This window comes from Vibrio sp. YT-16 (assembly GCF_033337405.1).
Lineage (GTDB): Bacteria > Pseudomonadota > Gammaproteobacteria > Enterobacterales > Vibrionaceae > Vibrio > Vibrio alginolyticus.
This window is the reverse complement of the sequence record NZ_JAWOQQ010000006.1, coordinates 57,672-173,014: the sequence shown is the minus strand read 5'-3', so window position 1 is coordinate 173,014 and position 115,343 is coordinate 57,672. Positions and strand designations below refer to the sequence as shown.

Sequence of the window (115,343 nt, the reverse complement as noted above, 5' to 3'; positions counted from 1 at the left end):
CTTATTGGTCGAGCGCGTGGCTGAAGAAGTAGCAGAGCTTATCATGCAGCGTTTCTCTGTGCCTTGGGTGAAAATCCGCCTAGCGAAACCTGGCGCCGTGCCACAAGCACGTGCTGTTGGTGTGGTGATTGAGCGAGGCCGAGCATGATCACCACCTATATCGGTGTTGGGACGAACGTAGAAAGAGAGCAACATGTGCTTGCTGCGTATCAGGAGCTGCAACGGCTTGGAGAAAATCTCCTCGTATCACCGATATATGAATGTGAACCTATTGGTTTTAGCAGCAAGAATTTCTACAACTTTGTCGTTGCAATGCGTACCGAGTTGTCATTAGAAGAGTTGAGCCATCAACTACGCGAGATTGAATTTAAGTGGGGACGCGAAGAAAACGCGCAAAAGTATCAGGATCGAACACTGGATCTCGATATAGTGTTGTTCGGTGAGCGCGTCTCCAAGAAAAAACCTGAGCTACCTCGCAGTGATATCTACAAATATCCTTTTGTCACAAAGCCGCTGTATGATCTCGAACCGCAATTAGTGATCCCAGGCGATGGACGCACAGTCGCAGACATTTGGCATGCTATGCAGCCAGTCGATTCGCTCAAACCCGTTTCCTTTCATTTTTAATTTGAGTTGTTTACATGAGTTATTTTGAAGCCTTTATTTTGGCTCTGATTCAGGGGCTGACAGAGTTTTTGCCTATCTCAAGCTCTGCCCATTTGATCCTGCCTTCCGCTATTTTAGGATGGGAAGACCAAGGTCTGGCCTTTGATGTTGCTGTTCACGTCGGTACATTAATGGCTGTCGTGATCTATTTTCGTCATGAAGTAATCACTTTGTTTCAAGCGTTATTTGCTTCGATCTTTAAAGGAGATCGCAGTAAAGAAGCTAAATTGGCTTGGATGATCGTGATTGCGACGATTCCAGCTTGTGTGTTCGGTCTATTGATGAAAGACATCATTGAAGTGTATCTACGTAGCGCTTACGTCATCGCGACTACCACGATCGTATTTGGCTTGTTGCTATGGTGGGTAGACAAAAACGCTAAACTCGTTGCCGATGAATACCAAACGGGTTGGAAGAAAGCTGTATTTATCGGTATTGCTCAAGCCTTAGCGATGATTCCTGGAACTTCACGTTCAGGGGCGACCATCACAGCAGCGCTTTACCTTGGCTTTACTCGAGAAGCGGCTGCCCGATTTTCGTTTTTAATGTCGATCCCAATCATTACATTAGCTGGTAGCTACTTAGGCATGAAGTTAGTGACCAGTGGTGAACCTGTCCATGTTGGTTTCTTACTTACTGGCATTATCACATCGTTTATCAGTGCGTACATCTGTATCCACTTCTTCTTGAAGATGATTTCACGCATGGGCATGACACCGTTTGTGATTTACCGTCTCATTTTGGGCGTCGGTTTGTTCGCTTTTCTATTAAGTGCATAATTGATGCTAACGAAAAACGCCCGCGAAATCCGCGGGCGTTTTTGTTTGTTCGTTACTTCTTAAGTACTGCTTTCACTGCTTCAATACGTCGCTTTTCTTGCTCGTCACGAATCGCAGGGCCTTTAAAGCCCTCTTTGATTATGGTTTGAACGTCAACTGCCGCTGCTGCTTGGTAGGCTTGCCTAAAAATATCCGCCTGTGGATATGGTTGCGTTTCCAGTCCTTTACGACCAGCGTGATCCGCTTGGCAGCAAAGCAAGATATCTTGCAGACGTTCGGACTTACGCCACCCATCAAGCTTATTGAGTATTTTAATTATGGTTTGTGGTTTAAGTTCAGCCGCGCGATGAATATTGGAGTGCTGTTCGCACACCATCAAGGCTAAATCACGAAACTCATTTGGTACCCGGACACGTTCGCACAGCTTTTTGATCAGTTTTAATCCTGTATGGCAATGCATTTTGTGGCTTGGCCATTCGCTCTCTGGCGTCACGCCCTTACCCAAGTCATGCACTTGGGCGGCAAACCTGACGGGGAGTGAGTTACTCAATTTTGCGGCTTGCTCTGCCACCATCAAAGTATGGATGCCAGTATCGATTTCTGGATGCCACTTCTCAGGTTGAGGTACGCCAAATAGTGCATCAATTTCAGGTAACACCACGGTTAATGCACCACAGTCTCGTAGAACCGATAAGAAAATATCAGGGCGAGGAGTAGAGAGAGATTTATGCCATTCTTGCCAAACACGCTCGGGAGTCAGTGTGCTCAGCTCTCCGGACTCTGCCATGTGACGCATTAACCGCATGGTTTCGTCGGCAACCGTAAAGTTTAGATCAGCAAGCTTCGCTGCGAAGCGAGCGACACGTAAAACGCGTAGAGGGTCTTCAATAAAGGCGTCTGATACATGGCGTAGCAGTTTATCGTTGAGATCTTGCTGGCCACCATATGGGTCATGGATCGTGCCATCACTCTCCATTGCCATCGCGTTAATGGTTAAATCACGACGTATCAAATCTTCTTCTAAGGTGACGTTTTGATCGAAGAAACATTCAAAACCAGTGTAACCAGAACCTGACTTTCTCTCTGTTCGTGCAAGGGCATATTCTTCTTTACTTTTGGGATGCAGAAATACAGGAAAGTCTTTACCAACGGCGGTGTATCCTTGGGACAGCATCATCTCGGGCGTCGCGCCTACGACCACCCAGTCGTTGTCATAACTATCAATTCCGAGCAATTTATCTCGAACTGCGCCACCTACTAAATAAACTTGCACGAATTACCTCTTAATTTATGGATATGCCGTTGGACATTGTAGCAAGCAATGGTACTTTTCTTTACTCCTAAGAATAGAAGAAGAGCGTTTATACCATGTCTGACTATTCCCAGGTGGTTTTTTAGCTGGAGAGCCTAATGTATAAGGACTTTTTTGGGTTTGTCGAACAACCATTTTCGATTGTTCCAAACTCACGTTATTTGTATTTAAGCCAACGTCACAAAGAGGCAATCACACATCTCCAAGCCGGGCTAGGCGATGGCGGTGGTTTTGCTATGCTTACTGGCGAAGTAGGTACAGGCAAAACGACTGTCGCAAAAGCGATGCTGGCGAATTTGGGTGATAACACCAAAGCGGGTCTTATCCTCAATCCTACGTTTTCGAGTAGAGACTTGCTCGAAGCCATTTGTGATGAGTTCAAAATCACCTATCCACCAGATGCAAACCTCAAACAGCTAAACCAGGTTATCCATCAATATTTGCTGCGTAATTATCGTGCAGGCTGGCAGACATTGCTGGTCATTGATGAGGCTCAACACCTTGCTGCCGACGTTCTAGAGCAGTTGCGCTTGTTGACCAACTTGGAAACCGATACCAGAAAACTGCTCAAAGTGTTGTTGGTCGGGCAGCCTGAATTGCAGCGGTTATTACAAACAACACAACTACGCCAACTTGCCCAGCGTATTACTGGGCGTTATCACCTGTTGCCGTTGGATGAAAAAGAGACAGAAGATTACATCGCATTTCGACTACATACAGCAGGTGGCAACCAGCAACTGTTTAATCGTGCTTCTTGTAAACTTATAGCCAAATACAGTCACGGTATACCGCGGCTCATCAACCTTATCTGTGACAAATCCCTCAACATTAGTTATCACCAGGGTAATGTGGTTGTGGATAAGCAAACCGTTCAGCAGGCCTGTGAAGAGGTGATGCAGTTTCAGGCAGATATTTATCAGCAAGATAAAAAAGAGCGCCGGACTTTCCGTTGGCCTGCTTGGGGCTCTGTCACGGTAGGCCTTATTGCTGCATTAAGTACGGGGTGGGCGGTCGTGAATTATATGCCAGCTCAAGCGACGTCAGTGTTGACACAAGTGACGGAGCCAAGAGTAGAGCCAACACCAACCGTCGTCAGCCAACAGTTAACGGATGAGCAGCGTGCTTTATTGTTAACACAAAAACAGTCGAACCTCGCTGTAAATGATTTGTATCGTTTGTGGGGATATCAAGCATCGGTTCGCGATAACCTTTGTTTGTCAGAACCGCAGTCGACTATGCGTTGTGAGCGTAAAATGGCGACTTGGCCGCTGTTGATGCAACAAAATCGCCCTGTGATCTTGGAGTTGAATTATCAAGGTGATGTTGGGTATGTCATTCTATATGCCGTCGGTAATGACCAAGCTGAAGTGCTCAATGGTAAGCAGCGTCTCCGTCTGCCAGTTTCGTGGCTAAAGCCGTTGTGGCAGGGCAATATTATCGAACTGTGGCATGCTCCGCTGAATGAAACATTACGTTTAGACATGGAAGGCCCTGCGATTGAAGTATTAGACCGATTATTAGCAGAAGCGGTGAGTGAGCCACTGCTTGAAACGTCTATTTTTGATGGTGCGATGAAAGAGCGAGTCGAGTTATTTCAACGCTGGCAAGGAATTGGTGTCGATGGTATTGCTGGTAAGCGAACGCTAGACCGACTTCAGCAAAATGTTCAGCCAGATGCGCCTCAACTGGCGAGAATAGAGAAGGAGGACGCATAATGTCAGCTGTGAAACATATAGGTCTGTTCTTGCTGCCAATCACTGCTTCTGCTATTGGAGTCGCTTGGTACTTAGATCTCTTTGCACCGAGTGTTGAAGTAGATACAACGTCCCCGATAGAAAAGGTCGAAGTGGTATCACCTTTCAAAGTATTAGACTATCCAGAGAACACCCAGTTGGCCCAATTGCCAAGAGAGTGGCCAAGTGCAGAGCTATCGCGTGATTTTGGTACATTTACCACCCCCGATGAATACACGAGCCATACACCAAGCAGAGATGAAACACGCAACTCAGCATCAACCCAAACGACTTCTGCTGCTGAAGAGGACCTCGGGTTGTCTTTGGATGATCTGGATTTATCCTCATTATCTCCTGATTTAGCTAGGAAGGTCGAAAATGCCTTATCCCGAGATGATGACAATTCGTCATCACAAACGGCACGCGTGAACGATTTAGAGCGCAACGCTCACCAGTGGCAAGGGCGTCTACCTGCGCTTAATTTGCAAACCCATATGTACGCTAGTGATGAAAATCGCCGTTGGGTGAAAATTAACAATGTTGAGTATCATCAAGGGGATGTCGTTGATGATCAGGTCACTCTAAGAGAAATACAACCGCAAGCTGTGATTGTTGAGTTCCAAGGTGAGCAAATTCGTATACCAGCGTTGTATGAGTGGAAAGGGTAACTCTTGTAGAAACACATCAAGCCAGCGAAATCATATCGCTGGCTTTTTATTTTTCAGAGCATCTTTTGCATCTATTCTGGTGATGATTTTTAGATACTCAAACAAGCAAAATATAGCTTTTCTCAGTCGTTTAAATAGCACCAATATCATTCATCTATTGATAGCGCGATTCCAGTCAGCGTTGTGTAAAAAGACACCATCTTCACGAACTTCGGAGTAATGACTTGGTCCACGTTAGACCCCATCACATAATAGGAGTCTAAACAGAGACACATGCGTATTCTGATTTTTTCTTTAAGTATTGTTGCATCGACAAGCTATGCAGCAAAGCCAGATCCATTCCCAGTTACACCAGATAGTCGCGGGCAAGATTTCATGGTCAGTGCGACGAATCCTTACGTGAGCAGTACCGGTTACTCAATATTGAAAGAAGGCGGTAACGCTGTTGATGCTATGGTCGCGATGCAGATGGTGATGTCTGTCGTTGAGCCAGATATGACCGGAATTGGCGGCGGGACTTTCGCGCTGTTTTATCAACATGACGAGAAAAAATTTCTGGCCCTTGATGGTCGAGATGAAGCGCCCTCTAGCGCGAACCCTGAAATGTTTGTTGAGAATGGGGAAGTACTCAGTCGCAACGAAATATTAGGCCCTCGTTCTGTTGCGGTTCCGGGCACGTTGCGGTTGCTTTACACCACTCATGAACAATACGGCAAGTTGCCATGGGCAGAGCTGATTAAGCCGGCGATTACATTGGCGAGCAATGGGTACGCGATGAACAGCTACACCTACGACATCGTAGTAAGAGAGCAAAGCCGACTTGAGCAAGATCCGGAAGTGAAAGCCTTGTATTGGCAAGGGGACGATATTAAGCCGACGGGAACCTTGATGAAGAACCCTAAGATGGCTGAGACGCTGAGGAAGATCGCGCAACAAGGCGATAGTTACCTTTATGGTGGTGAGCTTGGTCAGCACATCGTAGAGACGGTTAATAGTCGTATTGACGACCAACACGAGAAGTTGTCTTTAGAAGATTTTAAACATTACCAAGTGAAGCAGCGTGACATCATTGAGAGCGACTACCGTGGGAATAAAATCGTCTCTTTTGGTTACCCAGCTTCGGGCGGTGTGATGGTCGCTCAGAGTCTTGAACTGCTTGCACCCTATGGCATTGCCCATATGGCGAAAACGGATGTGGAACCTTGGCGTCTCATGACTGAAGCGATGCGAATTGCAAAAGCCGATCGTATTGCGTATGCCGGAGATCCGGATTATGTGGAAGCGCCAGTTGAACAGTTGCTGTCTAAAGCCTATCTAGATCAGAGACGTGATTTAATCCCTGATAATGGCACTTCAAAAAAGGATCCACAAGCAGGACAGATAACGCAAACTCAGTATGCGCAATATCAAGGCTTCGAGAGCAAAGATACAGGGCATATTTCTATCGTCGATAGAGATGGAAATGCAATTGCGATGACCAGCACCGTTGGCACGGGAATGGGATCTGGTGTCATGGTTGATGGCGTTATCTTGAATGCGCAGATGGCTAACTTCTCACCTCAGCCAACGGTTAACGGCAAGCCTACGCAAAACTCAATTGAAGCGGGCAAGCGTCCACGTTCGGCTATTACGCCATTAATGGTGATGGACAGTGATGATAACTTGCGTTTGGTGGTTGGGTCACCAGGTAGTTCACAAATCCCGGGGTATGTACTCAAAACCGTGGTTGGGGTGCTGGATTGGAAGTTATCAGCGCAAGAGGCTATTGACTTACCAAACATCCAGTATGGCACTAAGATAGACCGTACCAAGTCTTATGACCCGACTGGTTTGCTGGTGGAAAAGAAAACGTTCGCAGAAATGTTGGTGCCTGAGTTTATGGAGCTTGGCTACCCAGTGCACGTTATTCCAGTGGTAAGCGGTTTGAATGCAATTGAGCTAAAAGATGGCAAGCTTTATGGCGCAACGGATCGTCGTCGAGCCTCTAGTTCAATGGGGGAGTAGTACTTACTTCTGTCAAACGAAGCAAACTAAAAAGCCAGTCGATATCGACTGGCTTTTGCGTTCTTTTTAAAGATAAAAGCGTAAGGGTTTATGCCCAACCCGCAGGAGAGCGCTTTCTACGAGGCATGACATGCGGAAGAATCAAACCAAATAGTAAACCTAAACCTGCAACACCGCCGCCATAAGTGAAGTACTTAAGCAGCATGTCATCTTTTTGTGTATCCAGCTTTGCGCGTAGCTCGCGGTTTTCTGTTTCAACAGAAGTAAGCTGATCACTGATCTCAGAGTATTTATTTTCTAGATCTGAAATTTGTTGGTTACGTGTTTCGAGAGAGGTAACAAGACCTGCTTTCTCTGCATCAGAAGTTTGACGAGCATTAGCAAGCTGCTCTTTTACTTCGGCTAGCTCTTTCTCAATGCGAGGAAGGCGAATTGCCATGCTCTCTTGGTTTGTCACAAACTTGCTTTGTACCCAACCAGTGCGACCACGGTCATCACGAACTTGCGTGTAGCCAGTATCTCGGTTGGTTTTAATCAGTTGTACTTTAGAACCGGCGTTAACACTACCAATAATACGGTAGGTGTTATTTGGACCTGAGTGCATAAAAGTGAAGAGGTCATCAGAAATATAACGGTCTGCTGCTAGGGCCGCTGGCGCTGCTAGCAAAGTAAACAAAACCGTGATGATTAGTTTTTTCACAGTAAATCCCTTAACGATTTTTCTTGGAGACAGCGTTGGCACCGAATGATTGGAGCCGGAAATAGACGAATAGTATGCAGTTTCAAACTTCGGTGCAACAAAGAAGGGAGGCAAAGCCTCCCTTTCTGTGCGTTTGAGTCAATAATGACAAAGCGCTTACATTCTATTGACGAGTGTCTTAAGCGAACATCGCTTGAAGTCCGTAGAAGAATACTACGGCCAATAACGCACCCGCTGGTAGTGTAACGATCCATGATGCCACGATGTTACGAACTACGCCTAGGTTCAGTGCTGCGATACCACGAGCAAAGCCAACACCGAGAACCGCACCAACCAATGTTTGAGTGGTTGAAATTGGCAGGCCTGTACCAGACGCTAGAACTACCGTACATGCTGTTGCTAGCTGTGCTGCAAAACCGCGGCTAGGCGTTAGCTCAGTGATGCCTGTACCAACGGTTGCCATTACTTTGTGACCTAGTGTTGCAAGACCGACCACGATACCAATACCACCAAGAGGTAGAATCCACCAAGCGATGGTGCTTTTCGTGCTGATTTCGCCCATGTGTTCAACAGTCGATACGACAGCAGACAGTGGACCAATGGCGTTTGCAACGTCGTTTGAACCGTGTGCAAATGCCATCGCACAAGCGGTGATAACCATCAGAACGCTGAAGATACCTTCCACGCCAGAAAAGCTGCGGTCTTCTTCGCGATTAGCGAATTTTTTCTGGATGTATACGTAGCCGCCAATCATCACAAGTGCTGAAACTGCTGCTGCCCACATCCAGGCTTCACCATTGGTCAGGTGAAGACCAACGTGTTTTAGACCTTTTTTGATGGTTACAAGTGCAATCACCATTGTTGTGATGAACATGTAAACAGGTACAAAACGTTTCGCGTTAAACAGAGGGTTCTCAGTATCAAAAATCAGGCGCTGTGCGCTGACAAAGATAACGTAAGCAAAGAAACCTGAAATCACTGGCGTAATAATCCAGCTACCAACAATGCCTTGAACGCTGCCCCAGTCAACCGCTTCAGTACCTACTGATACGCATGCAAAACCAATGATTGCACCGATGATTGAGTGAGTCGTTGATACTGGCCAGCCCATGTAAGAAGCAAGAAGCAGCCATGTACCTGCTGCTAAAAGCGCAGACATCATGCCGTAGACAAGAACATCTGGTTGACTAGCAAATAAAGAAGTTTCGATTACACCTTTACGGATAGTGTCGGTTACTTCACCGCCTGCAAGGTAAGCACCTGCAAATTCGAAGATCATCGCAATGATGATAGCTTGTTTTACAGTTAGCGCTTTTGAACCTACAGATGTACCCATCGCATTAGCAACGTCGTTCGCGCCAATACCAATCGCCATCATGAAACCAAAAATCGCTGCAACAATAATCAGGACAGTGCCGTAGTTCGCAAGGATATCCATCGTAATACCTAGTTGTTTTATAACAAGCGGAACAAAATTTTACGCGCGCCAAACCATAAGACGATGAAAATAGTCATCGTCCCTATGACACGTGTTAATTATGCTCTTCGTTATGTCGTTAACTTTATGTTTTAAGATCGAGATAGCATGACTTCCAAACGAGCACCTACGCGCTGCGCTTGGTCGGCAATACCACCTACCCATTCAAGAATCTTGTACAGGAACATGACATCGATAGGGTTCATGTCAGCTTCAATCACCATCAACTGTTGGCGAAGTTCAATCTGCATGGCATCGGTATCATCTTCGATAACGTCTAATTGATGAATCATTTCAGCGACGAGCGTCACTTCACGGCCTTTGAAGCCGGTTTCTAGCAATTCATCAAGTTCATTGATTACCTTTTGCGCCTGATCGGCAGCATCAAGACAACGTTGAACGTAAGCGAGGAAGTTTGGTTGGAGAGCCTCAGGGATGACAAGTTGACGACCATATACACGGCCAGCAATGTCTTTTGCCAGGTTTGCAAGTTTGTCCTGTTGAGTCAAAAGCTCAAGCATGTCAGTACGGTCGACTGGCATGAACAAACCGCGAGGCAGTTTTAGACGGATTTCACGTTTCAGCACATCCGCTTCTTTCTCTAGGTGAGAAATTTGTGCACGGATTTCTGCTGCTTTTTCCCAATCACCCTTTGAAGATACTTCAAAGAATTTCACCAAGTGTGAACAACATTCGTTGACACACACAACGTGGCGTTGCAAAGGCTTAATTGGGGACTTTGCAAATAACCCCATAATTGTATTTACTGGCATGGTCATTCAACCTAATAACTATAACCTTAAAAAAACATACACCATTTCTGAGTGCTTGGCGAAATGTTGAACGATGGCTATAAAGGCGCGCATGGTAACGCATTAAATCGCTCATTAAAACTGTTTTAGATCATCATTCCGGCGATATTTCTCTCTTGCCGTGTGAGAAATTACGCAATATCCTGTTTCTATCTGCTTTGAAAGGTATAGCTATGGAAACCGAAATAGAACTGAAGTTTTTTGTTTCTCCTGAATTTTCAGAAACTTTAAAAGAAAAAATTTCTGAGACAAAAGTACTTCAGCATAGTTGTCGTGACTTGGGTAACACCTATTTTGATACTGCCGATAAATGGCTTCGAAAGCACGACATTGGTTTAAGAATTCGCCGTTTTGATGATGTATTCGTCCAAACCGTAAAGACAGCAGGACGCGTCGTCGCAGGCTTACATCAAAGACCAGAATACAATGCTGAGCACACTAGCGACGAGCCTAATCTGTCGCTTCATCCTCTAGATATTTGGCCTCCAGGTAAAGATGCAGAAACGCTGCAATCCGAGCTTATGCCATTATTCTCGACTAACTTCACACGTGAACAATGGCTGATTGGCATGCCCGATGGCAGTCAGATTGAAGTTGCTTTTGACCAAGGCTTAGTTGTAGCCAAAGGTGAAGACGAAGAAGAGAAGCAAGAGCCAATTTGCGAAGTTGAACTGGAACTTAAGTCTGGCCAAACCGAAGCTTTATTCACACTGGCACGTAGCTTTTGCGAGCAAGGCGGTATGCGCTTGGGTAACTTGAGCAAAGCGGCGAAAGGTTATCGACTTGCAAGCGGTTATGCGGGTGATGAAGTAAAATCATTGGCACTTGTGGACAGTAGTCCGACGGATACCGTTGAATTTTGCTTGATCAACTCTTTAGAGCACGCTTTGTCTCATTGGCATTATCACGAGCAAATTTATGCTGAGCGTGACAGCGTGGAAGCACTGCGTGAAATCAGTAATGCCATTCGTTTCATTCGTCAAACATTGACTATTTTTGGCGGGATTGTCCCTCGTCGCGCGAGTGCGATTCTGCGCCAAGAGCTTAAATGGTTGGAAGAAGAACTGAGTTGGTTAGATGAGTATGCACACCTTGAAGAGCTCTTAGATGACAAAGGCAATGTGCTGCGTAAGTTGGATGCACGTAAGTTCTTAGTATCTGAGCTGACTCAGCAGTTACAAGAGTTGCCAAGCCGTGAAGAAGTGCTAGGGTTGCTCAATTCCGCGCGTTACACAGGGTTACTGCTGGATCTAAGCCGCTGGATCTTAGCACGCGGTTGGCAGCCATTTCTTGATGAAAAAGCACGTGAAAAAATGGCAAGTAACATCATGCCGTTTTCAGTTACTCAGCTCGATCGCACTTGGGCTGAGCTAATGGAAGCTTTCCCAGCAGAGCGCGATTTGACGGCGCAAGAGTACGTTGATCAGCGTTATCGCTTATTGCGTAACCTCTATACTGGTATTGGTTTCGCGAGTTTGTATAATTCGGATGAGCGTAACAGCTTCCGTTTACCATGGGCGGATCTAGTGCATGGTATCGATGATCTGCTAATGCTGAACCACTTGCTCCCGTTGGTTGATATGCTGGAAGACGCAGAAAAAGAGCAGTTAGAACGCTGGTTACACCGTCAAGAGCGCTCAATTTTACATGCAATGGATCAAACCCGAGCGATCAGTGTGGAAGTTCAGCCTTATTGGCGTGAATGATCGTTCTGGTGATAAGAACAAAAAAATAGGACCGCATGGTCCTATTTTTTTGTCTCTGTTTTACGTTGTTGTAGCTCTTTTTCCATGAAATCGAGTCGTTCTAGTATTTGCGCTTGTTGGCTTAGGAGCCGCTCGAGCATACGTTCTTTATTGATTGAACTGTGCGTCTGTTGTTTCGTTGGGGCAGTAAGGATAGAGGTGATAAGACCCGAGATCATACCAAAGATACCCACCCCGCAAACAATGATGATGACAGCCAAAAACTTTCCTATGGAGGTCACTGGATAATGATCGCCGTAACCAACCGTTGAGATTGTTACAAATACCCACCACAAAGCATCGGCGCCAGTACGAATATTCGCTTCTGGGTTTTTCGCTTCGATAAACAGCATTGCACTAGAACCGAGTGTTATGAGGATAACCATCAATAGCAGTATAGAGGCGACCGTGGTTTCGCGGCGGTTTTCTTTGAGCTGATGCAAAATGAACTTTGACGAACGCAGTACTAATACCACTCGCATAATATGAAAAATACGAGCAAAGCGCAGGGGCTCTATCAATGGGATGCTCGCCACGAAATCTATCCAATGACGTTTAAGGAATAACCAGCGATCTGTGGACCGGATCAAATCAATGGTGAGCTGTAGTAGAAAAATACTACAGATTATGAAATCCAGACCGATAAGAACTTGACGGGTTTCGTGATCGATCGGGAAAAACAACAAGCCAGAGATCACAAATAGTGCCATAAAAGACAATATTAGTGACAACAGGCCCATCGGTCGTGTGCTGTCTTTGATATCATTGTTTTTCATACGAAGCTCAAAATAAATCGCGTAACCACGCAAAGCGCGAACATAACTATAAGTAATATAAAGATTATAGATAAAGACTATATAAGACTCGGTGGAGAACTGACAATGGAAAAGCTGGCATTTAAGCCATGGGAAAGGGTCATATCCGACATTCGACTGGTGCCTAAAATGGTCATGCTGATGGTCTTCAGTACTGTCCTGATCGTGGCAAAACAACTGTGGGACGCAAACACTTTTTACGACTCACTTTTAGCGGCGACACAAAACGCGCAAGTTGCCCAACAGCATTATGAAGCATACTTAACGCAAGTTGCTTGGCAAACCGCCTTATTGATAGTGGTTTTTGTCGTGCTCTTATTAGCGGCGGCTAGAGTGATGTTGCGTCAAACACAGTATCTGAGCGACGCGATCAAACTGATGGCGAGCAAGAACCTCTCTGTTCCATTTGGTATGGATTGTAAAGATGAATACGGAGACGTGGCACGTGAATTAGAAAAGACACGTCGACAATTGCACGATGTGATTCAAATGCAAATTAATGCGTCTGATGAATTATCAACGCTCACCGAAATCATGACACTGAGCATGTCGGAAACGAAGGAATCGGCGCAAGAAGAGTTTAACGAAATTGATCAACTTGCTACGGCGATGAGTGAAATGTCGTCGACGGTCCAAACGGTTGCGGAACATGCCCAGACGGCCTCTTCTCTGACAGAGCAAGCTTCCGCGCAAGCAATTTCTGGTCAGCAGTTCTTGCAAAGTACAATGGCGAAAATGAGTGAACTTTCGTCGGATATCGCTTCATCGGCACAAGCTGTTAACCAAGTTGAAGAACGTGTTGAAGCCATTGGTAGCGTTGTGGGGACGATTCAAGGCATTTCTGAACAAACCAACCTGCTTGCACTGAATGCGGCGATTGAAGCGGCGCGAGCTGGCGAGGCTGGGCGGGGTTTTGCTGTGGTTGCAGATGAAGTTCGTAACCTTGCCCAACGCACACAACAAGCGACGGTAGAAATTCAAGAGATGATCGCACAGCTGCAAACCAGTGCTGAATCTGCGGTAGAACTCATGGAAAAAAGCGTTGTAGAAGCGGCAGATGGAAACGAGCTGGTTTCTAATGCTGGATCTGAGCTCGATGGTATTGTTGGGCAAGTGACGCAAATCAATGACATGAACTTCCAGATCGCGACGGCGTCTGGTCAACAAAGCAGTGTTGCAGAAGAGATGAGCCAAAACCTCACCAATGTACGTGAGTTGGTGGAAGCCTCAGTTGTTGTTGTTACCGAGCTGCTAGAAACCTCTGAAATGATGCAAAATAATGCAGGTGAGCTAGACAAGAAGATCAAATCTTTCCAAGTTTAATATTCGATCCCGAACTTTTGATAAAACGCCCACAAACCTTTTGTGGGCGTTTTTATTTGCTTTCAGTCTGGTATAAAGAATGAGTTACCGTGCTTTTCAAACAAGGAAGAAAAATGCAGCTGCCTTCGCCACTGATTTCTATCGCTGAATCTGCCGTACAAAACGCCCAAGACGCAGGTTATTTTCCCCTTTGGCCCGATGAGGTTGCGCAGCAATTTCGTTATGTGGCGGGCTTAAGCCAATTTATAACCGAAGCCATTCATCGCGATGAAGTCCTAGCCCGTGAGTTGCCAAGTATGTTAGCGCAGCCAAGTCGTCAGGAGTCTTACCGCTCACGCCTTGCTGAACTGTTGGAACAATGTCCTGATGAGATGTCTGGCCATCGCGTGTTGCGTCAGTTTCGCAACCGAGAAATGGTGTACATTGCGTGGAAGGATTTCACGCATGCATGGTCGCTAGAGACGTCTTTAAGCCACTTATCTGAGTTGGCAGAAGCGATGATTTTTGAAACCTATCAATGGCAATATCAAGTGTGTTGTCAGGAGTGGGGCACGCCAACAAGTGAGGACGGTGAAGTGCAGCCGATGTTAATTATCGGTATGGGGAAACTGGGTGGTGGCGAGCTAAACTTTTCTTCCGATATTGATTTAATTTTCACGTACCCAGAGAATGGCGAAACCCAAGGCGCACGCCGAAGCATTGCTAATGCCCAGTTCTTTACTCGTCTTGGTCAACGCATCATCAAAGCGCTCGACCAACAAACCTTCGATGGTTTTTGCTACCGCGTCGACATGCGACTTCGCCCATTTGGAGAAAGTGGCCCCTTGGTAATGAGCTATGCCGCACTTGAAGATTATTACCAAGAGCAGGGGCGAGATTGGGAACGTTACGCGATGATCAAAGCTCGGGTGATGGGATGTGAGATGTACCCGCAGTATCAAGAGCTACGCCAAATGCTGCGCCCTTTTGTTTTTCGTCGTTATATTGATTTCAGTGCGATTCAATCTTTGCGACGAATGAAGTCGATGATCAGTAGCGAGGTTCGCCGCCGAGGGTTGAATAACAACATTAAGCTAGGTGCGGGTGGCATCCGAGAAATTGAATTTATCGCTCAAGTTTTTCAATTGATTCGAGGTGGTCGAGAACCTTCTTTACGTAATCGAGGGCTGTTGGAAACGCTGCAAGGCATTGAAGAACTGGCATTGCTTACTCCACAAGAAGTCAGCGATCTAGAAGCCGCATACAAGTACTTGCGTCAATTAGAAAACTTGTTGCAAGCAATGGCGGATAAGCAAACCCAGACGCTGCCTGATTGCGAAACCGAACACTTAAAGCTCGCCACCGCGATGAAAATGAGCTGTTGGGAGCAATTGATTGAGCAAACCCAGCAGCATATGGCAAATGTTCACCAAGTTTTTGAATCACTAATTGGTGATGATGAAGAAGACGAGGGGACTACCGTTGCTCGTCATTTTCATGAGCTATGGGATATGGCCGACAAACAAGACGTTCTTGAGCATATCTTGCAGCAGGATATTCAGATTGAAGACTTTGCTTCATGCGCGAAAACCATCATCAACTTTAAAACCGATCTGGCCAAAAAAACGTTAGGCCCACGTGGACGCGAAGTGCTCAATCGTTTGATGCCGAAAGTGTTTGATGCGGTCTTTGCCCATCCTGATGCACAGTTTGGTTTATCTCGTGTACTTCACTTGCTACACAACATCTGCACTCGCACGACTTACTTGGAATTATTGGATGAGCATCCAGCGGCTCTGGTGCAGCTCGTACGTTTGTGTACCGCAAGCCCAATGATTTCAGAGCAGCTGTCTCGTTATCCTATCTTGCTTGATGAGTTGATCGACCCTGCGCAGCTGTACAATCCCATTCCATTAGACAGTTACCGTACAGAGCTGCGTGATTATTTGGCGCGTATTCCTGAAGATGATATGGAACAGCAAATGGAAGCGTTGCGTCAGTTTAAGCAAATTTGTATTTTGCGTATTGCAGCGGCAGATATTGCTGGCGCATTGCCAGTGATGAAAGTGAGTGACCATTTAACTTACTTAGCGGAAGCTATCGTGGATGCGGTGGTCAGTCAGGCTTGGTTGCAAGTGTCTGAAAAGTACGGCGAGCCAACGCATGTGAAAGATCGTGAAGGTAAAGGCTTTGCTGTAATTGGTTATGGTAAAGTCGGAGGGTGGGAGCTCGGCTATAACTCCGACTTGGATATTGTCTTCATGCATGACTGCCCAGTCAATGTCTACACTGACGGCAAAAAAGAGATTGATGGTCGTCAGTTCTACCTTCGTTTAGCACAGCGTATCATTCATATTTTCTCCACTCGCACCGCTTCCGGTATTTTATACGAGGTCGATACCCGATTGCGTCCGTCCGGTGCATCGGGTTTGTTGGTTAGCCCAACGGACGCGTTCGACGACTATCAACATCAAGACGCGTGGACATGGGAGCATCAAGCACTTGTCCGCGCGCGCATGATTTATGGTGATGAACCACTGGCGATAGCATTTCACAATACGCGGCATGATGTGTTGTGCAAAGCACGCGATCAAGCTGAACTGAAAAAAGACGTTGTCGAAATGAGAGAAAAAATGCGCGGTCATCTTGGGGGGAAAAAGCCAGGCCGCTTTATGCTCAAGCAAGATGTAGGTGGGATTACCGATATCGAATTTCTCGCTCAGTACCTAGTGCTCAACTATAGTCACGATAAGCCGAAATTGACGCGTTGGTGTGATAATGTGCGCATCTTTGAAACGCTCATTGCGCAAGATGTTATGGACGAAGACCAAGCAATGCAGTTGATACGTGCTTACACGACAATGCGCAACGAAATACACCGCCGAAATCTACTCAATTTAGACGCTGATGTGGTGGAAGATAAGTTTGTTGCCGAAAGGGAGTGGGTAAAACAGGCTTGGAATCAGTGGTTCAGTTAAGACCATATATTTAGCCTCGATAAGGGCTGTGATAAACTCACTTCGATTTAATTTTTGGAGACCAACAATGAAACCAATTCTACCTGATTACAACAGCGCTGGTGTGCTCATCATCGGTGATGTCATGCTAGATCGTTACTGGTATGGCCCAACCGGGCGCATTTCTCCTGAAGCGCCGGTTCCTGTTGTAAAAGTAGAAAACAATGAAGAGCGTCCTGGTGGTGCTGCGAACGTTGCGATGAACATCGCATCACTAGGTGGCCATGCTCACATTGTTGGTCTAACTGGGGAAGATGAGCCTGCAAAAGTGCTGACGGAGACGCTGAGCTCACTCAATGTGAAGTGCGATTTCGTTGCACTGCCTGATTACCCAACGATTACGAAGCTTCGCGTAATGAGCCGTGGACAACAGCTTATTCGTCTCGACTTCGAAGACAAGTTTGAAAACACAGATTCTGCACCTGTGCTATCACGTATGGATGCCGCACTGCCAAACGTTAAAGCCGTGATTATGTCTGACTACGCAAAAGGTTCGTTAGAGCATGTTCAGGCATACATTCAAAAAGCGCGCGCAGCAAATATTCCGGTTTTCATTGACCCGAAAGGTGCGGATTTTGAACGCTACCGTGGCGCAACACTTCTTACGCCAAACATGAAAGAGTTCGAAGACGTTGTAGGTAAAGTGAAATCTGACCAAGAGCTAGTAGAGAAAGCACTGGCTTTGGTTGAAGAGTTTGAATTTGAAGCGCTTTTAGTGACACGCAGCGAAAACGGAATGACCTTGATTCGTCGTGGCCAGGAACCGTTCCACCTTCCAACTCAAGCGAAAGAAGTGTACGACGTGACAGGTGCGGGCGACACGGTTATCTCTGTATTGGCAGCGTCTGTTGCCGCAGGCAAATCATTTGAAGAAGCGTGTGCACTAGCAAACGCAGCGGCAGGTGTTGTGGTTGGTAAACTAGGCACGTCAACGCTTTCTGAGATTGAATTAGCAGAAGCGGTACATGGCAGCCAAGACACGGATTACGGTGTGATTTCAGAAAAAGCACTGATCGAAGCGGTGAAAAAAGCACGTGCTCGTGGCGAGAAAGTCGTTATGACAAACGGCTGCTTTGATATTCTACACGCTGGGCATGTGTCTTACTTAAACCATGCTGCTGAACTGGGCGATCGCCTAATCGTTGCGGTTAATACCGATGAGTCAGTAAAACGCCTTAAAGGCCCTGGTCGTCCGGTAAACCCAACCGATCGCCGCATGGCGGTGTTGGCAGGTTTGGGCGCTGTGGATTGGGTTGTACCATTTAGTGAAGATACGCCGCAGCGTTTGATCTCAGAAGTTCTACCAAGCTTGCTAGTAAAAGGCGGTGACTACAAACCAGAAGAGATTGCTGGTGGTAAAGAAGTCATTGCGGCGGGTGGTGAAGTTCGTGTATTGAACTTTGAAGATGGCTGCTCGACCAGTGAAATCATTAATGCAATCAAAGGCGGTAAGGGCTAAGGCTGCTGTTTGTTAGCATTGAAATGCTATTTGCTCATAAAGGTCGCTAAGTGCGGCCTTTTTGATACTTGTAGTTCAGAGGCACTTTTAAGCTCTGAACTACAAGTAATAAAAAACGCCAGCTGATAACTCAACTGGCGTTTTTTATTTATTAAGACCTGAAGTATTCAGTTCGCGGTTATTTTGCCGCTTTCAAACCTGCATCAACGTCCAAGATGTCTTGTTCGCTTAGCGTACCAACTGCTTGGCGTAGCTGAAGAACACTTAAAATGTAGTCGTAACGAGCGTTCGATAGGTTTTTGTTCGCATCGTATAGACGACGAGTCGCGTCCAGTACATCAACGATAGTACGAGTACCTACATCAAAGCCAGCTTCTGTTGCTTCTAGTGCAGAGCGTGCAGAAATAACCGCTTGCTCATACGCACGTAATGCGCCGATAGAGGCGTTAATGTTGTTGTTTTGTGCGCGAACATCTTTGACTACGCTACGGTACTGTGCTTCAAGATCTTCGCTTGCTGCCACGTACGCGTATTCAGCTTGTTTGGTTTGAGAGGTTACGTTACCACCTGTGTATAGCGGTACAGCAAGGTTCACACCAATATTGAAGTTGTCTGTCGTGTTGTCACGAGAGCTATGAGAAGTATCACCGTAGTTGTAACCACCGTCTAGAGAGAGCGTTGGTAGGTGGCCAGAGCTTGCTAGTGAAATATTGTCACGCGCAATGTCTTGAAGAATACGTGAAGATAGCAAGGTCAGGTTTTTGGTTTTTGCTTCATCAATGAGGGATTCAGCTGGTACGGTCGATGGGCTAGCAGTGAAGCGGCCAGTGTCCAAAATGTTGAGATCTTTGTGCTCTTGGCCTGTAATTTCACGCAGTGACTCGTAGCTATTAGTTAGCGCGTTTTCTGCCAACACTTCGTCCGCTAGCACTTGGTCGTACTGAGCTTGTGCGTCATGCACGTCAGTGATTGCAGACAAACCTACTTCAAAACGCTGTTTAGTTTGCTCAAGTTGACGGCCAACCGCGGCTTTTTCTGCACGTACGAAAACAAGATTATCTTGTGCGCGTAGAACTTCAAAATACGCTTGTGACACGCGAAGAATCAGTGCCTGTTGCGTCGCTGCGTAAGTTGCGTCTGCTTGGCGAGCACTTTTCTCAGCAGTATCTAGAGAGATCCAAGATGCGCGGTTGTAAAGTGCTTGTGAAAAGCTAACGCCAGCGGTTAGCGCGTTGCCATCGTTTGATACGTCGCTAATTAGATTTGAATCGTATTCAGTATCACCACGAGTTAAATTGTAACCCGCAGTAAGGTTGATCTGTGGTAATAGAGCACTACGGCTTGAGGTGATTGCTTCGAAAGCTTGGTCACGTTGTGCTGCTACACTGAGCAATTGTGGATCATTTTGTTTTGCCAAGTCGTAGATTTCAGCCAAAGAGTCTGCGAACGCAGACGTACTCATGCTACCTAGCGCTGCACTGATAAATAGTGGAAGCAATTTTTTCATTTTCTATTCCCGCGGTCCATAGATTGGTTAATTCTCAGTAGTTTAACTCAATTTGCACGATATTTACTCTAAAGTTTGCACTTTTTTACACGTAATTATCCACTTGTGCAATAAATTTTTAGCGAAGACTTAAATTAATTTGTAACTATTATACAAAAAGTTGAGCCAAGTCCTTTGAGCAAGCGAATAACAATGAGTAAACTACAGGATTCACTCAGAGAGGTGTTGAATGCAACAGCGTGACAAACAACAACAAGATTTTACTTCGCGAGATGTAAAAGTCATCTCGAAAGAAACCTTATTTGAAGGTTTTTTCAAAATGGTGAAATACCGCTTTCAGCATAGGCTATTTGCTGGTGGTTGGAGTGGAGTTGTCGAACGAGAAATGTTCGAGCGTGGTCACGCAGCAGCGATGCTTCCTTATGATCCAAAGACGGACCAGGTCGTAATCATTGAACAGATTCGTATTGGCGCGTTGGAACATGAACACCCTTGGCAGCTAGAAATTGTCGCCGGTATGATTGACCGCGATGAATCAGCTGAAGCCGTAATTCGTCGAGAGGCTGTCGAAGAAGCGGGGATTCAGGTGGGGCGCGTTATACCTGTCACTTCTTATTATCCTTCGGCTGGTGGTTGCTCGGAAAAGCTAGACGTCTTTGTTGGTGAAGTGGATGCGTCTAAAGCGCACGGCATTCATGGTTTAGACTATGAGAATGAAGATATCCGAGTTCATGTCATGAGTCGTGAAACGGCGTATCAATGGGTGAAGGACGGGAAATTTGAAAATGGTGCGTCGATTATTGCGTTGCAATGGCTGCAATTACACCATCAAGAGTTAAAGTCAGAATGGGGACAATCCCAAACGGTGGAGAGTGAGTAATGGCACAATTGGCTGAAAAACAACAATATCATGTTGATTTAGCTGGTCTTATGAGAACGTATGAGACCAACTACGCTAAGTTGAACGCCTTATTGCCTGCTTCTGCCGAAGTTGGGGATGTACGTTGCTACCAAGCGGCGAACATGGTTTACCAATTGACCGTGAATGAAATCACAAAATACACCACAGTTGTTGAGATATGTCAGAGTGATGAAACGCCAGTGTTTCCTTTACCGACGATGTCTGTCAGGCTTTATCATGATGCGAGAGTAGCCGAAGTATGCTCAAGCGGAGAGTTCTCTCGCATAAAAGCTAAGTATGATTATCCCAATGACCAACTGATGCAGAAAGATGAAAAGCATCAATTAAACACATTCCTCGGTGAATGGCTGACGTTTTGTTTACGAAGTGGTATCAGTAGAACACCACTTGCCTTCAATTGATCGTCACGTCACTAAAGGAAAATAACAAATAACGATATAGTGGACGAATCAGGTTTTCATTTTGCAATCATCTAGTGACAGCATCAAACTTTTACAAATTACGGATACTCATCTGTTTGCTGCCGATGAGGGAAGTTTGCTAAGCGTAAAAACAGTCGATAGCTTCAATGCTGTTGTTGCTGATGTTTTACGCCGCAACGTGGCGTTTGATTACATCTTGGCGACGGGGGATATTTCCCAAGACCATAGTGCAGAATCTTATCAGCGCTTTGCCAACGGCATTGAACCGCTAGAGAAAGACTGTTTTTGGCTACCTGGTAATCATGATTACAAGCCTAATATGGGCAGTGTTTTGCCTTCGCCACAAATCAAAGCCGCAGAGCATGTATTGATTGGCGAGCATTGGCAGTTAATTCTTTTAGACTCGCAAGTGGTTGGCGTTCCTCATGGGCGCTTGAGTGATCAGCAATTAACGCTACTCGAAGAAAAGCTAGCCGAACACCCAGAAAGACACACACTTGTTTTGTTGCATCATCACCCGTTACTGGTGGGAAGCGCGTGGCTTGATCAACATACTTTAAAAGATGCCGAAGCGTTTTGGCAGGTTGTCGAGCGTTTTAATAACGTGAAAGGCATTCTCTGTGGTCATGTTCATCAAGATATGAATGTGCTTCACAAGGGCATTCGAGTGATGGCAACACCCTCAACTTGTGTTCAGTTTAAGCCTAACTCGGATGATTTTGCCCTTGATACCACTTCGCCTGGTTGGCGGGAGCTGCAACTACACGCTTGTGGCGATATTACGACCCAAGTAGGTCGGCTTCCCGATGGCCAGTTCCAACCAGACTTCTCTTCTAACGGCTACTAACGCGCCCGAGCTCTCTGTTCGGGCTCGCTTTTTTGTGCGAGATATCTATGAGTAAACCTTCACTTCTTCTCTATATCCATGGCTTTAATAGCTCTCCACTCTCCATGAAAGCGAATGTGATGAGAGCCTACTGCGAGCAACATAGGCCTGATATTAAGGTGATTGTTCCCCAGTTACCTTGTTATCCTCAGCAAGCGGCGAAAATGTTGTTGGATATTATCGAGCAATATAAAGACGACTATAAAATTGGTCTAGTGGGCAGCTCATTAGGCGGTTTTATGTCAACGTGGCTAAATGACAAGTTTGGGTTTAAAGCGGTAGTGGTCAACCCCGCAGTCAAGCCTTATGAGTTGCTAGTAGATTATTTGGGTAAGCAAACTAACCCATATACGCATGAAACCTATACACTTGAAGCTTGTCATATTGACGAGTTAAAAGCTCTTGATGTACAAAGCATCGCGTCGCCACATTCTTTTTGGTTATTGCAACAAACAGAAGATGAGGTTTTAGACTATCGACAAGCGGTAGATAAGTTTGCAGACGCTAAGCAAACAGTAGAACAAGGCGGTGATCACAGTTTTGTAGGCTTTGAGCGTTATCCTGCACAGATTATCGAATTTCTAGAACTGTAATTCGAAAGCGATTGGAAAAGGCTCATAGTTTTTATTGATATATCCAACCGTTTCTTGACATGGGCGGTATGCTTTCCGACTATGTTTTGCCAAAAGATCTTAAGGGTCGAGGACCCTGGCTACTTTGTTATGCATCATGTTTACAAACTCTTAGTGATGTGAACAGGGTGGCTTTTTCGTTTCCTGAGTATGGGTACGCCCATTGGTGATACTCAGGCAACAAGTAAACTTTGAGAATAATTCCGTATTATGACTGAACAATATAATGCTGGTGCCATTGAAGTACTGAATGGCTTAGAGCCAGTACGTCGCCGACCAGGGATGTATACGGATACAGCGCGCCCAAACCATTTGGGCCAAGAAGTTATCGACAACAGTGTCGATGAAGCGCTAGCCGGACATGCCTCAAAAGTACAAGTCATCCTACATGCTGACCAATCACTCGAAGTGATCGATGATGGTCGAGGCATGCCTGTTGATATCCACCCAGAAGAGAAAGTATCAGGCGTAGAGCTAATTCTATGTAAGCTACATGCGGGTGGTAAGTTCTCTAACAAAAACTACCAATTCTCTGGTGGTTTGCACGGGGTAGGTATATCTGTAGTAAACGCGTTGTCAAAACGCGTTGAAGTAACAGTTCGTCGTGATGGTCAAGTGTATGAAATTGCATTTGAACACGGCGAGAAAGTGTCTGATCTGACCGTAACTGGCACATGTGGTCGTCGCAATCGCGGTACCAGCGTACATTTCTGGCCTGATGCGAAGTACTTCGATTCGGCTAACTTCTCTGTGACGCGCCTAGTCAACAACCTGCGCGCAAAAGCGGTTTTGTGTCCGGGCTTAGAAATCACATTAACCGACAAAGTTAATGGCAAAGACTATAAGTGGTACTACGAAGATGGTTTGAAAGACTATCTTGCGGAAGGTGTAAAAGGCTATCCAGTTATTCCTGAAGAACCATTTACTGGTGAGTTCTTGGCGGATACTGAAGCGGCAAACTGGGCGGTAATTTGGCAGCCAGAAGGCGGTGAGATGATCACCGAAAGCTACGTTAACCTAATCCCAACCGCTCAAGGTGGTACGCACGTTAATGGTTTACGCCAAGGCTTGTTGGAAGCGATGCGCGAATTCTGTGAGTTCCGTAATCTATTACCTCGTGGTGTGAAGCTAACGGGTGATGACGTTTTCGACCGCTGTTCTTACGTGCTGTCGGTTAAGATTCAAGACCCGCAATTTGCAGGCCAGACCAAGGAACGTCTCTCTTCTCGTCAAACCGCGGCATTTGTCTCTGGCGTAGTCAAAGATGCGTTCAGCCTTTGGTTGAACGAAAAGCCTCAGCTCGCAGAGCAATTGGCAGAAGTCTGTATCGCTAACGCGCACCGTCGTATGCGAGCGGCGAAAAAAGTCGTACGTAAGAAAGTGGCGTCCGGTCCGGCACTGCCAGGCAAGTTGACCGACTGTTCAGCACAGGACTTAAGTCGCACTGAAATCTTCTTTGTGGAGGGTGACTCTGCGGGTGGCTCGGCAAAACAGGCGCGTGACCGTGAATTCCAAGCCGTGATGCCACTGCGTGGTAAGATCTTGAACACGTGGGAAGTCTCTGCCGATCAAGTTCTTGCGTCTCAAGAAGTACACGATATTTCTGTTGCTTTGGGTATTGACCCAGATAGCGACAACCTCGAGAGTCTTCGTTACGGTAAGATCTGTATCCTTGCCGATGCGGACTCGGATGGTCTTCACATCGCAACGCTGCTTTGTGCTCTATTTACTCGTCACTTCCGCGCACTAGTGGAAGCGGGTCATATCTATGTGGCGATGCCGCCTCTGTATCGAATCGACTGCGGGAAAGAAGTGTTCTACGCCCTCGATGATGATGAAAAAGATGGCATTTTAGAGCGCTTGTCGAAGAAGAAAGCCAAAATCAACGTGCAACGATTCAAAGGTCTGGGTGAGATGAACCCACTTCAGTTGCGTGAAACCACCATGGATCCGAACACGCGTCGCTTAGTGCAGTTAACCATTGACGACTCTACGGCGACCATGGAAATGATGGACATGCTGCTAGGTAAAAAGCGTGCAGATGACCGTCGTTCTTGGCTACAAAACAACGGCGACTTGGCAGAGGTGTAACGGATGTCTACAGAAATTACCTACGATGGCGTCGAACAATTGCCAATGCGCAAGTTCACTGAAGACGCTTATCTGAACTACTCGATGTACGTAATCATGGACCGCGCCTTGCCATACATTGGTGATGGCTTAAAGCCGGTTCAACGACGCATCATTTATGCGATGTCAGAGCTTGGTCTCTCTGCATCAGCAAAATACAAAAAATCTGCACGTACCGTTGGTGACGTGCTAGGTAAATACCATCCGCACGGTGATTCAGCGTGTTACGAAGCGATGGTATTGATGGCTCAGCCATTCTCTTACCGCTATCCATTAGTGGATGGTCAAGGTAACTGGGGTGCGCCAGATGATCCGAAATCATTTGCGGCAATGCGTTATACCGAAGCAAAACTGTCTAAGTTTGCTGAAGTATTGCTTGGCGAACTTGGTCAGGGCACGGTTGAATGGCAACCTAACTTTGATGGCACAATGAAAGAGCCACAAATGTTGCCAGCACGTCTGCCTCATATCCTGCTTAACGGTGTAACCGGCATTGCCGTTGGTATGGCAACAGACATCCCACCGCACAACGTTCGTGAAATCGCAGATGCGACTATTCATTTGATCGACAACCCGAAAGCAGAACTGCCGGACGTGATGCAGTATGTCAAAGGTCCGGATTACCCAACAGAAGCAGAAATTATCTCGCCGCAAGCGGATATCGAGAAGATTTACCGCAACGGTCGTGGCAGCATCAAAATGCGCGCGGTTTGGCATAAAGAAGGTTCTGATATTGTTATCACTTCTTTGCCTCACCAAGTATCGGGTGCCAAACTGCTTGAGCAAATCGCTAACCAGATGCGTGCGAAGAAGCTGCCAATGGTTGACGATCTTCGTGACGAATCGGATCACGAGAACCCTACGCGTATTGTTGTCGTGCCTAAGTCAAACCGCGTCGATTGTGATTTGTTGATGAACCATTTGTTCGCATCAACGGATCTTGAGCGCAGTTACCGCGTTAACTTGAACATGATTGGTTTGGATAACCGTCCTCAAGTTAAAGGTCTGGTGCAAATTCTATCTGAGTGGATCGAGTTCCGTCGTACGACTGTGCGTCGTCGTCTACAACACCGCCTAGACAAAGTCATGGCTCGTCTACACATCTTGGAAGGTTTGTTGGTTGCTTACCTCAACCTAGATGAAGTGATTGAGATCATCCGTACTGAAGACGATCCAAAAGCGGTGCTGATGGAACGCTTTGGTATTACCGATATCCAAGCGGATGCAATTTTAGATACCAAACTTCGTCATCTAGCAAAACTAGAAGAGATGAAGATCCGTGGTGAGCAAGACGAGCTAGAGAAAGAGCGTGAGAAGCTAGAACAGCTACTCGGTTCTGAGCGTCGTCTGAACACACTACTGAAAAAAGAAATCAAAGCAGACGCAGAGAAATACGGTGATGACCGTCGCTCTCCAATGGTTGAGCGTGCAGAAGCAAAAGCGCTGACTGAACGTGACCTCGTACCAAGTGAGCCAATCACGGTTGTGCTTTCTGAGAAAGGTTGGATTCGTCACGCGAAAGGCCATGACGTGGATGCCGAAGGCTTAAACTATAAGTCGGGTGATAAGTATTTAGCGCATGCTCGAGGTAAGAGTAATCAGCCTGCGGTATTCCTAGGTAGTGACGGTCGAAGTTACTCTCTGGAATCGCACTCACTGCCTTCTGCTCGTAGTCAAGGTGAGCCGATTACCGGTCGCTTGAATATTACGGCTGGTAGCAGTATTCGCCAAGTCATCATGAGTGAAGAAGAGCAGCTGTGGCTGGTGGGCTCAGATGCAGGTTACGGCTTTGTATGTAAAGGCGCGGACTTGCTGTCTAAAAACCGCAGTGGTAAAGCGCTCGTCACTTTACCTGCCAACTCTGAGATCATGACGCCAAAAGAGATTGAAGATTTAGACTCTGATGAAATCTTAGCAATCACTAACCAAGGTCGCATGCTGCTGTTCCCAATCAAAGACTTGCCACAACTGGCGAAAGGTAAAGGGAATAAGATCATCAACATTCCTGCTGCTAAAGCAAAAGAGCGAGAAGAAGTACTATCTCACTTAATGTCTTTACCAAAAGGTGCATCGTTAACGCTGTACGCGGGTAAGCGAAAGTTGGGTCTTAAACCGTCTGACCTTGATAACTTCCGTGGCGAACGTGGTCGCCGAGGTGGGTTATTACCGAGAGGTTTGCAGCGAGTCACTCGCATTGAAGTTGAGCTAGATGATTCCGATACGACGGAAACACCGAGCGATAGCGAGTAACGCACAAATAAAAATCCCAGCCAATGGCTGGGATTTTTTATGCTTCTTGCTTGTCTTCGGCAATGGTGACTTTCAAGGTCATCTCTTTTCCTTTGCGAATGATACCGACGTCCACGGTGGTGCCAGGACGTAAATCGGTGACGATATCCATAACGCTCTGACGCCCTTGCACTTTATTGCCATCAATACTGATAATGATGTCCTGCTTTTGGAAGCCTGCCGCATTGGCTGGACCATTTGGATCAATACCAAGTACGACAATACCACCTATGTGTTCATTTCCAAGCAGGCGAGCAGTGACCGCATTAATGTCTTGGCCGTCGATTCCAATATAACCACGAATCACGCGGCCATCAGCGATGATTTTCTGCATGATCTTACTGGCTAGCGGCGCAGGGATCGCAAAAGAAATACCGTAAGTTTCTAAGTCTGTCGCTTGCTGAAAAGAGGCGGTGTTAATGCCGACGAGCTCGCCTTGTGTGTTCACTAGGGCTCCACCAGAGTTACCTTCATTGATGGCGGCATCGGTTTGAATGAATGCTTGACGGCCGTCGCTAATAGATGAACGACCTGTGGCTGAAATAATGCCGAACGTTGTGGTTTGTCCAAGGTTGTATGGGTTACCGATGGCTAGTACTACATCGCCCACTTGTGGTTTGTAATTAGAGTTCAGAGGGATTACGGGCAAATTCGAACCTTCGACACGCAGTACGGCTATATCAGTACGTTTATCTGTCCCTACGAGCTGAGCCGCTGCGGCTCTGCCGTCTTGTAATGCCACAACAATTTGATCAGCTTGAGCAACCACATGATAGTTAGTAATGATGTAGCCCTTCTCACTAACAATGACACCTGACCCCAGACCTTGAGTCGAGAGTTTACTGCGATCATTCTCAACATACTTACGACTGTAGATGTTTACCACGGCAGGCGCTGCTCTTCGGACCGCTTGATTAAACGTCAACTCGACTGATGCGATATTAACAGGTTGAGGATCAAGCGCGGCAGGAATTACGTTGTTGCGCAAAGATGGAACCGCCAGTAATACCACTGCGGCAGTAGCCAAGCCTAAAAAGACAGAACGTAATAAAAAGCTGAGCATATCCTCTCCATGCGTGAGCGCCAAAATGGCATCGAAGATGAAGAATAGCATTACATTGAAAAATAACAAAAGGGCAGCACGTCATCGCGCTGCCCTTTTCATTAGTTATTGAGCGATAAGGAAAAGTGATCGAGCCTTATCACTCAGTGCTATGCATCGAAAACCTTATTTTCTATCACTTTGAAAGTGGTTAACGAATGACAAGATAAATAGTACGTTCACCACGTTGAATATTAAGAGCCAGTACACCTTTGTGTTTCTCTACGATTGTACGAAGCTCGGCAAGGTTTTTCACTCGTTGACGGTTCACACCGATAATAATGTCACCTTGTTGTAATTGATATTGAGCCGCTGGAGAGTTATCTGCAACGCTCGATACTTTAACACCTTGGATTACATCACTTGGTGTTGTATTGCTTAATTCCGCCCCTTTGAGTCCCTCATGTAATGTCTCCGCTTTAGCTTTCATATTCGTAGATTCGCCAAGCGTTACATCAAAGGTTTTATTCTTACCATCTCGAACCACACCTAATGTGATTTCTTTACCTGCGCCCAGTGTTGCCACTTTTGCGCGGAGCTCTGAGAAAGTATTAATCGCTTTGCCGTTCACCGATACAATTACGTCACCGGCTTTTAATCCTGCTTTATCGGCTGCGCTGTCCGGTACGACTTGACCAATAAAGGCACCTTTACTTGACTCGTAACCCAATGCATCAGCTAGCTCAGAGGTTACTTCGCCACCTTGCACACCCAACATGCCGCGTTTGACTTCACCAAACTCTAGAATTTGATCAGTGAGGTTTTTCATCATGTTTGATGGAATCGCAAAGCCAATACCCACATTACCGCCGTTAGGGCCTAAAATTGCAGTATTAATACCGATCAGCTCACCATTAAGGTTGACCAATGCACCGCCAGAGTTACCGCTGTTAATTGCGGCATCGGTTTGGATGAAGTTTTCGAAGTTTTCAACGTTTAAGCCGCTACGACCAAGGGCTGAAACAATACCCGAAGTCACAGTTTGACCGAGTCCAAATGGGTTACCAATCGCAACCGTAAAGTCACCGACACGCAGTTTGTCGGAATCCGCGACCTTAATCTGCGTTAAGTTTTTTGCTTTCTCTAATTTAAGTAACGCAACATCGGCCATTTCATCACCGCCAACGAGCGTAGCGTCATATTCGCGCCCGTCAAAGAGGCGAACTCGAATCTCATCTGCTCCCTTGATCACGTGGTAGTTAGTGACAATATGGCTTTTCTTCGCATCAATAATGACACCAGACCCTAAACCTCTGAACGGGCGCTCTCGCCTTTGTTCCATAGGAAAGTCTGGGCCAAAGAAAAATTGAAATTGCTCGGGAATGCGGCTGGTTTGTACTTGTTTACCTTCTACAGCAATACTCACAACAGCTGGGGTCACCTTCTCAAGCATTGGTGCCAAGCTAGGTAACTGTTGGCCATCCACATTCAAAGGTAATGCGGCAGTGGCTTGAACTGGGGCAATAATCGAACCCAAACTCAGAGATAGAACGGTGAGCGCAAGCAGTGGTTTTTTCATCCAATAACTCCTCTTGAAACATGTCTGCCAAAAAGAAATATCCGAACGTTTCGTTCACTTTGTTAATAACTAATATAGGGTCTAGTTCGGATAATCAAAAGGGGAGGCAGTGCACATCCAAGTTAGAGCGAAGGTGAGGGGAAAAAGTTCAAAAAAGGGCCGATACAAATGTATCGGCCCTAGATAGAAGTAAGAGAGGATTATGATGCTTTTGCGGTTACCGCTTCGGGAGCATTAATGATTTCTTTCTCTTGATCCTTCAAAAGACCGGTGGCGCCATTAGCGTAGTCTTTTGGTTGTTCGTTAAACTCTGGTTGATCTTCTGCAATGGTTTCAGATGACATTGCCGTTTTCTTATCAAACGGGTTGTCTTGTTCTGGTAAGTTTGGCAAAAGCTCAGAAGAGGTCTTGGCCATATGTTGGTATAGCTTGGTGTAATCTTTACCTAGGGTGTCCAACATTTCTGCGGTTTGTGCAAAATGATCGACGAGCTCTTGACGTTGTTGCTCTAATTCAAACTTGGCCGCTTCAAGTTCTTTCTGCACAGACTTTTGTTTCTTGTATTCAGGGGTGGTTAGTCTACTAATGACTACGCCTACGATTGTACCGACCAGCAAACCCACAATGGCATAAATCCAAGGCATAACTGCTCCTTATAGTTGTTTTAACAAGTCTTTTACTACTTAGTTACACGCGGTGCTCGTCCATGTTACTATGGCTTGAACAGCCGATAAAGAAAAATAGCAGTATGTCTTCGGGGACTGATAACTACTTCTCTCTATTCTCAAAGTTGACCCCGAGGTAACCCTTTTCTCTATACCTCTATACGACTTAATACGATGACACCACTACAACAATATCAAAAAGACATAGCAGAACACGGGTTTCAGCGTGATGAAGCTCAGTATCAAGCGGTCGTTGCATTAGACAAGCTTTACCATGCTATCGTTGAATTTCAGTCAGCGCCTGTGCCTCAGCTTTCCAAATGGCAAAAGCTAATGGGGAAAAAAATCGACAAGCCTGAACCACCAAAAGGCCTTTACTTTTGGGGTGGGGTAGGTCGCGGTAAAACCTACCTTATGGACGCATTTTTTGATGCTTTACCGACCCAAAGAAAAATGCGCGTCCACTTCCATCGATTTATGTATCGAGTACATGATGAGTTGAAGCTGTTAGGTGATGTCGAAAATCCTCTATCAAAAGTGGCGGATAAATTTAAAGAAGAAGCAGATGTGGTTTGCTTTGATGAATTTTTTGTTTCCGACATTACTGATGCGATGATCCTTGCAACGCTACTTCAAGAAATGTTCAAGCGGCAGATGATCCTAGTCGCGACTTCAAACATCGAGCCGCAGAACTTATATCGTAACGGTTTGCAAAGAGCGCGCTTTTTGCCCGCTATCGATATGATTTTGGCACGTTGTGAAGTGTTGAATGTCGATAGTGGCGTTGATTATCGCTTAAGAACGTTAGAACAGGCTGAAATATACCATTACCCGCTTGATGAGCAGGCTAGCATAAACCTTAACAAATATTATCAGCAGCTGACTGGAGAGCGTCAGTTTGTTGCTCATCAAATCGAAGTTAACCACCGTCAACTAGCGGTGATTGAAGCAAGCGACGGGGTGCTGCATGCGTCGTTTGCTCAGTTGTGTCAAACTGCTCGCAGTCAAAATGACTACATTGAATTGTCTCGTATTTACCACACTGTATTACTGGCAGATGTTCAACAAATGAACCGAAAAATAGATGATGCGGCGAGACGCTTTATCGCGCTAGTCGATGAGTTTTACGAGCGCAATGTTAAGTTGATTATTTCTGCTGAAGTGCCAATGTCCGACTTATATACTGATGGGCAGTTAGAGTTCGAATTTAAGCGCTGTTTGTCTCGGCTTACTGAGATGCAAAGTCATGAGTATCTCGCGCGTGAACATTTGGCCTAGATCCAAAGGATTCTTAAAAAAGTGAAGAAAAAATTAGTGATTTGGCGCAAAAAAAGGTGATTTTTTCTTCGCTCTTCTCTATAATCCTGCGACCCACCGTTACTGCAGACCTGATTATCGAAGTTATTTCGAAATTGAAGGTCGAGAGTACCAACGACTCGAAGGGGTGATGACTGGGCTCTTAGACAGTGTGGGAGCACTATTGGGTGTTCCTTTAAAGTTTAAAATTTAATTAACGGGTTATTGTTAGCATGAAAACTTTCGTTGCTAAACCAGAAACTGTAAAACGCGACTGGTACGTTGTAGACGCTGAAGGTAAAACTCTTGGCCGTCTAGCAAGTGAAATTGCATCTCGCCTACGTGGCAAACATAAAGCTGAATACACTCCTCACGTTGACACTGGTGATTACATCATCGTTATCAACGCTGAGAAAGTTGCTGTAACTGGTAACAAAGCTAAGAACAAAGTGTACTACCGTCACTCTGAATTCCCAGGTGGTCTAAAATCTATCACTTTTGAAAAGTTGATCGATCGTAAACCTGAGATGGCTCTTGAGCTTGCAGTTAAAGGCATGCTTCCACGTGGTCCTCTAGGCCGTGCTATGTACCGTAAGCTAAAAGTTTACGCGGGCGCTGAGCACAACCATGTTGCTCAACAACCACAAGTACTAGACATCTAATTGGGGATTTCGAAAATGGCAGAGAATCAATACTACGGCACTGGCCGTCGCAAAAGCTCAGCTGCACGTGTTTTCATTAAACCAGGCAGCGGTAACATTGTAGTAAACAAGCGTAACCTTGACGAATACTTCGGTCGTCCAACAGCACGTATGGTTGTACAACAACCTCTAGAGCTAGTTGAACTAACTGAAAAGCTAGACCTTTACGTAACAGTTAAAGGCGGCGGTATTTCTGGTCAAGCTGGTGCTATCCGTCACGGTATCACTCGCGCGCTTATGGAATACGATGAGTCTCTACGTCCTGCTCTACGCGCAGCTGGCTACGTTACTCGTGACGCTCGTTGCGTTGAACGTAAGAAAGTTGGTCTACGTAAAGCACGTCGTCGTCCACAGTTCTCTAAGCGTTAATTTCCTCTTATCGGGAATTATGCTTTTCAGAGTTACTCTGGAAACTGTGTACCAAAAGCTCGGCTCTATGCCGGGCTTTTTTGTATTTAAAGACATCATACTTGTCTTCAAGCAACGAACAGTCTTCATTTATCATCACATTCCGAGTAGGCCTTCTTATTCGTCCTCTTCGTCGAAAGGTTGCCAGTGCCGTTTTATATGTGTGCCTTATTTAATCGCGACTCACCACGCTTTCTCTTGCGATGCAGCATAGATGTATTCATCAGCAAGAATGTCTTTGTATCTTATTCTCCCTGTAACATGTTTTAAAATGACTTACGCTCCTTTTTGAGTATTCTGCGTGCTACAAAATTGAAAATATAAACACAGCAAGCTGAACGCGTAATACGAAATATTTCTCTGTGTAATTAACTGAAAACTACCAAGATAAAAGGTTTTATCCGCTTTCAGCGGGGCTTCTATGTGGTGCTTTCTTGTTACAAATCACATCAATTTTTTATAATTCTGCCGCTTTTGTGACGACGCGAGCGATTTGCCTCACAAATGTTACAAAAAGGTAGCTTTATCTTGTCAAAAAGTAGGGTTTTCTTTATCATTTCCCTCCAATAAATAGAACTAAATTCATTATTTGTTAGCCATGCTCTTATAAGCGGAATAATAACGATCCAAAGGGAGCAAATGGGAGAATGTTTGGATGAGCAACGCGCCTTTAAATAACGGTCGCAGGCGTTTTCTAACCGCTACAACGGCAGTTGTTGGTGGGTTAGGGGCAGTCGCCGTCGCCGTGCCTTTTATCAAATCATGGAATCCGAGTGCTAAAGCCAAAGCGGCGGGCGCACCGGTGGAAGTGGATATAAGTAAAATTGAACCAGGTCAGCTGGTTCGTGTTGAGTGGCAGGGAAAACCTGTATGGATTGTTCGCCGCACTCAAAGCGTTCTGGATAACTTAAAATCGATCGGTGATAAGCTTCGCGATCCACAATCTGAAATGGAGCAGCAGCCTGAGTACGCTCAGAATGAGTTTCGTTCGATTAAGGAAGAGTTTTTCGTCGCAGTTGGTTTCTGTACCCACTTAGGTTGTTCACCAACCTATCTACCTGACTCTTTCTCAGAGCAGGTGCAGGGAGTAAGATCTGGCTTCTTCTGTCCTTGTCATGGTTCTAAGTTCGACATGGCTGGTCGAGTGTTCCAAGGAGTACCTGCTCCGTTGAACCTTGTCGTTCCTAAGCACATGTATTTGAGCGATACCAAGCTCATTGTGGGTGTTGATGAGGGAGATGCATAATGCAAGCAATGTTAGATTGGGTTGAAAAGCGTATTCCTGCAATGAATGCTTATAAAAAGCATTTGTCTGAATACCCAATGCCTAAGAACTTCAACTTTTGGTACCTTTTCGGTTCTCTGGCGATGCTGGTTCTTGTTAACCAAATCCTAACGGGTATTTGGCTAACGATGAACTATGTTCCTTCAGGTGACGGTGCATTTGCGTCTATCGAATACATTATGCGTGATGTAGAGTACGGTTGGCTTCTGCGTTACATGCATTCCACTGGCGCGTCAGCGTTTTTCGTTGTTGTGTATCTTCACATGTTCCGTGGTTTGATCTACGGTTCATACCAAAAACCTCGTGAACTATTGTGGATCTTCGGTATGTTGATCTTCCTTGTTCTCATGGCTGAAGCGTTCATGGGTTACCTACTTCCATGGGGGCAGATGTCATACTGGGGTGCGCAGGTAATCATTTCCCTGTTTGGTGCTATTCCTGTTATCGGTGATGACCTAACGCTTTGGATTCGTGGTGACTACATCATCTCTGGTGCAACGCTAAACCGTTTCTTCGCACTACACGTTATTGCACTGCCGATCGTTTTGCTTCTTCTTGTTGTTCTGCACGTATTGGCGCTGCACGAAGTAGGCTCAAACAACCCGGATGGTATCGAAACTAAGCTGCCAAAAGGCTCAATGGGCGACGATTACAAAACGCAATTCAAGTTCCATGATTACTACACGAAGAAATATGACATCATTGATTCTATTCCTTTCCATCCGTACGGCACGGTTAAGGACTTGGTCGGTGTCGCTGGTTTCTTGTTCTTCTTCTGTTACGTGCTGTTCTTTAACCCAGAAATGGGTGGGTACTTCCTTGAGCCGCCTAACTTTGAAGCTGCAAACCCACTGAAGACACCAGAGCATATTGCTCCGGTATGGTACTTCACGCCGTTCTACGCAATCTTACGTGCGGTTCCAGACAAACTATTAGGTGTTATCCTAATGGGCGCGTCAATTGCAGTGCTGTTTGTTCTACCTTGGTTGGATCGTTGTAAAGTTCGTTCATACCGTTACCGTAGCAAACTTCATCTGTTGAATATTGTACAGTTCACTATCGCCTTTATCGCTCTAGGTATTTTAGGTGCGTTACCTGCTACACCAACGTACACACTACTATCTCAGATCTTTAGCTTGTGTTACTTCATGTTCTTTGTGTTGCTGTTCTTCTACAGCAAAAATGAAGCAACCAAACCATTACCAGAGAGGGTGACATTCAAATGAAGAAGTGGATTGTAATTCTATTTGCTATGTTGCCATCACTAGCGATGGCAGCTGGGGCCAATGTTCCGCTGGATAAAGCGAATGTTGACCTTACGGATAAAGCTTCGCTACAAAACGGCGCGAAGTTGTTCATGAACTACTGTTTTGCTTGTCACTCTACGCAATACCAGCGTTACGAGCGTGTAGCAACAGACTTGGAAATTCCAACAGACTTAATGAAAGAAAACCTGATTTTCAATCCTGAAGCGAAAATCGGTGATCTAATGGTCAATGCTATGCCACCGAAGCAAGCGGCAAACTGGTTTGGTGCTCCACCACCAGATCTTACGTTGGTTGCACGAGTTCGTGGTGCTGATTGGTTATACACTTACTTACGCTCTTTCTATGTTGATCCATCTCGTCCATTCGGCGTGAACAACATCGTCTTCCCGAGTGTTGGTATGCCGCATGTGCTTGAAGAGCTACAGGGCATCCCGACGCCTATTTACGATACGAAAATCGTAGATGGCGAAGAAGTACAAGTTGTTGTTGGTACTGAAACCGATGGCACGGGTGAGCTGAGTGAAGGCGAATATGACAAAGCGGTTGGCGATCTCGTTAACTTCTTAGTTTATTCAGGTGACCCAGTGCAGCTTGAGCGTCACGCTCTAGGCTGGTGGGTAATGGGCTTCTTAGTGCTTCTAACCATCGTTGTCGTGATGCTCAAGAAAGAGTATTGGCGCGATGTGCATTAATTGTGCTAAAATACCGTGCTAATTCCCAATTTTAATTGATGTACAATGGAGGCTTAGCCTCCATTGTTTTTATTTGTAAGTGTACTGGAGGGCTCCATGGCTGTAGCTGCCAATAAACGTTCTGTGATGACTCTTTTCTCAAGTGCATCAGATTTGTATAGCCATCAGGTTCGCATTGTACTAGCTGAAAAAGGCGTAAGTGTTGAAGTTGAGCTTGTTGACGAAGCAAACCTTCCTGCTGAGCTTGTTGAGCTAAACCCATATAAATCAGTGCCAACTCTTGTTGACCGTGAGCTAGCTCTTTACGATTCAAAAATCATCATGGAGTACTTGGACGAGCGCTTCCCTCATCCACCTCTAATGCCGGTTTACCCTGTTGCTCGTGGCAACAGCCGCTTGATGATGTACCGTATCGAACGCAACTGGTATTCACTCGCTGAAAAAGTGATGAAAGGTAATGCGGAAGAATCAGAAAAAGCACGCACAAAGCTGCGTAATGATCTTCTGACGTTAGCGCCAATTTTTGCTGAATATGAGTACTTCATGAGCGAAGAATTCAGCTTGATCGATTGTTACCTAGCACCACTATTGTGGCGTTTGCCTCAACTTGGTATCGATCTTGTTGGCCCTGGTTCAAAAGAAATCAAGGTATACATGAACCGCGTATTTGAACGTGATTCGTTCCTTGCTTCTTTGACTGAAGCTGAACGTGAAATGCGCCTAGTTCGCTAAGCGATTTAAAACACGTTATGGATATTGCAAAAATGACTGCTCGCCGCCCGTATATGCTTCGCGCATTTTACGATTGGTTAGTAGACAATGACTTGACTCCTCACTTGGTTGTGGATGCAACAATGCCAGGGGTGCGTGTCCCGGTTGAATTTATTCAAGATGGTCAAATTATTTTGAATATTGCGCCACGTGCAGTGGGTAATCTTGAGTTAGGTAATGATGCGATTACCTTCCATGCTCGCTTTAGCGGTCGTCCGCACTCAGTGATCGTGCCTGTGTATGCTGTTCAAGCTATTTATGCACGTGAGAATGGTGCTGGTACTATGTTTGAACCAGAAGAAGCGTACACTCACATCGAAGAAGAAGCGATGACCGAGGAAGAATCATCCCCATCGTTCACAACGGTTAGCGATGAGCCTTCTGAGTTAGTTTCTGATTCAGATGCCGAAGAGGACGATGCTCCTCGACCAAAAGGCAAACCAAGCTTAAGAGTGATTAAATAATAAAAAAGCAGCGTAACGCTGCTTTTTTCTTTTTAACTTGTTGAAGATGATTTCAAGCCAGACTTTGGAAATTACTCACTAATCGTAAAGACTTCGACGTTCTCTTCACTTTCTGTACTTGCCTCACTTTCTGTACTTGCCTCACTTTCTATTGTTTGTACACCGTCACTCGGTAAGTCTACTTCAACAGGCTCCATTTCGCCGTATTGGAACCCTTTAATGACTTGTTTTACGCCTGAGATATTACGCGCGATTTCTGTCGCTCGATCGCCTTGCTCTGGCGTGACATAACCAAACAGAAAAACGTCGCCATCTTCGGTGATCACTTTAACCTTAACACCATTAAGCTCAGAATCAGTAAGCAAAGCTGACTTTACTTTGGTTGTGATCCAGCTGTCATTGCTAATCTGGGTAACAGTGAGTGGCTCTTTTTGTTTGATTTGATTGTGTATGACTTTTACACCACTAACTTCTCGAGCCCTTCGCTCTAAAGCAAGGATAAGGTCTTGTGTCGGAGCTTGTCCCATAAGGACTACAGTCCCATTATATGAACTGGCAACGACACGTACTTCACCTTTAAACGGTGCTTTATTGCCGATCGCCGCAACTTCGAATTCAATGTTATTGTCCTGCCAGATTTGTTTTGTCGTGCGTGTGTCCGTGACAATATTCGCTGTGGTTGCTGCACCTGCGATAAACAAACCTGCGCAACCACTTAAACTCAATGCTGTTAATAAGATAACAAGGCTACGTATCATAATTCTGACTCTCAGTCTTGGTTACTCTTCGTGAGCAGGGAAAAGCACCTGGTCAATAAGATCACAAAGGCAATGGAGTGTTACCATATGTACTTCGTGAATACGTGCAGTGCGGTGTGATGGAATACGAATTTCGACGTCGTTCTCACCGAGCAGTCCTGCCATCTCTCCGCCATCTTTTCCTGTTAGCGCGATAATCGTCATGTCTCGAGTTACGGCTGCTTCCATCGCTTTGATAATATTTTTACTGTTACCGCTAGTCGACATGGCAAGCAAAATGTCGCCTGGTTGACCAAACGCTCGTACCTGTTTTGAGAAGATTTCCTGGTAGTGGTAATCGTTGGCCACTGCGGTTAGGGTGGTATTATCGGCGGTTAAGGCCATTGCTGGTAGGCTAGGGCGCTCAGTTTCAAAACGGTTTAAAAGACAAGAAACAAATTGTTGAGCGTTTGAAGCACTGCCGCCATTACCACAACATAAAATTTTATTGCCATTAAGCAGGCTCGACACCATCGCTTGAGCTGCATGAGTAATGGCATCAGGCAGCGCCTCTGCTGCTGCGATTTGAATTTGAATACTTTCTGTAAAGCTGTCTTTAATGCTGTCTAGCATCGCTTATCCTTCAGAGATTGCGTTTTCTATCCAGTTGATATCTCGACCATTATCATGAATGGCGATGACATCAAATCGATAATCGATATTGTGTTTTAAGCGCTTTTGTTGGCTAAGCCAAACTTGTGCGGTTTTGACTAGCTTGCGCATTTTAGCGTGCGTCACCATTTCTGCTGCCGAGCCAAAGTGATTGTTCTTACGGTATTTGACTTCAACAAACACAATAGTTTCACCTTGTTGGAAGATTAAATCAATCTCACCGACCTTAGTCAGAAAATTTTGTTCAATAAAGTTTAAGCCCTGGCGTTGTAAATACTGCTTCGCCAGAGCTTCATATTGATTTCCGATTTGGCGCTTGCTAAAGAGCCCCACGCTCAGCCCAGCTTAGCTCACGCTGTACAACACAATTATTGTCGATACTTAAAATACCGGTTTGGCCGCCAACTGAGTAGCCCGGAACGACCTTCATTTGTGGCAGCTCCCCAATCAATTTATACGCATCCATACCCAGTGCTTTCAAACGTTTTTCCATGTTAGATTGCTCTGACCACAACTCGTTCATTTCAGCGGTCACGCTAGGGTCTGGGTCAATCAGCAATGGAATATCGCTGTAGATGATGCCTGTTAGATCTTCGTAAGTCGCGCCGCCACTGTTGCTACGCGAGCTAGAGAAAATTTGTGGCGCTTTGGCGTCTGGATTAATCGCTACCTCAATAAACGGCTTAATCAAAGTCAGTTCCGTGCTTCTAGCAACAATATAAACCGCATCGACATCACGACGGCTACGTGGCTGTGTTTCAAGCTTGATACGCATTAGTGATTGCATCTGAGCAATACGTTGTTTGCTTTCTTGCAGACCAAATACTTCATTGATGTCTTTTTGAAGTTGGCGCTTGTCACCAAAATAACTTGCTGCGACTTTATTAGAGCTGTACTTGCGCCACTCTTTGTTGAACGCTTCAGTTACACGTTCACCAAAGCTGCCCTTTGGTGCCAGAATCAGAGGGAAGTTATAGCCTTCGCTGAACAAGTGTTTCGCTGCTTGTGCGGCTTCTTGTTCCGGTGATAATGCCAAGTAGCAAATATTGCTATCTGGTTGCACATCTTCGGGAATATTTAGCGCAAGGGCTGGAATCGTAGGACCATTTTCTGAGCCATCCATGGTTGTGTGCAATAGCTCAACGTTCTCTTTTTCTAGAGGACCAACAACAAAATCGATGTTTTCATTGATCAAACGTTGTTTAATTTGGTCGGCGTTATACGCATTAGTGTCTATTACCGTGAGGGTAGCGCTTGGATCACGGTTACGATCATTCATCATCGCAAACACAAAACCATCACGAATTAATTGCGCTTGTGGCGAGAATTTACCAGTAAGCGGCAGTAACAAAGCGGTGTTGTTTGGTTTAACGATGTCTAGAGAGAGAATGTTTTGAATCTCTTCTGGTGTGTAGATAGCGGCTGGGTGCGATGGGTTCTCGTTTAACCAGCGTTCTAGGGTATTTTTTAGTTGGGATAAGTTGCCCGACAGCGTTTTCGCATAAATAGCGAGTTGTAGCCAACCATCCAAAACATCTTCATTTGGCTCTGTTTCTAATGAGGTCAGTTCGTACTCGGAGTAGCTGCCAAAGTTCATCCAAATACGGCTAGAAATCTCTCTCTGCTCCGCGGACGATGCATATTGGCCAAATGCAACCAGTTGGCGGTTTGCCTCAAACGCTTGGTTAAGACCTTGATAAGCGTCGGCACGCATCAAGTAATAGTCTTTCCATTGCTCATTTGGCAACTTCCACCAAGGTTTAAAATTCAACAATTGCAGCAACTGAGAGTAATTACCCTGTTTTTGCTGTATGGTCGCACGCGCTAGTTGCCACTCTGCTTGCTGAACTTCGGTTAACTGTTGACGAGCCAGGCGCTTGATCAACATTTCTGCTTGATCAAACTGGTTTGCTTGAATCGCGGCTTTGGTTGCCATGATCAACCAGTCATTTTGTAAACTGCCTTCCGTGCTATCAGCTTGGATCATATAGTTCTGAACAGACTGAGTAGGCTCAAGTGTTACATCAACGCCATCAGGCTGTCTTGGACCTGAAGAACAGGCGGCGAGCGTAATTGCTAGTGCAACAGGAGTAAGTATGCGTGGTACACTGAGTCTCTTATGGTTAATCATTGCCGTGAGTTCTCTATAATTTTGTACAAAATTGTCTCTATATTAATCGTTGAAGTGATGGTAAACAAATGACAGATAAAAATAAGTTGCCGAATGAGGGGCCAACTCTCTATATCGTACCGACTCCAATCGGAAATTTAGCGGATATCACCCAACGTGCTATCGAAATTCTGTCGACTGTGGACATCATTGCCGCTGAGGATACTCGACATACGGGCAAATTACTGTCTCACTTCAATATTCAAACCAAAACTTTTGCTCTACACGACCACAATGAGCAGCAAAAAGCACAAGTTTTGGTAGAAAAGCTGCTTTCCGGTCAGTCTATCGCATTAGTTTCTGACGCTGGTACGCCACTTATCAGCGACCCAGGATACCATTTGGTGACAAAATGTCGTCAAGCGGGCGTTAGAGTTGTGCCTCTTCCAGGTGCTTGTGCGGTCATTACGGCGTTAAGTGCCTCTGGCTTGCCATCGGATCGCTTTAGCTTCGAAGGTTTTTTACCACCGAAAAGCAAAGGTCGTAAGGATAAATTCCTAGAGATTGCTTCGGTAGAGCGTACGTGTATTTTTTACGAGTCACCGCACCGTATTTTAGACTCTCTACAAGACATGTTAGACGTTCTTGGCCCAGATAGAGAAGTTGTGTTGGCAAGAGAGCTAACAAAAACCTTTGAAACCATTCAAGGCATGCCGTTAGGTGAGCTGATTGAATGGGTGAAAAGTGACGATAACCAACAGCGTGGTGAAATGGTATTGTTGGTACATGGCCATCGTGAAACAACAGACGACTCACTACCTGAAGATGCTTTACGCACGTTAGGGATTTTGACCAAAGAGCTGCCTTTGAAAAAAGCAGCTGCTTTGGTGGCAGAAATACATAACTTGAAGAAGAATGCGCTATATAAATGGGGCTTAGAAAACTTAGACTAAGTGCCGCTAGCGAGATAAATGGTCAATGAGGGCTGATGTTTAGGCATCGGCCTTTTTATTATCTATTTTTGGCACGTTGACTAAAAAGTCATCACTTAGTGCATTCATTTCATCATATCTGTGATCTAACTAGACTCTGAAGTGAGAACTCTATACAATCCGCCCTCGGAGCTGACTGGGTAGTCGCTGCTTTGTTGATGTCCTTCGGGAGACTGACGTCGAAGTCCCTTTGGGAGACTGACGTTGACGTCCTTCGGGAGACTGACAAAGGGGAGGAAAGTCCGGGCTTCATAGAGCAAGGTGCCAGGTAACGCCTGGGGGGCGCAAGCCTACGACAAGTGCAGCAGAGAGAAGACCGCCGATGGCCCGTAAGGGTACAGGTAAGGGTGAAAGGGTGCGGTAAGAGCGCACCGGACGACTAGCAATAGTTCGTAGCAGGGTAAACTCCACCTGAAGCAAGACCAAATAGGCCTCCACATTGCGTTGCTCGCGTAAGGAGGCGGGTAGGTTGCTCGAGCCAGTGAGTGATTGCTGGCCTAGACGAATGGCTACCGCCGTGCAAGCGGAACAGAACCCGGCTTATGTGTCGGCTCCACCTATTCGAGACCCATCTCTACTTCGGTAGTGATGGGTTTTTTGCATTTAATTGACGCAAACTATGTCATTACCAATAAACTTGGCGTAAATCACGTCTAACTTTAGACTTGTGGTGGCGATGATGTAGGAAATCAGTACACTAAAGAATCGCCTCAAGATCATTCAACGAGAAAGCTATGACCGAAACCTTCCAACATATTTCCGTGTTATTAAATGAATCCATTGATGGCTTAGCTATCAAACCAGACGGCGTCTATATTGATGGAACATTTGGCCGTGGCGGTCACAGCCGGACAATTCTATCTAAACTCGGTGAAAATGGCCGACTGTACAGTATCGACCGTGACCCTCAAGCGATCGCTGAGGCAGGCAAAATCAATGACCCTCGCTTCACCATTATTCATGGTCCATTTTCTGGTATTGCTGAGTATGCTGAAGAGTATGGGCTAGTTGGAAAAGTGGATGGTGTTCTGCTGGATTTAGGCGTTTCTTCTCCTCAGTTAGACGACGCAGAGCGTGGCTTTAGCTTTATGAAAGACGGTCCGCTAGATATGCGTATGGACCCGACATCAGGTGTTCCAGTATCTCAATGGTTGATGGAAGCAGACCTCGATGATATCACTTGGGTCATTCGCGAGTTTGGGGAAGATAAACATGCGCGCCGTATTGCAAAAGCGATTGTTGCCTACCGTGAAGATGAAGAAAATGAGCCAATGGTTCGCACTGGTCAGCTGGCAAAATTGATTTCAGATGCCGCACCGAAAAGTTTTAAAGAGAAAAAACACCCTGCGACTCGTGCTTTCCAGGCTTTTCGTATTTACATCAACAGTGAGTTAGAAGAAATTGATACGGCACTTAAAGGCGCGGCGAGCATTCTTGCTCCTGAAGGCCGTTTATCTGTGATTAGCTTCCACTCTCTGGAAGACCGTATGGTCAAACGTTTTATCCGTAAAGAGAGCAAAGGGCCTGAAGTGCCACACGGTATTCCAATGACGGAAGAGCAAATTCGTGCTCTTGGTAGTGCGAATATGAAAGCGGTGAGCAAAGCGATTAAACCAAGCAAACAAGAAATTGAAATGAACCCTCGTTCGCGCAGCTCTGTGTTAAGAATTGCAGAAAAGCTTTAATTATTATGACGAAATCCACTCCTAATCTTGCTAAGTTGATTGCAACGGATCTCCTCACTGTTGGTCGCTGGCCATTACTGTTGTTGCTATTGATCGTGGCATCGGCAATGGGAGTGGTATTTGCTACCCACCATGCGCGTCAAGCGATCACCGAGAAAGACCATACGTTGGTTGAACGAGAACGATTAGATAGCGAATGGCGTAACTTAATGTTGGAAGAAACTGCCCTCGCGGAACACAGTCGTGTTCAAGACCTTGCCAAAAAAGAACTTGAAATGAAACGACCTGATGGCGATAAAGAAGTGGTTGTCACGCTCAAATGATTAGAAAAAAATCCAACACGAAACAAGCCAATAAGCGTAAACCTGTAGCAAAAGAGAAAGCGGCTACGGGGGATAAGAAAACCGATAACAAAGCAGTGAAAGTGGCGGTCGAAGAATCTTTCTTGATTCGTTGGCGCTTCCATCTATTACTGTTTTTTGTTTTTTGTGCATTTGCCCTTTTGGTGGCACGCGTAGCCTACATCCAAATCATTGAGCCAGATAACCTGATTAAACAAGGTGACCTACGTTCGGTTCGTGTTAAATCCATTCCTTCTGCTCGCGGTATTATTTCGGATCGAAATGGTGAGCCGCTTGCTGTCAGTGTACCGGTTGAGGCGGTTTGGGCAGATCCTGCCACGATATTTAAAGAAAACGCGTTAAGCCAGACCAAAAGTTGGCATGCATTAGCGGATGTTCTTGGTATTGACCGACAAGGGTTAATAGACAAAATCAAGCGCAATGAAAAACGCCGCTTTATCTACTTGCAGCGCCAGGTCAGTCCGGCCATGGCGAACTATATTCGTGAGCTAAAGCTGCCAGGTGTTGGCCTTAAGTCGGAATCTCGTCGTTATTATCCTGCAGGTGAGGTTAGTGCTCACTTAGTCGGTGTAACAGGCATTGACGGGCATGGCCTAGAAGGTGTGGAGCGTAGCTACGATGAGTGGCTCACTGGCGCGGCGGGTAAGAAAACTATTCGTAAAGACCGTTATGGTCGTGTTGTGGAAAACATTGCTTGGCAAGACAAGCAAGAAGGTAAATCACTTCAGTTAACCATCGATCAGCGCCTACAGGCGATTGCGTATCGTGCGATTAAGCAAGCCGTTGCGGACCACCGCGCCACTTCAGGTTCCGTTGTCATGTTGGATGTAAAAACGGGCGCCGTATTGGCCATGGTTAATGCTCCTTCTTACAACCCTAACAATCGTAGCGATTGGCAAAGCTATCAAATGCGTAACCGAGTGATCACGGACTCAATGGAGCCCGGTTCGACCATTAAGCCTTTCGTTATTTTAGCCGCCTTAGAAAATGGGATAGCCGATAAAGATACCATCGTAGATACCGGTAATGGTGTTCTACGTTTAGGTGGTAGTCGAGTCAGAGATGTCTCTCGCGTAGGCAAAGCGAGCTTGACCACGATCCTTAAAAAGTCGAGTAATATCGGTGTGACGAAGCTAGCAATGCAAATGCCGGTAGAGGCGCTTCTTGGGCTGTACAGTTCAGTGGGTTTTGGTGAGCTTTCTGGCCTAAACCTAGTTGGGGAAGTGACGGGTATTTTTCCTACACGAACTCGTTGGTCGCCAATTGAGCGCGCCACGATTGCGTTTGGTTACGGTCTATCAATTACACCAATCCAGCTAGCCCATGCTTATGCGACGCTTGGAAACCTTGGCAAATACGAGCCTATTCATATTATTGAAAGCAATGATCATGACATGTCACGTCAAGTGGTGAGTGCGAAGTATGCGCGTCAAGTATTAGACATGTTGGAAACCGTAACTCAAAAAGGGGGCTCGGCTCGCAGAGCGGCAGTTCCTGGTTATCGAGTAGGAGCGAAAACGGGTACATCACGTAAAGCTTCTGCCGGTGGGTACAGCGACGAGTACATCACCTACACGGCTGGGCTTGCTCCGGTTAGCGATCCGCGAATTGCTTTAGTAGTGATCGTAAACGAGCCTCAAGGCGATGACTACTATGGTGGTTCGGTAGCGTCTCCTGTCTTCTCTGAAATCATGAAAGGCGCGCTACAAATACTCAATGTTGCACCTGACGAAAACAAATTCCAACAGTAAGCCCTGTGGTTTACTGAGCAAACAAAATTAAGAAAACCTGAGCCAAAGCTCGGAGAACAAATATGACTAAAGCCATCAGTATGGACGTGCTGCTTTCCCCTTGGGTGGATTGCCCTAGCTTATCGTCCGTTCTTGTTTCTGAATTGGAGCTCGACAGCCGAAGAGTTCAACCTGGAACCACGTTTGTAGCAGTGATTGGCCATGTTGTGGATGGGCGTAAATTCATTGCCTCTGCAATTGAGCAAGGTGCAAATGCAGCCCTGGCGCAAGCCTGCGATGTCAAAACACATGGTACGGTGGAAATCATTGATGATGTTCCCGTCATTTACATTGATAGGTTGGACCAACGTTTATCCGCAATTGCTGGAAAGCTTTATGCTTACCCTGATATGGATTTGATTGGTGTCACCGGCACCAACGGCAAAACCACCATTACCCAGTTAATAGCGCAATGGCTAGAACTGCTTGACCATAAAGCGGCGGTAATGGGAACAACAGGAAATGGCTTCCTCAATAACTTGCAACAAGCTGCGAATACAACGGGGAATGCCGTTGAAATTCAGAAAACGCTCTCCTCTCTCGCAAATCAACAAGCCACATACACCGCGCTAGAAGTATCTTCCCATGGCCTGACGCAAGGTCGTGTCAAAGCATTATCATTTGCGGCGGGCGTGTTTACTAACTTAAGTCGTGACCATCTTGATTACCATGGCACGATGGAAGAGTATGCCAATGCAAAGCTTGGGTTGTTCACGCAACACCAATGTGAACGTGCCATTATCAATGTTGATGATGAAGTAGGTCATCAATGGGCGTCGCAGTTAAGTAATGCGGTCGCTGTTTCGCTCAAACCGAATACTGAATTTGAAAGCGCAATTTGGGCGACGGAAGTCAGTTACGCGGAGTCAGGGATTACTATTAAGTTCGATGGTAAATTTGGCTCAGGTGAATTGCACGCGCCATTGATTGGTGAGTTTAATGCAACCAACTTAATGCTCGCTTTTGCGACCTTATTAAGCTTAGGTAAAGAGAAACAAGCGTTACTCGAAACCGCAGGTCAACTGCAACCTGTACTCGGCCGAATGGAGTTATTCCAAACTGAGGATCGTGCCAAAGTCGTGGTTGATTATGCCCATACTCCTGATGCTTTAGAAAAAGCGCTGCAAGCTTTACGAGTTCATTGTGAAGGCCAGCTGTGGGCTATTTTTGGCTGCGGTGGCGATCGCGATGCAGGTAAGCGCCCAATGATGGCGGAAATTGCAGAGCGTCTAGGCGACAGAGTGGTGTTGACTGACGATAACCCACGCAGCGAAGACCCGGTTCAGATTGTGAAAGACATGTTAGCTGGGCTGTCAAAACCTGCTGAAGCGATTGTTCAGCATGACCGCTTCAAAGCACTGTCTTATGCCATTGAAAATGCTTCGCCAAACGACATTATCTTGTTAGCTGGAAAGGGCCATGAAGATTATCAGATTCGTAATGGCGAAACGATTCATTACTCCGACCGCGAGTCCGCAATGCAACTTTTAGGATTGACCTCATGATCAAAGTAACGTTATCTCAAATTGCAGACATCACTCGTGGTGAGCGATTCGGCGACGAGCTACTTATCGACGCGGTTTCTACTGATACACGAACGATTGAGCGTGGGGCTTTATTCGTCGCGTTAGTTGGGGAGCGCTTTGATGCGCACAACTTTTGCCAACAAGCGGTAGATGCAGGTGCCGGTGCTTTACTCGTAGAAAAACGCTTAGATGTGAATGTGCCGCAAATTGTGGTGTCGGATACCAAACTTGCATTGGGTGAGTTTGCTTCTTGGGTGCATCAAGCATGCAAAACACCTACCGTTGCCATCACCGGAAGTTGCGGTAAAACGACCGTAAAAGAAATGGTTGCGAGTATCCTGCAATTGAAAGGCAAAGTGTTATTCACGGCGGGTAACTTCAATAATGATATTGGTGTTCCGTTGACATTATTGCGCTCACAGCAGGATGATGATTATGCCGTGATTGAGCTTGGTGCTAATCATATAGGTGAAATTGCTTACACGACTCAGTTAGTAAAACCAGATATCGCGTTAGTGAACAATGTAGCCGCCGCTCACCTTGAAGGCTTTGGTTCTATCGATGGCGTGAAACAAGCCAAAGGTGAAATCTACCAAGGCCTTTCAGCTGGTGGTATTGCGATTGTTAACCTAGACAGCAATGGTGAAGCCAAGTGGGATGAAGTGTTAGCAGATAAGAAAGTCATTACTTTTTCACAAAGTAATACTGATGCAGACTTCTTCGCTTCTAACATCGTATTGAACGCCGCAGGTGAAGCAAGCTTTGACTTACATATCGCAGCAAGCTCACAAGAAATTGAACTGTCTCTGGGTATTATAGGTCAACACAACGTTGCGAATGCGATCGCTGCTTCTATTATTGCGTTACAAATGGGCGCCACATTAGAAGAGGTTCGCGCTGGCCTTAAACATTTGAACAAAGTGAAAGGTCGCGTCGAGGTTGAAGCGCTGAGCGAAAAGATAAAATTGATTGACGACAGCTACAACGCGAGCGTGCCAGCCATGAAAGCGGCAGTTGATTTATTGGCCGCTTTCCCAGGTCAACGCTGGCTGATTTTAGGTAATATGGCGGAATTGGGCGAGGAAAGTCTTGCACTTCATCGTCAAGTCGGGGAACATGCTGCCCCACAAAAATTTGAACATGTTCTCACATATGGTGCAGACGCCAAGGTGATCAGTGATCTTTGCCAAGGCATTCATTTTGAGACGCACCAAGAGATGATTGAATACATCAAGCAGCATCTAGACCAAGCCGTTCCTGAAAACCATACGATATTGGTGAAAGGAGCGAATGGTGCACGTATGTTTGAAGTCGCTGCTGCTTTGAAGGAGTATTATTAATGATTATTTGGCTTGCCGAGCTGCTACAGCCATACCTGTCTTTTTTCCGATTGTTTGAATACTTGTCTTTTCGAGCAATCCTAAGCGTATTAACCGCTCTAGGTCTGTCATTATGGATGGGACCAATCATGATCAAGCGTTTGCAAATGCTGCAAATTGGTCAGGTAGTGCGTAACGAAGGTCCTGAATCTCACTTTAGTAAGCGTGGTACCCCAACAATGGGCGGTATCATGATCTTAGCGGCCATCTCAATCACGATTTTGCTATGGACAGACTTATCCAACCCTTACGTATGGGCGGTACTGACAGTCTTACTTGGCTACGGTGCGGTCGGATTTGTTGATGATTATCGTAAAGTGGTACGCAAAAATACCGATGGCTTGATCGCGCGTTGGAAGTACTTCTGGCAGTCGTTGATCGCGTTTGTCGTCGCTTTCGCATTGTATGCTTACGGTAAAGACACAGCAGCAACTCAGCTAGTGGTGCCATTCTTTAAAGACATCATGCCGCAGCTTGGTTTGATGTATATCATTCTGACTTACTTTGTCATTGTAGGTACAAGTAACGCGGTTAACCTGACTGATGGTCTAGACGGTTTGGCAATCATGCCAACGGTTCTTGTTGCAGCAGGCTTCGCGGTTATTGCATGGGCGACCGGTAACGTTAACTTCTCTGAATACCTTCATATTCCATACTTACCACATGCTTCTGAGTTGGTTGTCGTATGTACAGCAATCGTCGGTGCAGGCCTTGGTTTCTTGTGGTTTAACACGTATCCAGCACAAGTGTTCATGGGTGATGTCGGCTCACTAGCGCTTGGCGGCGCGTTAGGCACTATTGCTGTTCTCGTTCGTCAAGAGTTGGTGTTGGTGATCATGGGCGGTGTGTTTGTGATGGAAACGCTGTCGGTAATTCTACAGGTGGGTTCATACAAACTGCGTGGTCAGCGCATTTTTCGTATGGCACCGATTCACCACCACTACGAATTGAAAGGTTGGCCAGAACCTCGCGTAATCGTGCGTTTCTGGATTATTTCTATGGTTCTTGTTCTGATTGGTCTTGCGACATTGAAAGTGCGTTAATCGCACTTTCCAAGAACAAGATTTACAGTGTGATCAAATATGGAACGTTGGCAAAACATACATAGTGTTGTCGTCGTAGGGCTCGGTATTACCGGGCTCTCTGTCGTTAAACACCTAAGAAAAAATCAGCCACAGCTTGTGGTCAAAGTCATTGATACTCGCGTAAACCCTCCGGGTGCAGAGCGCTTGCCGGAAGATGTTCAACTGCATAGTGGTGGTTGGAATACAGACTGGCTTTCTGACGCGGATCTTATCGTGACCAACCCTGGTATTGCGCTAGCGACACCAGAGATCCAAGCCGTGTTAGCAAAAGGTACGGCAGTAGTAGGTGATATCGAGTTATTCGCTTGGGCGGTGCAGAAACCGGTGATTGCGATTACGGGCTCAAACGGTAAGAGCACAGTAACCGACCTCACAGGTGTGATGGCTAACGCTGCAGGTTTGGATGTTGGCGTTGGTGGTAACATCGGTGTGCCTGCTCTGGATTTGTTAGAACAAGACGCAGACCTATATGTACTCGAACTCTCGAGCTTCCAGTTAGAAACGACGTCAAGCTTAAAGCTCAAAGCCGCTGCGTTTCTGAATCTTTCTGAAGATCATATGGATCGTTATCAAGGCATGTCTGACTATCGACAAGCTAAGTTGCGTATTTTTAACCATGCTGCTCTTGCAGTCGTGAACCGTGATGATCAAGAAACCTTCCCAGACGCAGAGATGCCATTGGTGACATTTGGCAGCGACAATCAGGACTTTGGTCTCGAGGTGGATGGCAACCGTACTTGGCTGCTCGATCACGGTCAACGAGTTGTCGCAAGTGATGAGCTTAAGTTGGTTGGTAAGCACAACTTATCTAACGCTCTGGTTGCTTTAGCGCTATTAAAAGCTGCGGACGTAAACTATCACAAAGCATTGAATGCACTTAAAAATTACACGGGACTGACACACCGATGCCAGGTGGTTGCGGATAATCAAGGCGTCAAATGGGTGAATGACTCTAAAGCAACTAATATTGCCAGCACTATGGCTGCGCTATCTGGTTTGGAATCGACAGGCAAGCTCTACTTACTCGTTGGTGGTGTTGGCAAAGGTGCTGACTTCTCGCCATTAAAACCGATCTTCGCGACGCTTAACTTGCAACTGTGTTGCTTTGGCGCTGATGGCGATGAATTTATGCCACTGCATGAATCTGCAATACGTTTCGACACTATGGAAGATGTGATTCAACAAGTATCTTCGCAGTTAAAACCAGGTGATATGGTGATGCTGTCTCCTGCATGTGCTAGCTTTGATCAATTCGACAACTTTATGGCAAGAGGTGATGCTTTCGCTGCTCTTGCTCAGAAATATGCATAATTAAAGGTTACACACTTCGTGGGTTTAGGTAACGTTAAACGCAGTATTGGCAATTGGCTCAAGCATCCAGCCCCAGAGGCGATGTTTGATCGTCAGTTAGTGTGGATTGCACTGGGTTTGATGTTGACTGGTTTGGTCATGGTAACCTCTGCATCATTTCCAATCAGCTCTCGATTAACGGAACAGCCGTTCCACTTTATGTTTCGTCATGCGACGTTTCTCGTGCTGGCGTTAGGGACCTCCGCTGTTATTTTGCAAGTGCCTTTGCAAGAGTGGTTTAAGAAGAGCCATTACTTACTTTGGGCTTCTTTCGCACTGTTGATCATCGTGCTCTTGGCGGGTAAGTCGGTTAATGGTGCGTCTCGTTGGATTCCCCTTGGGCTGTTTAACCTGCAGCCAGCGGAAGTCGCGAAGCTATCGCTGTTTATCTTCATGTCTGGTTACTTAGTTCGAAAGCAAGACGAAGTACGACAAACGTTCTTTGGTGGCTTTATGAAGCCAATCATGGTGTTTGCCTTCTTCGCAGTATTACTACTTGGTCAGCCAGACTTGGGGACGGTCGTCGTGATGCTGGTCACGCTGTTTGGCATGCTTTTTATCGCAGGTGCAAAACTAACCCAGTTTCTCGCCTTGATGGTGGCAGGTATCGGCGCTGTAGTAGGTTTGATTCTCGTCGAGCCATACCGTATGCGACGAGTAACCTCCTTCCTTGACCCGTGGGAAGATCCATTTGGCAGTGGCTATCAGTTGACTCAGTCTTTGATGGCGTTTGGTCGTGGTGAATGGTTCGGACAAGGTCTCGGTAATTCAATTCAAAAACTGGAATATCTACCGGAAGCGCATACCGACTTTGTGTTTGCCGTACTTGCTGAAGAGCTTGGTTTCGTAGGCGTAGTGCTGGTCTTAATGCTGATTTTTAGCTTGGTGCTAAAAGCGGTTTACATCGGCAAGCGTGCATTTGAAGAAGGCGAAATGTTCGGAGGTTATCTGGCTTTCGGAATTGGTATTTGGTTTGCGTTTCAAACCTTGGTTAATGTTGGAGCTGCCGCCGGTATTGTTCCAACTAAAGGTTTAACACTTCCACTCATCAGTTATGGTGGTTCTAGTCTAATAATTATGTCCGTCGCAGTGTCCATACTACTGCGTATCGATTACGAATGCCGCTTGAAACGCGAGCAACAACAATCAGAACAACAAGCTAATGAAACAAAATAAACGTTTGATGGTGATGGCTGGTGGTACTGGCGGTCACGTATTCCCAGGTTTGGCGGTAGCAAAACAGCTTCAAGAGCAAGGTTGGGAGATCCGTTGGTTAGGTACGGCGGATCGAATGGAAGCGGATTTGGTGCCAAAACATGGCATTGAAATCGACTTTATCAAAGTGAAAGGGTTACGAGGTCAAGGCGTTAAACGTCTTCTTGCAGCACCATTTCAAATTATCAATGCCATTATGCAGGCTCGTGCTCACATGAAACGCTGGCAGCCAGACGCAGTGCTTGGTATGGGCGGTTATGTTAGCGGCCCGGGCGGTATTGCCGCTTGGATGAGTGGCATTCCTGTTGTTCTGCATGAACAAAATGCAGTAGCAGGTTTAACGAACCAATGGTTATCGAAAATCGCTAAGAAGGTTTTTCAGGCTTTCCCAGGCGCTTTTCCAAATGCCGAAGTGGTTGGGAACCCAGTTCGTGAAGACGTGACTCAATTAGCAGCGCCAACTGAGCGCATGCAAGAGCGCCAAGGTCCAATTCGCATTTTGGTGATGGGTGGCAGCCAAGGCGCACGTATTCTTAACCAAACTCTGCCAGAAGTGATGTCGAAATTGGGCGAAGATTACTGTATTCGTCATCAAGCGGGCAAAGGTGCCGCCGAAGAAGTGAATGCAGCATACCAAGCTAATGGTGTGGTAAATACAGAAGTAATGGAATTTATTGATGACGTTGCAGAAGCTTACGCATGGGCTGACCTTTTAGTTTGTCGCTCTGGAGCGTTAACCGTTTCTGAAGTCTCGGCGGCAGGTGTAGGCGCTATTTTTGTTCCATTCATGCACAAAGACCGCCAGCAAGCACTTAATGCAGACCACTTGGTGGATTGCGGCGCGGCGAAAATGATTGAACAACCAGATTTAACCGTTGAGTCTCTGACTCAGCAGATCCAACAATTGGATCGCCAAGCTTTACTTACAATGGCTGAGCAAGCGCGTGGCGCTGCAAAATTGAATGCTGACCGAGTTGTCGCACAAGCCATTGTCGCTTTGACCGAAAAGCGTTAACCGAATTATTGAGAATAGAATTGATGACAATCCAACATACACAAGACTTAGCTCAGATTCGCGCAATGGTGCCAGAGATGCGCCGCGTGAAATCCATCCACTTCATCGGTATTGGTGGTGCGGGCATGAGCGGCATTGCAGAAGTGCTGTTGAACGAAGGCTACCAAATCACAGGTTCTGATCTATCAGAGAACGCTGTGACAGAGCGTTTGGTATCAAAAGGTGCGACGGTATTTATTGGTCATCAAGCCAGTAATGTAGAAAAAGCAAGTGTGGTTGTTGTGTCAACGGCGATCAACGAAGAAAACCCAGAAGTGATGGCGGCACGTGAATTACGCATCCCTATTGTACGCCGCGCAGAGATGTTGGCTGAATTGATGCGATTCCGTCACGGTATTGCCGTTGCGGGTACACACGGTAAAACCACGACGACCGCTCTTGTCACTCAAATCTATTCTGAAGCCGGTCTTGATCCAACGTTTGTGAATGGCGGTTTGGTGAAAAGCGCAGGTACAAATGCGCGTCTAGGCTCGAGTCGTATTCTAATTGCAGAGGCAGATGAAAGTGACGCGTCATTCCTGCACTTGCAACCAATGGTGAGCATTGTTACCAATATCGAAGCCGATCATATGGATACCTATGGTGGTGACTTTGAAACCTTAAAGCAAACCTTCATCGATTTCCTTCATAATCTACCATTTTACGGCCAAGCAATTGTTTGCATTGATGATCCTGTGGTTCGAGAGTTAATCCCACGTATTAGTCGTCAAGTGATAACTTACGGTTTTTCTGAAGATGCCGACGTACGTATTGAAGATTATCGTCAAGAGGGGCAGCAAGGCAAATTTACGGTAGTACGTAAAGGGCGAGCTAACTTAGATATCACGCTGAATATTCCAGGTCGTCACAATGCATTGAATGCGTCTGCTGCGATTGCGGTTGCTACTGAAGATGACATTGAAGACGATGCGATCCTAAAGGCAATGGCTGGTACGCAAGGTACGGGAAGACGTTTTGATCACCTTGGCGAGTTTGATACTGGCAACGGCCATGCAATGCTTGTTGATGATTACGGCCATCATCCAACAGAAGTGGATGTAACCATTAATGCAGCACGCAGTGGTTGGCAAGACAAGCGTTTGGTGATGATTTTCCAACCGCACCGTTATAGCCGTACTCGTGATTTATACGATGATTTCGCGAATGTGCTTGAACAGGTGGATGTATTGATCATGCTGGATGTTTACGCAGCGGGTGAAAAGCAGATTGCAGGTGCTGATGGGCGCGCTTTATGTCGCACAATTCGCAGCCGAGGCAAGGTAGATCCGATTTTTGTTCCAGAAATCGAGCAATTACCTTCAGTTTTAGCTAACGTTATACAAGACGGCGACCTAATCTTAACGCAAGGTGCGGGTGATATTGGTAAAGTGGCGAAACAGCTGGCAGGTCTTAAATTGAATATAAACAAGATGCTTGGCTGACACATATTGTTGATGCGAAGGACAGATAAAGACTCAGATCTCGATTTTGCGTCAATATCATTGTGATTTATTGCTATCAGTGTTTGATAGTTTACAAGAGCTCAGTATAATCCCAAGGTTAAAGTCAAGACTTTTACCTCTGCGTAATTATATGGGTAAAAAGTACACGACAAAAGTCAGGAAACGAAGACGTTGTTGAATATTGCACTGAATGACGAGCGACCAAACACGGGTAACAACCGTGGTCGCCAAGAAAAAATCTTGGGTGCGTTATTTTTCGTTGTGGTTGTGACTTTAATTAGTTCTGTTTTGTACGCGGCGATCAGTTGGATGTGGGATGACCAAAGGTTACCTCTCTCCAAAATAGTACTTCAGGGGAAACTGGAGTATGTCCAAGCTGACGATGTGCAGGCTGCATTTAGTCGAATTGATCACATCGGTACATTTATGTCTCAGGATATTGATGTATTACAGCAAAGTGTCGAAGCTCTGCCATGGGTAGCGCATGCCGCAATCCGAAAGCAGTGGCCGGATACAGTAAAAGTTTTTTTGACGGAGCATCAACCAGAAGCCATTTGGAATGGCAACGAACTGTTAGATAAAAACGGGTTCGTTTTTGATGGAGATGTTGCTCTGTTGCAAGAAGAAAAAGTGAAGCTGTACGGACCCAAAGATAGCGGACCGGAAGTCTTACAGACTTACCGTGATTTGAGTCCTAAGTTTCAGCAATTGGGTTTAGCGATATCGTCTCTGGTATTAAACGAGCGACGAGCTTGGCAAATCATCCTTGATAACGGTATTCGATTAGAGCTCGGAAAAGAGTCTCTTCTTGAGCGTATAGAGCGCTTTTTTAAGCTCTATAACAAGCTTGGCAGTGACACGCAAAGAATCAGTTATATCGATCTTAGGTACGATACAGGAGCCGCAGTTGGTTGGTTTCCTGAACAAGAGTTAGAAGAGAGTACAGATGACTAAGGCCGCTGATGACAACATTATTGTTGGTCTTGATATAGGCACTGCAACCGTATCGGCTCTAGTGGGTGAGGTTTTACCAGACGGTCAAATTAATATTATTGGCGCAGGTAGTAGCCCCTCACGCGGCATGGATAAAGGTGGCGTGAATGATTTGGAGTCGGTTGTAAAATCAGTACAACGTGCAATTGATCAAGCTGAATTAATGGCAGAGTGCCAGATCAGTCGAGTCTTCATTTCGTTGTCTGGTAAGCATATCGCAAGCCGAATTGAAAAAGGTATGGGCACGATTTCTGATGAAGAGGTGTCTCAAGAAGACATGGATCGCGCTATCCATACCGCAAAATCGATTAAAATCGGTGATGAACAGCGAATTCTTCATGTGATCCCGCAGGAGTTCACCATTGATTACCAAGAAGGAATCAAAAATCCGCTTGGTTTATCTGGGGTAAGAATGGAAGTGAGTGTCCACCTTATCTCATGCCATAATGACATGGCACGCAATATTATTAAGGCGGTAGAACGCTGCGGCCTTAAAGTAGAACAACTCGTATTTTCTGGGCTTGCTGCTAGTAATGCAGTAATCACCGAGGATGAAAGAGAGCTTGGAGTTTGTGTGGTTGATATTGGCGCCGGCACGATGGATGTGGCCATCTGGACTGGCGGTGCGTTACGTCACACAGAAGTATTTTCGTACGCAGGAAATGCTGTAACCAGTGATATTGCTTTTGCTTTTGGTACGCCAGTGAGCGATGCTGAAGAAATAAAAGTCAAATATGGCTGTGCTTTGAGTGAACTGGTCAGTAAGGATGACACGGTTAATGTACCAAGCGTAGGTGGACGACCATCACGTAGCCTGCAACGTCAAACGTTGTCAGAAGTGATTGAGCCACGCTACTCTGAGCTTATGGGACTGGTTAACCAAACTATCGACTCTGTACAAGCAAAATTGCGCGAAGAGGGTATCAAGCACCATCTGGCTGCGGGAGTTGTACTCACCGGCGGTGCTGCGCAAATGGACGGAGTGGTAGAATGTGCGGAACGCGTATTCCGCAATCAAGTAAGGGTCGGCAAACCGCTCGAAGTCAGCGGATTAACTGACTATGTAAAAGAGCCGTACCATTCTACGGCAGTTGGATTACTTCATTACGCAAGAGACATGCAGTCTAGCGACGATAGCGATTATAATGAACCTAAACGCTCATCTGTAACTGGCTTTTTCGATAAATTGCGTAACTGGATACAAAAAGAGTTTTAACCTGAGTTGCAGGATAAACGGAGACAACACATGTTTGAACCGATGATGGAAATGTCTGACGATGCAGTAATCAAGGTCGTTGGGGTTGGTGGCGGCGGTGGTAACGCCGTTGAACACATGGTGCGTGAATCCATCGAAGGTGTGGAATTCATCAGCGTCAACACTGATGCGCAAGCACTTCGTAAGACAAGCGTTGGCAATGTTATTCAGATCGGTGGTGATATCACTAAAGGTCTGGGTGCAGGTGCTAATCCACAGGTTGGCCGTGACGCAGCTCTCGAAGACAGAGATCGAATTAAAGATTCCCTGACTGGCGCCGATATGGTGTTTATCGCAGCTGGTATGGGTGGCGGTACCGGTACTGGTGCAGCGCCTGTTATTGCTGAAGTGGCTAAAGAGCTTGGCATTCTAACAGTAGCGGTAGTAACTAAACCGTTTAGTTTTGAAGGTAAAAAGCGTTTGGCATTTGCTGAGCAAGGTATCGATGAGCTCTCTAAGCATGTTGACTCTTTGATCACGATTCCAAACGAAAAGCTACTTAAAGTACTTGGTCGTGGTGTAACACTACTAGAAGCTTTTGCAAGCGCTAACGATGTTCTTAAGAATGCCGTTCAAGGTATTGCTGAGCTAATTACTCGCCCTGGCATGATCAACGTCGACTTTGCGGACGTAAGAACTGTAATGTCTGAAATGGGTCACGCAATGATGGGTAGCGGCATCGCCAAAGGTGAAGACCGTGCTGAAGAAGCGGCTGAAATGGCAATTTCTAGCCCACTTCTGGAAGACATCGATCTAGCGGGCGCTCGTGGTGTTCTTGTCAATATTACTGCTGGTCTGGATATGCGTCTTGACGAGTTTGAGACGGTTGGTAATACAGTGAAGGCATTCGCTTCTGACAATGCGACTGTTGTTATCGGTACTTCTCTAGACCCTGATATGACTGACGAAATCCGCGTAACAGTTGTAGCGACAGGTATTGGTAATGAGAAAAAGCCAGATATCACGCTAGTTGCGGGTGGTAAAGCGAAAGTGGCACCGACGCCGCAAGCTCAACCACAGCAACAAGCAGCGGCAACGCAAGCTGAAGAAAAACCGGCACAGACCTTGCAAAATAATCAAGTGCAAGAGAAGCCACAGGTAACTCCTCAGCCGACAAACACTGCTCCTTCTTCTCCAGCTTCGTCGAGCCAAAGTTCTGCGGCTCCAAAGCAAGAAAAGGAAAGTGGTTATTTAGATATACCGGCATTTTTGCGTCGTCAGGCTGATTAATCTTTAACCCATAAATTTGACATGGCTCAAAATTATGGTAGCATTCACGGTCGACGTTACAGACGGCCGTGTTTTGTAGCAAATTTTTGAGAGGCAAGCAGATGATCAGACAACGTACTCTGAAAGAAATAGTGAAAACAACTGGTGTGGGTCTCCACTCTGGTCGTAAAGTCACACTTACTCTGCGCCCGGCTGCTGCAAATACAGGTATCATTTACCGTCGTACAGATGTAAATCCACCTGTAGATTTTCCAGCTGATCCAGCTTCAGTTCGTGACACCATGCTTTGTACTGCATTGGTAAACGATGAAGGTGTGCGTATTTCAACTGTTGAGCACTTGAATGCGGCACTTGCTGGTATGGGCATCGATAACATTGTTGTCGAAGTAGACGCACCTGAAATTCCGATCATGGATGGTAGTGCAAGCCCATTTGTATACTTGCTACAACAAGCAGGTATCGAAACGCAAAATGCGCCAAAACGCTTCATCCGTATCAAAAAGCCAGTTCGTTTTGAAGATGGTGATAAATGGGCAGAATTTGTACCATTTAACGGCTTCCGTATGGACTTCGAAATTGAGTTTAATCACCCAGCGATTGAATCAGACGAGCAACGTTTGCTGTTTGATTTCTCGTCAAAAGGCTTTGTTCGTGAGATTTCTCGAGCACGTACGTTTGGCTTTATGCGTGATATCGAATATCTACAATCTCAAAACCTAGTTTTGGGTGGTAGTTTTGACAATGCTATCGTTTTGGATGATTACCGTATTCTTAATGAAGAAGGTCTACGCTTTGAAAATGAGTTTGTGACTCACAAAGTGTTGGATGCGATTGGTGACCTTTACATGTGTGGCCACCCAATCATTGGTGAATTCCGTGCCTTTAAATCTGGCCACGGTTTAAATAACCAACTGTTACGTGCTGTTCTTGCAGATCAGGAAGCGTGGGAGTGGACTACATTCGAAGAAGAAGTCGGCTCACCAGTAGCATTCGCAGAACCAAATATGGTGCTTGCGTAAATACTTGGCATTAGAATTAATAAAAAACCAGGCTTATGCCTGGTTTTTTGCTATTTGGCTTTAATCTTCTACTTATCAATAACATTCAAGCTTTCAGCATATTGAAATAACGTTCACTTACGATCTTCCTTTTCTGCCATATCGGCTAATCGTTTTAAACGCTCTTGAATTTTAGGTGGCGCCATGTCGGCAATCGTCATTAATGACTTTGCTGCAGATTCTGTTAGTGGTGGACGCTTAGGTCTGTCGTCTTGTTGAAAGCGGTTTCTATATAGTGAAGGATTGATCCTCACTTCAACGCTCATCAGCTTGGCAAAGCCTTGAGTACGAAGTTTATTTAGGATCATGAGGCGATCGTAATCGATCTTCATTTTGATTGCGGCACTAGAGACATCGATCAATAGATGGCCGTTACGAACATTCGCTACTCGGCAATGATCGGCCGTCCCCATGGGTAAGATCTCTTGCAAAGCTTGGTTAAGCTGTAAGATTTCTCCAGCATGTTCTTGAATCTGCTTGAACTGTGACTCAGCAATAACATCTTCAGTCGAGGTTGGACGGTGATCACGCATAGGTAAAATCTAATTTTGTTGAGATATAGCTATTCTAGAGCAGCTTTCTATCAAGGTATAGTTTACATTAACGTCTTTAGCTTCAGTTTTACAATGTAGCAAGGTAAAAAGCAAAGTTTGCTCTGGATGGATTACACATATTGCGGTATGCAATATCGGCTAATCAGTCACCACTTTAAGTAAAAACTTCAGAGTGCTTCAAACAAATACGTCTATTTATGGTTGTATCGATTAAAAATCCTTACACTAAGCCACATTGTTTCAAAACTTAGCCTTGAAATATGGATGTTTGAACTCAATATCTTTGATAAATGATTTATCTCAGTATTCTTAGTTCCAAACTGGCAGAGACTGAAGGCATTATGAGTAGATCGGGAACGGTCTGAATAAAGAGAGATTCACGAAAAATGATAACTAAGCTACTGACAAAAGTGATTGGCAGTCGCAACGACCGAACACTGCGCCGCCTTAGAAAAATTGTAAAAGAAATTAATAACTTTGAGCCAACATTCGAAGCTCTAAGTGACGAAGAGTTAAAAGCAAAGACGGTTGAATTCCGTGAGCGCCTAGAGAAGGGTGAAACTCTTGATAAACTACTTCCAGAAGCTTTTGCTACGGTTCGTGAAGCATCTAAGCGTGTCTACGGTATGCGCCACTTCGACGTCCAGCTTATCGGTGGTATGGTTCTAAATGCGGGTCAAATCGCTGAAATGCGTACGGGTGAAGGTAAAACGCTGACGGCAACGCTTCCTGCTTACCTAAATGCCCTGGCTGGTAAAGGCGTTCACATTGTAACAGTGAACGATTATCTAGCTAAACGTGATGCAGAGACAAACCGCCCTCTATTTGAATTTTTAGGTATGACTGTTGGCGTAAACGTGCCAAACATGCCTCCTCAAGAGAAAAAAGAAGCGTACCAAGCTGACATCTTGTACGGAACGAACAATGAATTTGGTTTTGACTACCTTCGTGACAATATGGCTTTCCGTAGCGAAGATCGCGTACAACGTGAACGCTTCTTTGCAGTTGTCGATGAGGTGGACTCAATCCTAATTGATGAAGCTCGTACCCCTTTAATCATTTCTGGTCCTGCTGAAGATAGCTCTGAGCTATACACCCGAATCAACCTTTTGATCCCGCATCTTAAAAAGCAAGACAAAGAAGACTCTGAAGAATATCGTGGTGATGGTCACTACACTGTTGATGAGAAATCAAAGCAAGTATACCTCACAGAAACGGGCCAAGAGTACGTTGAAGAACTGTTGGTGAAAAATGGTCTTATGGAAGAGGGTGACACACTTTACTCTCCGACTAACATCAGCATGTTACATCACGTGAATGCCGCTTTGCGTGCTCATGTGTTGTTTGAGCGCAACGTTGATTACATCGTTACTGACGAAGGTGAAGTAGTAATTGTTGATGAACATACTGGTCGTACAATGCCAGGTCGTCGTTGGTCTGAAGGTCTTCACCAAGCAGTAGAAGCGAAAGAAGGCGTTAAGATTCAAAACGAAAACCAAACTTTGGCTTCGATTACCTTCCAGAACTACTTCCGCTTATACGAAAAACTGTCTGGTATGACAGGTACTGCGGATACTGAAGCGTTTGAGTTCCAATCTATTTATGGCTTGGAAACGGTGGTTATCCCAACCAACAAACCTATGATTCGTAACGATATGCCGGATGTGGTGTACCGTACTGAAGCTGAGAAGTTTGCTGCAATCATTGAAGATATCAAAGAGCGCGTTGCGAAAGGTCAGCCAACATTGGTTGGTACCGTATCGATTGAAAAATCAGAACTTCTTTCTAACGCATTGAAGAAGGCTAAGATCAAACACAACGTATTGAATGCAAAATTCCATGAGAAGGAAGCGGAAATTGTCGCTGAAGCGGGTATGCCTGGTGCGGTAACTATCGCGACCAACATGGCCGGTCGTGGTACGGATATTGTGCTTGGCGGTAGTTGGCAATCAAAAGTGGAAGCTTTGGAGAACCCAACTCAAGAACAAATCGATGCGATTAAAGCAGAGTGGAAAGTTGTACATGATCAAGTATTAGATGCTGGTGGTCTACACATCATTGGTACTGAGCGCCACGAATCTCGCCGTATTGATAACCAGCTACGTGGTCGTTCTGGTCGTCAAGGTGATGCGGGTTCATCGCGCTTCTACCTATCTATGGAAGACTCTTTGTTACGTATTTTCACTTCTGATCGTATGGCGAGCCTTATTCAAAGTGGTATGGAAGAAGGTGAAGCTATTGAATCGAAAATGCTTTCTCGCTCAATTGAAAAAGCACAGCGCAAAGTGGAAGGTCGTAACTTTGATATCCGTAAGCAGCTACTAGAATACGATGATGTGGCGAACGATCAGCGTAAGGTTGTCTACGAGCTGCGCGACGAATTGATGAACGTTGAAGACATCAGCGGTATGATCGAGCAAAACCGTGAAGATGTGCTAACAGCGGTTATTGATGAGTACATCCCGCCACAATCACTAGAAGATATGTGGGACGTTGAAGGTCTGCAAGAGCGCTTGAAAGCAGACTTCGATCTTGATGCACCAGTGAAGCAATGGCTTGAAGAAGACGATAAGCTTTACGAAGAGGCGCTACGCGAGAAGATCATCAATCTAGCCGTTGAAGTGTACAAAGAGAAAGAGGAAGTGGTGGGTGCCCAAGTGCTTCGTAACTTCGAGAAATCGGTTATGCTTCAAACTCTGGATACGCTTTGGAAAGAGCACTTGGCAGCAATGGATCACTTGCGTCAGGGTATTCACTTACGCGGCTATGCGCAGAAGAACCCGAAACAGGAATACAAGCGTGAATCGTTTGAACTGTTTGAAGGTCTACTAGAAGCGCTGAAAACTGATGTGATTACTGTTCTATCTCGCGTTCGAGTTCAGCAACAAGAAGAAGTTGAACGTATGGAAGAGCAACGTCGTGCGCAAGCTGAAGAGGCCGCTCGTCGTGCTCAAGCGCAACACGCAGCAGCACAAAACCCTCTTTCTGAAGGTGAAGAATCTGAAGAAGGTTCAAGTCAGCCAATGGTACGTGATGAACGTAAAGTAGGTCGCAATGAGCCTTGCCCTTGTGGTAGTGGTAAGAAGTATAAACAGTGCCACGGCAAAATCGACTAACGTATTAGTCAGATAATGTTTTAAAGAGTCGCCTAGGCGGCTCTTTTTTTGAGCAAATTCTGTGGCTGTCGAATTTCATAAGTTTTGATAGCATCGGATAGTTTTAGAGATGCAAAGACCGTTGAAGTGTAACGGCTTGAGAGTTAGGAAACCCTATGAAAAGAATTCACATAGTCGCGGCTATTATTTTTAACCAAGACAAATCAAAAATTTTTATTACAAAGCGTCCAGACGACAAGCATAAAGGCGGGTTTTGGGAGTTTCCCGGCGGGAAAGTCGAGTCAGGAGAAAGTATTGAACATGCTCTAGCAAGAGAACTTGAAGAAGAAGTAGGAATTGAAGTTACTGAGCAAGCCCTTTTCGAGCATTTGGAATATGACTATCCAGACAAATCACTTAAGTTTGATTTTATTACGGTATCTAAGTTCAGTAATGAGCCTTATGGCCGAGAAGGTCAAGAAGGTCGCTGGGTTGAGATAAGAGAATTGGGTAACTATGCCTTTCCTGAAGCGAACGTGCCTATCTTGGAGCGTGTCGTAAAAGAGTTCGCTTAAGCCTGATGAACTTGCTTGTGGTAACCACGGTATGTTGTTAGTTTAAATAGATTAAGCGAAACGAGAGAACGAGAGCAAACCTCGTTATCCAGAGAAGGAGAGAAAGCGCAATGGTTCGTATTGCAATCGCAGGAGCAGCAGGCCGAATGGGCCGTAATTTGGTTAAAGCTTCACACCTTAATCCAGAGGCGACAGTGAGCGCGGGATCAGAACGACCTGAGTCCTCACTTGTCGGTGTCGATATCGGTGAACTTTGTGGTGAAGGTAAATTCGATGTGTTCTTAACGGATGATCTTGCTAAAGACGTCGATAATTTTGATGTAATCATCGATTTTACTGCCCCAGTAAGTACGTTGGCGAATCTTGAACTGTGTAAGAAGCATGGAAAGAGTATTGTGATTGGGACGACTGGTTTCAGTGATGCAGAGCGTGAACTGATTGACGAAGCCGCTAAGCAAGTGCCTGTTGTCATGGCACCTAACTACTCTGTTGGTGTGAACCTAGTATTTAAGCTTCTTGAGAAAGCAGCCAAAGTGATGGGCGGCTACTGTGATGTTGAGATTGTCGAAGCACATCATCGTCATAAAGTTGATGCTCCTTCTGGTACCGCTATCGGGATGGGCGAAGCCATTGCTGGTGCGATGGGCAACAAGCTGAATGATGTAGCTGTCTATGCGCGAGAAGGTATCACAGGTGAACGTACTAAAGATGAGATCGGCTTTGCTACAATTCGCGCTGGCGATATTGTTGGTGAGCACACAGCCATGTTTGCTGATATCGGGGAACGAGTGGAGATAACGCACAAAGCGACCGATCGTATGACGTTTGCTAATGGCGCCGTCAAGGCCGCTGTTTGGTTGAGTGCCAAACCAGCGGGCTTTTATACCATGACAGATGTTTTGGGATTGAATGAACTCTAAATACATAATTATTCGCCGGCGGTAGCCGGCTTTTTTATATCTATAGAATTAGTTGTAAATGAAATGATTCTAACAGAAAGTATTTTGGTGCTTACTTTTGTTGTTGTTTTGGTTGCTTTGTGGGTGTTTTGGGTTTTGATGCCTAAAAACTAATGTCTTTTTTGCCGGGTGAACGTTTGCGTGAAAAACTCATACTTTTTTGTGATCTCTAAAAAGTTCAAATTTGTAAAATTCATTAAACCTCTATGCCCCTCTATGTAATAGCATGTAAAAGTTATCTTTTTGGGCCTTACTGATTCAAAATGACCTTACTCGCTAGAAATTAATCATTTATTTTTGATTGTAGGTTGACAGGTTTCGAGTCCAACTTTAGAATACCGCCAATTTGTCTGAAATACCTATTTATGTAGATTTTATAGGTAAAGGAAGGCATGTTTGCAGTTTGATTTATTTTTTTTGCATTTTTATTCTGGAGGTTGTCTTGGGTAAATTAGCACTGTTGGTCCTAGAAGATGGGACAGTGTTCCGCGGAGTGTCCATAGGGGCAGATGGTCTTTCCGTTGGTGAAGTCGTTTTTAATACCTCGATGACGGGGTATCAAGAAATCCTCACTGATCCTTCCTATTCTCAGCAAATCGTCACTCTCACTTATCCTCACATTGGCAATACCGGAACCACTTCCGAAGATGAAGAATCCTCTTCCATTCATGCACAAGGCCTTGTGATTCGCGATCTTCCTCTAATCGCTTCTAACTTCCGTAACGAACAATCCCTCTCTGATTATCTTAAGTCTCAAAATATCGTTGGCATCGCTGATATCGATACTCGTAAGCTCACTCGTATCCTGCGTGAAAAAGGTGCTCAAAACGGCTGTATTGTTGCGGGCAACAACCTAGACGAAGCTTTGGCACTAGCGAAAGCAAAAGAATTCCCAGGCTTAAAAGGAATGGACCTTGCGAAAGAAGTTACAACAAAAGAAGCGTATCAATGGAAGCAAGGTTCGTGGACGCTTGAAGGTGGACTTCCAGAGGCGAAAGATGACAGCGAGCTGCCATACCACGTTGTCGCTTACGACTTCGGCGCAAAACGCAACATCTTACGAATGTTGGTTGACCGCGGCTGCCGCTTAACGGTTGTACCTGCAGAAACGTCAGCGGAAGAAGTTCTGGCACTAAATCCAGATGGCGTATTCTTATCAAACGGCCCTGGTGACCCAGAACCATGTACTTACGCGATTGAAGCAACCAAAGTGTTCCTAGAAAAAGGCCTGCCAATTTTTGGTATTTGTCTAGGTCACCAAATTCTGGCGCTAGCATCAGGTGCGCAAACGGTGAAAATGAAGTTTGGTCACCACGGTGCAAACCACCCAGTAAAAGATTTAGAGCGTAACGTTGTGATGATCACTTCGCAAAACCACGGCTTTGCGGCAGATGAAGCAACATTACCGGAAAACTTACGTGCTACTCACGTATCGCTATTTGATGGCTCTTTGCAAGGTATCCACCGCACAGACAAGCCAGCATTTAGCTTCCAAGGTCACCCAGAAGCGAGCCCTGGTCCACATGACGCGGCACCGCTATTTGACCACTTTATCGAACTAATCAAAAAACACAGCGCTTAATTCGGAGTAGTAGATAATGCCAAAACGTACTGACATTCAAAGTATTCTAATTCTTGGTGCTGGTCCGATTGTTATCGGTCAGGCATGTGAGTTTGACTACTCTGGCGCACAAGCGTGTAAAGCTCTTCGCGAAGAAGGCTACCGAGTTATCCTAGTTAACTCTAATCCTGCAACGATTATGACTGACCCAGAGATGGCAGATGCGACTTACATCGAGCCGATTCAGTGGGAAGTTGTACGCAAGATCATCGAGAAAGAACGTCCTGATGCAGTTCTGCCAACTATGGGTGGTCAGACAGCACTTAACTGTGCGTTAGATTTAGAGAAGCACGGCGTTCTCGCAGAGTTTGGCGTAGAGATGATTGGTGCAACGGCTGATGCAATCGACAAAGCGGAAGACCGTTCTCGTTTTGATAAAGCGATGAAGTCTATCGGCCTTGAGTGTCCTCGCGCAGATACAGCGAAGAGCATGGAAGAAGCTTACAAAGTTTTAGATATGGTTGGCTTCCCTTGTATCATTCGTCCATCGTTCACCATGGGTGGCACTGGTGGTGGTATCGCGTACAACAAAGAAGAGTTCGAAGAAATCTGTCGTCGTGGTCTGGACTTATCTCCGACCAACGAACTTCTTATCGATGAGTCGCTAATCGGTTGGAAAGAGTACGAAATGGAAGTCGTTCGTGACAAAGCGGACAACTGTATCATCGTATGTTCAATCGAGAACTTTGACCCAATGGGCATCCATACGGGCGACTCAATCACGGTTGCTCCAGCACAAACACTGACTGACAAAGAATACCAGCTTATGCGTAATGCATCGCTAGCCGTTCTACGTGAGATTGGTGTTGAAACAGGTGGTTCAAACGTACAGTTTGGTATCAACCCGAAAGATGGTCGTATGGTCATCATCGAGATGAACCCGCGTGTATCTCGCTCTTCTGCGCTAGCATCAAAAGCAACAGGCTTCCCAATCGCGAAAATTGCCGCGAAACTGGCTGTTGGCTTTACGCTAGACGAACTACAAAACGACATCACAGGTGGTGCAACACCTGCGTCATTTGAACCAACTATCGACTACGTCGTAACTAAGATCCCTCGCTTTAACTTCGAGAAATTTGCTGGTGCAAACGATCGTCTGACAACTCAGATGAAATCGGTTGGTGAGGTAATGGCGATTGGTCGTAACCAACAAGAATCTCTTCACAAAGCACTGCGTGGCCTAGAAGTTGGCGCAACTGGTTTTGATGAGATGGTCGATCTGGAAGCGCCAGATGCACTGACTAAGATTCGTCACGAACTTAAAGAAGCAGGTGCAGAGCGTATCTGGTACATCGCCGATGCATTCCGAGCGGGTATGTCAGTCGACGGTGTGTTCAACTTGACTCAAATCGACCGCTGGTTCCTGGTTCAAATCGAAGAAATTGTAAAACTCGAAGAACAAGTCAAGGCGGGCGGCTACGCAGGTTTGACCAAAGAAGTGCTTCGTCAGATGAAACGCAAAGGCTTCTCTGATGCTCGCTTGTCTAAATTGCTTGGTGTCGCTGAAAGTGAAATTCGCCGTGCTCGTGAGCAGTTTGATATTCATCCGGTTTACAAACGTGTGGATACATGTGCAGCAGAGTTTTCTTCTGACACGGCTTACATGTACTCATCTTACGATGAAGAATGTGAAGCAAACCCAACAGACAAAGATAAGATCATGGTTCTTGGTGGCGGTCCAAACCGTATCGGCCAAGGTATCGAATTCGATTACTGTTGTGTTCATGCATCACTTGCGCTGCGTGAAGACGGTTACGAAACCATTATGGTTAACTGTAACCCAGAAACGGTATCTACTGACTACGATACGTCTGATCGTCTGTACTTCGAGCCAGTAACTCTGGAAGATGTACTGTCTATCGCTCGCGTTGAAAAACCAAAAGGTGTGATTGTTCAGTACGGTGGTCAAACGCCACTTAAACTGGCTCGTGCTCTAGAAGCGGCTGGTGTGCCAATCATTGGTACTAGCCCAGATGCTATCGACCGTGCGGAAGACCGTGAACGCTTCCAAGCCGCTGTTGACCGTTTAGGTCTACTTCAGCCAGAAAACGCGACAGTAACAACGATGGAGCAAGCGGTTGAGAAATCGAAAGAAATTGGCTTCCCATTAGTTGTTCGTCCATCTTATGTACTCGGTGGTCGTGCGATGGAAATCGTATACGACGAGCAAGACCTGCGTCGCTACTTCAACGAAGCAGTAAGCGTATCGAACGAGTCTCCAGTTCTGCTAGACCGTTTCTTGGATGATGCAACCGAAGTTGATATTGATGCTATCTGTGACGGTGAACGCGTCGTTATCGGCGGTATCATGGAGCACATCGAACAAGCGGGTGTTCACTCTGGTGACTCTGCATGTTCACTGCCTGCATACACGCTAAGTCAGGAAATTCAAGACAAGATGCGTGAGCAAGTTGAGAAGTTAGCATTCGAACTCGGTGTGCGCGGTTTGATGAACACGCAGTTTGCTGTGAAAGATAACGACGTTTATCTAATTGAAGTGAACCCTCGTGCTGCTCGTACGGTACCATTCGTATCGAAAGCGACAGGCGCTCCTCTAGCGAAAATCGCTGCACGTGTAATGGCGGGTCAATCTCTAGAGTCACAAGGCTTTACTAAAGAGATTATCCCTCCTTACTACTCAGTGAAAGAAGTGGTTCTGCCGTTCAACAAATTCCCTGGTGTTGACCCTCTATTGGGCCCTGAAATGCGCTCAACAGGTGAAGTAATGGGTGTGGGTGCAACGTTCGCAGAAGCTTACGCGAAAGCAGAGCTAGGTTGCGGTGCGGTTTATCCTGAAGGTGGTCGTGCGCTACTGTCTGTACGTGAAGGTGATAAAGAGCGTGTTGTTGACCTAGCTTCTAAGTTAGTGAAACTGGGTTACCAGTTGGATGCGACACACGGTACTGCTGTAATTCTGGGCGAAGCGGGTATTAACCCACGTTTGGTAAACAAAGTACACGAAGGTCGTCCACACATTCTTGACCGCATCAAGAACAACGAATACACCTACATCGTAAACACGGCTGCTGGTCGTCAAGCGATTGAAGATTCGAAAGTTCTACGCCGTGGTGCACTGGCAGAAAAAGTGAACTACACAACGACACTGAATGCAGCGTTCGCTACATGTATGTCTCATACTGCAGACGCAAAAGCGTCAGTAACTTCGGTTCAAGAGTTACACGCTAAAGTGAAAGCGAGTCTAGACGCGTAACAGATAAAAATCAGTAAGCTCATTAATCAGGGCTTGCATGACAACCTCATTGCCCGCTCATTTGAGCGGGCTTTTTTTTATATCGAGGTTTTTCTAAAATGAAGAGCATTAAAGTGTGCTAGGAACGATTGGTATGCTTCGCTTTTGAAGATAATTAAGCTAATGATGGCAAGCGATGTACCCAAAGAGGAAGAAATAGTACTACCACTTGCTGCAACAAAATTAATGCTGTAGGACTGAGATATTAAGCCGACCATAACTCTTTAAGCAGATAGGTAATTAGAAAAAGTTAAAATAAGCAGTGTCGAGCTTAAAAACATACTAACTATGGAGTGCTTCGATATGTTCTTTTTTCTAAGACTAAGTTATAAGTTGATTTTTCAGTATCAAGAGAGTATCCGTTACTTTTTGCAAAAACATCTGCTGCTAGTAGCGAGGGATAAAGAAGAAAAAAACTAGTTATCGATATGGTTAGGAATATCTTACTAGAGCTTTTAAACTCACTTTTAGTTAGGAAATCATTTGATTTTAATGTTTTTACGGACATTATAGAGCATTCAAATAAGATCAAACTAGAGCCTATAATCAAAATATCAGCCTGATCAAAAGATGAATAACTTTCATTATTATAGATGTTAAGATAAAAGTCTGACAATCCATCAAAACCATATATTAACAGTGATATTGCTGATGCTAATAAAATTATTAAATAAAAAAACACTTGCGTTCGGTCGTAACTCCCTTTTTTCATCGTAACAAACCTCGCTGTATTTCTTGCGAGAAAATCATACTTTGAGTTTTACGTTGAATCTCATTATATTCTTCTTTTGCTCTTCTCTTTGCTTCTATATCTCTTTGCTTTAAGTAAATATCTATAGAGGCTATTAACTTCTGTGTTAAACCTCGTTTATCATTTTCTCTATTCAATAAAAGACCTACAGCCGAGCTTATCAAAATAGCCCCTAATAATGGGCCAACACTTAAAGTTACAACACTGCCACCCACTGCTGCGGCAAAGTTTACAAATATAGCTGCTGCAGCTGACGATAACCCGATAGTGATTATATCACTAGCTAAAGTACCAAATAGTTTGGCTAAGGTTTGACGGTCATTGAGGAAAAAGTCAATCACTCTGTATGTGGATATTAAGATAATTGTTATTATGCCCCCACTTCTAATGGATTGTAATGCCCCTTCTGGTCCAACAGCGAACTTTGCCACAGTTGGAGTAGGAAGAAATTTTCCTAATCCAGAAAGCTTTGAGTGCATAGCAGGGGAGCCTGTGAGTATGATATGTGGAGCTCCAGAATAATTTTTAACGATAACAGAGCTATTATTTCCGTACAAATAGTTTGATAAGTTGGTTATAAAAACTAAGTCCTGTCCTGTAGCATAATAGTTTGCTGTATTTTCAAACATTCCCTTTATCTTTTCCCAACGTTCTAATTTCGCTTTATCTTTTACATTGTTCTTGACAACAATATCGAAGCTCTCGATAGATAAGATAATGGTTTCTTGATTTCGATGTTGATGATTTGATTTATAAAGTGGGTAGGTGCTTATACTACCACTATTTTTTGAGGATTGATGTCGTGATAAAGGGTAGTTGCTAGTCATGTATTTTCCTCAGATATCGGGCCTTGAGCGCTGACAATGTAAACTCTACATGCTGAACAGATCTTTCATATTCGTCTAGTTTTATATTTAAAGGTAAGCGTTTGATCTCATTATCAGGAATAGATTTGTGACAGTGATTCAATTCTTTCTGACAACTAAATTTTATATAAAAGTTTGGAGTCAAGTTTAAGCATTAATTCTATGAAAATTAGGAATAGATTGGTGTCTTGACTTTCCATTGGTAGTTTTGTGAATAAATGCTACCGTTTCTTCCTCTTTGATACCTCTTCAAAAAGGAAGTGTAGTGGAAATCACGGTTGAAATTTTGTTGGCCTTATTTTTGGTTGCGACTGCCGCAGGCTTTATTGATGCGATGGCTGGTGGGGGAGGGCTCATTACGCTCCCTGCGCTTTTGGCTTCGGGGTTGAGTCCGACTCAAGCTCTAGCTACCAATAAGTTACAAAGTTCGTTTGGCAGTTTCTCTGCTAGCTGGTATTTCGTGCGTAACGGTATTGTCAGCTTAAAGGAAATGCGTTTTGCGATACTCTGCACTTTTATAGGTGCTGCAATCGGTGCCGAGGCTGTGCAGTTTATTGATGCTAGCGTACTCACCAGTTTGATCCCTGTTCTTTTGATAGCCATTTCCCTCTATTTTTTACTCGCGCCAAGTACGCGAAAAATTGATGGAGAACCAAAGTTATCTGAAGCGATGTTTGCGCTATGCATTGGTGGCGGGATCGGCTTCTATGATGGCTTTTTTGGCCCTGGGACTGGATCTATTTTTACTGTTTGTTTTGTTGCACTAGGTCACTTTTCTTTGGTCGAAGCCACAGCTAGAACCAAAATCCTCAATTTCACGTCAAACATTGCGGCACTACTCTTTTTTATCTTAGCTGGGTTGCCAGTGTGGAAGCTTGGCTTAACTATGGCTGTTGGCGGTTTTCTTGGTGCTCAGTTAGGGGCGAAGGTCGTGGTAAGTAAAGGGCAAAAATGGATTCGTCCTCTAGTTATAGTGATGTCGATGCTTATGGCAACGAAACTTCTTTGGCAACAACATCAGCAATGGATTCTGTCAGTGCTTTAACTCGCTCGCTACGATATGTGCTGTGACGTAAGCAGATATGTATTGGTCGAACTAACTGATCTAGCTCTTCAAAGTCATAGCAGAACTTAGGTGTGATATTAAGTGTCGTTAGGATAGATTTAGGGATTAAAGCGGGAGCCATACCTCCCAAAGCCAGTTGTGCTGCCGCAGTATACGAATCCATTTCCATCAAAGGTTCGATTCCGTGTTTGGATAAAATAGCTTGTTGATATGTGTTGGCAGGGTTAGTTAGGTCATTGGTCAAAATAGCTTTAGGTAGTTGTGAAAGTGAATGTCGACTGACAATTGAGAAAGGTTCATCGGCGAGGTGAAGGCTCATTAATCCATGATGAGGTGGTAGATAGCCAGCGCAAAATCCCAATGTTGCTTTGCCTGATTTCACATTCTCAATAATGCGTGGCGTATGATTGGTCGATATTCGTATGTATTGATCATGGGCAAAGTGTTCTGCCATGATCATGCTGAGGTATCCAGCGACTAAGGTTTCAGAGCTGTCTATCTTGATCAAAGAAGTATCTTCTATTTGTTGTTGATCATAGATCTGACCTCTTAACTCATTGAACGTTGGCTCGATCGTGTTGATGAGCGCAAGGCCATCGGAGGTCAGCTTTATGTGCCGACCATTTGGCTCTATTAATTTTTTTCCTAACTTCTTCTCTAGATTTGAAATACGTTTACTCACGGCAGATTGACTAATATAGAGTTGACTGCCCGTGCGGCTCATGGTTTTTTCTTTACTGAGGACAAGTAACGTTTCAATACCTTCAAGCAACATAATGATTAATGAAAGTTAGGAATGGTTGAGATAATTTAGCGAATTGCCCAAGAATTGGCGAATCAAATGAGCATAAATGAGAGGAGCCGACACTTGGTCGACTCCATGATGAGTGATGTTGTTGGTGTTTAACGGTTAATGGCGAAAGTTGGCAGGGATAGATGCCAACGAATCGCACCGAGACGTATAATGAGCGTTGAGATTACACCAGCGAGTAAAGCCGTTGAGTGGTCATAACCCATGTTTACCGCCATCGTATGGAAGATGCCGCCAATAATACATGCCGTAGCATAGACTTCACTTCTTAATACCATAGGAACTTCGCGAGCCAGCACGTCTCGTATAATGCCACCGCCACAGCCAGTAATAACCCCCATTATCACCGCGACCATCCCAGAAGCATTGTAGGCGAGTGCCTTTTCTACTCCTATTCCTACAAATACAGCGAGACCGATGGCATCACAAACGGGTAATACCCACCATGAGAGTCGCTTGGGTCTTCGAATAACAAGCATGGTTAGTAGACACGTAACAAATATCACCCATAAGTAAGTCGTATCTGTTATCCAAAATACGGGAGTGGCACCAAGCGCCATGTCTCGGATTGTTCCGCCACCTATAGCAGTCACACTGCCGAGTACGATAACGCCGAATGGATCCATTTTTAAACGGCCAGCCAGTAATACGCCAGAGATAGCGAAAACAGCGGTACCGAACAAATCGATCATATAAAGCAGCATGGAGTCCATGTTACTTAGTACCTTTAAATAGTGTGAGAAAAAATGGGCGGAAATTGTACGGTATTTGCCACGAAATCGTTAGCGTTTTTGACGAACGCTTTTAAAGTGCTCACACACTTCCTTGATCGCGTTCAATGTGCGTGGTGTCGGACGGTTAATCCAATCAGAGTTTAGGGACCAGATGTGTTTGTTTTTAAGAGCAAGAAGCTCATTACTCCACTCAGTCCACATACCATCGTTACTCATTGCGTGACGAGAAGTAAAAATAACCTCTGGCTGGCGAGTAATGACTTGCTCGATGCTAACTTGAGGATAAGGCGCGCTGGATGCGGCGAAAATGTTCTCACCACCGCAAAAAGTAAAGACTTCACTTGGCCAGTTCTTTCCAGCGACAGTGATGATAGGCTTTTCACTCAACTGATAAAAGTAACGAACTTTCTCGTTCGTGTTGTACTGTTCTTTTAGTGTACTCAGCTGCGTTCTAAAATCTTCAGCGGCCTTTTTTCCTACTTGTGGAGTTTCGCTGTATTGGCTGAGTTGCTCGATATTATTGGCGATATCTTCTAATGAACCTGTAGTGGAGTAATAGATAGGAATACCGAACTGTTTAATTTTCTCCAACTCTTTAGCGGGGTTTCCGGCTGGCCAAGCAATCACTAAGTCCGGTTGAAGAGCAATAATGCGCTCTAATTTAATTCCTTGATAATTTGAGACTCTTTCTAGCTGCTTTGCCTGTTCTGGATAATCGCTCATTTCGCTGACAGCAACAAGCTGGTCTCCTAGCCCTGCTGCAAAGGCAATTTCGGTGGCATGTGGAGCTAAACTTATAATGCGTTGAGCGGGTTGAGCGAAGGTCGCTGTCGAAACAAACAGCGTTAATGCGAAGCATAATTTATTCATCATAATCCTTGATAAATTATTCCTAAAAGCAAACTTTGGATTGCGATCCAAGCCAGGACGCGCCAAACGAGCAGCGTATGTATTTGTGAAAGGTGAATAGCCGATGGCGCAATGCGCCCACCGATTTTTGCGCGCTCTGCACGCACACCTTGATAGATAGCAGGGCCGCATAAAGACAGTTGTAGTTTGTGTCCGATAGTACATAACACCCAGCTAGGTCCTGGTAAGGACCAAGATTTCGCTTGCTGTTGTATTCCAGAGAGCACATTACTTGTATTCTTTCCGGCAGCTAAAAGTATGGCAAAGAGACGAAGTGGAATAATATCCAGAGTAGCAACCAGTTGAATCACAGGTTTACCAAACGGCAAATATTGGCGTCGGCTAGGGGACCACACTCGCGCTAATTCTGTTGTGAGTCGATACATTAACGCACCAATGCCACCTGTTAGTGCGTACCAAAATAGCACACCGATCACGTTGCGGCTGTATGCCATAATCAGGGTTTCTGAGCCAGCTTTACCTATGCCAACGATCGAGAGGCTACCAGTATCGCGATTAAGATATGGTCTCAGTAATGCTCGACACTGAGCTTTGTCTTCCGAAGAGATACTTGTGACGAGCTGTTTCGTTAACGTTTCGCTGTTGCGCCAGTCTAGCGCAAGGATCAATAGAACCAGTTCATATAAACGGATTTGCCAAACAAATGGCTTTACTGCAATCAGTAATATCAAGCAAGGAAACAGCATCAAGCCTAGTGCAAGACTGCCTGAGATTACACTCTGTGAGTAATTGTGATTATTGTTCACTTTGTTAGCTAGCTGCTCTGCTAGCTTTCGCCATAAAGTGATGGGGTGCGCTGAATGGGGGATTGGCACTAAAAGGTGCAAGATCAGTGCACCCCACATAATGAGGAGCGCACCGTTGGCATAAAATGACTGAAAAACTTCTTCCATGAATGAGTCGTTTACTTAATGAGTTCCAGCATTTTGAATACCATTTCGGAAGAGCTTTTTGCTGCTAGAGGCAGGAACTCATCAAAGCTCATTGGTGATTCTTTATCAGCGACATCAGAGATTGCACGCACAACAACAAACGGAGTGTTGAATTGATGACAAGTTTGAGCGATAGCAGATGCTTCCATTTCTACAGCGATAACTGACGGGAAGTGTTTACGAATAAACTCTTGACGCTCAGCAGTACAAACAAACGCATCGCCAGTACAAATTAGGCCGCGAACCGCATGAGTGTTTTCCATTTGTGCTAGGGCTTTTTCGGCTAAGTCCATTAGCTTGTCATCCGCTTTGAATGCAGCTGGTTGACCGGCCATTTGGCCAATCTCATAACCAAAAGCGGTTACGTCTGCATCGTGATGACGAACTTCTGTAGAGATAACTACATCGCCAAGGTTTAAGCTTGAATCGAAACCGCCAGCAGAGCCTGTGTTAATCACAACGTCTGGTTGGTATTCATCAAGAAGGATTGTCGTGCCCACTGCCGCTGCAACTTTACCGATGCCCGATTGTAGTACGACGACTTCAACATCGTTAATTTGACCAGAGAAAAACGTACAACCTGCTTTATTTACAGTTTTGCAGTTTGTAATTGCTTGCTTCAGGATGGTCACTTCTTGTTCCATCGCACCGATGATACCAACTTTCATAACACTCTCTTTGGGTAAATATTTTAGTTGGCCGAGAGTATAGCACTCCCCGTTGGCAGTTTTCTATTTGATGAGCTTAGCTTGAGTGAGCTTTTCTCGTAATTGATCGGCGCGCTTTCTGTTTACGCCAAAGTCAGAGTAGCCCACACGAGACTCCGAGCGCACAATCAGTTGGTCTCCTGCTATTTTTAGTTCGAGGTCATCCACGAAGCGCATGATTTTAGATGTGCACTCGATACGAAGGTAGTTGCTTTCTTTCACCGCGGTTTTCGCGCCTGGCAGTTCAAGCGCAACTTGCTCAATAGCGTCGATGTTCGCTGAATCCACTAAGATGAATGGCGTTAGGTTGTATTTTTCTCGCGTGTCTTGGGTGGAGACGCAGTTTGGTTTGTCACCACAAGGTGATTGAGAACGATCCGTCATGGTTTTGACTCCTTGGCTACAAGCGGTTAAGCCGAGCAAAGTAATGGAAAGGAGAGCGGCTTTTTTCATTGGTTTTATCCCTTATCATAGGAATTTAATTATATGTAATAAAAGAAAAAAGGATCCAATAGTAGGATCCTTTTTGAGACGTTAACAGTGATTAAACTTCGAGGTAATCGAGAATGCCTTCTGCCGCTTTTCGTCCTTCATCAATTGCGGTTACGACAAGATCAGAACCTCGTACCGCATCGCCACCCGCGAAGATCTTTTCGTTGCTGGTCTGGAACTGGAACTCTTGCTTCGCTGGGGCTTTGATACGACCCCATTGATCCAAATCGACATCAAACGGTGCTAACCAGTCCATTTTGTGCGGCTGGAAACCAAACGCCATGATAACAACGTCTGCTGGTAGAACGTGCTCGCTGCCTTCAACGGGCTCTGGACGTCGGCGACCCGCTTCATCAGGTTCACCAAGTGCGGTTTTCACCACTTTGACCCCCGAGACTTTGCCTGACGCATCCACTTCAACTCCCAAAGGCTGAAGGTTGAACATGAACTTCACGCCTTCTTCCTTTGCGTTTTTTACCTCGCGACGAGAGCCTGGCATGTTGGCCTCATCACGACGATAAGCACAAACTACGTTGGAGGCTCCTTGGCGAATTGAGGTACGAACGCAGTCCATTGCGGTATCACCACCACCCAGTACGACGACTTTCTTTCCTGCCATATCGATAAAGGGTTGGTTACTCTCAAGACCCATGACTTTGTAGGTGTTCGAAACTAAAAATGGCAGCGCGTCATACACACCCGGCGCATCTTCATTATCTAGACCTGCACGCATGTATTTATAGGTGCCAACGCCCAAGAAAACAGCATCGTATTCATCAAGTAGCTCTTGCATTTGGACATCTTTGCCTACTTCCATGTTCATGCGGAACTCGACGCCCATTTCAGTGAACACACGGCGGCGGTTTTCCATCACGCCTTTTTCAAGCTTGAATGAAGGAATGCCGAAGGTCAGAAGGCCTCCAATTTCAGGGTAGCGGTCAAACACGACGGGCTTAACGCCATTGCGCACTAGGATATCTGCGGCAGCCAAGCCAGCTGGGCCTGCTCCAATGATTGCGACCTTTTTATCGGTCCACTCCACCTTGGACATATCTGGCTTCCAGCCCATTTCAAACGCTTTGTCGGTAATGTACTTTTCTATGTTACCGATGGTGACGGCACCAAAGTCATCATTAAGCGTGCATGAACCTTCACATAGGCGGTCTTGAGGACAAACGCGCCCACATACTTCCGGTAGGCTATTGGTTTGATGCGATAGTTCAACCGCTTCAAGAATACGACCTTCATTGGCAAGTTTTAACCATTGAGGGATGTAGTTGTGGACTGGGCATTTCCATTCACAATATGGGTTGCCACAATCTAAGCAGCGATCCGCTTGTGCAGTCGCCTGCTGCTTAGTAAACGGTTCATAGATTTCAACGAACTCGATCTTACGAACTTTGATAGGCTTTTTCGCAGGATCTACACGCTGCACATCGATAAATTGATAAACGTTCTGGCTCATGATTCAAACATCCTCCATGATTACTGTGCTTGAACACGCAGCTCTGCGGCACTGCGGCTCTGGTGACCAAGTAGCGTGCGAAGATCTGCCGCTTGTGGTTTCACCAAATAGAACTTTGGAATCCATTCATCAAAGTTCGCCAAAATATTTTCAGCATGACTCGACCCTGTTTCTTCAAGGTGTTCCGCAATTAGGCCACGCAAATGTTCTTGGTGGATGTAAAGATCGGACAATGAGATGGCTTCGACAGACTCAGTATTGACTCGACCTTCAAAGCTTTGGTTCTCATCCAGAACATAGGCAAAGCCCCCGGTCATACCTGCGCCAAAGTTCACACCTGTCGCACCAAGAATGGCAACAATACCGCCAGTCATGTACTCACAAGCGTTATCGCCAGCACCTTCAATGACGGCTATCGTACCTGAGTTTCGTACGCCGAAACGCTCACCTGCTTTACCGGCTGCAAATAGTTTACCGCCGGTCGCGCCGTACAGACAGGTGTTACCAATGATGGTTGCTTCATTACACTTAAATGCAGTGCCAAGGTGAGGTTTTATAACCACTTTACCACCCGCCATGCCTTTGCCCACGTAGTCGTTCGCATCGCCCGTGAGGTAAAGCTCTACACCACCTGCGTTCCAAACACCAAAGGACTGGCCTGCGGTGCCGTCAAGATAGATTTTGATAGGGGAAGCCGCCAACCCTTGGTTGCCATAGCGTTTTGCTATTTCGCCAGATAAGCGTGCACCAACAGAACGATCAGTGTTGATGACATTGTAGAAGAAACTTGCCGATTGACTGTTTTCGACCGCATGCATGGCATCATCAACGATCTTTTGGTTGAGCTCAGCTTTATCAAACGGTTTGTTTGGCTCTGTCCAAAATAGCGGATGGCCCTCAGGTGATACTGGAGCTTCTAGAATATTGGATAGATCCAGCTTGGTCTGTTTCGCTGTAAATCCCTCTACTGCCTCAAGTAAATCGGTACGACCAATCAAGTCCGTCAGCTTTTCAACGCCAAGTTCGGCGAGTAATCCGCGCACTTCGTCTGCCAGGCCGATGAAGTAATTCATCACCATTTCTGGTAGACCTTTGAAGTATTCTTTACGCAGTGTCTCGTCTTGAGTCGCAACCCCAGTTGCACAGTTGTTGAGGTGACAAATTCGTAGGAACTTACAACCCATAGCGACCATTGGCGCAGTACCAAAACCGAAGCTTTCTGCACCTAAAATTGCGGCTTTAACTACGTCTAAACCAGTCTTTAGACCACCGTCTACCTGTAGGCGGATCTTATGACGCAGACCATTAGCAACCAGAGCTTGTTGTGTCTCTGCCAACCCCAACTCCCAAGGGCTACCAGCGTATTTTACCGAAGTTAATGGGCTTGCTGCGGTACCACCGTCGTAACCCGAAATGGTAATAAGATCAGCGTAAGCCTTGGCTACACCCGTTGCGATGGTGCCGACACCTGGCTCGGAGACGAGTTTTACCGAAACCAGCGCATTCGGGTTGACTTGTTTAAGGTCGAAGATCAGCTGGGCCAAATCTTCAATCGAATAGATATCGTGATGCGGAGGAGGGGAGATCAGAGTCACGCCTTGTACCGAATAACGCAGTTTTGCGATTTCTGCGGTGACTTTGTGTCCTGGTAGCTGTCCACCTTCACCCGGTTTCGCACCTTGTGCCACCTTGATTTGCAGTACATCCGCATTAGTCAGGTAATGCGGCGTTACACCAAATCGGCCAGAAGCAATCTGTTTGATACGTGAGTTACGCTCAGTACCGAAACGGCGAGGATCTTCACCGCCTTCACCCGAGTTAGAGTAACCACCAAGACGGTTCATCGCCGTTGCAAGTGCTTCATGCGCTTCTGGGCTAAGTGCGCCAATGGACATTGCCGCTGAGTCAAAGCGTTTGAACAGTTCAGTGCGTGGTTCTATTTGCTCAAGTGGCAGCGGTGAGTCTGATTTTTTCAGCGACATTAAGTCACGCAGCATGGCAACAGGGCGTTGGTTTACCTGCTTAGCAAAGCTCTGATAGTCGTTACTTTCGCCAGATTTAACGGCCTGTTGCAGCGTGCCGACGACATCCGGGTTGTAAGCATGATATTCACCTCCATGGACGTACTTTAACAAGCCGCCATGATCAATCGATTTGCGTTTCGCCCATGCTTTACGAGATAAGTTTGTAAGATCTTGCTGGAAGTCGTCAAAATTCGCGCCTTCAATTCGAGTTGTGACGCCTTTAAAACACAGATCGACCACATTTTGGCTCAAGCCAACTGCTTCAAACAGTTGTGAGCAGCGGTAAGAGGCGATGGTTGAGATCCCCATTTTCGACATGATCTTGTACAGGCCTTTGTTGATGCCGTATTGGTAGTTTTGCATCACATCGCGGTAGTCTTTCTCTAGTGCTTTATCATCAATCAGTTTACCTAACGCTTCATAAGCAAGGTATGGGTAAACCGCAGTGGCACCAAAACCAAGTAAGACGGCAAATTGGTGTGGATCACGGGCTGTTGCGGTTTCGACAACAATGTTGGCATCGCAACGTAAGTTCGCGTCAATCAGACGAGTTTGAACGGCGCCGACTGCCATTGCTGCCGGAATTGGTAACTTACCTTTGACCAAGGCTCTGTCCGAAAGCACCACTAAAACCGTGCCTTCACGAACGACTTGCTCTGCTTGCTCACACAGATCATTAATGGCTTGTTTAAGATCTTTTTGTTGTGGGTCGTAGTTGATATCGAGAATGGTATTACGGTAATGATCGTCACTCAGCTCTAGTAGTTGCTGCATGTCAGAATAGAGCAGTACTGGAGAATCAAAGGTTACACGATGCGCGTGGCCATCGGTTTCACAGAAGACATTCATTTCCTGACCGATGCTGGTCGCCAGCGACATGACGTGTTTCTCACGCAGTGGATCGATTGGTGGGTTGGTGACCTGCGCGAACTTCTGACGGAAGTAATCAGTCACCAAGCGCTCTTTCGAAGAAAGAACCGCCATCGGGGTGTCATCACCCATCGAACCGACGGCTTCTTGCCCCATATCACCGAGGACACGCAATACTTGATCGACTTCTTCATTGCTCATAGCAAACTGCTTTTGATAAGTCTTAAGCAAGTCTTCATCAAAGCTGCGCTCACCTACTTGATCTTCAGGCAGCTGAGAGAACGGTGTTAGTTTGCGAACGTTGTTCTCCATCCATTCGCGATAAGGGTGACGAGATTTCAGGTCATTATCGATCTCGCTAGATTGCCAAAGCTTACCTTTACGAGTGTCGATGACGAGCAATTCCCCCGGACCTACACGACCTTTTTTGGCAACTTCATCTGGGGCGTAATTCCAAATCCCTACCTCAGACGCCAGAGTGATCAACTTGTCTTTGGTAATTACATAACGCGCAGGACGTAGACCGTTTCGGTCTAGGTTACAAGCAGCATAACGACCATCGGACAGTACGATACCTGCTGGGCCATCCCATGGTTCCATGTGTTTGGAGTTGAAATCGTAAAACGCACGCAAATCCGGATCCATGTCAGGGTGGTTTTGCCATGCTGGCGGCACAAGCATACGCATGGCACGGAAGATATCCATGCCGCCAGCTAAAAAGAGATCTAGCATATTATCTAGGCTAGACGAGTCTGAGCCTGTCTCGTTCACAAACGGTGCTGCAGTTTGTAGGTCAGGCAGCAGTGGTGACGAGAACTTGTAAGCACGAGCGCGTGCCCATTGTCGGTTACCTTCAATGGTATTGATCTCACCATTATGAGCAAGGTAGCGGAACGGTTGAGCTAATGGCCAACGCGGTTGAGTGTTGGTAGAAAAACGCTGGTGGAACAGACAGATAGCAGATTCCATACGTAGATCGGCAAGATCAAGATAAAAGCGCGGTAAGTCCGCAGGCATGCATAGGCCTTTGTACACCAAAACTTGAGTCGACAAGCTACAGATGTAGAAATCCGGATCTTCGGTGATTTGTTTCTCGATGCGACGGCGTGCGATGTAGAGACGACGTTCAATGTCACGCTCGCGCCAACCTGCCGGTGCAGAGATAAAGACTTGCTGAATATTTGGAAGCGAGTTGGCCGCAATTGGACCGAGTACTTCTGAATTAGTTGGTACTTCACGCCAACCAGCCACAGTTAGCGTCTCTTGCGCCAGTTCTTTGTTGACGATGTCTTTAGCGAGTTGAGCTTTGACTGGATCTTGGTTGAAGAAAATCATCCCTACGGCGTATTGCTTGCCAAGGTTGAAACCATTTTCTTCGGCAATAAGACGTAAATAGGAATCGGGCTTTTGTAATAGAAGACCACAACCATCACCAGTTTTACCATCGGCGGCGATACCACCACGGTGAGTCATGCGGTCAAGTGCAGAAATTGCTGTACGTACCAGCTTGTGGCTTTGTTCGCCTTCCATATGCGCGATCAAGCCAAATCCACAGTTGTCTTTCTCAAGACTTGGATCATAAAGAGCCATTGCAATTCTCCCTTTGCTTATCCGTCATCCCGACAGATATATCAACACTGCTTACGTTGATATCGATGACTAACTATGCGTCATCTTTATAGCTTTATGTATAATTATTCAGTAAAAGTTGTGAAATATTTAACATTTTTTGAGTGTTTTATTTTCATCAACTTCACAAGCTATAGCTTATTGTAAAAAAGGTCAAGTTATTAGTGGATCATCACGTGAATATGCGATTTACCATTTAATAAGCTAAAATAGTTTAATAATTTCAAATAGATAGAAAATTGATTGTTACAAAAAAGTAACATTTGATTCTGTGGGAGATAAAAAAGACCAGCATAAAATGCTGGTCAAAATAGAAAGATTGGAAGGAATTGTTTTCTTTCTTCACCGATAGCCATCGATATTGCTGATGGCTATTAGGCAATTGAAAGAGAGAAGCATGACTGCTTCGTTAAGCAGAAAGCATCAGTGAATCTGCTTTTGCTTCTAGGTTTGTGCCACCCATTAAGTAATCATCGATAGCACGGGCACATTCACGGCCTTCGTTGATACAACGAACCACCAAAGATTGGCCTGTTCGCATATCACCAGCAGCAAATACACCTTCTTGGTTTGTAGCAAAACCTTGAGTTGCTACGTTACCACGATCATCTAGCGCGATATCCAGTTGAGCAAGTACGCCTGTTGGTTCAGGGTGTAGGAATCCCATCGCTAGAAATGCCATATCACATGGAATCACACGCTCGCTGCCTTCTACTTCTTTGAAGCTTGGGCGCTCGCCTGGTTTTGCATCTTGCCAAACGATATCAGCAAGACGAAGGCCTGTGACTTCACCTTTGTCATTTCCGATGAACTCTTTGGTCAGGATGTTCCAGTGACGATCGACACCTTCTTCATGAGAGGTAGAAGTACGTAGGATCATTGGGTATTGAGGCCAAGGCATATTGGCTGGGCGCTTCTCTGGTGGAATCGGCATGATTTCCACTTGAGTTACGCTTGCTGCGCCGTGACGGTTTGACGTACCTACACAGTCTGAACCGGTATCACCACCACCGATGACAACCACATGTTTACCTTTTGCGTGAATCTCTTCCGTTTTCAGGTCCATGTTATTTGCACGGCGGTTGTTTTGACCTAGGAATTCCATTGCGAAGTGAACGCCTTTGAGCTCACGACCCGGAACTGGCAAATCACGTGGAACTGTTGAGCCTCCCGTCAGTAGAACCACATCGAATTCTTGACGCAGTTGCTGAGCATTTACATCAACACCGACGTGTTGGTTTACTTTAAACTCAATGCCAGCTTCTGCCATTAGATTGATCTTGCGATCAATGACTTCCATGCTCAGTTTAAAGTCTGGGATACCAAAACGTAGCAGACCGCCCACTTTCTCGTCTCGCTCGAATACTGTCACGGTATGGCCTGCGCTGTTTAGCTGCTCAGCAGCCGCAAGACCAGCAGGTCCAGAACCAATGATCGCCACCGTTTTACCAGTGCGAGAACGTGGTGTTTTTGGTTTGGCGTACCCTTCACGATACGCCGTTTCTACGATAGTTTTTTCGATATTACAGATAGTGATTGGGTCTTGGTTGATACCAAGAACACAAGCACTTTCACATGGAGCAGGGCAAACACGACCAGTGAACTCTGGGAAGTTATTGGTTGAGCTTAGAATGTTCCAAGCTTCTTCCCAGCTATCACGATAAACCGCATCGTTAAACTCTGGGATGATGTTACCGATAGGGCAGCCGTTATGACAAAACGGCACACCACAATCCATACAACGAGAAGCCTGAGTATTGATCTTGTCACCAAACTCCTCGTTCAGAACGAACTCTTTGTTGTTCTTGATGCGTTCAGCTGGGTCGATCTTCTGTGGTAGTTCACGACCATGCTCTAAAAATCCAGTAGGCTTACCCATTATACGGCCTCCACTTGAGTTTCGTTTCCTTGAGACTGTGCTTCAGCTTTACGCTTTTGAAGAACCGCTTTGTAGTCACGCGGCATTACCTTAACCATAGAGGCTAGGCTTGCTTCAAAGTTGTCTAGGAAAGACTGAGCGACTTCACTTCCTGTGAATTGAACATGCTTAGTTAGCATGTCGAGTAATAGATCTCTGTCTTCTTGCTCGATTGGATCTAGGTCTACTAACTCTGGGTTCAGTTTTGACTCAAAGTCACCTGATTTATCCCATACGTAAGCCACGCCACCACTCATACCTGCGGCAAAGTTACGACCTGTTGACCCAAGGATGATGGCTGCACCGCCAGTCATGTATTCACAACCGTGGTCACCGACGCCTTCTACTACTACTTTCGCGCCTGAGTTACGAACACAGAAACGTTCACCAGCCATACCACGAATGAAAGACTCACCCGAAGTTGCACCGTAGAAGCACACGTTACCAACCACGATGTTGTCTTCCGCGACAATGCTTGATTTTGCATCTGGATAAAGTACTAAAGTACCGCCGGATAAGCCTTTACCCCAGTAGTCGTTCGCGTCGCCTTCCACTTCGAACTTCACGCCCTTAGCTAGGAATGCGCCGAATGACTGACCTGCAGAACCTTTGAACTTCACGTTCATTGGCTGAGGTAGACCTGCATCTTTGTACACTTTCGAGATTTCGTTCGACAACATGGTACCTGCAGAGCGGTCCGTGTTGACGATAGGGAACTCGGCATTCACCGCTTCGCCTTTCTCTAGTGCAGGAATCGCTGCTTGAATCAGCTTACGGTCTAGCACTTCTTCTAGGTTGTGGTTCTGTTGAGCTTGGTTGAATACACCATCAGCTTCACGTGGTTGCTCAACGTGGAGAACAGGAGACAGATCTAGGTTCTTGTATTTCCAGTGAGAAATGTCTTGGCGGATCTTCAGTTTCTGACCTTGACCGACCATTTCATCGATAGTGCGGAAGCCAAGTTCAGCCATGATTTCACGTAGACCTTGTGCCATGTATTGGAAGAAGGTTACGACGTCTTCTACGCGGCCATCAAAGCGCTCGCGAAGCGTCTTGTTCTGAGTCGCGATACCAACAGGACAAGTGTTCTTGTGACACTTACGCATCATGATACAACCTTCAACCACTAATGCTGCGGTTGCTACGCCCCATTCTTCTGCACCAAGTAGTGTTGCCACTGCAAGGTCGCGAGGTGTCTTCATCTGACCATCCGCTTGAACCACGATACGGTTACGTAGACCGTTCTTCAGTAGCGTTTGGTGCGTTTCTGCCAAGCCAAGTTCCCAAGGAAGACCTGTATGGCGGATTGAAGACATTGGTGATGCACCTGTACCGCCGTCGAAACCTGCGATTAGTACAACGTCCGCTTTCGCTTTCGCTACACCAGAAGCGATCGTACCTACGCCTGCTTCTGATACCAGCTTCACGTTTACACGGCCTGCGCGGTTCGCGTTCTTCAAGTCGTAGATAAGCTGAGCCAAATCTTCGATTGAGTAGATATCGTGGTGTGGTGGTGGAGAGATAAGGCCAACGCCCGGAGTCGAATGACGCGTTGCACCGATCCAGTCATCTACTTTATCGCCTGGTAGCTGACCACCTTCACCTGGCTTCGCACCTTGAGCCATTTTGATTTGCAGCTCTTCAGCGTTAGTTAGGTAGTAAGAGGTTACGCCGAAACGACCTGAAGCCACCTGCTTGATTGCAGAGCGTTCCCAATCGCCGTTCTCTTTGCGCTCGAAACGCATTGGGTCTTCACCACCTTCACCAGAGTTCGATTTCGCGCCAAGACGGTTCATCGCAACAGCTAGTGTGGAGTGTGCTTCGTAAGAAATAGAACCGAATGACATAGCGCCCGTCGCGAAGCGTTTCACGATGCTTTCAATTGGTTCGACTTCGTCGATAGAGATAGAACCTGCTGGGTTCTTAATGAATTCTAGCTGGCTACGCAGAGTTACTGCGTTGTCACCTTGTTTATCTACGGCTGTCGCGTACTGCTTGAACTGATCGTAGTTCTTGTTGCGCGTAGACTCTTGCAGTAGAGAAATGGTTTCTGGGTTGAATAGGTGCTTCTCACCACGCTGTTTCCATTGGTAAACACCACCAACATCCAGCATTTGAATTGGGATTTCGCGTTGTGGGTAACCGATGCGGTGACGGATAAGTACTTCTTTGGCGATATCATCAAGGGTTAGACCTTGGATACGAGAAACCGTCCCTGTGAAGTATTTGTCGACCACGGATTTGTGGATACCCAATGCTTCGAAGATTTGCGCACCATGGTACGACTGTAGCGTTGAGATACCCATCTTCGAGAAGATCTTCAGAAGACCGCCATTGATCGCTTTACGGTAGTTGTTGAACAGATCACGAGGGTTCGCTTCTGGATCCAACTTCTTCGTACGTTGAAGTTCAATGATGGTTTCAATCACTAGGTATGGGTTAACCGCATTCGCACCGTAACCAAGTAGTGTTGCAAAGTGGTGCGTTTCACGCGCGTCACCGGTTTCAACCACGATGTCACACTTCGCACGTAGACCTTTACGGATCAAGTGGTGGTGCACTGCGCCAACTGCCAGCATTGCTGGGATCGCAGCGTGGTTTGAATTAACTGCGCGGTCAGTGAGTAGGATGATTGAGTAACCATCGATAACCGCGTCTTCTGCGTATTGGCAGATACGTTTTAATGCACGCTCAAGTTTGCCTTGATCTTCACTAGCTTGGAATACGATATCCAGCGTCTTCGCTTGTAGGTGCTCGTTATCGATCGCACGTAATTTCTCAAGCTCAGAGTTGGCTAGAACAGGCGATTCCAATTCTACTTTCTGACAGTGAAGTGGTGTTTCAGTCAGAAGGTTTTGGTCTTTACCCAAGTAAGTGTTCAGCGACATAACCATACGCTCACGGATCGGGTCGATCGGCGGGTTAGTTACCTGTGCAAACAGCTGCTTGAAGTAGTTTGAAAGATGCTGAGACTGATGAGATAGAACCGCAAGAGGCCAGTCGGCACCCATTGCTGATAATGGCTCTTTCGCGTCATTCGCCATTGGAACGATGATTTCGTTCACTTCTTCAGTGCTTACGCCAAACGCTTGTTGGCGGTGTAGAAGGTGTTCTGGCTTAGGTTGGCTGAACTGGTTGCTCGCATCTGGCAGCTTCTTCAAGCTCAGTAGGTTTTCTTCTACCCATTTCTCGTAAGGCTGTGCCGTTGCGATGGTGTCTTTCACTTCTTCATCGGAGATGATGCGACCTTGCTCTAGGTCTGCAACGAAGATACGACCCGGTTGTAGACGACCACGGAACTCTACGTTCTCTGGTTCAATATCCACAACACCAGATTCAGATGCCATCACTAGGAAGTTATCTTTGGTCACTGTGTAGCGAGAAGGGCGCAAACCGTTACGGTCTAGTGTCGCACCAACTTGAACACCATCAGTAAAACATACTGAAGCAGGACCATCCCATGGTTCCATGATGTTCGCGTGGTACTGATAGAACGCGCGACGTTTAGGATCCATGTTTTTGTTTTCTTGCCATGCTTCCGGGATCATCATCATCAATGCGTGTGGCAGGCTGCGACCAGAAAGAACTAGGAGCTCAAGTGCCATATCGAAGTTAGATGAATCCGAGCTGCCTTCCTGACAGATTGGAAGAAGCATGTCGATTTCAGCCTGAGTAAACAGGTCTGATTCTAGGATTGCTTCACGGGCTTTCATCCAGTTCAAGTTACCGCGAACTGTATTGATTTCACCGTTGTGGGCAATGTAACGGAAAGGCTGTGCAAGACGCCATTTCGGGAAGGTATTGGTAGAGAAACGAGAGTGTACCAGTGCCAGTGCAGTCACCATGGTCGGGTTTTGTAGATCAAGGAAGTACTGAGGTACTTGCTCGGTCGTTAACTGACCTTTGTACACCAATGTCTTGTAAGACATGGAGTTAATGTAGAAGTCGTCACCAATGTTCGAAACGCTTTCTAGGCAAACACGTACAGTATAGTTACGAAGTACGTACAGTTTGCGCTCTAGCTCTTCAGGTGTGATGCCCGGGCCACCAGAGATAAACACATGCTCAAACTGAGGCTCTGTGCTTAGTGGGTCTGCACCGATCATTGAGTTATCGGTTGGCAATACGCGGTAGCCGATAACTTCAAGATCTAGACGTTGTGCGTTACGTTCTAGAATGTCACGGCATTGCTCGCGTTTGTATTCGTCTTTCGGGAAAAGAACGACACCAACACCATACTTTTCAAACGAAGGCAGTTTAATGCCTAGCTTAACGGCTTCTTCTAATAGGAATTCATGAGGTTTTTGTAGCAAGATACCCGCACCATCACCGCTGCATGGGTCACAACCTTGACCACCACGGTGTTCCATGCGAGCCAGCATATCCAATGCTTGAGTCACTACTTCATGAGATTTACGGTTTTTAAGGTGAGCAACAAAACCGATACCACAAGCGTCATGCTCCAGTTCCGGAGTGTACAGACCCTGTGGATTTTGCTCTCTATCTACCATAGATACATCCTTCCAGTTCAATGTCGACGCAAAAGTACCGGGCAGCAAATACTACCTAGACTATTGATTACGTCTTGTCCTTTATATTTATTATCGCCACCGATCTAGGTTGACCGGTCTTGATTCCTTTCCGTATCTCGCAGGAAAAGTTTTGCGAGAAAAACAATCCTTGGTGGTATCCCTTTATTTATTATCACTATCTAGTGATTTATATAGGTAGGAGTGGGATAACACCGACAAATCCCGCAGTGTGCTTTGTAATAAAAGTCACAAAAATAACGGGGTTGTGTAAGTATCCTACAATTTTGTCACTTCAGAATGCAATGAAAAAGTCGGCGTTGTGACCCAATTTTTTCGTTTAATTATGCATTTTTAGTTTAACATTTACGCAACATGAACGATTTTTGTCTTTAATTATGCAAGTTTATTGATTTTGACCCGCATGATGGGTGTTTGAATTGATTAATATTGTGTGTTTTTTCTTGCAGGGATGTAATTTATTTACACAGATCGTAGTGAGATTGATTACGATTTATTGTTGGTGAGAATTTATGCAGTTACATGAGTTGGTCAATACAATCGGCCAAGATCTTCAGCGTCGATACGGTGAAAAGGTTCATAAGTTAACATTGCACGGTGGATTTAGTTGCCCTAACCGCGATGGCACGATTGGGCGGGGAGGATGTACATTTTGCAATGTGGCTTCGTTTGCAGATGAAGAAGTCCAGATAAAAAGCATTCACGAACAGTTAAAAGATCGCGCAGGTGAAATTCACAGAGCGAAGAAGTATCTCGCTTATTTTCAGGCCTACACCAGTACCTATGCCGAAGTACAAGTTCTCAAAAACATGTATGAGGAAGCACTAAAGGCTGCAGACATGGTTGGTCTTTGTGTGGGGACGCGTCCTGATTGCGTCCCTGATGCGGTATTGGATTTACTGTCGGGCTATGTACAGCAAGGTTATGAAATTTGGCTAGAACTAGGCCTTCAAACCGCCAACAATGACACCCTAAAACGTATCAATCGTGGTCATGACTTTGAGTGTTATGCCGAAATCACTAAGCGTGCGCGAACACTCGGAATCAAGGTTTGTACTCACTTAATTGTGGGTTTACCCAAAGAAACCCGCGCCGAAAATATTGAAACGCTGCAAAAAGTGTTGGCCGTGGGAACGGATGGCATCAAGTTACATGGCTTGCATATTGTCGAAGGTAGCACCATGGCGAAAGCTTGGCGTGCTGGAAAGCTAGAAGCCCCTGAATTAGAAGAATATGTTGCGGTCGCCAGTGAAATGATTCGTATGACACCACCAGATGTGATTTATCATCGCGTTTCATCAGCAGCCAGGAGGCCCACGTTATTATCGCCTCTGTGGTGTGAAAACCGTTGGCTAGCGATAACGGAAATTGGTCGAGATCTCAGTGCTCATGGTGCTCAAGGGAGCCTTACGGGGAATGCCTTTATCTATACTAAACCGGAATTAATAGCAGATCGCTCAATAAATAACTGATATATTTTAACCAGTGTTCTTTGAAGGTTTAAACGATGGATCAGTTACTCAATTGGCTTTGGGGTGGTCAAGGCGGTTATGGCTATGTCGTCTTGTTGTTAATCGCAGGCGTGTGCGCGTTAGCACTGATCTATTTGCACTTTCAGACATCACTTAAGCAACTAGTAACGGATTCTCCCTATCCAGTCATAGTGGTGGACACTAGCCATGCTCAGCTCTTGCTATCTAACCAGGCTGCGATGCAGTTGTTAGGCATTCGCTCTTTGGGAACGGGGTATTTGTATCCTGCTTTATTCGATATTCATGAGCTTGAGCAGTTTCTCGATCGCTTCTCTAGTCGTCATTTTCGTCAGCAGGCTTTTGACTGGCGACTATCTGATAGTGAATCTATTAAAGTGGAGCTGTCAGGCAGAAAGAGTTTATTGCGCAATCATCGAGTTTGGATTCTTTATGCTCAGCCATATCAAGCCACTCACCAAGAGCAGCAACAAGAACTTGCCCAATTAATCATCGCACGTTCGGCATTAGACTCACTTTCAGAGCTGATTTGTACCCAAGACCGCCAAGGCAATCTATTAACGACCAATCGAGCATTTGATCAATTCTGGCAAGGGCGAAGGGAAGAAGCTTGCGCATCCAAGGCCTTGGGTGAGATGACCAGAAAAAGCGAACGTAAATGGACAACGGATCCACAAGGTCGAAGTTGCTTATTGGAAGTCAATCAAAACTCTCTTGTTTCGCCGAGTGGTGAGCTTATCGGTACGCTGTCTATTAGTCATGACGTGACTGAATGGCACAAGATGCAACAGAATCTGCGAGATGAAATGGAGCGTCGCAAAGATACAGAGGTGGCGCTAGCGCAAAGAGATACTATCTTACAAACGATTCTGGATGCCAGTCCGGACTCTATTGGTATTTTCAATGAGAACATGGTCTATCAAGCGTGTAATCAGCCTTTTGTTAAGGCGTTAGGCATTTCAAAAATTTCTGATTTGATAGGTAAGCGCCTCCAAGACGTGATTCCTAAAGAGATGTACGCGCGCTTAGCAGACAGTGACTTAGAAGCATTACGCCAGTTAGAGCCAGTTCGATACATAGATAAAGTCGTGAGTAGTGATGGTAAAAGTACGTGGTTTGATGTGGTGAAATCGCCTTTTAAAGATAAAGCATCAGGAACGAATGGTGTGCTGATCATGGCGCGTGATATTTCTGAGCGTTATCTTGCAGAACAAAAGTTGGAAAAAGCCAACCTAGAGTTAGAAAAATTGAGCTTTATGGATAGCTTAACTCAAGTATCGAACCGACGCCGTTTCGACGAACAACTGCAGGTATTGTGGTACCACCACGCTCGAGAAAAGCTGCCGCTCACCATCATGTTATGTGACATCGACTTTTTCAAAGATTACAACGACTGTTACGGTCACCAACAAGGTGATGAAGCGTTAGTCAGTGTCGCTACCGTGTTTACACAAGTCATCAATCGTTCTTCGGATTGTGTTGCGCGTTATGGTGGCGAGGAGTTTGGTTTTATCTTGCCGAATACCACCACGGAAGGTGCGCGCAACGTAGCACAGCGTATTCATGAGAAAATTCTACAGCTTGATATGGAACACGACAGTTCAGAAGCATCTGAACGCCTTACCGTCAGTATCGGTCTGGTCTCTTACATTCCTCAGCATGGTGATGAACCCGAAATGGGCATCGCTATGGCTGACAGTGCGTTATACCAAGCTAAAGCTGATGGACGTAATCGCACCTGTATTCACCCCAGTTCTTGCTAACGCTTTGTGACCGCTTGCTCTAAGTTGATAGCTGATTGTTTAAATCACCGTATTAAACACGTTAAACTTACAGAAGCCTGTGCGCTCGTTGGTTTATCTTTCTATCTCGTGTCACAAGCGCAGATCGCACCGTGTGTTTTTCACTAATCAAACAGACCTAAATTGCGTTAGGTCGAGTGCATTTACCTGTTTTTCATCATCGAATGGCGCTATCTAGCCACCACCATGGAGTAGTTAATGAAACCCATGAAAAACCTCGCCCAGTATTATGTCGACTTGCTAGTCAAACTGGGGATTGTTCGCTTCTCTATTTTGCTAGCCCTTGCGCTGGTGGCATTAGCTGTTGTGGTGCAGGTAGGGATTACTTTAGCTCTCAAAGGGCGAGTAGATGATATCGATATTGTCCGTTCGGTGTTTTTTGGTCTATTGATCACCCCTTGGGCGGTTTACTTCCTCTCTGTGGTTGTCGATCAACTAGAAGAGTCTCGCCAGCGTTTAACTAAGCTGGTGTCCAAACTGAAGGACATGCGTTCGCGAGATCAAGAGCTGAATTACCAACTTCAACAAAACATTGAAAAGCTTAACCAAGAAATTGAAGAGCGTATTAAAGCGGAAGAAGCACGTGAAGAGGCGATGCAAGACCTCGAAAATGAGGTGTTCCAACGCGAACGTACTCAATTAGAGTTGGCAGAACGTACCGCATTACTGCGTTCATTTATTGATGCCTCACCAGACTTAATTTACTACCGCAATGCGGATGGTGTTTTCTCTGGCTGTAACCGCGCGATGGAAGAGCTAACGGGCAAGAAAGAGCACCAGTTAGTCGGATTAAGCCCTTGGGATGTGTATAGCAAAGAAATCGCCGAGCATATCGTTGATACTGACCAAAAGGTTTTTGCCGATAATCAAGCAATTACTTACGAGCAATGGCTCGAATACCCAGATGGTCGCAAGCATTACTTTGAGCTGCGTAAAGTGCCATTTTACAGCAAAGATGGCCGCCACCTTGGTCTCGTTGGGTTCGGTCGTGATATCACTGAACGTAAGCGCCATGAAGAGTCGTTAGAGAAAGCAAGCCGCGACAAAACTACCTTCATCTCAACCATCAGTCATGAGCTGCGAACGCCGCTGAATGGCATTGTAGGCTTAAGTCGTATGCTTCTAGATAGTCCGTTGACAGAAGAGCAGCGTAAACACATGCAGACCATCAATGTGAGTGCGATTACTCTAGGTAACATCTTCAACGATATTATCGATATGGATAAATTTGATCGCCGTAAGTTAGAACTATTACCTGCGCCACTTAACTTCGAAGACTTCGTCGCAGAGATTGAGAGTATCTCAGCTCTGATGGCGGAACAAAAAGGGTTACGCTTTGACTTAGAACGTTTAAGCGACTTGCCAAAAGCAATTGAAGTGGATGCAACCCGTCTACGTCAGGTGATTTGGAACTTGGTCAGCAACGCAATGAAGTTCACCAAGGAAGGTGGCGTTGTGATGACAGTGAGCGCGGATGTCGAAGACGATTTTGCGACCATTATTATGGAAGTGGAAGACACAGGTATTGGTATCCCAGACGAAGAGCTAGATAAGATCTTTGCGATGTACTACCAAGTGAAATCAGGCAAGGACAACCTGCATGCGGTCGGTACAGGTATTGGTTTGGCGGTATCTAAGCAACTGATCAATATGATGGATGGTGACATTACGGTTACCAGTGAGGAAGGCTTTGGTAGCACTTTTACTGTATCGATCCACGTTCCGATTGTTGAACTAGCTGAGCCAGTCATTGATGCGAAACGCGACAATGTGCGCCTCAACATATTTATGGTCGAAGACATCGAGCTTAACGTAACTGTGGCTAAATCGTTACTAGAGAGCCTAGGGCACTCTGTCACCGTGGCAATGACGGGCCAAGAAGCGTTAGTGAACTTTGTGCCAGAAAAATACGACTTAGCGTTGTTGGATATCCAACTGCCTGATATGACGGGCTTTGATGTCGCCAATTATTACCGCAAGCATTATAACAATCTTCCTCCATTGGTCGCCTTAACTGCTAATGTAATGAAAGATCGTCGTGAATACTTAGATAACGGCATGGATGATGCGATCAGTAAGCCGCTGGCAGTGAATGCTATTCAGTCAGTGATTGATAAATTCTTCGCTCACCAGTTAGAACAACCTAAGGAAGTGGTGAGCGGTCCCGAAACAGTGGAAGAGCCAGTGCCTTCTCCTGTGATTGAGACACATTTGCTCGATATGGATATGTTAGAGTCTTACGTCGACATTGTTGGTGCAAAACCTGTCTACGACAGCATAAAAATGTTTGAAGATATGATGCCAGACTATATCGATGTCTTAGATTCGAACATGACAGCGAAAGATCAAGATGGGATTGTTTCTGAAGCGCATAAAATCAAAGGTGCTGCAGGTTCAATTGGCCTGAAACGTATCCAAAGTGTGGCGCAAAAAGCGCAATCGCCCGATATGCCAGCATGGTGGGAAAACATTTCAGACTGGGTTGAAGAGATCAAAAATGAATACCAAAACGATGTTCAAGTCCTCAAAAGTTGGTTGGAACAAAGGAAATAACATGAAAAGAATCGCACCATTGGCATTAGCCATGGCATTGATGGCAGGCTGTAGTTCCGTTCCAAATGTGAATTGGCAACAAAACAGTCAGATTACGATTAATGAGGTTAATGTTGAGCTCAAAAGTAATTTATGGGTGAACCTCATGCCGAATATTGGGGACGTGGAAGAGCAAAGTATTCAAGGTGCACTTTACCTCGAAGGAGATCAGTTACTTCCTGCAAATCTAACGGCAGAAGCTCTTATTATTAAACAGGGGCAAAAAGAGTGGTTGGTGGACAGTGCGTCTTTAGATACTCGAACGCACAGTGAAAGCCGATGGGAGGTGGCGTTCTCGTCTCACATTGATGTGAACACAGAAAAATCGGTTGATATCGCAGTGCTTCTAGACGATGCGGGTAAACAGCGTTGGTTAGTCGAAAAGTACGTGAAGATTAACAAGGTTTATTAACCGCAATGATGTTGCATTAGTCGTTAGACCTAAAACAAAAAGGGCTTGCTCAATGAGCAAGCCCTTTGCATATTAGCGGTTAAATCTAGTCTTCTAGATCGCCACAGAAGCGGTAACCTTCGCCGTGGATAGTGGCGATGATTTCTGGCGTACCTGAAACAGACTCAAAGTGCTTACGGATACGACGAATCGTTACGTCTACAGTACGGTCGTGTGGCTTAAGTTCACGACCAGTCATCTTCTTAAGAAGATCTGCACGAGTTTGAATCTTACCCGGGTTCTCACAGAAGTGCAGTAATGCGCGGAACTCAGAGCGAGGTAGCTTGTAGCTATCACCAGCAGGGCTTACTAGAGAGCGGCTGTTGATGTCTAGTACCCAACCGTTGAATTCATACTTTTCTACCGAGCGCTTCTCTTCTTGCACCGCGTTAGAGCTCATTGAGCGACTAAGTAGGTTACGTGCACGAATAGTTAGCTCACGTGGATTGAATGGTTTAGTGATGTAGTCATCTGCACCAATCTCAAGACCTAGGATCTTGTCTACTTCATTGTCACGGCCTGTCAGGAACATTAAAGCAATGTTCGCTTGCTCGCGTAATTCACGCGCTAGTAGAAGGCCATTCTTGCCTGGAAGATTAATGTCCATAATAACCAAGTTGACTGAGTTATCAGACAACACTTGGTGCATCTCTTCACCGTCACTGGCTTCAAAAACAGCGTATCCCTCTGCTTCAAAAATACTCTTAAGAGTGTTACGAGTTACTTGCTCATCTTCAACGATAAGAATCTGCGGGGTTTGCATTGGCGGTACCTAAATTTGTGACAAAATTGTGCTAATAGAATAAATTCTAGGCAAAAATATAACATACAGGTAATGTGATTTTGATAATAAATCAAGTTGATCAAAAAAACACTTCTTTCAGTTATCCGCCCTCCATGGAATTTTGCCAACTCACCAGTATCCAATGGCGACGTTTATTCTAAAGGGCTTGTTTACCTTTCATTTCCTGCTTTCAGTGGGGCCTGAAACGTAAACACCCTAAGATATTGAGCGGATTTTATATTGTTAACAGCATGCTAACAATGCTCAAATGTTAATTCCATTCAGTTTGTTGATTTATATCAATTGATGAAATGTAACTGTTATTAATCGTTTAAGACTTATGATAGAAAAAAGTAATACGAACATAGACGCATCGTTATGGAATGCTTATTCAGAATCTTTTTTCAGATTCGAAGCCGAGTGGCGTGTTTCAAACTATGCTGTGATAACCGCTTGGAACCCATACAGTAACTTGAGGTCCAAAGAAGAGAACAGCATAAACAATCACGCGTTAGAAAAACAGCTACAGCACGTTAATTACGCGCCTGTCACGGTAGGTGATAGCGCTTTTACATGGTATGAGGAAAGCTTTGCCGTCGAGTTGTCGCCAGAGGTAGCCGTTGAATTGGCGAATGACTTTCAACAAAACGCGATTTATTACGTCATTAATGACCAACTTTATCTTATTGCGTGCTCGCAGCCGAAAGTTTTTCATACGTTAGGCTCCATTAAACCTCGGCTCGTATAGAAGGTATAGAAAAGGATACTGCTCACTGAAGCATCGCTTGGGTGAGAAAATTCACGGAGGAAATATGAGAGACATTACACCCGATATTTGTGACCAATTTGAAGACCAAGTGAGCTTGCTTACTTTACCATTGCAGAACTTTGGTCAACGTAGCGCTTTTTACGGTGAAATCGTTACGGTGCGCTGCTATCACGATAACTCGAAAGTGCGTGAAGTACTGGGCGAAGATGGAACGGGTAAAGTATTGATTGTTGACGGACATGGATCGTGTCAGAGAGCATTACTCGGCGATCAATTAGCGATACTCGGAATAGAAAATGGGTGGGAAGGCATCATTGTCTATGGTGCAATACGCGACGTAGCACAAATATCTCAAATGGACATTGGCGTTCAAGCTCTTGGAACTAACCCGTTTAAAACAGAGAAACGCGGGATAGGAGAGGTAAACGTAACCTTAACGATGCAAAACCAAATCGTTCAACCTAAGCACTACGTTTACGCGGACTGGAACGGTGTATTGATTTCTAAGCAAAAGCTGGACTTCTAAAAACGAAAGCCTAAACCAACCTCAAAGCCTTGTTGCCAATCTTGGTAATCAAGAGTCGCGTGAAGATCCAGTTTATCGGTAATTTTTACGCGACTTGATACTTCAGCCGCGAGGCTGCTGTCGTCTTGGCGAATACCTTCCGCTGTTTCGTTCTTGTAAGAGCGAACTGTACTTTTCAGCGTGACACGATCATTAAAGTGATAGCTGATCCCACTCAAAAAACCACTTTGATTTTGGGTAGGAGAGTTATTGACTCGCGCACCGACATAAACATCTACCGAATCAAAAAGTTCGTAGGCGTAACCCGTATCGATATTCCAAACATCAAAACTGTCAGACTGGTAACTGTCGCTGGAAATGAATAGTTTATGAGGAGAAGGGGATGTTTTACCTGGAAGCGGCGGAAGCTCGTTTGCTAGACAAACACCAGGCACAAAAAACAGCAACAGAAAAAGCCATCTTTTCATGTTCACCACTCCTTGTGTCAACTTTTTTATTAGTATGCGCCCAAAGCTTCTCACTATTAAAGCATAGAATATGAAAGCTAGCTCACCTATTTTCTAAATAATTCGATCCTATGAACATAAGTCACAGTTAAGTTGTTGTTATGTGTCACAACCCTCTCGAATTATTTGATCGTACGTTTTATGGCAAAGATCAGACTAGTTATTAGATAAAAAACCGAACTGGTGATGATGGTTAAGTCCTTTACAAAAACTAACTGTAGATTTTCAAATGATCAATAATGTGTAATTAACTATAAATATCAATGACATTGCTTAGCAGAAATCTCTGAAAGATGGAAAAGCAAACAATTTTTTGTTGACTATGTATCAGAAACTCGGTAAACGTAGAGTTAAGCAAACACAATTAACGTTGAATATTTATTTATGCCATCTAACAGCCTAGTAGTAATGACCACGACCATTATTATTACCGACACGACACATGTTGGGGCAGGCTGCTGAGCGAAAGAAATTCACAAAAAAGGCCTGTATCCAACAAGATACAGGCCTTTTTTTATGCTTTTTTATCCAGAATTTAGACAAATTTAAGAAGATATACCGGAGGAAGGGATGCGAGTATTGAAGTTTGGCGGATCATCACTAGCTGATGCAGATCGCTTTTTGAGAGCGGCAGACATTATTGCCAATAACGCTCAACAAGAAGAAGTAGCGGTTGTTCTTTCCGCTCCCGGTAAAACAACAAACAAATTGGTTGCGGTCATTGAAGGCGCATTGCGCAATGGTGAAGCAGAACTACAAATCAAAGAGTTGGAGGAGTCGTTTAAAACGCTCTTCACTCAAATCCAAGCAGTACTACCCAATATCGATGGTTCAGCTTTCGATAACCAAGTGAAAACTTCTCTCTCTCAATTACGCCAGTTCGTTCATGGCATCAACCTTCTTGGCATGTGCCCAAACAATGTTAATGCACGTATTATTAGCAAAGGCGAACGCGTTTCGATTCAATTGATGAAAGCGGTGCTAGAAGCCAAAGGCCAGCCAGCGCATCTTATCGACCCAGTTGAATACCTATACGCAAAAGGTGATCACCTTGAAGCCATGGTTGATGTAGATGTTTCAACGCAAAACTTCCGCCAAAACCCTCTTCCTCTGGGCCATGTGAATATCATGCCTGGCTTTACCGCAGGTAACGAGAAAGGTGAATTGGTAACACTTGGTCGCAATGGCTCTGATTATTCGGCGGCGGTTCTTGCGGCGTGTCTGCGCGCAGATTGTTGTGAGATCTGGACTGACGTAGATGGTGTATACAACTGCGACCCTCGTTTAGTGGAAGATGCTCGCTTACTTAAATCTCTTAGCTACCAAGAAGCAATGGAGCTTTCTTACTTCGGTGCTTCCGTTCTGCACCCGAAAACCATCGCCCCAATCGCACAATTCCATATCCCATGTCTGATCAAAAACAGCTTTAACCCACAAGGTGCAGGAACTCTGATTGGGCAAGACACTGGTGAAGACAATCTGGCGATCAAAGGTATCACGACGCTAAACGACCTAACCATGGTTAACGTCTCCGGCCCAGGTATGAAGGGTATGGTTGGCATGGCAAGCCGCGTATTTGGCGCAATGTCTTCCGCTGGTGTGTCTATTGTTCTTATTACTCAGTCTTCTTCTGAGTACAGCATTAGCTTCTGTATTGAGGCAGAAGATAAAGCAAAAGCGCAACAAGTACTGGCCGATGCGTTTGAGTTGGAACTGAAAGATAGCTTATTAGAGCCGGTCGAGTTTATTGATAATGTTTCAATCATAACGTTGGTTGGTGACGGCATGCGTACATCGCGCGGTGTTGCATCTCGCTTCTTCTCATCTCTTGCTGAAGTGAACGTAAACATTGTAGCCATCGCACAGGGCTCATCTGAGCGTGCTATCTCAGCCGTGATTCCTGAAGATAAAATCTCTGAAGCGATCAAAGCGTGTCACGAAAACCTATTCAACTCTAAGCACTTCTTAGACGTATTCGTGGTTGGTATTGGCGGCGTTGGTGGTGAGCTGGTGGATCAGATCGAGCGTCAACAGGCGAAGCTTGCGGAAAAAGGCATCGTTATTCGCGTGTGTGGCTTGGCAAACAGCAAAGGTCTTCTGCTTGATAGTGAAGGTCTGCCACTCGATCATTGGCGTGATCGTATGTCGGCTGCGACAGAAGAGTTCAGCCTAGCGCGTTTGATTTCTTTGGTTCAACGTAACCACATCATCAACCCAGTATTGGTTGACTGTACATCAAGTGAAGATATCGCGAACCAATACGCTGATTTCTTAGCTGCTGGTTTCCATGTCGTTACACCAAATAAAAAAGCAAACACAGCAAGCATGGCTTACTACCATCAGCTTCGCGATGTTGCGCGCAGCTCTCGTCGCAAGCTGATGTACGAAACAACTGTGGGGGCGGGTCTACCGGTAATCGAAAACCTGCAAAACCTAATCTCAGCGGGTGATGAGCTAGAGCGCTTCAGCGGTATTCTTTCTGGCTCTCTGTCATACATCTTCGGTAAGTTAGATGAAGGTATGAGCCTAAGTGAAGCAACTAATATCGCAAAAGAAAATGGTTTTACTGAACCGGATCCTCGTGATGACCTTTCTGGTATGGATGTCGCGCGTAAGCTTCTGATCCTAGCTCGTGAAGCAGGCATGTCTCTAGAACTAGAAGACGTTGTGGTTGATCAAGCACTGCCACCAGGTTTTGATGATTCTGGTAGCGTTGATGAATTTATGGCGCGTTTACCTGAAGCAGACGCCTACTTTAAAGAATTATCTGCAAAGGCAGCGGAAGAAGGCAAAGTACTGCGCTACGTTGGTGAGATTAATGAGGGCAAGTGCACAGTAAGCATCGCTGCGGTGGATGAAAACGATCCAATGTATAAAATCAAGGACGGTGAAAATGCACTGGCATTTTACAGCCGTTACTATCAGCCAATCCCACTAGTGTTACGTGGCTATGGTGCAGGCACCGAAGTAACGGCTGCGGGTGTATTTTCTGACGTGATGCGTACTTTAGGTTGGAAACTAGGGGTATAACAATAATGAGTTCAAGTGATATGGATGTAGTGGTTTATGCCCCAGCATCAATTGGTAATGTAAGCGTTGGCTTTGATGTGCTGGGGGCTGCCGTGTCTCCAGTGGATGGCACACTATTGGGTGACCGTGTATTGGTGAAATCTGGGGCTGATCCGTTCAGCCTTAAAACGGCGGGTGATTTTGTTGAGAAATTGCCAACTGAACCAAAAGAGAACATCGTCTACGACTGTTGGCTCGTGTTTGCTCGTGAGTTAGACAAAAAAGGCGTTGAGCTAAAACCACTTGAGATGACGCTAGAAAAGAACATGCCAATTGGCTCTGGTTTAGGCTCAAGTGCATGTTCTATCGTTGCTGCATTAGATGCATTGAACCGATTCCATGGACAGCCACTTAACGAGACAGAATTACTAGCGCTGATGGGAGAGATGGAAGGCAAGATCTCTGGTGGTATTCACTACGACAACGTTGCGCCGTGTTACCTTGGTGGTGTCCAGTTGATGCTTGAAGAGCTTGGTATCATCAGTCAAAAAGTGCCTTGTTTTGATGATTGGTACTGGGTGATGGCGTATCCGGGTATCAAGGTATCAACGGCGGAAGCGCGTGAGATCCTACCATCTCAATACCGCCGACAAGATATCATTGCTCATGGTCGTCACCTTGCGGGCTTTATTCATGCGTGTCATTCTGGTCAGCCAGAACTTGCTGCAAAAATGATCAAAGACGTGATCGCAGAACCGTATCGTGAGAAACTGCTTCCAGGTTTTGCGAATGCACGTCAATACGCAGCGTCTGCGGGTGCATTGGCAACCGGTATTTCTGGCAGTGGTCCGACACTGTTCAGTATTTGCAAAGAGAAAGATGTCGCTGAGCGAGTTGCTCGCTGGTTAGAACAAAACTACGTACAAAACGAAGAAGGATTCGTCCACGTTTGTCGTCTAGATAAGCAGGGTTCGAAAGTAACAGGAAGTGAGCTATGAAGCTTTACAATATAAAAGAAAATGATGAACAAGTTTCCTTTGGCCAAGCCGTTCGCCAAGGGTTAGGCCGTAACCAAGGTCTATTTTTCCCATCGGAATTACCAAAATTTGAAGATATCGATGCGCTGCTTGCAGAAGACTTTGTCTCTCGTAGCACTAAGATTTTATCGGCGTTAATTGGAGATGAACTTACAGAGGAGCAAGTGAATGCTCTTGTTGATGCTGCATTCCAATTCCCTGCGCCAATTAATCAGGTCAAAGACGGTGTTTACGCTCTGGAACTGTTCCATGGTCCAACGCTTGCATTTAAAGACTTTGGTGGTCGCTTTATGGCGCAATCTCTTGCTGCGGTTTCGGACGGCGGCAAGATCACTATTCTGACTGCAACTTCCGGCGATACTGGCGCAGCCGTTGCGCATGCTTTCTACGGCATGGAAGACATCAACGTTGTGATTCTTTACCCGAAAGGTAAGATCAGTCCACTGCAAGAGAAGCTATTCTGTACGCTTGGTAAGAACATCCATACTGTCGCGATCGATGGAGACTTCGATGCGTGTCAGGCACTGGTTAAGCAAGCTTTTGATGATTCTGCACTGCGTGAAGAGATCGGTCTGAACTCTGCAAACTCAATCAACATCAGCCGTTTGATGGCGCAAATCTGTTACTACTTTGAAGCAGCTGCGCAAATGAGCAAGCAAGAGCGTGAAAACCTAGTGGTATCAGTACCAAGCGGTAACTTCGGTAACCTAACTGCTGGTCTATTGGCAAAAGCGTTGGGCTTGCCTATCAAACGCTTTATCGCTGCAACTAATGCCAATGACACGGTTCCTCGCTACCTAGAAACAGGTAAGTGGGAGCCAAAACCAACAGTCGCAACAACATCGAACGCGATGGACGTGAGCCAACCAAACAACTGGCCTCGTATTGAAGAGCTGTGCCGTGTGAAAGAGTGGGGCTTGGAGACGTTAGGTAAAGGTGCAGTATCTGATGAGCAAAGCGCACAGTCAGTGAAAGACTTACATGCTCTAGGCTATCTATGCGAACCGCACGGTGCGATTGCTTACCGCGTTCTTGAAGAACAATTGCAAGACGGTGAAACCGGTCTGTTCCTATGTACTGCTCACCCTGCGAAGTTCAAAGAAGTCGTGGATGATATTCTAGAATCCGATATCGAGCTTCCTGCGCCACTAGCGAAGCACGCTGCGATGGAGCTGCTATCGGAAGAGCTCGACGCAGACTTTGACGCATTGAAACAAGTACTGCGCCGCGTGCAGTAAGCTTCAAAGTATAGTAAGTATCAAAAACAGAAATAACGAGAGGTGAATGAGTAATCATTCACCTTTTTTATTGTCGGTAAGTTTTGACTCTCTTTATGATTGAGAAACGAACTTAACTAAATGAGATGGAAAGAGAAGCATGCATTTTTTGATTTTTCTTGGCTCAGTGAGAGACAGCACGCCACCACGACCAGCCCGTTTAGGAATGCGAGTCAGTAAAGCGTGTGAAAAACTCATCGCGAGTCAACATTCGCAACATACGGTCGAAATCATCGACCCTTTGAATTACGACTTTGGTGATGTGTTTAAGCCTGAGTTTGCTTATCACCGCTCTAAAGTTCCGCAGCACCTAAGTGAGCTAGCAGACAAAATCAAACATGCGGATGGGTATGTGATGGTTAGCCCGGAATATAACCATTCGATGAGTCCTGCCTTGGCGAACATGCTTAACCATTTCGGCAGTTCGCTGTTTTCTTACAAGCCGAGTGCTATCGTGACCTACTCTGCAGGGCAATGGGGTGGCGCTCGTGCTGCAGTGTCGATGCGTACCTTCTTATCTGAACTTGGATGTCTACCTGTCTCTGCGATGATCCACATTCCGAAAGCGCAAGAAGTCTTTGATGAACAGGGCGTTGCTGCGGATGAGTCGGAGCAGACGCAGTGGGACAACTATATGAATCGCACTATGCATCAATTGATTTGGTGGGCAGAAGGGGCGTCACTGCAAAGAGATAGGCTTGATCCAACCTCTGTAGCGCAAGCGTTTCAGAAAGATCCTTCGCAAAGAAATGCACCTTAGAGGCGAGTTGCTTTCCATTATAGAAAGGGGTTAGAAGGATTCTGAAACAAAAAAGCTTGGTCATTGCTGACCAAGCTTTTTAAATTCTAGCGAGCTAGTTTACTGAGAGATTATAGAGTCTCAGTAAAAGTACGAGCGATTACATCACGTTGTTGCTCTGGAGTTAGCGAGTTAAAACGTACTGCGTAACCAGAAACACGAATAGTTAGTTGTGGGTATTTCTCTGGGTGTGCAACTGCATCTTCTAGTGTTTCGCGTTTAAGCACGTTCACGTTTAGGTGTTGGCCGCCTTCGATACGAGGAGCAGTTTCGATTGCAACTTCACGGCTTTCGTATTCACCTAGGTCGCTGATTGCGATAACTTGGTCTGCTTCGTAGCCAGCAGTTGCAGCAACACAACGAGCTTCATTTTTTTCGCTATCTAATAGCCAGATAGAGTTTAGTAGGTCGTCGTTTGCCGCTTTTGTAATTTGGATACCTTGGATCATCACTATCTCCTAGACCACTTACGTGGTGATTATTGGTGTTAATTTTCGAATTTTCGTTGAGCTGAGTATTATATAGCTAATATCCACTATTTTAATATTGATTTAAGTCAAAAAACAACCAAAAACATTATTTTTATTAAGGTGATTTTATTGAGTTAAATCAATAAAACCTTTGAAAACAAACCAATTACAATTTATTTGATAATATAAAAAATATTTAATAACTGGTTTTGTTGTAAATTTACTACAAATTGAGATTAAAGTTTAAACTGGTTAACGCAACTATCTGTATTTAGGTAGCAATACTGAAAGTCTAAAGTGATTAAATGACAAACATGAAAAACAAGCTTGGGAATAAACTCATTGGTGCACATGTCTCTGCTGCTGGTGGGGTCGATCAAGCTCCGTTGAGAGCTCGTGAAATTGGCGCGAATGCATTCGCACTATTTACAAAAAACCAACGCCAGTGGGTGGCGAAGCCTTTAGAAGCAAAAACCATCAGTGCGTTTAAAGCGAACTGTAAAATGCTGGGTTTCGGAGCAGAACATATTCTTCCCCATGATTCTTATCTGATTAACTTGGGTGCGCCGGAAGAAGAAAAGCTGAATAAATCCCGCGCGGCATTTATTGATGAAATGGAGCGTTGTAATCAGTTGGGGCTGACTTTGCTTAACTTCCATCCGGGTAGTCACCTAAAGAAAGTCTCTGAACAGGAGTGCCTCGCGACGATCGCCGAGTCGATCAATCTTGCGCATAAAGCGGTGCCGAATGTGATCGCTGTTATCGAGAATACGGCAGGTCAAGGCACTAACTTAGGCTGGAAGTTTGAGCACCTTGCTGAAATCATCGAGCAAGTGGAAGATAAAGATCGTGTCGGCGTTTGTATTGATACCTGCCATACCTTTACGGCTGGTTATGACTTACGTACAAAAGAAGATTGCGAGCGCACCTTTGCAGAGTTCGACCGTATCGTAGGTATGCACTATTTAAGAGCAATGCATCTAAATGATTCAAAAGTAGAGTTTGCCAGCAAAGTAGATCGCCACCATTCGCTAGGTAAAGGAGAGATCGGGTGGGATTGCTTTGAGTACATCGCGAAAGACCCTCGTTTTGATGGTATCCCTCTGATTTTGGAAACAATTGATCCAGATATTTGGCAGCAAGAGATCAACACGTTGCGTCAATTCCATTTAGCGGCCATTGCCAGTTAATGGCGTAACCACAAAGTTGGCACCTATCTTTCTTAGTCATTGAACATCAATCTCTGAATTAGCAAAGAAGGATGCCAACATGTCTCGACCACTCTCTTTTACTCCTTATGCTTTCACTCGTCGCGTGCTTCGCTTACCGATGCCTAATCGTCACATTACCGGACAGGGGCATTTTCGAACGCCACAGAAGCATTAGTCTTTTATTACTTGTCTCAAGTTCGTGGTAAGTTTTTGTTTGTTTGAGTTTCGCTCGTTAGAATAGAAGCAAAATTTAGGACAGGAACTTTCCATGAATCAGTCACCCACTTGGCACGATGTGATCGGCGAAGAGAAAAAGCAGAGCTACTTTGTAGACACCTTGAATTTTGTTGAAGCCGAACGCGCCGCAGGCAAAGCTATTTTTCCTCCCGCAAAAGATGTCTTTAACGCGTTTCGTTTTACCGAGTTCAAAGACGTTAAGGTCGTGATTCTAGGACAAGACCCATACCACGGCCCAAATCAGGCGCATGGCCTGTGTTTCTCTGTACTTCCTGGCATTAAAACGCCACCGTCACTGGTTAATATGTATAAAGAGCTGGCGCAAGATATTGAAGGTTTCCAAATCCCTCAGCATGGTTTTTTGCAAAGCTGGGCTGAACAAGGCGTATTGTTACTCAATACGGTATTAACGGTGGAGCAAGGTAAAGCGCATTCACATTCAAAGACAGGTTGGGAAACGTTTACTGATCGAGTGATTGAAGCCATTAATCAGCATCAAGAAGGTGTAGTGTTCTTGCTGTGGGGTTCACATGCACAGAAGAAAGGTCGTTTTATCGATCGCAATAAGCACCATGTGTTAGCTGCCCCACACCCATCGCCACTTTCTGCACATCGAGGCTTTTTCGGTTGTAAGCATTTCTCTCAAGCAAACCAGTTGCTTACATCACAAGAAAAAGCACCAATTAACTGGCATTTGCCATTAACGGTATAAATGAAGAGACAGCGATCATGGATGGTATGATCGCTGTTTTTTTGAGCACGCTCGAGGCTGATAGTAAATTTCTCATGTACACTTACTAAAAGTAGGTGTTAAGGAGAGACGCTATGATGATCGAAAGAATTCGACGCGAACATGGTTATATGGTTCGTCTGTTGGCGATACTGCGCCATAAGCTTAATGAGATAAAAAAAGAACGTGTAATCAACTATGCGTTAGTAAGCGAGATTGTTGATTACCTCTCTAATCATTCGGAGAAAGTACACCACCCGAAAGAAGATATCCTTTATCACCACTTTCTTGAACACTATGGTAAGCAACAAACCATGGAAAATTTAGAGAAAGAACATCTAGAGTTAGCGAGTAAAACCAGAGAGTTTTCATCCGTGATAGAGATGATCCTTCAGGATGCTGTTGTGCCACAAGACATGTTTGTCGCTCACCTAGAAGATTTCATAGAATCGCAAAGGCACCACTTGGAGCTAGAAGAGCGAAAAATTTTGCCTCTCATTGAAGAGTTATTTACCACAGAAGATTGGCAGCATGTCGAGAGCTTATGGAGCGTCAGTGAGGATGATCCTGTGTTTGGTGACACGATTGCTGATCGTTATAAGCAGTTGGCCGAACGTGTTCGTCAAAGTGATACTGAATATGTTTAAGACTGAATGATGAAACCTGAGCGAGCGAAAGCCGTCTCTCGGGTTTGTGAGATACATTTCTTATTTATTGGGAATCAACCGAAAATTTAGTGTGCATATTTCTCGGCAAAAAGTACGGAAGATTCTCATTGAGTAATAATGGTATTCATACTTAAACCTTGGTACATAAACTCACGGTGTTTACGGTCACTGTAAACAAAAAACAAAAGGCACCTGTAAGGTGCCTTTTGTTTGAATTAGAGTTTAATGTCTTCCAAGTTATAATCGGTACAGACATCAAGTTCGCGCAGCTCTTTAAGCAAATTGCGTCTGTCGTTCATCTCTTCTATTTCACGCCACTTTCGCTTTACTGGTTTGGCACGAGATTTGGTTGTTGAGGTAGTATCCAGATTAAAAATGTCATCTAGTTGAAAGCCTTCCATAAGCCACCTTTACCTTTCTTAAGCTAAACTGTTGTAACCAGTCCTTGTGGAGTTTTTTTAGTACCACAATAGCCGTGAGAATAACCATGATATATTTCGCATTTGTGTCGGTAGCATGACATTTTCGTGCAAAAATATTCTCAAAATCACACTTTTTATTGCAACGATGTGGATAAAAAATGCACAAACGATCTCAAGAAAACGATTAAATAGAGAGATTTTCTATGTTAATTCGATTTGATGAATGGGTGCACTGCGCAAAGGTTAAAGTTGCATAAAATCAGTTTGATGAAATAGTGTTCAATTAGATGGTAAGTCACTAGCGTAAATTTATGTAACACCTTGTGAATACTAGCTTGTTCTTGTTTATACGGTTTACCATTCCATTTAATGAAGAATAATTATTTATGTTGGTGTTTGGTAATTGAAATGTTGCGCAGTTTGAGTGTTAAGTCTTCTATTTATGTTATTTTTTGGTGACTTTATAGTGAAAAATAACAATGTTATTCTTGTTGTTGCATATTGATTTTTGCGCTCCTAGGTTGCATTATCCGCCCGTCAAAAAATACGCTGGTACGTAAAATGGATGCATGAAGCGACGTTTACGATTCTAGATTGCCCATAAACATTACTTAAAAAGCTAAGCACACTTTGACACTTAGCAGGCAATTTGGTGGATGGCTAGGACGCATAGACTGGCGCAACTCACTTTGAGGTACACATGACAGACTTAATCAATTTGATGAACGATCTCCTCTGGGGCTCGATTCTGGTTTATCTTCTTGTTGGTGTTGGTATTTACTTCACCGTTCGATTAGGGTTCATTCAGTTCCGCCATTTCGGCCACATGTTCTCTGTTCTTAAGAACAGCCGTAAAGCAGACAAAGCTGGTATTTCCTCTTTCCAAGCGCTTTGTACTAGTCTTGCTGCACGTGTTGGTACAGGTAACATGGCGGGCGTTGCAGTTGCATTGACTGCGGGTGGTCCTGGTGCGATCTTCTGGATGTGGCTGATTGCAATGCTTGGTATGGCAACATCGTTTGCTGAGAGCACACTGGCGCAGTTATACAAAACCAAAGATGATGATGGCAACTACCGTGGTGGCCCTGCCTACTACATGGAAAAAGGCCTGGGCATGCGTTGGATGGGCGTGTTGTTCTCAGTTTTCCTAATCATCGCTTTTGGTTTGGTATTCAACGCCGTACAAGCTAACTCAATTGCCAATGCAATGAGCAACGCATTTGGTTGGAATAACCTGTATGTCGGTATTGCCGTTGTTTTACTGTCTGCAATTGTTATTTTCGGTGGCATCAAGCGTATCGCAAGAGTTGCTGAGATGATCGTTCCGATCATGGCACTACTTTATCTAGCCCTAGCGCTGTTCATCATGTTCTCTAACCTAGAGAAATTACCTGATGTATTGATGCTTATCTTTAAGAGTGCATTTGGTCTGCAAGAAGCAGCAGCAGGTGGTCTTGGCTACGCAATTGCACAGGCAATGATTAACGGTATCAAGCGCGGTCTATTCTCGAATGAAGCAGGTATGGGTTCTGCACCTAACGCGGCAGCTTCAGCAACACCTTACCCACCACACCCAGCGTCTCAAGGTTACGTACAGATGCTAGGCGTGTTCATGGATACGATCGTTATCTGTTCTGCAACAGTGGCTATCATCCTGATGTCTGGTGAGTATGTCGGTCAAGCAACAGAAGTGACGGGTATCGAGCTAACTCAGCGTGCATTGAGCTCACAAGTTGGCGATTGGGGCGGCATCTTTGTTGCTGTGGCAATCTTCTTCTTTGCGTTTACTTCAATCATTGCAAACTACTCGTATGCTGAAACGAACTTAATCTTCCTAGAGCACAATCATAAAGCGGGCTTAAGCATTTTCCGCGTTATTGTTCTTGGTATGGTGATGTTTGGTGCACTAGCTTCGTTACCAGTCGTATGGTCGCTTGCTGATGTCTCTATGGGTCTGATGGCGATAGTTAACTTAGTGGCTATCATCTTGCTATCTGGCATCGTGATTAAACTGGCCAAAGATTACAACCGCCAGCTTGGTGAAGGCAAAGTGCCAACATTTGATGCGAATGATTTCCCAGAGCTGAAATCTCAGCTTGAAGAAGGCATTTGGTACAACGATAAAAAAGACTAAGTGAGCTATCACTCATAGTTGAAAGCTATTAGTACGATGTAAAAAGCCATGCAGACAATGCATGGCTTTTTTTGTACCCTATTAAAAACAAAATTAGAGAAGGGAAAGTCATGCTTATCGTAGTTTCTCCAGCGAAGACTCTTGATTACGAGTCTCCGTTAGCGACAGAAAAATTTACTCAACCTGAGTTGGTCGAATACTCAAAAGAGCTTATCGATGTATGCCGCAAACTGACTCCTGCTGATGTTGCCTCTTTAATGAAAGTGAGCGACAAGATTGCCGATTTAAATGTGGGCCGATTCCAAGAGTGGAGTGAAACGTTTACCACGGAAAACTCACGACAAGCCATTCTTGCATTTAAAGGTGACGTTTACACAGGGCTAGACGCCGAAAGTTTATCTGAAGCGGACTTCGAATATGCTCAAGATCATCTGCGTATGCTATCGGGTCTCTATGGTTTACTAAAACCACTTGATTTGATGCAGCCATACCGTCTTGAAATGGGTACCAAGCTTGCAAACGACAAGGGTACGAACTTGTACCAGTTTTGGGGCAACGTTATTACGGACAAGCTTAACGAAGCGATTTCTGCTCAAGGTGATAATGTCCTTATCAACCTTGCATCAAATGAATACTTTAAAGCGGTTAAGCCAAAGAATTTAGATGCGCAAGTGATCACGCCAGTATTCAAAGATTGTAAGAATGGTCAATACAAGGTCATCAGTTTTTACGCGAAGAAAGCGCGCGGTATGATGGCGCGTTACATCATTGAAAACCGTGTTGAGAGCGTAGCAGACCTGGCTAAGTTTGATACGGCGGGTTACTACTTTGTGGAAGATGAATCGACGCCAACAGAGTTAGTATTTAAACGCGAAGAGCAAAAATAAAGCTGATTGAGACGTAATCGACGTTAATCTCTATCAGCACAAACGAAAAAGGGTTGGCATTGCCAACCCTTTGTTATTTTCTAGCTTGAGCTACTTGGCCCCAACAAGATTACTTCTTCTTAGCGGTTTTCTTTTTCGCTACTTTTTTCTTGTCGTCTTTTTTCTTTTTCTTCTTAAACACAGGCTTTTTGTGTTTAGGACGCATCTCTTTCACGAAACGCTCTTTGATGTCTTCTTTCACGTAACGTGCAACGCGATCCATCATTGGTTGGTCGTGTGCTTCTACGATTGAGATAGCGTTACCTTTCTTACCTGCGCGAGCCGTACGGCCGATACGGTGAAGGTAAACATCAGCCGTGCGCGGCATGTCGTAGTTGATAACGTGTGATACATCCGGAAGATCGATACCACGCGCAGCAACGTCCGTCGCGAGCAGCACATTCACAGTTCCATCGCGGAAGCGAGAAATCGCATTGTTACGACGATCTTGCGGCATTTCACCTTGAATCCAAGAACATGGAATCTGTGCGCTTTCAAGCTGCGCTCGTAGCTCAGCCAAACGCTCACGAGTCTTTAAAAAGACGATAGTGCGCTCAGCCTGCTGAGTAATAATGTGTTTTAGTAATTCCAGTTTGTGTTCTGCATCATCAGCACGGTGGTACCACTGAGCAATTTTCTTACGCTCACGCAGCGGTGATTTTGCGTCGATCTCTGCAGGGTCATTCAACAGATCAGCGGTAAAGCCTTCTACGCCTTTCCCTTCTAACGTTGCTGAAAACAGAAGGGTTTGCTTACGCCAGCGACATTCGTTAGATAGGCGATCGACAGTAGGAGCAAAACCCATATCTAGCATACGGTCTGCTTCATCAAGGATTAACCATTCGATTGCACGACAATCAAAACGTTCTGCATCAATGTATTCTTTTAAACGGCCAGGTGTCGCAACCACAATGTCTTGCGTTGTTGCAAGGATGTCGGCGTGCTCTTGGTACTGAACACCACCAGTGATGGTGAAAATGTTGAGTTTGGTATTTTTTGCCAAAGCACGTGCTTGATCGGCAATTTGCATCGCCAGTTCGCGAGTAGGCGTTAGGATCAAAATACGCGCAGGCCCAGGCTTACGACGAGGGAAGTCTTGCAAGTATTGCAATGCTGGCAGGACGAAGGCGGCCGTTTTACCAGTTCCTGTTGGCGCTGACGCTAGAATGTCACGACCGTCCAACGCTTGTGGAATCGCTTCTGCCTGAATTTTTGTTGGGCGTTCGTAACCCATCTCTTCAATGGCTTCAAGTAGGTTTTGGTCTAGATCAAGTTCAGCAAAGGTTCTGATCACAATGAGTTCTCCACAAGCAAAGCTTGGTTAATGGTTCGCCACAACAGCATAGAATACAAAAAGGTCGCACATTATAAAGTGATTGGTGATAAGGATCACATGTTATTTCACATCTTAAGATAAAACTCGCGAGTTAACTGTATGAAATCATCACTATAGCCGTCATTTGAACGGATAATTAAATGTGACGTCTGCAAATCGCAAGGTCGTTTTGACAGTTCAAATAACAGTCGGTGTACTGGTTTCTTTTCTGATGGTTGCACACGACAGATCCGCGATAGATACCAACTTTGGTTTAATGCTAGCTCAATGAACTGCTCGCCTTCGGTGATTGGCAACACAAAACTAGCTCTCCCTTCGTCATCAAGCAAATGATAGCAACGCTGTAGCAATGCGTTATGGCCTAGCGTATCAGTGTGCCTCGCGGTTGCACGTTGACTGTGTTTCGATTGCTCGCCGCTGTTGAAGTAGGGCGGGTTACAAATGATGCGTTGGAATGGATGTGTCGGCGTAAAGTGCAGTATGTCGGTGTGATGCACACTTACACGATCTGACCAAGGAGACTGGGCCATATTTTTTTGCGCGGCAGCAACGGCTGTTAATTCGATATCGACCGCGGTTATTTGAGCTTCTGTAAAGCGTTGAGCACACATCAGGGCAAGCAGGCCAGTGCCAGTGCCAATATCGAGAATTTTAGCGTCGTTAGGGCTTTGAATCCAAGCACCAAGCATTACCCCATCTGTGCTGACTGGCATACCACTCTCGCCGCCCTCAATACAAAATTGCTTAAAATTGAAGCCTTTAGTTTTCAGTTTTTTGTTCTTCATGATTGTTTTATATTTGCTCAATAATTAAGTGGATTGCTCTATTGTTTATTAATTGTATAGATTGTTGTTTTGTTGGTTATTAAATTGTATTGTTAATTGATCGAGATAAAGAACTGGTCTGTTATTTGGATCTGGTTATATCCACTGCTTTTAAGTTTGAAAACTAAATTAATATGGTGTTTTTTTCTTAAAGGTTGCCAAATGATGAGTCTTTCGTCATTATGCGGCGAAAATTTTATAGATTGAACCACGTGTACTTATTGACTTTAGGTATACAAAAAGTGGTCTAAGCATACACAACATTCATTAATTAAAAGACAAGGGTTATCTGTGAAGCAGACGTTAAAACTAACAGATATTATCGCAGTAGGCTTTATGCTATTTGCGTTCTTTTTAGGTGCGGGCAATATTATCTTTCCACCTCTAGCGGGTCAGTTAGCGGGTGAAAACTTAATGCCAGCTATGTTTGGTTTCTTGCTAACAGCGGTAGGTCTACCTCTTATTACTATCGTTGCTATTGCTGTTGCTGGTGGTTCTTGGGATCACTTGACGCAAGATCTTCCGAAAAAAGCGGCAGTTCTTATGGCTGCACTGATTTTCATCATCATTGGTCCTGCGTTTGCAGCGCCTCGTACTGGCCTAGTGGCTTACGAGATGGCGGTGAAACCTTTCTTCCTTGAGGCGTCACAAACGCATCTGACAGCGTTCTCAGTGATCTTCTTTATCGCAGCAATGATGTTCTCATGGTTCCAAGGCCGTTTGATCGATCTCATCGGTAAAGTACTGACACCAGCATTGTTCGTTGGTTTGATCATTCTTGCTGTCGCTGTCTTCCTTGATCCTCAGGGCGATATGATTGGCGCGCACAGTGAATACCTAACGCAGCCTCTGACCAAAGGCTTCTTAGAAGGCTACAACACAATGGATACGTTCGCGTCATTGATGTTTGGCATGCTGATGGTTGATGCACTGCGCGGTAAAGGCATTACTGAGCGCTCTGCAACTACTAAATATCTGATCTATGCAGGTTGTATTGCTGCTGCTGGTCTTGCGTTTGTTTACATCTCACTATTTTACTTAGGTGCGACGAGTGCAACGGTTGCTGCTGGTGCTGATAATGGTGGCCTAGTGCTTAGCCAATACGTTCAAGCGTTGTTTGGTCCATACGGTCAAATCGTTCTGTCTGTCATCGTATTGCTAGCGTGTCTGACAACCGCGATTGGCTTGATTTCTGCGTGTTCAGATTTCTTCAGCTCGAAAACACCACTGTCATACAAGCAATGGGTACTGATTAATGGTTCTGTTTGTGCATTGGTTGCAAACGTTGGTCTTGCGCAGCTGATTTCTCTGTCAGTGCCAGTATTGTTTGCGCTGTACCCTGTGGCGATTGCGTTGGTTGCACTAACATTTGTGCGCAGCAAACTGCCGAATCCACGCTTTGCTTACCGTGCAGTACTGCTTGTATCTCTGCTGTTTGCGTTGGTTGATGCGGCAAAAGTATCGGGTATTGATGTTTCTGCGTTTAACATGTTGCCATTATTCGAAGTCGGCATGGGTTGGGTGCTTCCAACATTTGCGGCTATCGTGTGCATGTTCTTCATCGCGAAACCTCGCCCAGAGCTAGCACAAGAAACCGCGTAATCACTTCGCGTTATCAAGATAATAAAAAGCCCGATGAATTACTTCATCGGGCTTTTTACTTTTTAATGATGACGTGTTTGCGCTATTAAAGCGTGTCGTGGAATTCCACAAGAACTTGTTCACACCATTTTTCGATGCGTTCATCACTCAGTTCGTACTGTGAGTCTTCATCTAACGCAAGTCCAACAAACTTGCTGCCATCTTCGATCAATGCTTTCGATGCTTCAAATTCGTAGCCTTCATTTGGCCAGTAACCGATAAAGGTTGCGCCTGTGGCTTGCAATTCATCGTGAAGTAAGCCCATCGCATCTAAATACCACTCTCCGTAACCTTCTTGGTCACCCAGACCAAACAGCGCTACAACTTTGCCTTTCAGTGGTGTGGTCGCGATGTCTTGCCAAATCGCGTTCCAATCTTCTTGAATTTCACCAAAATCCCAAGTTGAGATGCCAAGGAGTAATAAGTCGTAGTCCGCCATTAGTGATAACGGTGTCTCTTTCACATTGTGAATGTCGACAAGGTCTTCACCAATAAGGGT

The 115,343-nt window shown here is 45.4% G+C and carries 95 protein-coding genes, 1 other RNA gene and 1 other annotated feature (2 of these 97 cut by a window edge); of the genes, 63 read left to right on the top strand and 33 right to left on the bottom strand.

Going from position 1 to position 115,343, the window contains the following annotated elements; genetic code table 11:
* The 3 genes in view from folB to R7F07_RS12915 are tightly spaced (at most 14 nt apart) and all read left to right on the top strand, a layout consistent with a single transcriptional unit that may run on beyond the window.
* Positions 1 to 148 carry the 3' end of a bifunctional dihydroneopterin aldolase/7,8-dihydroneopterin epimerase gene (gene folB, locus R7F07_RS12925; protein WP_005387458.1) on the top strand. Its footprint begins 212 nt before the window's first position, so only the last 148 of its 360 coding nucleotides appear in the window; its start codon lies beyond the left edge, outside the window; its stop codon occupies positions 146 to 148.
* Positions 145 to 627 (top strand): 2-amino-4-hydroxy-6-hydroxymethyldihydropteridine diphosphokinase, encoded by a 483-nt coding sequence (gene folK / locus R7F07_RS12920; protein ID WP_005387457.1) that lies wholly within the window; start codon positions 145 to 147, stop codon positions 625 to 627. The genes folB and folK overlap by 4 nt, the downstream gene beginning before the upstream one ends.
* A 14-nt stretch (positions 628 to 641) precedes the next feature.
* Positions 642 to 1,445, top strand: coding sequence for an undecaprenyl-diphosphate phosphatase (locus tag R7F07_RS12915; protein WP_017636143.1), 804 nt, complete (start codon positions 642 to 644; stop codon positions 1,443 to 1,445).
* 52 nt (positions 1,446 to 1,497) lie between these two features.
* Here the strand turns inward: R7F07_RS12915 and R7F07_RS12910 are convergent, their stop codons facing one another.
* Complete coding sequence (locus tag R7F07_RS12910) at positions 1,498 to 2,718, bottom strand: multifunctional CCA addition/repair protein (protein ID WP_064353610.1); 1,221 nt, start codon at positions 2,716 to 2,718, stop codon at positions 1,498 to 1,500.
* 137 nt (positions 2,719 to 2,855) lie between these two features.
* Between R7F07_RS12910 and R7F07_RS12905 the strand changes: the two genes are divergently transcribed.
* The 3 genes from R7F07_RS12905 to ggt all read left to right on the top strand — a co-directional run bounded on the left by R7F07_RS12905 (position 2,856) and on the right by ggt (position 7,162).
* Positions 2,856 to 4,472, top strand: a complete 1,617-nt coding sequence (locus tag R7F07_RS12905; protein ID WP_171342783.1) for an ExeA family protein — start codon at positions 2,856 to 2,858, stop codon at positions 4,470 to 4,472.
* Positions 4,472 to 5,158, top strand: a complete 687-nt coding sequence (locus R7F07_RS12900; protein ID WP_005387437.1) for a general secretion pathway protein GspB — start codon at positions 4,472 to 4,474, stop codon at positions 5,156 to 5,158. Before R7F07_RS12905 ends, R7F07_RS12900 begins: the two co-directional genes overlap by 1 nt.
* A gap of 273 nt (positions 5,159 to 5,431) precedes the next feature.
* Positions 5,432 to 7,162 (top strand): gamma-glutamyltransferase, encoded by a 1,731-nt coding sequence (gene ggt / locus R7F07_RS12895; RefSeq protein WP_171342782.1) that lies wholly within the window; start codon positions 5,432 to 5,434, stop codon positions 7,160 to 7,162.
* An 88-nt stretch (positions 7,163 to 7,250) separates the two neighbouring features.
* On the opposite strand, the gene R7F07_RS12890 is transcribed toward ggt, so the two are convergent.
* The 3 genes from R7F07_RS12890 to R7F07_RS12880 all read right to left on the bottom strand — a co-directional run bounded on the left by R7F07_RS12890 (position 7,251) and on the right by R7F07_RS12880 (position 10,112).
* Positions 7,251 to 7,862: a TIGR04211 family SH3 domain-containing protein gene (locus tag R7F07_RS12890; RefSeq protein WP_005379900.1), complete on the bottom strand. Its 612-nt coding sequence runs from the start codon at positions 7,860 to 7,862 to the stop codon at positions 7,251 to 7,253.
* A gap of 178 nt (positions 7,863 to 8,040) precedes the next feature.
* Complete coding sequence (locus R7F07_RS12885; protein WP_005379898.1) at positions 8,041 to 9,300, bottom strand: inorganic phosphate transporter; 1,260 nt, start codon at positions 9,298 to 9,300, stop codon at positions 8,041 to 8,043.
* Positions 9,301 to 9,431: 131 nt separating this feature from the next.
* On the bottom strand, positions 9,432 to 10,112 hold the full coding sequence (locus R7F07_RS12880) for a TIGR00153 family protein (protein WP_005379896.1): 681 nt from the start codon (positions 10,110 to 10,112) through the stop codon (positions 9,432 to 9,434).
* A 212-nt stretch (positions 10,113 to 10,324) separates the two neighbouring features.
* Between R7F07_RS12880 and R7F07_RS12875 the strand changes: the two genes are divergently transcribed.
* Positions 10,325 to 11,857, top strand: coding sequence for an inorganic triphosphatase (locus R7F07_RS12875; protein WP_171342781.1), 1,533 nt, complete (start codon positions 10,325 to 10,327; stop codon positions 11,855 to 11,857).
* Between the two features lie 41 nt (positions 11,858 to 11,898).
* Here the strand turns inward: R7F07_RS12875 and R7F07_RS12870 are convergent, their stop codons facing one another.
* Positions 11,899 to 12,672 (bottom strand): potassium channel family protein, encoded by a 774-nt coding sequence (locus tag R7F07_RS12870; protein WP_171342780.1) that lies wholly within the window; start codon positions 12,670 to 12,672, stop codon positions 11,899 to 11,901.
* Between the two features lie 105 nt (positions 12,673 to 12,777).
* On the opposite strand from R7F07_RS12870, the gene R7F07_RS12865 reads away from it, so the two are divergent.
* From R7F07_RS12865 to hldE, 3 genes are all read left to right on the top strand, one after another.
* Positions 12,778 to 14,034: a methyl-accepting chemotaxis protein gene (locus tag R7F07_RS12865; RefSeq protein ID WP_171342779.1), complete on the top strand. Its 1,257-nt coding sequence runs from the start codon at positions 12,778 to 12,780 to the stop codon at positions 14,032 to 14,034.
* Positions 14,035 to 14,147: 113 nt separating this feature from the next.
* On the top strand, positions 14,148 to 16,991 hold the full coding sequence (gene glnE / locus R7F07_RS12860) for a bifunctional [glutamate--ammonia ligase]-adenylyl-L-tyrosine phosphorylase/[glutamate--ammonia-ligase] adenylyltransferase (RefSeq protein ID WP_171342778.1): 2,844 nt from the start codon (positions 14,148 to 14,150) through the stop codon (positions 16,989 to 16,991).
* Positions 16,992 to 17,058: 67 nt separating this feature from the next.
* Positions 17,059 to 18,489: a bifunctional D-glycero-beta-D-manno-heptose-7-phosphate kinase/D-glycero-beta-D-manno-heptose 1-phosphate adenylyltransferase HldE gene (gene hldE / locus R7F07_RS12855; protein WP_017633601.1), complete on the top strand. Its 1,431-nt coding sequence runs from the start codon at positions 17,059 to 17,061 to the stop codon at positions 18,487 to 18,489.
* Positions 18,490 to 18,667: 178 nt separating this feature from the next.
* On the opposite strand, the gene tolC is transcribed toward hldE, so the two are convergent.
* Positions 18,668 to 19,996, bottom strand: a complete 1,329-nt coding sequence (gene tolC / locus R7F07_RS12850) for an outer membrane channel protein TolC (RefSeq protein ID WP_005379884.1) — start codon at positions 19,994 to 19,996, stop codon at positions 18,668 to 18,670.
* Positions 19,997 to 20,225: 229 nt separating this feature from the next.
* On the opposite strand from tolC, the gene nudF reads away from it, so the two are divergent.
* The 6 genes from nudF (at position 20,226) to parC (ending at position 27,238) form a co-directional block, all read left to right on the top strand.
* The gene (gene nudF / locus R7F07_RS12845) at positions 20,226 to 20,876 is read left to right on the top strand and encodes an ADP-ribose diphosphatase (protein WP_025768397.1); all 651 of its coding nucleotides are present in this window, start codon (positions 20,226 to 20,228) and stop codon (positions 20,874 to 20,876) included.
* Complete coding sequence (locus R7F07_RS12840) at positions 20,876 to 21,319, top strand: DUF1249 family protein (RefSeq protein ID WP_017633603.1); 444 nt, start codon at positions 20,876 to 20,878, stop codon at positions 21,317 to 21,319. Before nudF ends, R7F07_RS12840 begins: the two co-directional genes overlap by 1 nt.
* 61 nt (positions 21,320 to 21,380) lie before the next feature.
* Entirely contained in the window at positions 21,381 to 22,187 is an 807-nt protein-coding gene (cpdA, locus tag R7F07_RS12835) for a 3',5'-cyclic-AMP phosphodiesterase (protein ID WP_025768398.1), read from the top strand.
* A gap of 47 nt (positions 22,188 to 22,234) precedes the next feature.
* Entirely contained in the window at positions 22,235 to 22,819 is a 585-nt protein-coding gene (yqiA, locus tag R7F07_RS12830; RefSeq protein ID WP_017820245.1) for an esterase YqiA, read from the top strand.
* A 249-nt stretch (positions 22,820 to 23,068) separates the two neighbouring features.
* Positions 23,069 to 24,949 carry a DNA topoisomerase IV subunit B gene (gene parE / locus R7F07_RS12825; protein ID WP_005387417.1) on the top strand — a complete coding sequence of 627 codons (1,881 nt, stop codon included), beginning with the start codon at positions 23,069 to 23,071 and terminating at the stop codon, positions 24,947 to 24,949.
* A gap of 3 nt (positions 24,950 to 24,952) precedes the next feature.
* Complete coding sequence (parC, locus tag R7F07_RS12820; RefSeq protein WP_005379870.1) at positions 24,953 to 27,238, top strand: DNA topoisomerase IV subunit A; 2,286 nt, start codon at positions 24,953 to 24,955, stop codon at positions 27,236 to 27,238.
* Positions 27,239 to 27,275: 37 nt separating this feature from the next.
* On the opposite strand, the gene degS is transcribed toward parC, so the two are convergent.
* From degS to zapG, 3 genes are all read right to left on the bottom strand, one after another.
* Complete coding sequence (degS, locus tag R7F07_RS12815) at positions 27,276 to 28,340, bottom strand: outer membrane-stress sensor serine endopeptidase DegS (RefSeq protein WP_017633606.1); 1,065 nt, start codon at positions 28,338 to 28,340, stop codon at positions 27,276 to 27,278.
* 190 nt (positions 28,341 to 28,530) lie between these two features.
* Entirely contained in the window at positions 28,531 to 29,898 is a 1,368-nt protein-coding gene (locus tag R7F07_RS12810) for a Do family serine endopeptidase (RefSeq protein WP_171342777.1), read from the bottom strand.
* A 200-nt stretch (positions 29,899 to 30,098) separates the two neighbouring features.
* Positions 30,099 to 30,542: a Z-ring associated protein ZapG gene (zapG, locus tag R7F07_RS12805; RefSeq protein ID WP_005379861.1), complete on the bottom strand. Its 444-nt coding sequence runs from the start codon at positions 30,540 to 30,542 to the stop codon at positions 30,099 to 30,101.
* Positions 30,543 to 30,737: 195 nt separating this feature from the next.
* On the opposite strand from zapG, the gene zapE reads away from it, so the two are divergent.
* The 8 genes from zapE to sspB all read left to right on the top strand — a co-directional run bounded on the left by zapE (position 30,738) and on the right by sspB (position 37,448).
* Positions 30,738 to 31,841 (top strand): cell division protein ZapE, encoded by a 1,104-nt coding sequence (gene zapE, locus R7F07_RS12800; protein ID WP_054578498.1) that lies wholly within the window; start codon positions 30,738 to 30,740, stop codon positions 31,839 to 31,841.
* A 251-nt stretch (positions 31,842 to 32,092) separates the two neighbouring features.
* Positions 32,093 to 32,521 (top strand): 50S ribosomal protein L13, encoded by a 429-nt coding sequence (gene rplM, locus R7F07_RS12795; RefSeq protein ID WP_005372872.1) that lies wholly within the window; start codon positions 32,093 to 32,095, stop codon positions 32,519 to 32,521.
* A gap of 15 nt (positions 32,522 to 32,536) precedes the next feature.
* A complete protein-coding gene (gene rpsI, locus R7F07_RS12790) occupies positions 32,537 to 32,929 on the top strand; it encodes a 30S ribosomal protein S9 (RefSeq protein WP_005372876.1) in 393 nt (130 codons plus the stop codon).
* Positions 32,930 to 33,623: 694 nt separating this feature from the next.
* The gene (petA, locus tag R7F07_RS12785; protein WP_005372877.1) at positions 33,624 to 34,214 is read left to right on the top strand and encodes a ubiquinol-cytochrome c reductase iron-sulfur subunit; all 591 of its coding nucleotides are present in this window, start codon (positions 33,624 to 33,626) and stop codon (positions 34,212 to 34,214) included.
* Positions 34,214 to 35,479, top strand: a complete 1,266-nt coding sequence (locus R7F07_RS12780; RefSeq protein ID WP_005372880.1) for a cytochrome b — start codon at positions 34,214 to 34,216, stop codon at positions 35,477 to 35,479. The genes petA and R7F07_RS12780 overlap by 1 nt, the downstream gene beginning before the upstream one ends.
* On the top strand, positions 35,476 to 36,213 hold the full coding sequence (locus R7F07_RS12775) for a cytochrome c1 (RefSeq protein ID WP_005372881.1): 738 nt from the start codon (positions 35,476 to 35,478) through the stop codon (positions 36,211 to 36,213). Before R7F07_RS12780 ends, R7F07_RS12775 begins: the two co-directional genes overlap by 4 nt.
* Before the next feature lie 96 nt (positions 36,214 to 36,309).
* Entirely contained in the window at positions 36,310 to 36,945 is a 636-nt protein-coding gene (sspA, locus tag R7F07_RS12770) for a stringent starvation protein SspA (RefSeq protein ID WP_005372897.1), read from the top strand.
* A 17-nt stretch (positions 36,946 to 36,962) separates the two neighbouring features.
* A complete protein-coding gene (gene sspB, locus R7F07_RS12765) occupies positions 36,963 to 37,448 on the top strand; it encodes a ClpXP protease specificity-enhancing factor (RefSeq protein ID WP_005387408.1) in 486 nt (161 codons plus the stop codon).
* 71 nt (positions 37,449 to 37,519) lie between these two features.
* On the opposite strand, the gene R7F07_RS12760 is transcribed toward sspB, so the two are convergent.
* The 4 genes from R7F07_RS12760 to R7F07_RS12745 are packed head-to-tail and all read right to left on the bottom strand — an operon-like array spanning position 37,520 to position 40,988.
* Positions 37,520 to 38,206 carry a BON domain-containing protein gene (locus tag R7F07_RS12760; RefSeq protein ID WP_171342776.1) on the bottom strand — a complete coding sequence of 229 codons (687 nt, stop codon included), beginning with the start codon at positions 38,204 to 38,206 and terminating at the stop codon, positions 37,520 to 37,522.
* Positions 38,207 to 38,227: 21 nt separating this feature from the next.
* Positions 38,228 to 38,818: a phosphoheptose isomerase gene (locus tag R7F07_RS12755; RefSeq protein ID WP_005372901.1), complete on the bottom strand. Its 591-nt coding sequence runs from the start codon at positions 38,816 to 38,818 to the stop codon at positions 38,228 to 38,230.
* Between the two features lie 3 nt (positions 38,819 to 38,821).
* A complete protein-coding gene (locus R7F07_RS12750) occupies positions 38,822 to 39,190 on the bottom strand; it encodes a YraN family protein (RefSeq protein WP_005372903.1) in 369 nt (122 codons plus the stop codon).
* On the bottom strand, positions 39,177 to 40,988 hold the full coding sequence (locus R7F07_RS12745) for a penicillin-binding protein activator (protein ID WP_005372905.1): 1,812 nt from the start codon (positions 40,986 to 40,988) through the stop codon (positions 39,177 to 39,179). The genes R7F07_RS12750 and R7F07_RS12745 overlap by 14 nt, the downstream gene beginning before the upstream one ends.
* 68 nt (positions 40,989 to 41,056) lie before the next feature.
* Between R7F07_RS12745 and rsmI the strand changes: the two genes are divergently transcribed.
* The 16 genes from rsmI (at position 41,057) to lpxC (ending at position 59,365) form a co-directional block, all read left to right on the top strand.
* Positions 41,057 to 41,920, top strand: coding sequence for a 16S rRNA (cytidine(1402)-2'-O)-methyltransferase (gene rsmI / locus R7F07_RS12740; RefSeq protein ID WP_005372907.1), 864 nt, complete (start codon positions 41,057 to 41,059; stop codon positions 41,918 to 41,920).
* Positions 41,921 to 42,087: 167 nt separating this feature from the next.
* Positions 42,088 to 42,518: RNase P RNA component class A (gene rnpB, locus R7F07_RS12735), an RNA gene on the top strand.
* Between the two features lie 175 nt (positions 42,519 to 42,693).
* Positions 42,694 to 43,644, top strand: coding sequence for a 16S rRNA (cytosine(1402)-N(4))-methyltransferase RsmH (gene rsmH, locus R7F07_RS12730; protein WP_005372918.1), 951 nt, complete (start codon positions 42,694 to 42,696; stop codon positions 43,642 to 43,644).
* Positions 43,645 to 43,649: 5 nt separating this feature from the next.
* Positions 43,650 to 43,967, top strand: a complete 318-nt coding sequence (gene ftsL, locus R7F07_RS12725) for a cell division protein FtsL (protein ID WP_005372920.1) — start codon at positions 43,650 to 43,652, stop codon at positions 43,965 to 43,967.
* Positions 43,964 to 45,757: a penicillin-binding transpeptidase domain-containing protein gene (locus R7F07_RS12720; RefSeq protein WP_086046525.1), complete on the top strand. Its 1,794-nt coding sequence runs from the start codon at positions 43,964 to 43,966 to the stop codon at positions 45,755 to 45,757. The genes ftsL and R7F07_RS12720 overlap by 4 nt, the downstream gene beginning before the upstream one ends.
* A 62-nt stretch (positions 45,758 to 45,819) precedes the next feature.
* Positions 45,820 to 47,301 (top strand): UDP-N-acetylmuramoyl-L-alanyl-D-glutamate--2,6-diaminopimelate ligase, encoded by a 1,482-nt coding sequence (gene murE / locus R7F07_RS12715; protein WP_054578500.1) that lies wholly within the window; start codon positions 45,820 to 45,822, stop codon positions 47,299 to 47,301.
* Positions 47,298 to 48,662, top strand: coding sequence for a UDP-N-acetylmuramoyl-tripeptide--D-alanyl-D-alanine ligase (locus R7F07_RS12710; RefSeq protein WP_005372928.1), 1,365 nt, complete (start codon positions 47,298 to 47,300; stop codon positions 48,660 to 48,662). Before murE ends, R7F07_RS12710 begins: the two co-directional genes overlap by 4 nt.
* Positions 48,662 to 49,744: a phospho-N-acetylmuramoyl-pentapeptide-transferase gene (gene mraY, locus R7F07_RS12705; protein WP_005372931.1), complete on the top strand. Its 1,083-nt coding sequence runs from the start codon at positions 48,662 to 48,664 to the stop codon at positions 49,742 to 49,744. Before R7F07_RS12710 ends, mraY begins: the two co-directional genes overlap by 1 nt.
* 39 nt (positions 49,745 to 49,783) lie before the next feature.
* The gene (murD, locus tag R7F07_RS12700) at positions 49,784 to 51,097 is read left to right on the top strand and encodes a UDP-N-acetylmuramoyl-L-alanine--D-glutamate ligase (RefSeq protein ID WP_033906092.1); all 1,314 of its coding nucleotides are present in this window, start codon (positions 49,784 to 49,786) and stop codon (positions 51,095 to 51,097) included.
* Positions 51,098 to 51,115: 18 nt separating this feature from the next.
* Entirely contained in the window at positions 51,116 to 52,312 is a 1,197-nt protein-coding gene (gene ftsW, locus R7F07_RS12695; RefSeq protein ID WP_005372933.1) for a cell division protein FtsW, read from the top strand.
* Complete coding sequence (gene murG / locus R7F07_RS12690; protein ID WP_054728485.1) at positions 52,299 to 53,366, top strand: undecaprenyldiphospho-muramoylpentapeptide beta-N-acetylglucosaminyltransferase; 1,068 nt, start codon at positions 52,299 to 52,301, stop codon at positions 53,364 to 53,366. Before ftsW ends, murG begins: the two co-directional genes overlap by 14 nt.
* Positions 53,367 to 53,389: 23 nt before the next feature.
* Complete coding sequence (gene murC / locus R7F07_RS12685; RefSeq protein WP_064353623.1) at positions 53,390 to 54,847, top strand: UDP-N-acetylmuramate--L-alanine ligase; 1,458 nt, start codon at positions 53,390 to 53,392, stop codon at positions 54,845 to 54,847.
* A gap of 192 nt (positions 54,848 to 55,039) precedes the next feature.
* Positions 55,040 to 55,822 (top strand): cell division protein FtsQ/DivIB, encoded by a 783-nt coding sequence (locus tag R7F07_RS12680; RefSeq protein ID WP_005387393.1) that lies wholly within the window; start codon positions 55,040 to 55,042, stop codon positions 55,820 to 55,822.
* Positions 55,815 to 57,077: a cell division protein FtsA gene (gene ftsA, locus R7F07_RS12675; RefSeq protein WP_005372946.1), complete on the top strand. Its 1,263-nt coding sequence runs from the start codon at positions 55,815 to 55,817 to the stop codon at positions 57,075 to 57,077. Before R7F07_RS12680 ends, ftsA begins: the two co-directional genes overlap by 8 nt.
* Before the next feature lie 30 nt (positions 57,078 to 57,107).
* The gene (gene ftsZ / locus R7F07_RS12670; RefSeq protein WP_017633617.1) at positions 57,108 to 58,346 is read left to right on the top strand and encodes a cell division protein FtsZ; all 1,239 of its coding nucleotides are present in this window, start codon (positions 57,108 to 57,110) and stop codon (positions 58,344 to 58,346) included.
* A 101-nt stretch (positions 58,347 to 58,447) separates the two neighbouring features.
* On the top strand, positions 58,448 to 59,365 hold the full coding sequence (gene lpxC, locus R7F07_RS12665) for a UDP-3-O-acyl-N-acetylglucosamine deacetylase (protein ID WP_005381871.1): 918 nt from the start codon (positions 58,448 to 58,450) through the stop codon (positions 59,363 to 59,365).
* Between the two features lie 113 nt (positions 59,366 to 59,478).
* Here the strand turns inward: lpxC and R7F07_RS12660 are convergent, their stop codons facing one another.
* Positions 59,479 to 59,937: a DUF721 domain-containing protein gene (locus R7F07_RS12660; RefSeq protein ID WP_054578503.1), complete on the bottom strand. Its 459-nt coding sequence runs from the start codon at positions 59,935 to 59,937 to the stop codon at positions 59,479 to 59,481.
* 407 nt (positions 59,938 to 60,344) lie between these two features.
* Here R7F07_RS12660 and secA point away from each other — a divergent pair, with 407 nt between their 5' ends.
* From secA to carB, 5 genes are all read left to right on the top strand, one after another.
* On the top strand, positions 60,345 to 63,074 hold the full coding sequence (gene secA / locus R7F07_RS12655) for a preprotein translocase subunit SecA (protein ID WP_005381868.1): 2,730 nt from the start codon (positions 60,345 to 60,347) through the stop codon (positions 63,072 to 63,074).
* Positions 63,075 to 63,229: 155 nt separating this feature from the next.
* Positions 63,230 to 63,628 carry an 8-oxo-dGTP diphosphatase MutT gene (mutT, locus tag R7F07_RS12650; protein ID WP_005387387.1) on the top strand — a complete coding sequence of 133 codons (399 nt, stop codon included), beginning with the start codon at positions 63,230 to 63,232 and terminating at the stop codon, positions 63,626 to 63,628.
* Between the two features lie 110 nt (positions 63,629 to 63,738).
* Positions 63,739 to 64,548, top strand: coding sequence for a 4-hydroxy-tetrahydrodipicolinate reductase (gene dapB / locus R7F07_RS12645; protein WP_053304339.1), 810 nt, complete (start codon positions 63,739 to 63,741; stop codon positions 64,546 to 64,548).
* 481 nt (positions 64,549 to 65,029) lie between these two features.
* A complete protein-coding gene (gene carA, locus R7F07_RS12640) occupies positions 65,030 to 66,169 on the top strand; it encodes a glutamine-hydrolyzing carbamoyl-phosphate synthase small subunit (RefSeq protein WP_017821483.1) in 1,140 nt (379 codons plus the stop codon).
* A 16-nt stretch (positions 66,170 to 66,185) separates the two neighbouring features.
* On the top strand, positions 66,186 to 69,419 hold the full coding sequence (carB, locus tag R7F07_RS12635) for a carbamoyl-phosphate synthase large subunit (RefSeq protein WP_005381854.1): 3,234 nt from the start codon (positions 66,186 to 66,188) through the stop codon (positions 69,417 to 69,419).
* Positions 69,420 to 69,744: 325 nt separating this feature from the next.
* Here carB and R7F07_RS12630 read toward each other — a convergent pair whose 3' ends face one another.
* Positions 69,745 to 70,170 carry a hypothetical protein gene (locus R7F07_RS12630; RefSeq protein WP_054578505.1) on the bottom strand — a complete coding sequence of 142 codons (426 nt, stop codon included), beginning with the start codon at positions 70,168 to 70,170 and terminating at the stop codon, positions 69,745 to 69,747.
* Entirely contained in the window at positions 70,167 to 71,036 is an 870-nt protein-coding gene (locus tag R7F07_RS12625; protein WP_054578506.1) for a hypothetical protein, read from the bottom strand. Before R7F07_RS12625 ends, R7F07_RS12630 begins: the two co-directional genes overlap by 4 nt.
* Positions 71,037 to 71,340: 304 nt before the next feature.
* Here R7F07_RS12625 and R7F07_RS12620 point away from each other — a divergent pair, with 304 nt between their 5' ends.
* On the top strand, positions 71,341 to 72,120 hold the full coding sequence (locus R7F07_RS12620) for a TSUP family transporter (protein WP_171342775.1): 780 nt from the start codon (positions 71,341 to 71,343) through the stop codon (positions 72,118 to 72,120).
* Here R7F07_RS12620 and R7F07_RS12615 read toward each other — a convergent pair.
* From R7F07_RS12615 to gltB (R7F07_RS12570), 10 genes are all read right to left on the bottom strand, one after another.
* Positions 72,062 to 72,916 (bottom strand): LysR family transcriptional regulator, encoded by an 855-nt coding sequence (locus tag R7F07_RS12615; RefSeq protein ID WP_171342774.1) that lies wholly within the window; start codon positions 72,914 to 72,916, stop codon positions 72,062 to 72,064. The genes R7F07_RS12620 and R7F07_RS12615 overlap by 59 nt on opposite strands.
* 128 nt (positions 72,917 to 73,044) lie before the next feature.
* On the bottom strand, positions 73,045 to 73,665 hold the full coding sequence (locus R7F07_RS12610) for a TRIC cation channel family protein (RefSeq protein ID WP_005387377.1): 621 nt from the start codon (positions 73,663 to 73,665) through the stop codon (positions 73,045 to 73,047).
* Between the two features lie 69 nt (positions 73,666 to 73,734).
* Complete coding sequence (btuF, locus tag R7F07_RS12605) at positions 73,735 to 74,556, bottom strand: vitamin B12 ABC transporter substrate-binding protein BtuF (RefSeq protein WP_171342773.1); 822 nt, start codon at positions 74,554 to 74,556, stop codon at positions 73,735 to 73,737.
* Positions 74,556 to 75,509, bottom strand: a complete 954-nt coding sequence (locus R7F07_RS12600; protein ID WP_171342772.1) for a cobalamin biosynthesis family protein — start codon at positions 75,507 to 75,509, stop codon at positions 74,556 to 74,558. Before R7F07_RS12600 ends, btuF begins: the two co-directional genes overlap by 1 nt.
* Positions 75,510 to 75,520: 11 nt before the next feature.
* Complete coding sequence (mtnN, locus tag R7F07_RS12595) at positions 75,521 to 76,216, bottom strand: 5'-methylthioadenosine/S-adenosylhomocysteine nucleosidase (RefSeq protein ID WP_005381837.1); 696 nt, start codon at positions 76,214 to 76,216, stop codon at positions 75,521 to 75,523.
* Positions 76,217 to 76,279: 63 nt separating this feature from the next.
* Entirely contained in the window at positions 76,280 to 76,708 is a 429-nt protein-coding gene (locus R7F07_RS12590) for a DUF1499 domain-containing protein (protein ID WP_017633627.1), read from the bottom strand.
* 91 nt (positions 76,709 to 76,799) lie between these two features.
* Entirely contained in the window at positions 76,800 to 78,212 is a 1,413-nt protein-coding gene (locus tag R7F07_RS12585; RefSeq protein WP_053304346.1) for an FAD-dependent oxidoreductase, read from the bottom strand.
* 20 nt (positions 78,213 to 78,232) lie between these two features.
* The gene (gene gltB, locus R7F07_RS12580) at positions 78,233 to 82,696 is read right to left on the bottom strand and encodes a glutamate synthase large subunit (protein ID WP_171342771.1); all 4,464 of its coding nucleotides are present in this window, start codon (positions 82,694 to 82,696) and stop codon (positions 78,233 to 78,235) included.
* A gap of 448 nt (positions 82,697 to 83,144) precedes the next feature.
* Positions 83,145 to 84,614: a glutamate synthase subunit beta gene (locus R7F07_RS12575; RefSeq protein ID WP_064376566.1), complete on the bottom strand. Its 1,470-nt coding sequence runs from the start codon at positions 84,612 to 84,614 to the stop codon at positions 83,145 to 83,147.
* The gene (gene gltB / locus R7F07_RS12570; RefSeq protein ID WP_136976980.1) at positions 84,614 to 89,164 is read right to left on the bottom strand and encodes a glutamate synthase large subunit; all 4,551 of its coding nucleotides are present in this window, start codon (positions 89,162 to 89,164) and stop codon (positions 84,614 to 84,616) included. The genes R7F07_RS12575 and gltB (R7F07_RS12570) overlap by 1 nt, the downstream gene beginning before the upstream one ends.
* Positions 89,165 to 89,715: 551 nt before the next feature.
* On the opposite strand from gltB (R7F07_RS12570), the gene R7F07_RS12565 reads away from it, so the two are divergent.
* The 4 genes from R7F07_RS12565 to R7F07_RS12550 all read left to right on the top strand — a co-directional run bounded on the left by R7F07_RS12565 (position 89,716) and on the right by R7F07_RS12550 (position 95,499).
* Positions 89,716 to 90,675: a TIGR01212 family radical SAM protein gene (locus R7F07_RS12565; protein ID WP_171342770.1), complete on the top strand. Its 960-nt coding sequence runs from the start codon at positions 89,716 to 89,718 to the stop codon at positions 90,673 to 90,675.
* Positions 90,676 to 90,710: 35 nt separating this feature from the next.
* Entirely contained in the window at positions 90,711 to 92,456 is a 1,746-nt protein-coding gene (locus tag R7F07_RS12560; protein ID WP_005381828.1) for a GGDEF domain-containing protein, read from the top strand.
* Between the two features lie 237 nt (positions 92,457 to 92,693).
* On the top strand, positions 92,694 to 95,048 hold the full coding sequence (arcB, locus tag R7F07_RS12555; RefSeq protein WP_171342769.1) for an aerobic respiration two-component sensor histidine kinase ArcB: 2,355 nt from the start codon (positions 92,694 to 92,696) through the stop codon (positions 95,046 to 95,048).
* A gap of 1 nt (position 95,049) precedes the next feature.
* Positions 95,050 to 95,499: a hypothetical protein gene (locus tag R7F07_RS12550; RefSeq protein ID WP_005381825.1), complete on the top strand. Its 450-nt coding sequence runs from the start codon at positions 95,050 to 95,052 to the stop codon at positions 95,497 to 95,499.
* Between the two features lie 85 nt (positions 95,500 to 95,584).
* Here the strand turns inward: R7F07_RS12550 and arcA are convergent, their stop codons facing one another.
* Positions 95,585 to 96,301 carry a two-component system response regulator ArcA gene (arcA, locus tag R7F07_RS12545; RefSeq protein WP_005381824.1) on the bottom strand — a complete coding sequence of 239 codons (717 nt, stop codon included), beginning with the start codon at positions 96,299 to 96,301 and terminating at the stop codon, positions 95,585 to 95,587.
* Between the two features lie 361 nt (positions 96,302 to 96,662).
* On the opposite strand from arcA, the gene R7F07_RS12540 reads away from it, so the two are divergent.
* Positions 96,663 to 97,070 (top strand): DUF3293 domain-containing protein, encoded by a 408-nt coding sequence (locus R7F07_RS12540; RefSeq protein ID WP_053306886.1) that lies wholly within the window; start codon positions 96,663 to 96,665, stop codon positions 97,068 to 97,070.
* Between the two features lie 64 nt (positions 97,071 to 97,134).
* On the top strand, positions 97,135 to 97,617 hold the full coding sequence (locus tag R7F07_RS12535) for a putative 4-hydroxy-4-methyl-2-oxoglutarate aldolase (RefSeq protein WP_005381822.1): 483 nt from the start codon (positions 97,135 to 97,137) through the stop codon (positions 97,615 to 97,617).
* Here the strand turns inward: R7F07_RS12535 and R7F07_RS12530 are convergent.
* Complete coding sequence (locus R7F07_RS12530) at positions 97,614 to 98,084, bottom strand: hypothetical protein (RefSeq protein ID WP_047102035.1); 471 nt, start codon at positions 98,082 to 98,084, stop codon at positions 97,614 to 97,616. The genes R7F07_RS12535 and R7F07_RS12530 overlap by 4 nt on opposite strands.
* Before the next feature lie 423 nt (positions 98,085 to 98,507).
* On the opposite strand from R7F07_RS12530, the gene thrL reads away from it, so the two are divergent.
* The 5 genes from thrL (at position 98,508) to R7F07_RS12505 (ending at position 104,206) form a co-directional block, all read left to right on the top strand.
* Positions 98,508 to 98,585 carry a thr operon leader peptide gene (gene thrL / locus R7F07_RS12525; RefSeq protein WP_074192076.1) on the top strand — a complete coding sequence of 26 codons (78 nt, stop codon included), beginning with the start codon at positions 98,508 to 98,510 and terminating at the stop codon, positions 98,583 to 98,585.
* Positions 98,521 to 98,640, top strand: a sequence feature (Thr leader region). Its footprint overlaps the gene before it by 65 nt.
* Positions 98,641 to 98,693: 53 nt before the next feature.
* The gene (thrA, locus tag R7F07_RS12520) at positions 98,694 to 101,153 is read left to right on the top strand and encodes a bifunctional aspartate kinase/homoserine dehydrogenase I (RefSeq protein WP_065274188.1); all 2,460 of its coding nucleotides are present in this window, start codon (positions 98,694 to 98,696) and stop codon (positions 101,151 to 101,153) included.
* A gap of 20 nt (positions 101,154 to 101,173) precedes the next feature.
* Positions 101,174 to 102,130: a homoserine kinase gene (gene thrB, locus R7F07_RS12515; protein ID WP_054728792.1), complete on the top strand. Its 957-nt coding sequence runs from the start codon at positions 101,174 to 101,176 to the stop codon at positions 102,128 to 102,130.
* Positions 102,127 to 103,407, top strand: a complete 1,281-nt coding sequence (gene thrC / locus R7F07_RS12510; RefSeq protein WP_005381818.1) for a threonine synthase — start codon at positions 102,127 to 102,129, stop codon at positions 103,405 to 103,407. Before thrB ends, thrC begins: the two co-directional genes overlap by 4 nt.
* A gap of 139 nt (positions 103,408 to 103,546) precedes the next feature.
* Positions 103,547 to 104,206, top strand: coding sequence for an NADPH-dependent FMN reductase (locus tag R7F07_RS12505; RefSeq protein WP_005382842.1), 660 nt, complete (start codon positions 103,547 to 103,549; stop codon positions 104,204 to 104,206).
* A 110-nt stretch (positions 104,207 to 104,316) separates the two neighbouring features.
* On the opposite strand, the gene grcA is transcribed toward R7F07_RS12505, so the two are convergent.
* Positions 104,317 to 104,694, bottom strand: coding sequence for an autonomous glycyl radical cofactor GrcA (grcA, locus tag R7F07_RS12500; protein WP_005381814.1), 378 nt, complete (start codon positions 104,692 to 104,694; stop codon positions 104,317 to 104,319).
* Between the two features lie 326 nt (positions 104,695 to 105,020).
* Between grcA and nfo the strand changes: the two genes are divergently transcribed.
* The 3 genes from nfo (at position 105,021) to R7F07_RS12485 (ending at position 107,540) form a co-directional block, all read left to right on the top strand.
* A complete protein-coding gene (gene nfo, locus R7F07_RS12495) occupies positions 105,021 to 105,905 on the top strand; it encodes a deoxyribonuclease IV (protein ID WP_005382844.1) in 885 nt (294 codons plus the stop codon).
* 289 nt (positions 105,906 to 106,194) lie between these two features.
* The gene (ung, locus tag R7F07_RS12490; RefSeq protein WP_005382846.1) at positions 106,195 to 106,875 is read left to right on the top strand and encodes a uracil-DNA glycosylase; all 681 of its coding nucleotides are present in this window, start codon (positions 106,195 to 106,197) and stop codon (positions 106,873 to 106,875) included.
* A 113-nt stretch (positions 106,876 to 106,988) separates the two neighbouring features.
* Positions 106,989 to 107,540, top strand: coding sequence for a hemerythrin domain-containing protein (locus tag R7F07_RS12485; protein ID WP_005381807.1), 552 nt, complete (start codon positions 106,989 to 106,991; stop codon positions 107,538 to 107,540).
* Between the two features lie 236 nt (positions 107,541 to 107,776).
* Here R7F07_RS12485 and R7F07_RS12480 read toward each other — a convergent pair whose 3' ends face one another.
* The gene (locus R7F07_RS12480; RefSeq protein ID WP_005381805.1) at positions 107,777 to 107,962 is read right to left on the bottom strand and encodes a DUF3545 family protein; all 186 of its coding nucleotides are present in this window, start codon (positions 107,960 to 107,962) and stop codon (positions 107,777 to 107,779) included.
* Between the two features lie 721 nt (positions 107,963 to 108,683).
* On the opposite strand from R7F07_RS12480, the gene R7F07_RS12475 reads away from it, so the two are divergent.
* Together R7F07_RS12475 and yaaA are read left to right on the top strand one after the other, a co-directional pair.
* Positions 108,684 to 110,117 (top strand): alanine/glycine:cation symporter family protein, encoded by a 1,434-nt coding sequence (locus tag R7F07_RS12475; protein ID WP_005381800.1) that lies wholly within the window; start codon positions 108,684 to 108,686, stop codon positions 110,115 to 110,117.
* 110 nt (positions 110,118 to 110,227) lie between these two features.
* Positions 110,228 to 111,004, top strand: a complete 777-nt coding sequence (yaaA, locus tag R7F07_RS12470; protein WP_005381798.1) for a peroxide stress protein YaaA — start codon at positions 110,228 to 110,230, stop codon at positions 111,002 to 111,004.
* 109 nt (positions 111,005 to 111,113) lie between these two features.
* Here the strand turns inward: yaaA and srmB are convergent, their stop codons facing one another.
* Both srmB and R7F07_RS12460 read right to left on the bottom strand, forming a co-directional pair.
* Positions 111,114 to 112,337: an ATP-dependent RNA helicase SrmB gene (gene srmB, locus R7F07_RS12465; RefSeq protein WP_005381797.1), complete on the bottom strand. Its 1,224-nt coding sequence runs from the start codon at positions 112,335 to 112,337 to the stop codon at positions 111,114 to 111,116.
* Between the two features lie 107 nt (positions 112,338 to 112,444).
* The gene (locus R7F07_RS12460) at positions 112,445 to 113,164 is read right to left on the bottom strand and encodes a tRNA1(Val) (adenine(37)-N6)-methyltransferase (RefSeq protein WP_017635070.1); all 720 of its coding nucleotides are present in this window, start codon (positions 113,162 to 113,164) and stop codon (positions 112,445 to 112,447) included.
* Between the two features lie 330 nt (positions 113,165 to 113,494).
* Here R7F07_RS12460 and brnQ point away from each other — a divergent pair, with 330 nt between their 5' ends.
* The gene (gene brnQ, locus R7F07_RS12455) at positions 113,495 to 114,805 is read left to right on the top strand and encodes a branched-chain amino acid transport system II carrier protein (protein WP_318110516.1); all 1,311 of its coding nucleotides are present in this window, start codon (positions 113,495 to 113,497) and stop codon (positions 114,803 to 114,805) included.
* Positions 114,806 to 114,890: 85 nt separating this feature from the next.
* Here brnQ and fldB read toward each other — a convergent pair whose 3' ends face one another.
* Positions 114,891 to 115,343: the 3' portion of a flavodoxin FldB gene (gene fldB, locus R7F07_RS12450; protein WP_005381790.1), read on the bottom strand. Its footprint extends 66 nt past the window's final position; 453 of the gene's 519 nt are visible here — the last part of the coding sequence; the start codon falls outside the window, past its right edge; its stop codon occupies positions 114,891 to 114,893.

What these genes read in the sequence shown, in the direction of transcription:
- murC (WP_064353623.1), top strand. Translation starts at nt 53,390, where the DNA reads ATGACAATCCAACATACACAAGACTTAGCTCAGATTCGCGCAATGGTG.
- arcA (WP_005381824.1), bottom strand. Translation starts at nt 96,301, where the DNA reads ATGCAAACCCCGCAGATTCTTATCGTTGAAGATGAGCAAGTAACTCGT.
- lpxC (WP_005381871.1), top strand. Translation starts at nt 58,448, where the DNA reads ATGATCAGACAACGTACTCTGAAAGAAATAGTGAAAACAACTGGTGTG.
- R7F07_RS12565 (WP_171342770.1), top strand. Translation starts at nt 89,716, where the DNA reads ATGCAGTTACATGAGTTGGTCAATACAATCGGCCAAGATCTTCAGCGT.
- R7F07_RS12900 (WP_005387437.1), top strand. Translation starts at nt 4,472, where the DNA reads ATGTCAGCTGTGAAACATATAGGTCTGTTCTTGCTGCCAATCACTGCT.
- R7F07_RS12540 (WP_053306886.1), top strand. Translation starts at nt 96,663, where the DNA reads ATGATAGAAAAAAGTAATACGAACATAGACGCATCGTTATGGAATGCT.
- grcA (WP_005381814.1), bottom strand. Translation starts at nt 104,694, where the DNA reads ATGATCCAAGGTATCCAAATTACAAAAGCGGCAAACGACGACCTACTA.
- mutT (WP_005387387.1), top strand. Translation starts at nt 63,230, where the DNA reads ATGAAAAGAATTCACATAGTCGCGGCTATTATTTTTAACCAAGACAAA.
- thrL (WP_074192076.1), top strand. Translation starts at nt 98,508, where the DNA reads ATGCCATCTAACAGCCTAGTAGTAATGACCACGACCATTATTATTACC.
- zapE (WP_054578498.1), top strand. Translation starts at nt 30,738, where the DNA reads ATGACACCACTACAACAATATCAAAAAGACATAGCAGAACACGGGTTT.
- R7F07_RS12600 (WP_171342772.1), bottom strand. Translation starts at nt 75,509, where the DNA reads ATGGAAGAAGTTTTTCAGTCATTTTATGCCAACGGTGCGCTCCTCATT.
- zapG (WP_005379861.1), bottom strand. Translation starts at nt 30,542, where the DNA reads ATGCCTTGGATTTATGCCATTGTGGGTTTGCTGGTCGGTACAATCGTA.
- R7F07_RS12745 (WP_005372905.1), bottom strand. Translation starts at nt 40,988, where the DNA reads ATGATTAACCATAAGAGACTCAGTGTACCACGCATACTTACTCCTGTT.
- thrB (WP_054728792.1), top strand. Translation starts at nt 101,174, where the DNA reads ATGGATGTAGTGGTTTATGCCCCAGCATCAATTGGTAATGTAAGCGTT.
- rsmI (WP_005372907.1), top strand. Translation starts at nt 41,057, where the DNA reads ATGACAGATAAAAATAAGTTGCCGAATGAGGGGCCAACTCTCTATATC.
- R7F07_RS12840 (WP_017633603.1), top strand. Translation starts at nt 20,876, where the DNA reads ATGGCACAATTGGCTGAAAAACAACAATATCATGTTGATTTAGCTGGT.
- ggt (WP_171342782.1), top strand. Translation starts at nt 5,432, where the DNA reads ATGCGTATTCTGATTTTTTCTTTAAGTATTGTTGCATCGACAAGCTAT.
- R7F07_RS12885 (WP_005379898.1), bottom strand. Translation starts at nt 9,300, where the DNA reads ATGGATATCCTTGCGAACTACGGCACTGTCCTGATTATTGTTGCAGCG.
- arcB (WP_171342769.1), top strand. Translation starts at nt 92,694, where the DNA reads ATGAAACCCATGAAAAACCTCGCCCAGTATTATGTCGACTTGCTAGTC.
- R7F07_RS12720 (WP_086046525.1), top strand. Translation starts at nt 43,964, where the DNA reads ATGATTAGAAAAAAATCCAACACGAAACAAGCCAATAAGCGTAAACCT.
- R7F07_RS12630 (WP_054578505.1), bottom strand. Translation starts at nt 70,170, where the DNA reads ATGAAAAAAGGGAGTTACGACCGAACGCAAGTGTTTTTTTATTTAATA.
- rsmH (WP_005372918.1), top strand. Translation starts at nt 42,694, where the DNA reads ATGACCGAAACCTTCCAACATATTTCCGTGTTATTAAATGAATCCATT.
- folK (WP_005387457.1), top strand. Translation starts at nt 145, where the DNA reads ATGATCACCACCTATATCGGTGTTGGGACGAACGTAGAAAGAGAGCAA.
- mraY (WP_005372931.1), top strand. Translation starts at nt 48,662, where the DNA reads ATGATTATTTGGCTTGCCGAGCTGCTACAGCCATACCTGTCTTTTTTC.
- R7F07_RS12880 (WP_005379896.1), bottom strand. Translation starts at nt 10,112, where the DNA reads ATGCCAGTAAATACAATTATGGGGTTATTTGCAAAGTCCCCAATTAAG.
- rpsI (WP_005372876.1), top strand. Translation starts at nt 32,537, where the DNA reads ATGGCAGAGAATCAATACTACGGCACTGGCCGTCGCAAAAGCTCAGCT.
- R7F07_RS12535 (WP_005381822.1), top strand. Translation starts at nt 97,135, where the DNA reads ATGAGAGACATTACACCCGATATTTGTGACCAATTTGAAGACCAAGTG.
- R7F07_RS12810 (WP_171342777.1), bottom strand. Translation starts at nt 29,898, where the DNA reads ATGAAAAAACCACTGCTTGCGCTCACCGTTCTATCTCTGAGTTTGGGT.
- gltB (WP_171342771.1), bottom strand. Translation starts at nt 82,696, where the DNA reads ATGGCTCTTTATGATCCAAGTCTTGAGAAAGACAACTGTGGATTTGGC.
- R7F07_RS12905 (WP_171342783.1), top strand. Translation starts at nt 2,856, where the DNA reads ATGTATAAGGACTTTTTTGGGTTTGTCGAACAACCATTTTCGATTGTT.
- R7F07_RS12660 (WP_054578503.1), bottom strand. Translation starts at nt 59,937, where the DNA reads ATGCGTGATCACCGTCCAACCTCGACTGAAGATGTTATTGCTGAGTCA.
- ftsA (WP_005372946.1), top strand. Translation starts at nt 55,815, where the DNA reads ATGACTAAGGCCGCTGATGACAACATTATTGTTGGTCTTGATATAGGC.
- R7F07_RS12915 (WP_017636143.1), top strand. Translation starts at nt 642, where the DNA reads ATGAGTTATTTTGAAGCCTTTATTTTGGCTCTGATTCAGGGGCTGACA.
- mtnN (WP_005381837.1), bottom strand. Translation starts at nt 76,216, where the DNA reads ATGAAAGTTGGTATCATCGGTGCGATGGAACAAGAAGTGACCATCCTG.
- hldE (WP_017633601.1), top strand. Translation starts at nt 17,059, where the DNA reads ATGAAACCAATTCTACCTGATTACAACAGCGCTGGTGTGCTCATCATC.
- ung (WP_005382846.1), top strand. Translation starts at nt 106,195, where the DNA reads ATGAATCAGTCACCCACTTGGCACGATGTGATCGGCGAAGAGAAAAAG.
- R7F07_RS12530 (WP_047102035.1), bottom strand. Translation starts at nt 98,084, where the DNA reads ATGAAAAGATGGCTTTTTCTGTTGCTGTTTTTTGTGCCTGGTGTTTGT.
- gltB (WP_136976980.1), bottom strand. Translation starts at nt 89,164, where the DNA reads ATGGTAGATAGAGAGCAAAATCCACAGGGTCTGTACACTCCGGAACTG.
- R7F07_RS12505 (WP_005382842.1), top strand. Translation starts at nt 103,547, where the DNA reads ATGCATTTTTTGATTTTTCTTGGCTCAGTGAGAGACAGCACGCCACCA.
- R7F07_RS12625 (WP_054578506.1), bottom strand. Translation starts at nt 71,036, where the DNA reads ATGACTAGCAACTACCCTTTATCACGACATCAATCCTCAAAAAATAGT.
- R7F07_RS12475 (WP_005381800.1), top strand. Translation starts at nt 108,684, where the DNA reads ATGACAGACTTAATCAATTTGATGAACGATCTCCTCTGGGGCTCGATT.
- R7F07_RS12610 (WP_005387377.1), bottom strand. Translation starts at nt 73,665, where the DNA reads ATGGACTCCATGCTGCTTTATATGATCGATTTGTTCGGTACCGCTGTT.
- R7F07_RS12875 (WP_171342781.1), top strand. Translation starts at nt 10,325, where the DNA reads ATGGAAACCGAAATAGAACTGAAGTTTTTTGTTTCTCCTGAATTTTCA.
- R7F07_RS12575 (WP_064376566.1), bottom strand. Translation starts at nt 84,614, where the DNA reads ATGGGTAAGCCTACTGGATTTTTAGAGCATGGTCGTGAACTACCACAG.
- btuF (WP_171342773.1), bottom strand. Translation starts at nt 74,556, where the DNA reads ATGAATAAATTATGCTTCGCATTAACGCTGTTTGTTTCGACAGCGACC.
- degS (WP_017633606.1), bottom strand. Translation starts at nt 28,340, where the DNA reads ATGCTCAGCTTTTTATTACGTTCTGTCTTTTTAGGCTTGGCTACTGCC.
- secA (WP_005381868.1), top strand. Translation starts at nt 60,345, where the DNA reads ATGATAACTAAGCTACTGACAAAAGTGATTGGCAGTCGCAACGACCGA.
- R7F07_RS12560 (WP_005381828.1), top strand. Translation starts at nt 90,711, where the DNA reads ATGGATCAGTTACTCAATTGGCTTTGGGGTGGTCAAGGCGGTTATGGC.
- R7F07_RS12760 (WP_171342776.1), bottom strand. Translation starts at nt 38,206, where the DNA reads ATGATACGTAGCCTTGTTATCTTATTAACAGCATTGAGTTTAAGTGGT.
- tolC (WP_005379884.1), bottom strand. Translation starts at nt 19,996, where the DNA reads ATGAAAAAATTGCTTCCACTATTTATCAGTGCAGCGCTAGGTAGCATG.
- R7F07_RS12550 (WP_005381825.1), top strand. Translation starts at nt 95,050, where the DNA reads ATGAAAAGAATCGCACCATTGGCATTAGCCATGGCATTGATGGCAGGC.
- R7F07_RS12590 (WP_017633627.1), bottom strand. Translation starts at nt 76,708, where the DNA reads ATGAAAAAAGCCGCTCTCCTTTCCATTACTTTGCTCGGCTTAACCGCT.
- murD (WP_033906092.1), top strand. Translation starts at nt 49,784, where the DNA reads ATGGAACGTTGGCAAAACATACATAGTGTTGTCGTCGTAGGGCTCGGT.
- thrA (WP_065274188.1), top strand. Translation starts at nt 98,694, where the DNA reads ATGCGAGTATTGAAGTTTGGCGGATCATCACTAGCTGATGCAGATCGC.
- thrC (WP_005381818.1), top strand. Translation starts at nt 102,127, where the DNA reads ATGAAGCTTTACAATATAAAAGAAAATGATGAACAAGTTTCCTTTGGC.
- nudF (WP_025768397.1), top strand. Translation starts at nt 20,226, where the DNA reads ATGCAACAGCGTGACAAACAACAACAAGATTTTACTTCGCGAGATGTA.
- R7F07_RS12775 (WP_005372881.1), top strand. Translation starts at nt 35,476, where the DNA reads ATGAAGAAGTGGATTGTAATTCTATTTGCTATGTTGCCATCACTAGCG.
- ftsZ (WP_017633617.1), top strand. Translation starts at nt 57,108, where the DNA reads ATGTTTGAACCGATGATGGAAATGTCTGACGATGCAGTAATCAAGGTC.
- R7F07_RS12485 (WP_005381807.1), top strand. Translation starts at nt 106,989, where the DNA reads ATGATGATCGAAAGAATTCGACGCGAACATGGTTATATGGTTCGTCTG.
- murG (WP_054728485.1), top strand. Translation starts at nt 52,299, where the DNA reads ATGAAACAAAATAAACGTTTGATGGTGATGGCTGGTGGTACTGGCGGT.
- dapB (WP_053304339.1), top strand. Translation starts at nt 63,739, where the DNA reads ATGGTTCGTATTGCAATCGCAGGAGCAGCAGGCCGAATGGGCCGTAAT.
- sspA (WP_005372897.1), top strand. Translation starts at nt 36,310, where the DNA reads ATGGCTGTAGCTGCCAATAAACGTTCTGTGATGACTCTTTTCTCAAGT.
- nfo (WP_005382844.1), top strand. Translation starts at nt 105,021, where the DNA reads ATGACAAACATGAAAAACAAGCTTGGGAATAAACTCATTGGTGCACAT.
- R7F07_RS12865 (WP_171342779.1), top strand. Translation starts at nt 12,778, where the DNA reads ATGGAAAAGCTGGCATTTAAGCCATGGGAAAGGGTCATATCCGACATT.
- ftsL (WP_005372920.1), top strand. Translation starts at nt 43,650, where the DNA reads ATGACGAAATCCACTCCTAATCTTGCTAAGTTGATTGCAACGGATCTC.
- parE (WP_005387417.1), top strand. Translation starts at nt 23,069, where the DNA reads ATGACTGAACAATATAATGCTGGTGCCATTGAAGTACTGAATGGCTTA.
- R7F07_RS12755 (WP_005372901.1), bottom strand. Translation starts at nt 38,818, where the DNA reads ATGCTAGACAGCATTAAAGACAGCTTTACAGAAAGTATTCAAATTCAA.
- R7F07_RS12615 (WP_171342774.1), bottom strand. Translation starts at nt 72,916, where the DNA reads ATGTTGCTTGAAGGTATTGAAACGTTACTTGTCCTCAGTAAAGAAAAA.
- carB (WP_005381854.1), top strand. Translation starts at nt 66,186, where the DNA reads ATGCCAAAACGTACTGACATTCAAAGTATTCTAATTCTTGGTGCTGGT.
- R7F07_RS12780 (WP_005372880.1), top strand. Translation starts at nt 34,214, where the DNA reads ATGCAAGCAATGTTAGATTGGGTTGAAAAGCGTATTCCTGCAATGAAT.
- parC (WP_005379870.1), top strand. Translation starts at nt 24,953, where the DNA reads ATGTCTACAGAAATTACCTACGATGGCGTCGAACAATTGCCAATGCGC.
- yaaA (WP_005381798.1), top strand. Translation starts at nt 110,228, where the DNA reads ATGCTTATCGTAGTTTCTCCAGCGAAGACTCTTGATTACGAGTCTCCG.
- yqiA (WP_017820245.1), top strand. Translation starts at nt 22,235, where the DNA reads ATGAGTAAACCTTCACTTCTTCTCTATATCCATGGCTTTAATAGCTCT.
- R7F07_RS12585 (WP_053304346.1), bottom strand. Translation starts at nt 78,212, where the DNA reads ATGAGCCAGAACGTTTATCAATTTATCGATGTGCAGCGTGTAGATCCT.
- R7F07_RS12460 (WP_017635070.1), bottom strand. Translation starts at nt 113,164, where the DNA reads ATGAAGAACAAAAAACTGAAAACTAAAGGCTTCAATTTTAAGCAATTT.
- sspB (WP_005387408.1), top strand. Translation starts at nt 36,963, where the DNA reads ATGGATATTGCAAAAATGACTGCTCGCCGCCCGTATATGCTTCGCGCA.
- R7F07_RS12480 (WP_005381805.1), bottom strand. Translation starts at nt 107,962, where the DNA reads ATGGAAGGCTTTCAACTAGATGACATTTTTAATCTGGATACTACCTCA.
- R7F07_RS12710 (WP_005372928.1), top strand. Translation starts at nt 47,298, where the DNA reads ATGATCAAAGTAACGTTATCTCAAATTGCAGACATCACTCGTGGTGAG.
- rplM (WP_005372872.1), top strand. Translation starts at nt 32,093, where the DNA reads ATGAAAACTTTCGTTGCTAAACCAGAAACTGTAAAACGCGACTGGTAC.
- glnE (WP_171342778.1), top strand. Translation starts at nt 14,148, where the DNA reads ATGCAGCTGCCTTCGCCACTGATTTCTATCGCTGAATCTGCCGTACAA.
- murE (WP_054578500.1), top strand. Translation starts at nt 45,820, where the DNA reads ATGACTAAAGCCATCAGTATGGACGTGCTGCTTTCCCCTTGGGTGGAT.
- R7F07_RS12870 (WP_171342780.1), bottom strand. Translation starts at nt 12,672, where the DNA reads ATGAAAAACAATGATATCAAAGACAGCACACGACCGATGGGCCTGTTG.
- petA (WP_005372877.1), top strand. Translation starts at nt 33,624, where the DNA reads ATGAGCAACGCGCCTTTAAATAACGGTCGCAGGCGTTTTCTAACCGCT.